The sequence below is a fragment of the Cytophagaceae bacterium ABcell3 genome, from assembly GCA_030913385.1.
Taxonomy (GTDB): Bacteria; Bacteroidota; Bacteroidia; order Cytophagales; family Cytophagaceae; genus ABcell3.
The window spans coordinates 1,329,559-1,444,901 of record CP133159.1 but is presented as its reverse complement, the minus strand read 5'-3'; the positions used below and the strand labels follow the sequence as shown (position 1 = coordinate 1,444,901).

Genomic DNA, 115,343 nt, shown 5'->3' with positions numbered 1-115,343 from the left:
CCACTAACTCGTCTGAGTAAACCAAATCTGCGTCAGGGTTTTTATTGACTGTTACCACAAACTGGTACAATGCATCAATAGTGAGCAAATCATTTTGCCTGTGAATCAATGCATATTCCCCTTTAATTTGTCCCAAAGCAATATTGCATAAACCCACAAAATCTTTTCCTGCTGATTTTATTACCCGAAACCTTTTGTCCGAAGATATTTCATTTACAAAACTCCCAGGCTCCCTATAACCAGGATATATCAATAAAACCTCGAAATTTTCGTAGCCTTGGCCTGCTATATTTGCCAAAGCATGTTCAAAGTACTTATTTTCAGCTTCTATTACAGGAATCACTATAGAAATAAGAGGCTTCTGAGGCAGCAAAGGCAAAATATTTTTCTGTTCCTCAAAGCTTACGCTGGAGTGTGCCAACAGCCCTGCTTCACGTGCTGGAGCAGTTAGGTCCGCAACTTGTTTTCTTTTTGGCTTGAAAACACCACTCACTGAAGACCATATAATATTCATAGCCTTTAAAATAACTTTGCGCCCATTTCCAGAAGATAGAAACTTTAGTCTTTGTAAAAACTTGAACCCTCTTTTAGGCGCATAACAAGGAGAAGTAAGTATAAATTTAACCTTTGCAAGAAAACCTTTTACCTTCCATAAGCTACTGCTTTCTATAGCATATATCCTCTTCTCATATTTTTCCAAGGTATTGCTGAGTAACTGTATGTAACCCAAAAGATTTTCTTTCTCTTGTATAAGCTTTTCTGTTTCAGATTTCTTTACGAGAGACTCTTTTTCTGTTTGGTTAGCATACTCAAATACCTCTTTCAAAGAGTCCAAATAGCCATTGTAATAATTAACTATCCGAATCCTGCCACTATCTTTTGCGGCATATTCCAAAATCTTCCGATTGTAACCATACCATAGTTTCATCAAACTTTCCTCAGATAAGTCCTTGAAACCTTTTTCCGAAAAGGACCTACGTATTTCTTCTGGGGTTTTAAGCGTGCTGAAAAACACAGCATCTTTAACCACAATCACCCAAAAGTCAAGGAGTAGAATCGAGAAGTCATTTAAAAGAAAAATATTGTTGGAAGCTCCGCAAAAAATCTGTCTAGCCTTTTCATAAAAATGATCAGGAATTTTAGCAGAAAGAGACTTTCCTATAACATCACCAATGTCGCATTTATGTATATCATGAAACAGAAACCGTAAAATTTCCTGATTTAGCTTTGCCACCTCTTGCCTGAAAGAACGTATTTGATCCTCCCGCGTCTGATCGGCAGCCTTTGGCTGCTTCACATATGGTAGTAATGTTGAAATATCCTCAGTAGGAAAATCCAACAATATAGCCTTATCAATTTTGCCCGTAACTTTCATAAAGGATGGAAAATATTTAATTCCCAAAAAACCCAACTGAATTTCAGTCAATTAACACCCTTGTCAATCCTTAAGTTTAAAAATTAACAAAAACTTAACAAAGTTACTGAAATTCATTCACATAATTATAAATAATATCGACAAAAAATAAAAAAGAAATCCTTAACTAAATCTATCTCTGTTAACACAGATCAAGTTAAAATACTTATAAATTACGATACCCACAACAAATAGGTTAACAAAAACTCCTTTCCCTGAGATGAACAAAGACTAAGCATTTAATTTTCAAAGCTAAAACCACTATAAAAACCAGAAAATTAAAAATTTTATACGTAAAGGCAGGTGTAAATTTGCGTCAACTATTTATCAATTTATAGACTTTTACCATGCATTAAGAGATTATGCCTTTCTTCATGGGCAATTCTTTGTAATTTTGGCTGTTCTTTTAAATTTTAATTTCAAAAAAAATGACCTTCCGTACTTACCTGTTATTACTTGGGATATTGCTATGCCCAACTTTTCTTTTTTGCCAATCTTTTGAACAACATGCCGTTTCTGGCTTTCCAACACTTCGGCATTCCGAAGCAAAGTGGGCAGATTTCAACAATGATGGGTATCTGGATATTATAATCACTGGAGCAACGGCAACAGGAGACATATTCACAGGAATTTTCAGAAACAACGGAGATGGCACTTTTACCCGCACAGGCTCAGGAATATCAGCGGTGAACCGTGCTTCCATTTCCATTGGCGACTACAACAGGGATGGGCTTCCTGACATCCTCATTTCTGGAATAAATGAGGAAAACCAGAGATTAACAAATCTTTACAAAAACACCGGGAATTTCAGCTTTGCTAGTGACGAGTTTAATTTTGAGAATGTCGCTTATGGAGGGGCAGTGTTAAAAGACTTGAATAACGACGGACTACCGGACGTGGTGCTAAATGGTTGGGACTCAAGAAACATCCCAGTATTCAAAATGTACAAAAACACAGGGCATAGTTTTGAAGAAATAAATTCCGGAATTACCCCTACATTTTTAGGTGACATAACAGTCTTTGACTACAATAATAATGGGAGAAATGATTTGCTGATTAGCGGATCAACAATGACCAACACACGGGTTACCAGGCTTTTCCGCAACAATGGATATTTCTCCTTTACAAACATCAACTTTAATTTTGAAGGTGTAGACCAAGGACATTTGGCAAGTTCAGACTTAAACAACGATGGTTATCAAGACATAATAATTGCTGGAAGAAACACTTCAAACCAAAAGGTGCTTAAAATATACTTGAACAATATGGGTGACGACACTTTTGAAGAATTAAACCATTCTATGCCAGCAGTATCTCCTGCCCATATAGCCACGGGAGACTTGAACAACAATGGTTTCAAGGATATCATAATCACTGGCTCTGACAATGAAAATGACATCACAACCGCACTATACACCAATAATGGCGATCAAACATTTAGCAGCTCCCCCAACCCTTTCCCAGACATTCAAGATGGATCCATTTCCATAGGCGATTATGATAATGACCAAAAACCAGATGTTTTAATATTCGGTATGTCCGCAGGAGCATTGGCAGGAAGGTTATACAAAAACACCTCCACGGTAGCACCAGCAAATGTCACACCACCGGACGACCTTACATCAGAGCCCGATGGAAACTCTGTTACCTTTAACTGGGAGTACAGCGACACCTCAGTTCTTCCAAACGACTATACCTACGACATCTACCTAGGGACATCCAGTGGAGGCAGAGAGCTATTTTCACCTTTAGCGGACATTAATAATGGACAACCAAGGGTCGCAAAACAAGGAAACTTCAATGCAATCAATGAGCTTACGATAAACAATTTACCTAAAGGCACCTATTATTGGGGCATTCAAGCTGTGGATGCGGCTTTTAACAGGTCTGGGTTTTCAACAGAAAATAGCTTTACTATAGGAGAAGAACAAAGTATTACCTTCTCTCCCCTAGACTCCACTTCTTATGGAGAGGTGGATTTTGAGCTAACAGCAGAGGCAAGTTCTGGCCTTCCGGTTACTTATTCCGCTGTACCGGACAATATTATAAGCATAGAAGACAACACCGTAACAGTACTAAATGCGGGCGAAGTAACCATAATAGCAGAGCAAGAAGGTGACGATATCTACTTCCCTGCTGAAGCAGTGGAAAGAACATTGGTCATAAAAAAAGCGTCCTTGCATGCAACGGCAAATGACACATCCAGGCACTATGGCACAAACAATCCTGAACTGACCGGTACGGTAGAAGGCTTGAAGTACGAAGATCCAATATCACTAGAACTTAGTACAGATGCAACCAAAGACAGTGATGTGGGCACATATGATATAATAACAAGCTTGAGCGATCCAGAAGAACGGTTGAGAAACTACGAAGTCAGCCTTAACAATGCTATACTGACCATTGACAAAGCACCTCAATCTATTGAGTATTCCCCAGTCAATGATCAACATGTAGAAAATCAACTTGAAATTGAACTTTCCTCTACCTCAGGTTTAGGTGTTTTACTAGAGGTTGAAAAAGGCCCTGCTACCATTGAGGGGAATACCGCAACATTTACAGGGCTTGGAAATGTTAAGATCATAGCTTCTCAACCGGGCAACCACAACTACCATGCAGCAGAACCAGTTATACTGGCTTTTGAGGTCTTTACCGACAAAGAAATGACAGTAAGCTTAACGGCTGACAAAAATGAAATATGCAAAAATGAAGAAGTTACTTTTACGGCAGAAGTAATGAATGGAGGCACAAACCCATCTTATCAATGGTTCGTCAATGGTGTTCTTATAACCAGTGCAGAGACAAGTACATACAGCACTTCAACCCTTCGTAATGAAGACTATGTACAAGTTATAGTAACCGCAGACAATGATGTTATTGTTGTAGAGCCCCATAAGTATTCATCGGAAAAAATAATTTCCGTCAAGCCGATTCCTGAAGCTACTATAACTGTAGAAGGCTATACCCTACATGCTACAGAAGGCGCTCATTCTTACGAGTGGTTTCTAAATGGAAGCCTGCTTGAAGAAAACACCGCATCAATCAATGCTTATGAAGAAGGCCTCTATAAGGTAATCGTTCATTCAGAAGCAGGTTGTTCTGACACCTCTGAACAGGTAAATGCAACTGTTACCGTTTCTAGTTTGCTCCCAGACTCTGAAAACTTTAGCGTGTCCATCTTCCCTAACCCAGTAACTGACATCTTGTTTATTGAAACCAAACAACAAAATACACCAGTAGATATAGAGATTTTCAACCTCCAAGGAGTAAAGGTCATGGACAAAAAGACACACAAAGGGGAATCGCAAAAAACAGATATAAGACATTTATCAGCAGGAACATATATCATAACAATAACCACAGAAGATACAAAAGCAGCTTTTAAAATAGTGAAGCAATAATATCCCCGGGCTGACGTACAGCGTCAGTCCGGTATAGTTTTTTGTTACGATGAATCCTTTAGCTTTGAAAGTGAAACCGGAGGAAGATAAATGGTTCACTTACAAAAATCAGACATTATATCCACACAGTTTTTTTATAGCACTTCTCTCTAGGAGAGGCATTATTACTTATAGATCCTCCTCCTCTTCTTCTTGATTTTCTATCCGGGCATCAGCATCGGCTCCTGGCACAGTATCAGGATCAACCTCAGCACCTTCCCTTTCATAGACCTCTCCATTTTTATGTTCAGAACCTGCGGTACCAGCAGAACCCACGTCTGGCGGATCAGCATCCCTTTCCGATCCCGTACCACATGAAAAGGTTAGCCCACAAACCAATGCTGCTATAATAACATAAACAGTTTTTCTCATAAAAGTGCTCGTTTCATTTAATAGAAAAACACACCAAGGTAGATTTTGTTTAAGCCTTTTCTGAAGACACGTAGTCTCATGACTAGGCAATGCAACCGCCAGGCCTACGGTGGGATGTTATAATATATGTATATACATCTAATGTATGTGCATTAAACAATATTTACCTTGTGAATAACACACAATTTAGAGGTTTATACCGTAAACATACCGTAAATTTAAAAAACAAAACCCCGTAAGTAATTAACCTACAGGGCTTTAAAAATTAAAGTAGTAGCCTCGACAGGAATCGAACCTGTATCTAAAGTTTAGGAAACTTCTATTCTATCCATTGAACTACGAGGCCATTGCATTCGAATTGCAAAATTATAATATTTTAAAGGAATTACAAATAGTTTGGATAAATCATCAAATGCTGTTTTTTTACCTCTTCTGCCAATACATTTTTCAACTCTGCAATATTCTCCCCTTTTTCAGCAGAAACAAAAACTGCTTTTTCACTTCTTCCCAACCATGACTGTTTTAGCTGATCCAACGGAGAAAGCTGATTTTCATCGTCTTCTAAATCCTCATTTTTAAACTTATCTATTTTATTAAAGACTAGTACCGTCGGTTTATCAGCCGCATCTATTTCTGCCAATGTCGAATTTACCACCTGTATATGCTCCTCAAAACCTTTATGAGACACATCTACCACATGGACAATTACATCAGCCTCTCGGATTTCATCCAATGTAGATTTAAATGACTCCACGAGTGTATGGGGCAGTTTTCTGATAAACCCAACTGTATCTGTAAGTAGAAAAGGTATCTGGTCTATAACAACTTTACGAACGGTAGAGTCAACTGTCGCAAAAAGCTTGTTTTCTGCAAAAACATCTGATTTTGACAACAAAGTCATCAAAGTAGACTTACCAACGTTGGTATACCCTACCAGTGCCACGCGCACTACTTGCGAACGCGACTTTCTCTGAACAGCGCTTTGTTTGTCAATTTTTTTGAGCTTTTGTTTCAGCAAAGTAATTTGATCGCGGATGATACGCTTATCTGTCTCAATTTCTTTTTCACCAGCTCCGCCCCTTGTACCTGTACCACCCCGCTGACGTTCAAGGTGCGTCCACATGCGGGTCAAACGTGGAAGCAAATACTGATACCTAGCAAGCTCTACCTGAGTTTTGGCCCTTGATGTTTTGGCGCGCTCCAGAAAGATTTGCAAAATCAACAAGCTACGGTCATAAATTTTGCATTTAAGCTCATTTTCAAGGTTACGCACCTGAGACGGACTTAAATCATCGTCGAAAATAACCGTATCAATTTCATATTCTTTCACATAGGCTTGAATCTCCTCTAACTTTCCCTTTCCGACAAAAGTCCTTTTATCAGGCCTATCAAGCCGCTGCAAAAACCGGTAAACCGTTTTAATACCTGCAGTGGATGCCAAAAACGCCAGTTCGTCTAAATATTCTTTGGCTTTTTCATCATTTTGTCTTCCGGTAACCAAACCGGCAATAACAGCACGTTCTATCTTTTCTTTATATTCTATCATTCAATATTATACTATACCTCAAATATATCACTTTGTAATCATTAGATGGAATGGGATTGGAAATCTAAATTATAATTTAGTGTTTAGATTAATTCCCTCTATTATTACCACTAATTCTACTGACTAAGTTCCCTTTGCTAGTCTCAACCCCAAAATATCCTTTTAAAAAAAGCTCATATATAATAAATATGCACCTTTTGGCCTACCTTGGTATGAACAGCAAACATAAGTAGTTAATTTTAAAAAAATTTACCCAAATTTACCATTAATTTACAAAGGTGCCATAATGACAATAGCTATTATAACCAATACATCATGGAATATATGGAATTTCAGAATGGGGTTGGCACAAGCACTACAATCAGCAGGCTATAAAGTAATAGCCATTGCCCCCAAAGACGATTTTACCCATAAAATTATAGCAAAAGGCATACCACACTACCCCATCAACATGGAAAACCGCGGAAGCAATCCTTTGAAAGACCTTAAGCTTCTCTGGGATTTTTACCGCATATACCAAAAGACCTCTCCCGATCTGCTACTACAGTTTACCATCAAACCTAATATATATGGAACCATGGCCGCTAAACTATTAAAGATTCCAGTAATCAACAATGTTTCTGGCCTTGGGACTACTTTCTTACACAAAGGTTTTGTTTCCAATACAGCAAGGCTTTTGTACAAGTTTGCATTTAGGCACACCAATAAAGTATTCTTCCAAAATAACGATGACAGACAACTATTTATACGCTATAAACTTATAGAGGAAACAAAAACTGGACTGGTCCCGGGCTCAGGCATAAACCTACACATGTTCCAATATACCCCGCCCACACCAAATGACAGTTTTACCTTTTTAGCTGCCGCCCGTCTTCTTTACGATAAAGGTATTGAAGAGTATGCAATGGCAGCTCAACTGTTAAGAAACAAGGGGATTAAGGCAACCTTTAAATTGGCAGGCGCTATTGACAAAAACCCTAAGCTAGGCATTCCTGAAAAAAAAATAGAGGAATGGCATAGTAAAGGAGTTATAGAATATATAGGCTTTAAAGAGCAACTTAATGAGGAAATGTCAAAAGCCGATTGTATAGTGTTGCCTTCTTATAGGGAAGGTACACCAAGGACTCTATTGGAGGCAGCCGCAATTGGTCGACCTATAATTACAACCGATGTCCCTGGGTGTAGGGAAACAGTGGTGGAACATAAAAATGGATTGTTATGCAAAAGAAAGGATGTTGCAGATCTGGCCGAAAAAATGGAAACAATGTTAAATCTTTCTTTTGATAAAGTAATGGAAATGGGCATCGAATCACGAGCGCTGGTGGAGCGCAAGTTTGATGAAAGAATTGTAGTTGAACGCTATTTAAGTGAAATAGAAAATATTGACATAGGAAAACCTAGAATACCTGAAGCTGGAAAATAAATTAAGCACATTACAAGGTTTTCCATAAAAAAACTAAATTTGCTAATTATACAATTTAGAAAACGTAGAAAATGGAAATAAAAGAAACTAGTATTAAAGGGCTTGTAGAAATATATCCTAAAGTTTTCAAAGACGACAGAGGGTACTTTTTTGAATCATACAACAAAAAGAAACTAGAAGAAGCAGGCATAAAAGAGGACTTTTTACAAGACAACCAATCATGGTCTGCCAAAGGTGTACTGAGAGGGCTTCACTTCCAGAAAGATCCTTGGGCGCAAGGCAAATTAGTAAGGGTTATTAAAGGTAAAGTATTGGATGTAGCAGTAGACCTACGCCAAAGTTCACCAACCTTCGGCCAACATTTAACTTTCGTTCTTGACGATGAAAGGAATAATATGCTATATGTCCCTCCAGGGTTTGCCCATGGTTTTTCTGCCCTAGAAGACGCTATATTTTCATATAAATGCACTAATTTGTACAATAAAGAGTCAGAGTGCGGAATAATTTGGAATGACGCATCGTTAAACATTGACTGGAAGGTAAGCGCTCCCAATGTATCACCTAAAGACCAAGAGTTAAAAACCTTAAAGGAAATAACTGAGGCAGGTGATATATTTAAATAAATAAAAATACAGTTTTTGTCTCTCTGTAATGCATAGGTTTTATCAATGTATTTTCATGGCCACTGCCATGATATTCCTTTATTCTTGCAAAACGTACCACCATGTTATGTTTCGTACAGAGCATGAATACATTATAGATTCCTTGAGAAAAGACATACAGACGGACAAAAACTATATAATCCAGCAAAATGATTATTTAACCATTCAGGTGTATTCCAACAAAGGCGAACACATTGTTGATCCAACATCAGAGTTGTTCAATAATCAGAACCAAAACAGAGACCGCAACAAAAATCTTCCCTCTTACCTGGTAAGAACCAATGGCTATGTAAAATGTCCAATGGTGGGCGATGTTTATCTGGAAGGATATAGTCTCAACCAAGCAGACAGTATCTTGGAAATAGAATATGGAAAATTTTACCAAGACGTTTTCGTCTCTACCAAATTGATCAACAAAAGGGTGATTGTTCTTGGACCAATGGGGGGCAAGCTTATTCCTCTGGAAAATGAGAACATCAACCTGATTGAGGTCATAGCTATGTATGGCGGTATTCAGGAAAACGGAAAAGCCTATAATATTAAAATAATTAGAGGGCCATTAAACAACCCAGATGTTCAGATCGTAGACCTTTCCTCAATAGAAGGTATGCGAAAAGCCTCCTTGGACATGCGGCCAAATGATATCGTTTATATAGAACCTGTAAGAAGGGTCTTTATTGAAACAGCAAGGGATATTTCCCCATTTGTAGGAATACTTACCAGCATCCTCACATTAATTATTATCTTTAACAATAGTCGAGGATAAATATGTCATCTGAGGAATATAACAACCATAACAAAGTGTCTCAAAACTATGAACCCTCTAATGGGGACTTCTTTGACGACTTTGACCTGGCAAAACTGCTATATGTTACTAGCAAAAGCCTTATATGGGTTATACTACTATTAGTGGTGACAGGCGTTGGGACACATCTTATCCTCCGTTATACAAAACCCGTATACCAATCTTCTGCTATAATTAAGTTAGACCTTAAAACAGAAGCAGGGGTACTTGGCTTTAACGATGTACGTGAAAGTCAAACACAGAGCAAACTTTCTAATATATCAGGAGAAATAGAATTGATAAAGTCAAACATAGTGTATGATAAGCTCATAGACATGCTTGATTTAAATGTCAGTTACTTTCAACACGGGAATATTTTATTTGAAGAAAGGTTTAAAATTTCCCCTTTTAAAGTTGAATATGAAATAAACAACCCTTCTTTCTTCGACCAGGTATTTGACCTGAAAATCATTGATGATAAAGAGTTCTTACTGAGCTTCAACAGAAATGGCATTGAAACCTCTGGCACGTACCAATTTGATCAAGTGATAAAAGACCCTGCTTTTACCTTTAAAATATCCCTTACAGAATACTATGACCCTCAAAATCCTCAGAACTTCTTTTTTACGGTCAACAGTCGCAAGAGTATGGCTCAAAAACTGGCAAAAAACCTGGATGTTTCCATTTTAAACCTTGATGCCAATACGATAGAGATAACATATAAAGATCATGACCGGCACAAAGCGAAAGAAATCATTGATGCCGTTTGCCAAATATACTTGGAGCAAACGGTAGAAAATAAGTCTAAAGCACAAGAGCAGACCATCAAGTTTCTGGACGAAACCTTAGAAGCCACAGAAGCAAAGCTCATTCAGTCTGAAGTGCAACTGGAATCGTTTATACGAAAAAACAAAACAGTAAACGTAAAAGATGATGTTACCAAGGTAGTAAAAAAGATAGAGGAGCTCGAGGGAGAAAAATTAGAGTTAAGGCATCAGCTTTCGCTTTTAAATGAACTAAAGCATCTGATTGAAGAGGGCAAAGACATGAAGTTAATCCTCCCGTCCTTAGCTTTCTTTTCCGATGAGCAACTTTCCAAATCCATTACCTCCCTTACCCAGCTACAACAAGAGCGGGACCTGGCGCTGGCATCAAGTAAAGAGAACACATTCATAATCAGAAGCAAGGATATAGCTATAGAAAATCTCAAAGAAACCTTATCCGGCCAAATCACTAGGAACAAAAAAGTAATTATGGATCAGTTTTCTGAGCTGAACAGCAAAATAATGGAGCTAGAAAGGATGTTTTTAACGCTTCCCTCCAAAGAGACCGAGTATACCCGGCTCAAACGATTCTATGACATTTATGAGAAATACTATATGCTGCTTATGGAAAAGAAAGCAGAGTTTGGTATTGCCAAAGCAGGAAACGTACCGAACTTTGTACTTCTCTCCCCTGCATCTGTGCAAGAAGCACCTATATTCCCCAATAAGCTTTTGTTTTACATAGCAGGCATTGCTTTGGGTTTGTTTTTAGGCATTAGCTTAATCATTGTCAGATATATACTGCACAACACTATTACCACACAAAAAGAGCTGGAGGCAGCGGTAAAAGCTCCTGTACTAGGCGGTGTTCCTGTCTATAAAAAAGAAAAATTAGGGGTTTCAAAATTAATTGTACATAAAAGTCCAAAATCAGCCATTAGTGAATCTCTGCGTAGCATAAGAACCAACCTTGAGTTTATCTGTCCTGGCAAAAAGAAAAAAATACTGTCAGTGACATCTACCGTCAGTAGCGAAGGCAAAACTTTTGTCACCTCAAACCTGTCAGGTATAATAGCCCTGTCCGACCAAAAAACAGTGGTCATAGACTTGGACATGAGAAAGCCAAAGTTGCATCTCGCATTTAATGGATCCAACAGCAAAGGGATGAGCACCCTCTTAATTGGCAAACATACCTTGGACGAATGCTTACAAGCAAGCGAGATATCAAACCTAGACTTGATTTCAGCGGGGCCAGTTCCACCAAACCCTGCAGAATTGATTATGAGACCTGAGTTTGACGCCCTACTACAGCAGTTACATAAGGTGTATGATACCATTGTCATAGATACCCCGCCTGTTGGTCTAGTAACAGATGGAATCCTCATAATGAAAAAAGCAGATATAGCTTTGTACGTAGTGAGGGCCAACTACACGAAAAAAGCGGTAAAGAATAACATCAATAAACTCATAAGCTCGACTGGCTTAACGAATATTTCTGTAGTGCTTAATGCAATGACAAATATCAGCAACTACGGCTATGGGGTTTATGGCAACTACGGCTCGTCCGGTTATGGATATTATGAAGAAGAGCAAGAAAAGAAACCTCTAATAAAAAGATTCCCTAAAATTTTTAGTTAAATTTGTCCCTATGGGACTTTTTGACCTTTTCAAAAAAAGCAAAAACAATCAACAAGATTTGCAACCACTTTTGGTGGATATGCACAGCCATTTATTGCCAGGGCTTGATGATGGATCAGAGAGCATAGAAGAGTCCGTGGACATGATCAAAGAGTTAGCTGGCCTTGGGTATAAAAAATTAATTTGCACCCCTCACATTATGGGTGACTTTTATAAAAACACACCTGAAAGCATTCATGAGAAGCTGCAACTTTTAAAAAACAAGCTAGTTCAGGAACAAATACCAATTGAACTAGAAGCGGCTGCAGAATATTACCTTGACGAATGGTTTTTAGATAGGCTATCAAAGCCAGAGACCTTGATGACTTTTGGGGGAAAATTCCTGCTTATTGAAACTTCTTACCTCAATGAGCCGGTAAATCTAGATGAAACAATTTTTCAAATAAAAGCATCAGGTTTTTACCCAGTTTTGGCACACCCTGAAAGATATACCTACCTTTATTCAGATTTTAGTAAGTTTAAGGATATATTTAGCAAAGAAATATATTTCCAAATAAACATAAATTCTTTGTCTGGTTATTATTCAAAACCTGCTCAAGTTTACGCAAAAAAACTTATTGAAAATAATATGGTACACTTTGCCGGAACAGATTGCCACGGAATGAGACATATCCACGCCCTCAAAAAAACCAGGCAAAGCAGTATTTATAGAAATTTAATAAAACTACCTTTACTCAATAACGGACTTCTTTCTGCATGATATTTATTACCGGATGTAATGGTCTTGCCGGAAGTTTTCTTGCAAGAGAGCTTGTGAGCAAAGGTGAGACAATAAGAGCGCTAAAAAGGCCAGATTCAGACATGTCCCTACTAGGCACATGTGCACAAAAGATAGAATGGGTCGAAGGTGACATTTGCGATGTTACTATACTCGACGAGGCACTTAAGGGTGTAAACCAGGTTATCCATACAGCCGCCATTGTCTCATACCTACCCCAAGACAGGGAGAAGATGTACAAAGTCAATGTAGAAGGAACTGCCAATGTGGTAAACGCTGCTATCAGAAACTCTGTACAAAAGTTTTGTCAGCTAAGCTCAGTGTCAGCCTTTGGGAAAAACGCCAAAGAAAACATCGTATCAGAAACAGTTAAGCTGACCAATGCGGAATTTTCTTCATTTTATGGATACACAAAATTTTTAGCTGAGCTAGAAATATTTAGAGGAATAGAAGAAGGTCTAGATGCCTTTATGGTAAACCCTTCGGTTATCATTGGGCCGGGCGACTGGAACAAGAGCAGCACTAAACTTTTTAGGTACGTAAGAGAAGAAAAACCATTTTATACCAAAGGGAAAATGAATTATATTGATGTGCGGGACGTTACCTCAATAATAATTCAGCTGATGACACAGACCAACATTACAGGCGAAAAATTCATTTTGAATGCAGGAAGTATTTCTTATAAAGATTTTTTTGAGCTTATCGCTAAAAGTCTTAACAAACGTCCTCCGAGATATCAAGCAAATGCTTTTCTCTCAGAAATTGCCTGGCGGTTTAGTGCTATTAAGAGTACCATAACAGGAAAACCTCCGTTAATTTCAAAAGAAACTGCAAGACTTTCCGGAAACTCGCACCTTTATGACAACGCAAAGATTAAAAATCGTTTAAATTATTCTTTTCGTGATATTAAGGATAGTATTAACTGGACTTGCCATCAGCTTCTTGAAAAAAAAGAGAAGTAATAAAAACAGGCTTAACCAACCTGACATTTACATTATCATTTCTTAACTTTATTTCGTATCATAGTTAAAAGATCATTTTAATATGAATAAAGGTTCAAACAAAAGCGCCGAAGAAAGAGAATCTCTCAGAAAATTTGAGCAAATGCTTAAAAATGGAGGTAGCTGCTTCTTCGACTTAAACACCTTTGAGTCTATCATAACTCACTATATAGAAAAAGGCAAGTTCAAAAAAGCCCTTAGGGCCTGCGACTGTGCACTTAATCTTTATCCATATTCAGTTGAGTTGATGATGGAAAAAGCCAACCTTCTCCTGAGAAGTCAAGCTTATGCCGATGCATTAGAAATGGTCAATCAAGCCTCTTTGTATCAGCCGTATGATCTTGAACTAACAGTACTAAAAGCCAACATCTATTCCCAGATGAACGACCTAAAAAGCGCCATCTGCATATTAGAAAATGCTTTTAACCTTTTTGAAGAAAAAGATCAGATACATTATGCCATAGGCATGGCTTACCAAGATGCTTCAGAGTATAAAAAAGCCATACAGCACTACCAAGAAGCATTGAAAATAAATAAAGATTACGAAGACGCTCTCTATGAGCTGGCCTATTGCCTAGATCTTTCTGGAGAACTAAAAGAAAGTTTAAGCTATTACCAGAAGTTTCTGGACGCTGACCCATATTCATATTATGCATGGTACAATATGGGCATTGTCTACTATAAGCTTAACGAGTATGACAAAGCCGTATCAGCTTATGAATATGCCTTGGCCATTAATGAAGAGTTTTCTTCTGCATGGTGCAACTTAGGAAACTGTTATGTCAGCCTTGAAGCCTATGACAAAGCCATAGAATGCTACATTTCTGTCTTAGAGTTTGAAGACCCTAGCACCGAAATTTATTGCAGCATAGCCTCTTGTTATAACAAGAAGAAGGATTTTGCCGCTGCAATAGACAATTACAGAAAAGCCACTAAGCTAGACCCTAGTTGTGATGACGCTTGGTACTCAATAGGCAAGGCATTGCTAGACTCAGAAAAATATTTCGAGGCAATCCATTATTTTTCAAAAGCGTTAAAACTTGATGACCAAAATTCAGATTACTGGATGGGTGCAGCAGAAGCTGAATTTCACACTGGAAACATTGTTTCATGTATTGAAGCTTATGAACAAGTCATAAACCTGGATCCACAAAATGTTGATGCTTGGCTAAATTGGTCTTTAGTGTTTAGTGAACAAGGAGATACAGACAAAGCGGTAAACCTTATAGCTGAGGGAATTAGCGAGAATCCAGACTGTGCAGAGCTTTATTATAGGGCCGTTGCTTATCTTATTATTGCAGGTAATTATAAAGAAGCCTTTATTTATTTGGAAAATGCATTAATTTTGGACTTTGAAAAGCATACTTTGTTGTATGACTTTTTCCCTGAGCTTGAAACTCAGAAGGCTTTACATAAAATAATAGAACAGTACCGCAAGTAAAATGTATAATAATTTTTCGCTAAATCAAATACCCGAAAGAACCCTTAAACCGAGAAGCTATGGCAGTACCATGGTCATGGACAAAGGATTAAGTATCAGAGAGGTTGAAGATCTTTTAGAAGTGGCCGGTGATTATATAGACATGGTCAAATTAGGATGGGCTACTTCTTATGTTACCCCAAACCTCAAGGAAAAACTGGATGTTTACCGCTCCGCAGGCATACCTACCTATTTTGGAGGAACCCTGTTCGAAGCTTTTATCATCAGAAATCAGTTTGAGGACTACCTGCGGATTTTGGATAAATATGACATTACTTTTGCTGAGGTTTCAGACGGCTCTATTGAGTTGGCACATGAGCAAAAATGTGAATACATCAGCAAACTAGCAGAGAATGTTACTGTACTGTCAGAGGTAGGCAGTAAAGATGTCGAAAAAATAATCCCTCCTTATAAATGGATCAAGCTTATGCAAGCTGAACTGGATGCAGGAGCTTGGAAGGTAATCGGCGAAGCAAGAGAAGGCGGAAATGTGGGGCTTTTCCGTTCTAGTGGAGAGGTGAGATCTGGCCTTGTGGAAGAGATTTTGACCCAAATACCATTTGAAAAAATAATTTGGGAAGCCCCTCAGAGAGATCAACAAGTTTGGTTTATCAAACTTTTAGGCACCAACGTAAACCTTGGCAACATCTCCCCTAATGAAGTAATACCTTTAGAAACCCTGAGGTTAGGACTTAGAAGCGATACCTTTGACTATTTTTTAAACAAGTAATTTTAAACCATTGAAGCAGGAGAATTACATTTCCTTATTTTTTAAAGGGGCAGCCATGGGTGCTGCAGATGTTGTACCGGGGGTTTCTGGCGGTACAATTGCCTTTATTTCTGGCATTTACGAAAAACTAATAGAATCTATTAGTTCTGTAAATATAGAAGCTCTAAAACTACTAACAAGTTTTAAGTTTAAAGAGCTATGGGAACATGTCAATGGCACCTTTCTACTGACCTTATTTGCAGGAATAGGCTTTAGTATACTGACGCTTTCCAGAGTATTCTTGTATCTATTGCAAAATCACCCGATTTTACTTTGGTCATTTTTCTTTGGACTTATAATAGGTTCTGTTTTCCTGATTTTTCCACAGATAACCAAATGGACAGTGCCTGTGGTTATTTCCGGGGTAGCAGGGATAGTCATTGCCACTTATATCACCACAGCCACACCAGGACAAACTCCTGAAGCGTATTGGTTTATTTTCCTTGCAGGCTCTATAGCCATTTGTGCAATGATTTTACCAGGCATATCGGGCAGTTTTATCTTGCTGATATTGGCCAAGTATGAATTTATACTTGATGCCATCAGTTCAGTAAATATCCCTGTTATACTGGTGTTTATGGCAGGTGCAGTTACTGGATTATTGTCTTTTTCTAAATTCCTAAAATATCTATTGAGCAACTATCATAACATTACAGTAGCCTTGCTTACCGGGTTTATGATCGGCTCTTTAAATAAGGTTTGGCCTTGGAAAAATACCTTAGCCTGGTACACAGACCGGAAAGGTGAAGAAAAACCTATGATACAGGAGAATGTATCGCCCTTTACCTATGCAGAACTAACAGGCCAAGAACATTTTTTAATTGGCGCTATAGCCTTGGCTATTATCGGTTTTGTAGCTGTTTACACACTTGGCGCATTATCAATGAAAAAAGAAGCTAACGTATGAGATTGTTCGGACTGATCGGTTATCCACTTACCCATTCATTTTCTAAGAAATATTTTTCTGAAAAATTTGAACGTGAGCAGATCTCTGATGCCCAGTATGAACTTTTTGAAATAAAAGACATTGAACAATTCCCAAGGGTTATTCTAAAAAACCCTGACTTATGCGGTTTAAATGTCACCATTCCTCATAAACAGGCTGTAATTCCTTTTTTAGATGAACTTGATGCTCCTGTAGCTAGTATTGGCGCTGTAAATGTTATTAAAAAATTGCCTAATGGAAATTTAAAAGGCTTCAATTCGGACTATTACGGCTTCAAGTTATCCTTACAAAAAATGCTCCCCTCAAACTACTCAGGCATAAAAGCACTGGTATTAGGGACGGGCGGAGCCGCCAAGGCTGTTTTTGCAGCACTAGAAGAACTCGGCATTGCTTACAAAGTGGCCTCCAGAAACCCTTCAAATGGTCTTACTTACAAAAACTTAGACCAAGGGACTATGGAAAACTATAAGCTCATTATCAACACAACCCCTGTAGGGATGTACCCGTCTGTTGATCAATGCCCTGATCTGCCTTACGAGTACATTTCCAATGAACATTACCTCTACGACTTAGTATATAATCCTGAAGAAACTCTATTTTTGAAAAAAGGCAATCAAGCGGGGGCGAAAACTAAAAACGGACTAGAGATGTTAATTTTACAGGCTGAAAAAGCCTGGGAAATTTGGAATTCCTAATACGTTTTTCTTACTCTTTTAAGTCGTCTCCTGTTTTTATATAAATTCTATGGAATTTAAGCTGTCATCTGACTACAAACCTACAGGCGATCAGCCTAAAGCTATTGCAGAGCTTGTCAATGGTATAAATAAAGGCGAACCTGCCCAAACATTGCTTGGAGTAACAGGCTCAGGAAAAACCTTTACAGCGGCCAATGTTATAGCCCAAGTAAACAAACCTACTTTGGTATTAAGCCATAACAAAACACTGGCAGCACAGCTTTATGGTGAGTTCAGGCAGTTCTTTCCTGACAATCTTGTTGAGTATTTTATATCTTACTACGATTATTATCAGCCAGAAGCATATTTGGCAGCCAATAATGTATATATAGAAAAAGACCTTTCTATTAACGAAGAGATAGAAAAATTGCGCCTCCGGGCAACATCTGCATTAATGAGCGGAAGGCGAGACGTGGTTATTGTTGCGTCTGTTTCGTGCATTTATGGTATAGGAAACCCCGATGAGTTCAAAAAAAGCATAGTAAAAGTTACGGAAGGCGACATAATTAGCAGGAACAAATTCCTTTATGACCTAGTAAGCATCCTATATAACAGGACGACAGCAGAATTTAAAAGAGGAACTTTTAGGGTCACAGGCGACACGGTCGATATTTTTCCGGCTTATGCAGATTATGCTTACAGAATATATTTCTGGGGAGACGAAATTGAAAGGCTACAGAGAATAGAGCCGGATACTGGCAAAAAAATTTCAGATGAAAAGTTCATAGTCATCTATCCTGCCAACCTTTTTGTTACAGGAAAAGAGCTTTTGAACCTAGCTATTAAAGAAATACAAGACGATATGTTGGCCCAGGTCAACTTGTTTGAAGAAGAGCAAAGATTTTTAGAAGCCAAAAGAATACAAGAAAGGACGGAGTTTGACATAGAAATGATGCGGGAACTGGGCTATTGTTCTGGTATAGAAAACTACTCAAGGTATTTTGACAGAAGACAACCAGGGACAAGGCCTTTCTGCCTCTTAGACTATTTTCCTGATGACTATTTAATGGTGGTAGATGAGAGCCATGTGACATTGCCTCAGGTTCGTGCCATGTGGGGCGGTGACCGGTCAAGAAAATCGGCACTTGTAGATTATGGCTTTAGGCTTCCGTCGGCATTGGACAATAGGCCTCTGACCTTTAACGAGTTTGAAGACATGGTACCTCAAGTCATCTATGTCAGTGCAACACCCGGAGATTATGAACTGACACGTTCTGAGGGAATAGTGGTAGAACAGATTATTAGACCAACCGGTCTCCTTGACCCCATCATCGATGTTCGTCCAAGCACCAACCAGATAGACGACTTGATTGATGAAATCCAAAAAAGGATTGAATCAGAAGAGCGGGTGCTTATCACAACCCTTACCAAAAGAATGGCTGAAGAGTTAACCAAATATTTAGAAAGGCTCAATATCAAAACACGCTATATCCATTCAGAGGTAAAGACTTTAGACAGGGTAGAAATATTAAGAGAGCTGAGGCTAGGAATATTTGATGTATTAGTAGGCGTAAACCTTCTAAGGGAAGGGTTAGACTTACCTGAAGTTTCTCTTGTTGCGATTATGGATGCCGACAAAGAAGGCTTCTTGCGGAATGTTCGCTCACTCATACAAACCATAGGAAGAGCGGCAAGAAACTCTAATGGTATGGTCATTATGTATGCCGACAAGGTGACAGATTCTATGCAAAATGCCATAGACGAAACCAGAAGAAGAAGAGCACTCCAAGAACAGTACAACCAGGAGCATGGCATAACCCCTGTTACAGTCATAAAATCCAAAGAAGCCATTATGGGGCAAACCAAAGTGGCTGACTCTTCCAAGACTCCTAAAAAATACTATACCGAACCTGAAGAAAAAACACTTGCAGCCGATCCGATCATTGCCTATATGAGCAAAGATGAATTGAAAAAACTTTCTGCAAAAACAAAAAAACAAATGGAAAAAGCTGCCAAAGAACTAGATTTTATGGAGGCAGCCCGTTTAAGAGACGAGCTTTTTGCTATTGAAAAAATGCTGGAAGAGGATAATTAGAAAACACCCCAACTTAATTCCCCAAAAAATAACAAAACAGGAAAGTCCTCAGTTAAAAAGGTTGTTTTGAACCTAAAAACAGGAGTGACTGAATATGAAAACAAACTACTTCCTGAAATTTGCTGGAATATTATCTATAGTACCTGTCATTTACGCCTTTAGTGGAACATTAAACCTTAAGGGAAAAAACGCAAGCAAAGTTGCGATAGAAAAAATCAAAGAGCCTAAGCAAAAGCAGCTACAGAACCAGGAAAATATAGAAGTTGTAATCACCTATTCTAATCCTATTTCCGAGTATACGACAAACAAAGCCCCTTTAAAGTATAATAAAGCCTTTGCATACAGCCTCACACTTGACGATGGCTTTGACGACGCCTACACCCATGCATATCCACTACTGAATGGTGGAACACTAGAAGAAACAGGCACAAACTACCCTGGCCTTTTTTATACAGACGGATGTGGAAATGATATAGCCTTCAGGCTTGGTATAGCTTGGAATTCGCAGAATCAGGACAATAAGGATGTAAGGTCAGGCACTCCAAATTATATTACCTGGGACCAAATGCAAGAACTATATGATGCCGGATGGGATATACTAGACCACAGCCTCACGCATTCAGCAGGCCCTGGCACTGACTATCCTCGTGAAGTAACAGAAAACAGACAGATTGTTTTGGACAAAATGGGCGTCAACATGACCCATTTCGTAGTACCTACAGGAGATACTGAATATATTCCCTATGCTGAAAATGCAGGATTTTATGGCATTTACAACCAGTCAGGGCTAGATGGGGATATGGGTATAGAGGTTTCATCTCCACTAGAAACTTCACTTTCTCCTTTGAAACTAAACAGGGTTTTAATTGAAGATGACCAGCACAATACGAATAACGTATCTGACAACATCGATCATATTGCACAAATCAGTTCAGAAGCCCCTCACTGGTACAATGATTTCACACATAAAGTTGGGCATGAGCAAACCGGCAGCAGTTTACTATTCACTACTTTCGAACATTATATGCAACACATAGAGCAAAACTATGGTAAGTCAGGGGCAGACAATATTTGGGCCGGATCTTTACAAGAAGTATATGAATATCTGTATATTCGGGAGAATGCCAACATGTCAGCTACCGCTTCTGAAAATCAACTGATCATACATATAGACATGAGCAGCATACCAGATGATTTTAGGTGGCAGGATCTTTCACTCCTGGTATCAGCAGATGCAGAGATCGAAGATATAACGGTTTCAGGTGCGAAAAGCTATACCTATACCACAGGCCAAGACCCCGACCTGATCAATATAAGTAGAGAAGGTGGTGTTACTTCAACTGGGCATCCAAAGAAAACAGTACAAGCTGAAATCTATCCTAACCCAGTAGACCAATACCTGAACCTATCATTTAACAACCCTAAGCAAGGGGAGGTGGAATTATCACTGGTCTCCGCTACTGGATCAATTGCACATTCAGAAAAAATAAAAGTACCTGCAGGCTCCTATAACAAACAATTGAATCTAAGCGAACTAAATACAGGAATGTATTCGCTCATTTTAAAGGAGGGAAATAAACACCAAAAAGTATTCAAAATCATAAAGGAATAGAAACGAACCGTTTCCCAGCTTTGAAACTATGACTGGGAGACGGTTTTATTTCACTTGTATGGAATTAATAATGCAGTAAATATTCGGAAGTAACAACAAATAAACACTTTGGTGTCGCAAAGCATAGCGGCGCAATGGTTAAAAAAAATACGAGGGACGAAACCGATTAGAAGCTATTTTGCTACGTAATCTTATACACACATTCCAAATTTAATGCAAAATTTCTTTAACGACAGAATCCTGTGCTATGATCAAGGTCTTATAATGGACACCGCTGGAATCAAAATATGCCCATTCGCCTTCTTTTTTTCCATTTTCCCAAACCCCGATACTAGCCAAGTTGCCATTATCATGGTAAAAGCGTGCTGTATCACTCATAACTCCATCAATTACAGTATATTCTTGTTCTGGACTTCCGTTTTCATACCAGCACTTTACTTTCCCATGCTCCTGCCCATTTCGCCACATACTTTCTTGTTTAACAAAACCATTTTTCCACCACCAAGTACAGGTACCATTTAAGGTATCATTGACAAAACTCAATTTTTCCTTAACCCCACCAGTTTCAAACCATGACACTTCTTCACCATTCTTCATCCCATCCTTAAGGGAAACAGAGTACTTCTTCTGTCCATTGGAATAATGCTCTGTAATAGTACGGTTCATTTCATCTTCACCTTCTCCCTCTGCTTCATAAATACAGCTTGAGAATACAATACATGAACCGATAGCAAATAATAACCTTTTAAACATTGTATAAAATAATTAAAAATGATTAAAACTGCTGAACACTTGACATAAAGCACATAATTCCTGAAATTAGAAACAAGCTGCTTTTAGCAGCGCTCAATAGTTTTTTATGTGATATAGAAAACACATAAACTCATTTAATTTATTGAAAACTAAATTAATACAATTTATGTAAAATTCTAAGTATTTTTTTATAACCATCTCATTGCTACGCAAAAATACAAACCAAAAAAATATACAAGATATAAAACTGGAAACATCAAGTAAGGTTTCCTTTACGTCACAGTAAATTCAAAATACGATAATTACCTATTACTTTGCACATATGCCAATATTTAAGACACTCGTCGTACAACGCCCCACAGAAGGCAATCTAAAAAAACACCTTTAAACACTATCGCTTAAAAAAAGTTATTAAATAGTCTGGTCACAGTCAAAATCATTTTTTACAACCTTATCAATACCATGAAAATTTTCATAACAGGTGCTACAGGGTATATTGGAGAAATCCTTGCTCAAAAACTAGCAAATGAAGGTCACACAGTCCATGCTTTAATACGTTCTCAGAAAAAAGCACAGAAACTGCACCATCCTAACATTTGCCTTTTCAAAGGAGATCTTTTCACCAAAGATGTGATAAAGTTAGCTATGGAAGGGTGTGATGCTGTTTTTCATTTAGCGGCATGTGCCAGTGTATGTCCAGAGCCTGGCTCCTACCAAAAAATAAACATTGTCGGAACCAAGAATATAATAGAAGCGGCCATAGACGCCCAAGTTAAAAAGTTTGTGTTTACCTCTACGGCAGGGGTTATGGGGCCATCTCCTTCTGCAAGTGAGCCGGTTAGTGAAGACAGCAAGCGAATTGCGCCATATTTTAATGAATACGAGTCCACGAAAGCAGAAGCTGAAACCCTGGTCAATTCTTATAAAGACAAAATCCATGTAGTGACCGTAAACCCTCCTAGGGTATATGGGCCTGGAGAACTTAGTGAAAGCAATGCTGTTACCAAACTTATAAATTTATATAGAAACGGCAAATGGAGAATACTTCCAGGTGATGGCAAAAAAGTAGGGAACTATGTTTATGTAGGCGACGTGGTTATGGGTCACATACTTGCCTTAAAAAAGGGGAAAAACGGAGAACGTTATTTATTAGGAGGAGAAAACGCATCATACAAACAGCTTTTTGATACCATCAGAGAGGTAACAGGCGTTAACAAGAAACTATTTAAAGTACCCGTCTCAGTAATGATGGGTATATCTGGCCTAATGGTAGTCTGGGCAAAAATAACCAAAACAAAGCCCCTCATCACACCAAAATGGGTAAAAAAATACCTGTACCATTGGAGTGTGTCGAGCAACAAAGCAGAAAGACACCTAGGGTACACCATTACCTCATTAAAAGAGGGCGTCAGAAAAACTGTTGAAGGACTGGACGATAATAAGAAAAAACCATATACATTGATTACAGGAGCAAGCTCTGGAATAGGTAAAGCTATGGCCAACGAACTTGCAGAAAGAAACCAAAATCTGTTATTGTCTGCCTTACCAGACACTGGATTACCAGAAGTAGCCGGACAACTAAGAAAAAAATACGGAGTAAAAGTTGATTACTTCGAAGCCGACCTGACCGACACAAACGCCCCAAAATGTCTTTATGAGTGGTGCCTAAAAAACAATTATAGCATAGACACCTTAGTGAACAATGCTGGTTTTGGAAACAACTGTTCATTTGAGCAATCAACTGTTGACGACATTCAAAATATGATGCAGCTAAATGTGCACTCACTGGTCACCCTAACAAGGCTATTTATCCCGGAACTAAAGAAGAATGACAAGGCCTATATTTTAAATGTAGGCAGTACTGCATCATTAATGCCTGTACCTTTTAAATGCGTTTACTCAGCTTCTAAAAGCTTTGTATACTCATTCTCAAAATCATTGAGAACAGAATTAGAGCCTTATAACATAAGTGTAAGCTGCCTTTGCCCAGGCCCAACCAATTCAAATGCCGCTATGGTTAAGAAAAACGAAGAGTTAGGGTGGAAAGCAAAGCTATTTGTTATGTCACCAGAAGCAGTTGCCCAAAGAGCCATAAAAAGGATGTATAAAGGCAAAGGCACTATTATTCCAGGCTGGAAAAACAGGGTAGCCATTTTTACAGCACTAGCCGTACCTTCTTTCGTCCTGACACTTGCATTAAAATCTACTTTCAAGAAGAAAGCTGCCGCACAGTCTAAGTCAAACGAAATTCATGTTAGCTACCCTTCAATAACAGGCAAAGCTGTTTCAAAAGCTTCATGATAAAAAATACCAAGGTTATTTACTTGCGCTAGCTTGTAAGTAACCTTGGGCGTTACTTCAGGTTATACTTACAATGCTTCATTGAAATCCAGCACAAAATACCCTAATATACTACCTTTAGCCAAATCACAAATCACTACAAGAAAGGTATCCCTGACACCATAATTATACATTACTTGTTCTAAAGAATTGTCATGGCTACGGTACACGGCACCTGCTTTTAAGGCTTCTTTGGGTTGGCTAATCCCTTCCGCCTTTAACGCATCTTCTACATACACCGCCACATCGTCTTCCTGCATGGATGGCTTATAGTCATCTGTCAGGTGTACTGGCTGAGATAGTAAATCCTTGTATTCTTGCTGGTTTAATTTTTTTATGGCTGTCAATATAATCTGAGGTTTTGTTTTACTTATTGAATAAAGAAATTCTCCCTAAAGAATTTAGCTAAAGTTAGCAATGAATTAGGGTTAAACCTGAAATATGTATTAAGACTTTCTATTTCGTGGCAAAATAAATTCAAATCAGACGCTTTATTCGGATCTATGCTTTGCAAACCAAATACGCTTATTTTTTGATCTTTTGCCCCTCATAACGAGATCTAATGCTTAATCCAGGTTAAAAAAATCAGGAACAGGAGATGAAAGCAATAAACCATTTAGTACACAAAAACAGTTTTAAGTTAAAGAGCTAATTGATTATGGAAGATATTCTAGAAAAAATAAGATCATATGCAGATAGAGCACACGGAGACCAAAAAAGGAAATATACCGGCGAAAGGTATATAGTCCATCCAGTCCGGGTTATGAACATCTGCAGAGAATACACCGATGAACTGCCAGTTTTAGCAGCAGCACTATTGCACGATGTTCTGGAGGATACCCCTGTAACAGCAGAAGAGCTAAGCAAATATCTCCACTTGGTTATGAGCAAAGAGGATGCAGAAAAAACCCTTTTTCTAACAGTAGAGCTTACGGATATTTTTGTAAAAGAAGATTACCCAAAGCTCAACCGTAAAAAAAGAAAATTCCAAGAAGCAGAAAGGTTAAGCAAAACAAGCCCAGAGGCACAGACCATTAAATATGCAGATGCTATAGATAATAGTTTGGACATTACAAAAAACGACCTAGACTTTGCCAGAACCTTTCTCAGAGAAAACAAACAACTTTTGGAGAGCATTACCAAAGGCAACCAAGAACTTTATCATAGAGCCGTCAAAACAGTTGATGAGTGTATCGAGGAGGTGGACAGGAAAACCGAAAGCAGCTAGTTGTTTTTTGCCATTGGCGATCAGTTTAGAAAACAACAATAAGCAACTTTTAAGCACTTTCGAAAAGGCTATAACACATAGTGATTTTTGAAGTGGCTCTTGCGGCCTTTAGGTAAAACCTTTATGCTCACAGCCACTTGTTAATCTGAGGCAAAACCCTAAACTTTATCCTTACCACCTTCTTTTAATATCTTATATGTATATTTGAAGAATTATGCCACTCCTGCAGGTCAGTAACGTATCTAAAAGATATCCCGGAAGAAAAGTCAACTCTGTCAATCAAGTTTCTTTGCAAGTTGACCCAAATGAGATCATCGCCATTGTAGGAGAGAATGGTTCTGGGAAAACCACGCTCTTAAAGCTTATCTACGGACTTGAAGATGCTGATTCAGGAGAAATATTTTTTCAGGATACTAAAGTAACAGGGCCGTCGGAAAATTTGGTACCGGGGCACCCACAAATGAAAATTGTAGAGCAGGACTTAAACCTTTTCCCTCGTCATACCATTCAAGAAAACATACTCTATGACTTACGCCTGCTGAGCAAAACAAAGCAATCTGAACGCCTTTCTAGTCTAGTGCAACTTTTAAAGCTCGAGGGACTGGAGCGAAAAATTCCCATGGAGCTTTCTGGAGGACAACAACAAAGAGCAGCTTTAGCTAAAGCCATAGCTGCAAAATCCCCCCTACTCTTATTGGATGAGCCTTTCAGCAGCATGGACATCATGCTGAAAGACGACATAAAAAAAGAAGTTATCAGAACAGCAAAAAAAGAAGGTATTGCTATTATTTTTGTCACGCACGACATTCAAGATGCATTGTCCCTATCAGATAAAATTGCTGTCATGAAAGAAGGTGAAGTGCAACAGTTTGACACCCCTAGCCAAATCTATGAGCGGCCGAACAATGAATACATTGCGTATTTATTTGGCAAAACCAATATTCTTCAGATGTCAGATTTCAAGAAAATATTCCCCGAAGCCGCTATTGAACCGCGGTATGCCCAAACCTCTAACATGGCGAAAGTTTGCTTTAGTAAGTCTGATTTATCTATTGACGAGGAACCTAAGAAGGATATGCCTTTAGGCACAGTGGTCGGGAGTTATTATACCGGAAGTTTTTGGGAAATAGAAATTTTGATCGACGGCCAAATAGTCAAAGTTTTATCCAAGCAGCCACACCCGGAACAATCGTCTGTAACGGTAGCGATTGATTTAACAAAAGTTCATATTATTGAACAGTAAAAATATAGGCTTACATAAGTCCTCCTAAAAAAAGTCACAAGCCTATGCGCAGCTATTATGGCTACGCATAGGCTTACATTTTATCATAAAAAATCAGTATTCTGGGCGTTTTTACAGCACGCTCTACATAGGGCCTGCTGAAAAAGTCACAAGTGTGCAAGATACGCATGGCCTTGCATGAAGACGTATTGGAATACTTCGAATGTAAGGCCATAAAGTAGATTGTGCGCTTGTGGCTAGCCCAAAAAAGTATTGGGTTAAAAGCTTGTTACTTTAATGTGCACGGAAAAATAAGAAATAACCGGAAAACCCTTGCACCTATACCTCCTAATTTTTATACAAATATCAATAGATCAGTATTTTGGGCGTTTTTCAGTGCGTCCTACATAAGCCCCAGGGCAACCTTCATCCTAAGTACTTTTTTCACTGATTCATAAACTTGATCTTTGTACTCCATATCTTTCTCCATTTCGTTCAAAATACTTTTGATCGTTTTCACCTCACTTATTGGCATAAGCAAGAGATCATTTCCGGCTTTAGAGGCCAATAAAGGTGCATTTTCAATGGTGTTCACAGCTTTCATAATATTGAGGGCATCTGTTACTACTAGCCCTTTATACCCTAGCTCATCCTTCAGGAGCCCATTGACAATTTTAGGAGAACAGCTAGCAGGAAGTCCTTCAGTATCGTATTGCTCATTGTTCCTTATAGTCAAATGTCCCACCATAACAGAAAGTACATCACCTTGAATTAGGTTACGAAAAACATCTAGCTCCTGTAGGTCACCATCAATAAAAACAGATTGCTCATGCGTATCGCCTTCAACTAAACCATGTCCAGGAAAATGTTTTACAGTAGCCAATATGCCATCAGATTGTGTCCTACCGATAAAGGTTTCAGATAGGCTACACACCAAATCGGCATCACTACAGAAACTCCTCGTTTTGATCACTTTATTATTGGCAGAAAGATCTGCAACCGGAGCAAAGTTTTGATGTACCCCAATTTCTTTTAGCTCCCTGTTAATTAAATCTACGACATTTAAGCACACAGAGTCCGTTCTAAAAGAAAAAGCCGAAGGAAGCTTTGCAATACCTGTAACACGCATACTAAGAAGCTCAGGTTCTGCATCCATTGATAGCATTAAAGGAACACCGCCAGAGGACTCGGTAATTTGGTTTAATTCCTTAGCTAGGCGTACATGTTTCAGCTTACTGTTCTTCATGAAAGTAACACCGCCCACAAGCTGTTTCTCAACCAAGTCTTTTACCACATGGTCAGGCTTTCCCAACTCACCGGCAGAAGTAATGATCATCTGCCCTACCCGTTGGGTATCGGATAGGCTTGAAAAAATTTTCTCTACCTGTTCATCAATAAATGGGTTAATTGAAAAGAATTTATCAGAAAGCGACCCTAAGTAAACCATTCGATCATTTGCCCAATTAACAACAGGAACAATCCAGCTTTCGGTGTTTTTATAAAGTTCACTAAGTTTTTGTACACTTGGAACAGAAAGGATTTCAAAAGCTTGGAGGTTTTTGTTCGTATGGGAGAAACCCAAAGAGTCTATTGCATTAGATTTAGGTGCAGCATTCACCCATAAAACATTTCCGCTCAAGCGCTTGGTGTCTTCACTAATTATGTTAGCCCAATTATCACCAAAGCTAACCAAGGTATAGTTTATAACATCTTTTCGAAGAAGGTGAGCAACATCCATGGCAACCTCAACACCTTTTCCTACACCGGTAACAGTGATATTTTCAGCAGGCACTCCCTCTTTCAATAAAACCTTAATCTGTTCACCGACATTCTTCGCATACCTATCTGACTCATACTTAAACTTTCTGTTTTCACTTATAACATGAAAACCGCTATTACAGATTTTTCTTAATATTTCATCATACAGGTCTATATCTACCATTCCGTTGGATTGGGCAGAAAAATCATGAATATAAAATAAATATTTCCCTTCGGGATCTACTTCACCAGTAATAGTAGACCGGATAGTTTGAGCAGATACCGATCTAAAAGACAAAACAAGTACTGTTAAAAACAGAACCTTTATAAAGGATTTAGGAAGAATCATATGCTTTATTTTCACTCTTTTTCTCCTGAGACTATATCAACTTTAACCTGAAATATGCGATAGGTTTTGTCATGAGGAGCAAAATAGCAATAAATCAATGTGGGCGCAGGATTGATTTGAAGTTGTTTTGCTACGTAATAGAAAACTCTATTGCATTTCTGAATTAATGAAATTTAGCCCAGAACAGTTCCCCCGAGCAATGAAAAAATGTACAACAAACGCTAACTCAAGCTAAACGAGTATGCAGTAGAAGCTGTATAAAATAACTCATAACAGGCTCCTATTTTGCTTCTTTAAGTATTAACACGCGGGCTGTTTGGTACATAACAGGGTCATGCGTATTTTTAATAACATAAAACCACTCTCTCTCAGGAACATCTACCGTAAAAACAGCTCCTCGCTCATGCGATTTAACAGCTTCAGAAAATGCATTGACCATTTGTTTCTCATCAAACCAACCCAAGTCCCCTCCCTTTTGGGCATTCCTATCCATAGAAAACAAACTAGCCAATTGCTCAAAAGGCTCTCCTTCTTTATTTCTATCTAAAATGATTTTTCTTATACTATCTATTTCAGAGGTAGAATAATCTTTCCCATCTATAAATATATAGCTCACCCTAAAGGCTGGCTGAACGTCAGTTGACAACACTTTAAACATATAGTTTACATGCACATCTGACGTATCGTCAACCCAAAAGCTTCCTTTCTTACTGTTCAATAAAAAGTTAGCTAGAGCACTTGTATCATGGCGTGCGTGCAATGTTATAACTTCTCCAAAGTAAGCAGCATTTTCTTGAATGAAACTATCAGCATCTTTAAGCGTCTTAACTTTTCTTAATTGCTTTCTAAGGGTTTTAAAATCTTTGTTTTGTGAAAAACCTAAAGAAACCGACAGTAAAAACACAACCGTAAATGTAAAGATTTTCATAATTGATCAACTTAGACATCCTGTATCTATACGTAAATTTCACAAAAAGGTATGACAGGAAGTTAAAGTGGTAATAACATGTACACAATTTTTGGCAACAATAGTACACAATAGGAGAGCAAAACAATAATAAGTCAACACTTTGGGGCCGTAAAGCATAGCAACGCTACCTAATTGCAAGTTCTAATGCATATTCAAGGTTTTACATTCTATTCAAAAAAAAGCCCTTTGGTAATTATGCTATACAATTAAACCTTGTATAGCATAATCACGAAAGGGCAGCATAAAGCTAAAAAAAGTTTAGCTTACAAAAGTTTATTAATAATATCTTCTACTGAAATACCTTCGGCTTCAGCTTTAAAGTTCCTTACAATCCTGTGCCTTAATATGGGCAATGCTACTTCTTTAACATCTTCAATATCCGGTGAATATTTCCCATTTTGCAAAGCATTGCATTTTGCTGCCAAAACAAGGTTCTGAGAAGCTCTTGGTCCAGCCCCCCAGTCAAGGTAGTTTTTGGTCACATCGGAAGCTGATGAGGAAGTCGGCCTTGTTTTATGGACAAGCTTCACCACATATTCCACTACATTGTCCGCTACAGGGACTTTCCTGATGAGTTCTTGGTACTTTATTATTTCGGAAGCAGAAATCAATGATTCAACAGTAGCTTTTACGCCTCCCGTAGTATTCTTAACAATATCAATTTCGGATTCTAAACTAGGATAGTCCAATGTTAAATTAAACATAAAGCGGTCCAATTGAGCTTCAGGCAATGGATAAGTACCTTCCTGCTCTATAGGGTTTTGTGTTGCCAACACAAAAAACGGCCTGTCTAATTTGTATATTTGCCCACCAATAGTAACCGAATATTCCTGCATGGACTCTAATAGAGCCGCCTGGGTTTTAGGAGGCGTACGGTTTATCTCGTCCGCCAGGATAATGTTGGCAAAGATTGGACCTTTAACAAATTTAAAATTCCTGTTTACATCTAACGTTTCCGATCCCACAATATCACTAGGCATCAAATCAGGGGTAAACTGGATTCGCTTAAAGTTAAGATCCAGCACAGATGCGATGGTATTGATCAGTAATGTTTTGGCCAACCCTGGCACACCGACCAAAAGACAGTGTCCTTGGCAAAAAATAGAAGTCAGGAGAAGTTTTACAACTTCATCCTGACCTACAATTACTTTTCCAATCTCTTTTCTTAACTCTTTATTAATCTCAAAAAATTTGTCCGCAGATTCTACGTCAGATTTAAAAGTTTCCATACTCACTGAAGTATTTTACATTTGTTATATTCGTCGTCAATATCGATAAAAACCTCTCCCCTGGTTCTTTCGAACCACTCATCCAGTGCTTTGCTCTTTTTCTCAGAAAGCGCAGCCCGCTGGATCCGCTGATAATCATCCCTTAAATTGGCCCTGTGCGGAGGTGTTTTTGATTTGTAGTACACAATCCGCATGGCTTCTGTGCCATCTTCCATTCTGAACCGCATAGGTTTAGAAATAGAACCTACTTGCATAGTATCAATGACAAAATACATACCAGGGTCTAAATCTTCAAGAGAAATTTTTGTACCGCCTTCATCCGGATCAGAAAACAAACCTCCTGTCGAATTGGTCATTTTATCATCAGAGTGCTTATGAGCTGCCTGTTGAAAAGAAATACTGTCTGCAAGAATTTGATTCCTCAAGCTATCTAAAAAGTTTTCGGCATAGGCCATATCTACTGTTGAGCCAGCAGGTTTAACAAGAATATGCCTAGTATTAAACTCATTACCCCTTCTTTCTATCATCTGAATAAGGTGAAATCCGAATTGGCTTTCTACAATGCCGGAAAGCTCTCCTGGTTTTAACTTAAGTGCAGCAGCTTCGTACTCTGGCACAAGTTCACCTCTCTTAAAGAACCCCAGTTCACCACACTTCTTAGCAGAACCCGGATCTTCTGAATATTGTTTTGCGTAATCACAAAAATCTGCCCCATTGGCAATTTTAGTGCGCAACCGCTCTAATGTGGCACGGGCCTGTCTTTTTTGCTCACGCCCAACAGGAGGCAGCTTAACAATATGTCCCACTTCTACCTCAGCTGAAATGTATGGTAAACTGTCCGCAGGAATTTCATTAAAAAACCTCTTCACCTCAGCAGGTGTAACCTTAAGGTTACCTGAGATTTTTTCCTGCATCCGTTGAATGATCATTTGTTCTTTAACAGACTTGCGCAGGTCACCTTTCAAGTCATCTATAGACTTTTTATAAAACTCCTCAAGCTTTTGAGGACTTCCACCGAATTGCTGAATAAAGTATTGCATTCTACGATCCAGTTGATCTTCTACTGCATCTCTTTCAACAACCACAGAGTCGATCTCTGCTTTAGCCAAAAGCAGTTTGTTAACAACCAAATTTTCCAAAATACGGCATTTTAAATCTTCCCCTTCAGGCACATAGGATTCTTCCTGTTGCAAATACTGCACATAGTTAACCTCAAGTTCAGATTTCAACACGATATGATTGTCAACTTTGGCAACAATCTTATCAATATTTTGTCCATTCACTGCAATAGGCACAATCCATAGCGCCAACAGCAAAAGTTTAATTCCAAAGGTAAATCTCATATTCTTTTTCCTCACCAGCTTCCTGGTATAAATTATCTTCAAGTTCATTAACCAGTTGTAGTCTTTTCTTATTTAAAAGGGTGTTTTTTATTTGATCCCTAACAAATTCCAAAGGCGACAGCTCACTGGATGTTTTAAAGTCAACCACCCTAAGTATATAGGTATATTTAGAGTCCGACATTTCCACATATTTCTTTTTATCCAACGTATTACCCTTATTGCTCATGGAAGCCAAAGGCGTCTGAGCTACAAGTTCATCAAAGTTGACCCAAAGAGAATCATCTAAATGATAAAAACTAGCATAACTCAAACAAAAAGAACGTAAATCCTTTACCCCTTCCTCGCTATCAGAATGAACAAGTTTTTTAATGTTACTAAGGTTAGATACATTTGATGGAACCTTAACAAAAACCCCTTTAAAAATATTCTGATTTAGCTGAAATTTTTCACTATTTTCTTCATAAAACTTTAAAATATCTTCATCACTTACTAATGAATCCCCTTTTGAACGCACAAAAGCTTTTTTATATTCATGCAAGATCAGGTCGTTCCTATACGCATTGACCAACTCCTCGATTTTCTCCATTTTGCTTTCCACCACACTTCCTGCACGGTTCAGCAAAAGCTGCTCCTTAACCCATTTGTCAACATAGGCAGCAACTTGAGCACTATCGCCCTGCTGGTCATCATTAAAAAGATCTTCAATGTCCTTTTTATAAAGAAACTTATCTTGCACACGTGCCACAGGCTGCATATCTGAATCATACCTGTTTAAGGGATCCTTTTTCTTAAACAAGTCGCAACTTTGCAGCAGTACAAGCAATACTAATAAAAATCCGTATTTTTGCAAATCTTACTCCTTTATCAATTTCTCAACTTCTTCTTCATTAACACTTACAGGATACTTTTCACGTAGCTCCGACAACCAATCTTCCTCTAACTGAGACTGATAATCAGAGATAACCAGACCACGTGCTTCCTCAAATGTTTTGTTTCTCGGTGCTTCTATCTCAGAAATTACTACGTAAAACAAACGATCATCCTCTTTCAGTTCATAAGTACCCGCTTTCCAGTCAACTTTATTAAGAATTTCATTTTCTCCTTTAGCAAAGAAACCTTTGGTAACCTGAAGGGTCAATGGAGCATCTTGATTAAATACTTTTTCCAAATCTTTTTGACTCTTAGAGTACATTGAGATGTTAACCTGTCCCTCAGTACCTTTTTCACCTTTACCCTCTACAACTTGAGTAGAGTCTACCCCCTTACTCTTAAAGTAGTCTTTTACAGCCTCCATTCTTTTCTTTTCATTGGCACCAGATGAACCAGAAAGCGTCAAGACCAGCTCCTTATTTTTAGAAAGCTCCTTATAAGCTTTTGCCAAACTGTTTTTATGGCGGTCAGAAAGCGAAGTAGCTCCAGAATTAAAAGAGATAGTTAAATAATCTTTATTTATAAGAAACTTATCATTTTTAAGGGTTTCTTTAAGCTTATCCAATGTTGCGTCATCCCGTACATTAAATATTACAGCGTTAGCCCTTTCGTCCCACTGGTATTTTTCTCTATTATTGTTAAAGTACTCCTTTAGGCCTGTAGTATCTTTGATAGCCTTTGTCCATACTTTGTCATCCATAAGCTGAAAAAGCAGAATGCCATCCCTATACTCATTTACCAACATCCTATAGTCAACATACTTATCTTCTAAGTGTGCTTCTTCATACTTAATGTTGCTTTCTTCTACATATTTGTCATACAAGCTTGACATAATGTAATCAGGAGAAGACGCTTTAATGGTTTTCTGGCTATCCTGGACATATTTAAAGAAGTCATTTACCTTATGCTTTTCATCCCCAATAGAGAAAAGAACTTTGCCACCTAACTTTCCAGCATCAGCAGCCCATTCGCCTTGAAGCAACGAAGAGTCGGCATGGCTCAAAGCCTCTTTTACTACTTTGTTCTTTTCTTGAAAGTTGTTTTCTTTCTTAAGCCGCTCGACAGTAGCCGCTTTGTGATAAGCAGATCTATCTTTGGACACTTTTTGTTTAATGCGTGTTTCCAATTCCTCATAAGAAGGCAGCTTTTGCTTATCCAAGAGCTTTATGATATGCCATCCATAAGGGGTAAGTACCGGTTCAGAGTATTCGCCAGCTTTGGTAAGTTTGAAAGCTGCATTTTCAAAAGAAGGAATCATCCTTCCTGTGGAGAAGCTTGGCAATTCGCCATTCTGAGCTTTAGAGTTAGCATCATCAGAAAACTGCGCCACTAAGCTTTCCCACTTTTCGCCATTTTCAAGCTTGCTATAAATTTCTTGAATTTTCTTGCTAGCAGCAATGGAATCTTCTTCTGACATGCCCGAAGTAGCTCTAACCATAATATGGGCAACCCTAATTTCCCCTTGAGAAGGTCTGCGGTCATGCAATTTAATGATGTGGTAACCAAAACGTGTCCTAACTGGTTCTGAGACATCCCCTACTTCCAAATTATAAGCTGCATCCTCAAAAGGGAACACCATCTGCATAGCTGAAAAATACCCGAGGTTACCTGCGTTAGACTTAGCAGAAGGGTCTTCAGAGTGCGCTTTAGCCAACTCCGCAAAATCATCACCACCTAAAGCCTTTTTCCGGACTTCTACAATCTTATTCCACGCATCCAAGGTATCCTTAGGGTCTGCATCTTCCTTTACCATAATCAGGATATGAGAAGCATTGACCTCTTCTTTCAAACGATCGTACGCTTGCTTGGCAAATTTTTCAGTTAACCCTTTTTCTGTAAAATAAGGTTGCGCAAGTTGTTTCTTATATCCGCTCAACTCACTTTTAAAAGAAGGTAAGGTATCAAGCCCTGCGTCTTCAGCCGCTCTAACTTTGAGTTTAAAATTGGTATACAACCTCAAGTATTCCCGCACGCTGTGCTCAGAATACATGTCTTCGGTATTTGCGTTATTCTTTTTATAAACATAAGCAAATTCAGAAGAATAAACAGGTTTATCGCCAATGGTCTGAAGTACTGGAGATGATGTAACGGAAGAACTTTGTTTATTACCTGAACTTTTACAAGCTCCTAACAAGGCCAGGCAAACAAAAAACAATAAGGGTGTTTTTTTCATTTTCAGGAAAAAATTATGCAAAATCAGTTAATACAAGTTTTTGACTCGCAAGTTTAACGATTTTTTGATTAGAATTATTTAATCAAAGGCAAAAAAGGCACCGGAAAAAAGAAAAGAAATGAGGAAAGACTTTTTATCAAGCTGCAGAAAAACGCTTATGAAGCCTGTAAACGGTAAATTTATCGTTATGGAAAGTTTCGATGGAGTCCACAATTTTTTTAACCAACATCAGCCCAAGGCCGCCCTTCTTTTTCTCTTTCACTAATTGACGAACATCATTGACAGGATATGCATTAACATCAAAAGGTTCGCCAGAATCGGTAATTTCAAAAGTAATGCCCTGAGCATTGTCACTTATAGTTACTTCTATAAATTTTTTATCGTCTTCTGGACATGCGTGTACAATCAGGTTAGCACAAACCTCATCTACAGCAAGCACAAGCAGGTTCACCTCGGTCTCAGACAGATTGCAAGACTCCAGTGCCCCAGACACAAAAGATCTAAGATCTTTCAGATTCTGCACAGAACAAGCTATTTTAAAGCTTCGATTCATCAATACTATTTTTGGCTGCTTCTTTATCAGAACTTATATTTATTAATTCGTCTAATCCAAGAACTTTAAATACATCTTTTACTTTGGCACTCATATTATATAACACCATAGAGATGTTATTGTCTTCAAAATCCTGCAAATATGACATAAAAACCCCCATGCCAGCAGAAGATATGTAGCTTACTCCTTCAAAGTTCACCAAAAGTTTCTTCTCTTTTAGCTTAACGGCTTCTGCTATTGCATTATCAAGCACAGTGCATGAACTTGCATCTAATTCACCTACAGGACTTAAGATATAGTAATCTTCCTCCCTGGAAATATGAACATTCATCTAAATTAAGTTTTATACGATTCTTAAATAACAAAAGTTTGCAAAATGGTTAAATAAATTTAATAACCAAAAAAGTATAATCATCTTTAAGGTCCTTAGTGCCAGTAAACTCATAGACATCCGATATAATGGCGTCTGTAATCTGGCTTGAACTCAATTGATAATTTAAAGATACAATATTTTTCAACCTTTCATAATCATATTCCTCACCTTCAGGGTTTTTGGCTTCCAGTATACCATCGGTATAAAGGAGTAGCAAATCGCCCTCCTTATAAGGTCTTTTGCACTTTTCTATATGATTACCATATTCTTTGTTTCTTACTAAGCCTAAACCGATACCACGTGTGTTCAGCATCTCCAACTCCCCCTTTTCTGAATCAAAGAACATGGGAGGACAATGTCCAGCCCTCGCAAACACGATATTCCTTTCCGCTGTGTCTATGACAAATAATGAAAGTGTGATAAATGAAGCTTTCTCCAAACACTTTGCCAACGCGTTATTGGCATGAACCATAAAGGTGTCTGGGGAAAATCCTAATTGAATTAAGCTTTGGAAAACCCCTTTCATCTGCGCCATGTTAAATGCCGCCGAAGTACCATGGCCAGAAACATCCCCTATGGCAACCGCAACTTTTTCCCGACTATATTCAAAAAAGTCGTAGTAGTCCCCACCAATAGCATCAGAGGACTGCGTAAAAGCACTAATTTCTAAGTGACTGTTAAAAAACACATTTTCTGGCAACAGACTCTTTTGAACACCCTTGGCAATTTTAAGCTCTTCTTTATACCGTTCATTGACAACCGCCTCTTTCATTAAACGAAAGTTTCTAATGGCTATACTGGCTTGACTTACAAAGGTGCTAATAATGTCCACCATATCCCTGTCAAAACCATCGGTAATACTCTTCAAAAGGACCAAGTTTCCTAAAACCTTATTATTTGAGGCAAGAGGAATGATCAACACTGACCTAAAATCCTGCGCCTTCAGCCTGTCACTATATTCAAGATTTCTTAAATCCTGAATATAATTAGGACTGTCATTGATAACAATCCTGTTTTTCCTAAGCACTTTCTTAATATCAAAAATATCTATTTCGGATATACCTCTGTTAAGAAAGGCCTTGTAAGACCGGCTATCTTCAAATATTTCAAGCCATGCAGCATCTGCCATGACTGTAGTCAAACTGTTGTCTATTAAAATAGAGTAAACTTCTTCTTCTTTATTCCCCATCTGTATAGACTGGCTAAGCTTTTGGAAAAGCATAACCTCCCCAAACTTTTGCTCAAAAACAGAGGACGTTGGTAAATTAAAAAAGAGGACCAACAGCGAAGAAAAACAGTTGATAAATATAAACCCGAATACTGCTAGAATAAAGATATTATCAGCTAGGTCCTGAATAAGGTTGCGGTAAAAATGCTGCTCGTAAATCTGCTGCAAAAAGGTACTACTGATCAACACGATCAGAAAAATCAAAAGTATGCTCTGCCACTTCTGGCTATAGTTGAGAAAGGCAACCCACTTTAGGTTAAAAGATAAAATTAAGGCAAAAACTACCAGTGGCGATATTACTATAATGAATGGCCAGCTAAAGATATCGATGTATATGAAATTAGTCAACACCAACCCAAGCATGATATACTCAAAAATATGCCATGCTTCATGAATGGTATCTGTTTTCTGGTACAAAATCATTCTCTTCCATACATAAAATGCATTGGCTAAAAAAATGATTACCAAACCGATATTTAGATGATAAATAGTATTAGTAATATATATATTGACGAATATATCAGATTCGCCAAGGAACATCATAAGGAATTTTATAAAGAGGGATAGAAATATTGTAAAACCACCTATAATGAACACCTGCCATAGTTGCTCAATAAAACTACCGCTCCTTTTACTGTCAGAAGAAAATTTAAAGGCGAGAAAAACACTTAAGAAAAAAGCCGCCAAAAGGGCATTGTTAAGAAAATCAGGAACTAATACATCCAATTCATTTTCAATACTATACAGGGTATGCAAATTAGTCCCCAAAAGGCCTAGCCATAAAATAAAGCAGGCGATTATGTAAATGTATTTTATATCTATCCTAAACGGCACTTTTTCTATATTAAAATTACCTGCTGTAGTATTAGCTTCACTCATAACATGCTCCCCTTTATAACTTCTCGCATATTGCCTGTCGTCTATTGAAGTTAAACCTGAAATATAACACTGATAGCGGAACAGTACAACCAATGCTGCCCCCTTGCAGGTGCTTAGAAACAGGTTATTCAAAAGTATTTGACTAAAGTGGCAAAAGAAGCATCAGCACATTTGCGGTTAAACAATGCCATGATTAGTTACCTCTGCAAGCCTAGGCGGCTGATATTAAGTTAGCCAAACCACATAGTAAATACTGATTCGCTTTAAACCCAGATTACTTATATCACCTACTAAAGGCTTCTTACAAGGGTAAAATTAGAAACTTTATGCTGATTATTAAAACTTAATAAATATTTAATATTCTGATATTCTATTTTGTAAAGATAAGCACGTTAAATAGTAATATTTTAAGACAAAACCTCTAAAAGCGACTCAAAAGTTCAGAATAGGATACATAAAAAAAGCTCCTGTTACTTACAGGAGCTCGACAACTTATTTAACAATATTATAATAACCTATATTGGCACATTTACATGTCGCTCTGCATGGTAAGAAGACCTTACCAGTGGGCCAGACTCAACATATTTAAGCCCCCTTTTCAAACCTTCTTCACGATAAAGTGCAAACTTGTCAGGGTGAATAAACTCCGCCACTTCTAAATGCATTTTGGTAGGCTGCAAGTATTGCCCCAGCGTTAGAATGTCAAGGCCATTCTCTACAAGATGATCCATCGCCTCAAACACCTCTTCGGTAGTTTCGCCCAAGCCAAGCATTATACCGCTTTTGTTTCTTTTTCCATACTCCTTAGTGCGTTTTAACTGCTCAAGACTCCTATCATACTTCGCCTGTGGACGAACCATCCTATACAAGCGTTTAACCGTTTCCATATTATGTGACACCACTTCTTGTCCCGCAGAGATCATCCGCTCCAATGCATCCCAATTTCCTTTTACATCAGGAATTAATGTCTCTATGGTCGTTTCAGGAGAAATCTTTTTAATTTCAGCCACTGTCTGGTGCCAAATTTCAGCACCCCGGTCTTTAAGTTCATCTCTGTTTACCGATGTAAGTACGCAGTGCTTAACACCCATAAGCTTGACGGCCTCCGCTACCCTAACGGGCTCTTCGGTATCATACTCATTAGGACGTCCTGTTGCTACCGCGCAAAAAGAACAACTTCTGGTACATATATTGCCAAGAATCATAAAAGTAGCAGTCCCTGCGCCCCAACATTCACCCATATTAGGACAGTTGCCACTTTCACAAATGGTATGGAGTTTATATTTATCAACAAGCTGCCTTACCCTGGCATATTCTTTACCTACCGGAAGTTTTACCCTCAACCAATCAGGGCGGGAAGGTCTTTTGTTCGCTTCAGAAGAAATTACAGGAAGTTCTATCATCATGTAAATATTTGATACAAAAATAAGGAATAAATTGAAATGGACAGATGGATCCTTAGGCAGAATGGTACATCAACGTCTCCTGCCATACACGATATTAATAAAAACCGAAGAAAATAGCCAACGATTATGAGCAGTTGGTATAATATTCATGCGACGTGGAAAGGCCTCGATATTAAAACCAGCTTCTACACCTGTGATATTTTCGTTAAAGTTCATAAAGGACAGCATCAATGATGTAGAGAAATGAACCCCTGGCACGACCTGTGTGTCTCCAATACCACTAAAAAAGCTACCATGCCCCAATATATTATCTGTTCTATGCCTTTGGTGATTAAATGGCACAGACCGTATCAGTACTTGATCTGCCGTACGGTCGGAATAATCGTACAATACATAGTAAGGTTTCAATAAACCTAATGAAGGCCCTCCCTTCACAATTAAGTCTATCTGGACTCCTTCGTCTCTGTCTTTAGGAAAAAGAATATAGGTACGCCCATAAAATAAGCGCAACGGCATCATATAGTTCTCCTTGCCATACACATAGGAGTTTCCAGTAGAAAAACTCGTCCTTCTTTCTTCTTGAGGATGTCGAACATTGACAATTTCAGCACCAAATGTATGGTAGTGCCGTTCTTTGATAAAAATAGAATGCCTAAAAGTCACCCCTCCTATTAGCCCCGCATTGGTATTCAGATTTAGTCCCCCAATAGTCTCTGTGTCATAAATTGCTTCATAGTCCTCTTGCGCGAATGCAATATGCAGAGGAAGAAGAAACAGACAGAGTAATATTTTTATTTTTGGCAACACCGACTGGTTGGTATAATTTAAACAAAAATTTTCTGCAAGTAAAATTACTCAATTATATAAACTAATGTTTAATTTATTTTAGTATTCGTGACACTTAAATAAAGTTGAGGTTGTTTTGTTTTGCCACTAATTGAACATTTTACCTTCTTTTAGCAACTCTTTCTTAACTCCTGCCAAAAGATCTTCCATTTCAATATACGAATTTTTCTGAGAAAGGGCTTTCAAACTGGCATATTGAATAACGTTAACAATATTGGCACCTGTCAGTTCATACTTCTTGGCCAACATGACCAATTGACTATCTTCCAAATTTAAAGCTTTTCGAGGCATGTTTTTCTGCCATAACAAAAACCGCTCATCAGCCACAGGTTTCGGAAACTCTATAATGCTTTGAAACCTACGGGCAAAAGCTGCATCAATATTATTCTTGAAGTTTGAAGCTAGTATAACCAATCCCGGGTGGCTTTCTATGCGTTGCAACAGGTATGACACCTCTTGGTTGGCGTACTTGTCATGGGCATCTCTTACGTTTGTTCTTTTGCCAAAAATAGCGTCCGCTTCATCAAAAAAAAGTATCCAATCTTTGTTTTCTGCTTTGTCAAAAAGCGAAGATAAGTTCTTTTCTGTCTCACCAATATACTTAGAGGTCACTAAAGAAAGGTCTACACGGTACACATCCCTCTGGGTATACTTCCCTAACAAAGCAGCAGTCAATGTTTTGCCTGTACCGGGCGGCCCAAAAAACATGACCCGATAACCAGGTTTAACGCGTCCCTTCATTTGCCAGTCTTCCATAAGCACCTCCCTGTACTGCAACCAATCCTCAACCTCTTTCACTTGATCCATTACCTTCTGACTTAAGACCAAGTCACTCCAGTCTAAACTAGTTTCTATGATCTGGGCGGGGAACTCCCTGCTTAACTTAGGTTTAGAAACTTTTTCATTAATAAACAGCTCTGCATATTCTTCATCTGGAAGCAAAGCACCAGCCCATTTAGGTTCATAAGAAGATGTTTCCCCAAGGTAAACTATCCCCTTGTTAAAAAGGATAGATTCTGAAAATATAAGAGAACACCTCTTCCGGGTGTTTGGGTCATTGCCGGCAAGTATATATAACAATGTTTCTCCCGTAGGAATCATACCCCGGTGATTTTTTGCCTTAACTCCTCCAAACTCAGGCAACTCTCCGCCGTCAGGAAAATAGTCAGCTATAATTTTAGAAAAAAAGGATGGGCTGATATAAGGAACTAATGAAAGAGTAATGATCAGCAGGTCCTGCCCCTGCAATTTATAATCAAAAATAAACCTTCCCAAAGCCTCATCCTTGCTGAGCAGAATATCTACTTGAGGTTTTTCCAGAACGGTAGATTTACCAGTTTCAAAGTCTAGCCGAGCCCTTAGAGTAAGTTCAAGAAATTTCAACAGTTGATCCATAAATAAAAAACTGCTAAATGGTTACTTAGATGAAATTTCCTTTGAAGAAGTTTCTTGATTGTCAGCAAATACCTTTCGAGTTAACATATTAACACCTACCCCTCTGTTCCTATGGCCAAGATCTTTACGGATTTCCAGCATTAGGTTTCCAATTAGAAACTTAAGGTTATTCTGTTGAACCTCACCTTTCTGTATTGAGGCATTTAACTTCATAAACCTTTTCAGCACTTCATCTCCACCCCACATTTTGACATCAGGAGCAAGTTCAGCCATTTCACGGGACAACGATATGCTATTCAATTCCGGAATAGTCAGAACATTCATAAGCTTTGAGTATATGGCTTTTTTCTCAGGAGCGACTTGTTTATCATGCCTATGATGGGCAGCACGTAAAAAAGAGGCTATCACCAAAACACCCCCTAAATACACTGCAGAAGCGATAATCAATACCGGCATTTCAGCAGCACCAACCTTCCCAAACTGTCCGGCCAGAAAATCAAAACCAACAAAACTGCCCCAGATGACCAGTACTATAAAGGCTGTCATTAATAAAAATGCAAATATGCTTCCGATAAGTTTCATGTTTTATATTAATAATTTGACATAAGTTTACTCCTGAATCTTTTCTGGAACGTAAGTAAGATTAGCCACATTTTCACCTCTCTCCTTAAGAGCGTCCTCATACCCTTCATCACGACCCAACTCACCTTTTTTCCTATAATTAATATAATATTTTACCTGTCCAAATTGCCCAGGAATTTTATCAATATCTTCTTTGATTTCGGCACGAAGATCTCGCCTTACCAAACCCTTTCCCACAAAGTCACCTTCACTATCGTTAAAATGTCCGTCAAAATGATTTTCAATATTAGTTTCATTTCCATCACGATGCCAAATATCAGCAGTTACTGCCATTGAAAAAAAAGTGCCATCTTCCAAATTTTCAGCTATATTGTCTTCCTTGTCTTTCATCTTTTTTCGATTATAATCTGGAGATGATGGATAAATATTTAACCCTTCATTTAAACCAGAGCCCCCAAAACGATCTCCTATCAAATGAGCATTGTCAAATCCATTACCGGCTGAATCATGGGAGCCCCGAGGCTTCCCTGATGGTTTTTTTTGCAATCGATTTCCTCGTACAGTTCGTTTTTCTCTTTTAACATTCCCGTCAACAATATCTTCAAACCTAAGTAACACCATAAAATCTTGCGTCCCATCTTCAGTTTCACTCAATGACTTAGTTTTGTAGTTAATAACATACCTACCGTTATACTTCTTAATTTCCAAACCTTCTGGTTTGAACAACTTATGAGGAGATTGGTCTATAGCAGGAACCAAATAACCGTCTTCTATCCTTAGCTTCATATACCCTTTGTCCTTCATTCCTTTCATCCTTTGGATCCGGGTTCCGTGGTCAGTTAACATATATACCTTATTCCCGTTTTCATCCTCATTATACTTACTTTGCTTATCGCCTTCAACGGCATTCCTGAACTCAGGCGTCACTGTATCTTCTTCTGAAGGCCCTTCTTTAACATTCTTATTCAAGTACTCCACCAGAAGAGGAAGTGCATCTCCTGTTTCTTTACCGGTTAATAAGAAACTTATTTCCGGAATCAACTCTTGAACTTTAGCTTCTATTTCCTGATCATTATCACCTTCACGTTCTTTTATTTCATTAATTTCTGTCAATAAACCTCGGGCTTTACTTAACGCAGCTTCTTTTCTATCTTTGTCTTCTCCTTCACCAACTTCATATTCGTTCAGAAAGGCTTCAAATCGTGTTGGATCGCTAGCCAACATCAATACCCTTTCCCCTCCAATTTCTTCAAAATAAAATGAGTGGCTCTCACCTGATTCGGTTCTGAAGCCAAATCGTTCATTCCACCACCCCCTAACAGCCTCTACGGCAGACTTCCCCATATCCAACAAAGCCCCTCCTGCCCTGAAAGCCATGTCAATGACCCAATCTATAGCACTATCCACCACCCCTCTTAGGTCTTCAATCATTTCCCCAATCTTTGCTCCCACTCTCCCTAAACCAGCTTGGTTAGCGAGAAACCCAAGGGCGATGGTCAGTCCATTTGATAGAGCGTTTTCTAGTTTGTCGGCTGCAGGTCCCAATACACCTGCCACAATATTGCCCACACCATCCAGAAAGCGGTCTATCATCTCCAGAATCTGACGGAAATAGGCTATCGCCGATTGCAATGCCCTGAACAAAGCTATTGCACTATTTATAATAGCCATAATGCCAGCTGGCACAAGCATAGTAAGGAGCTTCTGTGTCACTTTTTGGATAACTTCAACAATAACCCAGCTTCTTACTTTCTCCAGTACCATATTCCAAAGGTTACTAATCCTGCTTTGAACCCGTTCCCATATTGCTACAGGTCCACGTTCCATGACATCAGAAACGAAAGACCAAGCACCTTGTATTTGACCGGCTGCCCCTCGGATCCTTTCCATGTTTTCCGGCCCTATCTTATCTGCCACTTTCTCCAAAATCTGGTCTGCTGATATATCAAGCACTTCTAGCACCAAACCGAAGATGGAACGGAAAGAAAAATCTGAGGGAGGAGTTATACCAACATCTCCAAGCTGTCGCATCAGCCAATCTTTAACCCCAGCCAATAAATGCGACCCGATATTATCAAAAAACTGTTCAAAACCTAGTTTTAGCCCCAAAAGCAGATTCCTTAAAAAACCTATCGGGTCTCCTACTATATCCGAAAAAACGTCTCCTGCCTTATTAAAAATAGACCTAATAAGATCCGTCGGAAACTGCATAATCTCCAACACAATCTGTATCAGCTTTTTCACAACCTCGACCACAAAACTAACCAACCTCCATACAGGCGGGGCAAACTTTTCAACGATCCGCTCAAAAGCAGCCAAAGGTTGCGCCAGGTCGCTCAGCGTAAAGGAGTCCCAAGCTGATGTGAAAATACCTCTTATATAAGACCATGTAATATCTAGATCTTCTACAGCATTATCAATCCAATCAGACGCTCGCTGAATAGCACCACTCTCCTGCAGTTTTTCAAACTGTGCCTGCCCTCCTGGAACCAGTGTCATAAAACCATGGATTATATTCTCAACATTTCGTTCAACCGGCTCCCTAGTAAAAGGGTCTCTTTCAATCAAAACAGTAATTAATGGATACCCACGAGTATTCCGGGCAAAATCAGACAAACGGCTTAATAAAGCATCTTTTATGAAGCTAAGTATAGTTCTGGATACTTCACCTGCAAAACTATTAAGTTCCTGAACAGGCTGCCGGAATTCTCCATATATTTCTTCAAATACCCCTATAGGGTTTAATATTGAGCGGATATCCGTAATTCTTGCCCATGCATTAACAAAGGCATTGCGCAAATCACCACCAAGATTTTTTATTCTCAAAAGCGATTCATCTACCCAAATAGCAGCACGTTGAAAGGATCCGCTTTCTTCCATTTGGCGTAACTGTTCTTCGCCCTCAGGATGCAAACTGATAAAGCCTCTGAGGATATTCTCCCCACTACGATCAACCTCCTCTCCCAATATTGGATCATGTCCCAAAACAACAGTCAATAAAGGATAAAAATTGAAACCTTCACGGTTTAAAAGAAAGTCTTTGGCCTTAGAAACTAGGTAATCTTTTAATATCCGAAGAAACCCACGGACAATATTGCTGGCAAAAGTCTTCAACCGGTCAATGGGACCTGCAAATATGCCTGTGAATCGTTCAAAAGCACCTTCGGGATCTCTAACATCGTCTAAAGAAAGGCTTCTCCAAAACCCATTAAATTCATTTACAATTTGCTTAGGACTAATGTCCAGTTTTTCAATTTCATCATCCAGCCACTCTGCAGCTTCACCAAGCGCTCCTTCTTCTTCAAGTTTTTGTTTATAATCTCTACCATTGGGGATAACGTCAAGTCCTGCACTAATGAAGTTCCTGCCATTCCTGGGCACAGACTTGTTAGTAAGTGGATCCTCACCCATTACAACTGTCACCAATCCATACCCTGGAACATCGCTTACCATATTAGATAGCCTGCCCCTGAGCCAATTTTTACCATCTTCAATCCTATCCCCTGCCCACTCTCCGACTCTATTTAAAGCATTTCTAGCCCGCTCCCTTAACGACATCTTCTGCACAACTTCTTCTTCAGAAGAGCTGCTGTCCTGCTGCAAAACATGTGTAAGCTCATGCGCCAAAAGCCGCTTCCCTTCTGAACTTGCAGGGTTATAAGCACCCTGATTAAAATATATATCATTACCACGGGTAAAAGCCTTAGCTTCCAGCTCCTCACTCATTTTAGTCGCATGGCTATCGGTATGTATCCTGACATTGCTAAAATCTGCTCCAAAGCCTTTTTCCATTTCCTCTTGCGTCTGAGCATCGAGTGCTTTACCTCCTAAAGGTTTCTTCAATGCACTTTCTGTCTCCGGCGCCACTTCGTACTCATCTTCCAGACCTTGCTTATCGGCTACACCTTCTGAACCTAATGCATATTTCTGGACAATATCATCTTCTTTGTCTTCTTTAGGCTGTACTAGCTCATCGCTATCCTGTACTGGCGTTACAGACTCGACTGGAGCTTTAGTTGTTTCATTTCCTTCTTGAACTATCGATTTTTGGCTATCCTCAACTTTTTTTACCACCTGATCTGCAACAACATCAGCCTCCTTCTCATGCTTCCCTCCTGCTTTTCCAACTTTCAGGCGTGGTTGAAAAAAAGGACGGTTATGCCCAATTGATTTAGGTCGTGCTTTATGTTGCTTTGTAAGAAAAGTCATTCTGAAAAATCCAAAATCAATTTCTTGTTAAAAAATACTTCTAAAAATTAAACATACAGCATTAGCTGCAAAAAATAATTCAAGTAATTATTTATCTGTTAAAGTTTTAAGATAAAAAATGTTTGCTTTTTTTCATAATGTCAGTCTTATAAAATTATGACTACCACTCCACAAATACCATTTCCTTTTTCCATGGGAATTTAGCCATGCCAATACCCCAAGGTAGTTTGTCCAATAGTATATCCTGTACCTTCCGCTCTACAATGAGTTTTGGAAAATTCCCTTTAAGCATCAGCTTACCTTTCCGAGAAAGAAATTCCGCCCTCAAAGTATCTGAAGAGGTACCTTTTAATGCCTTCCAATGTACCCGAACAGCATCTAGCAGATTTTCCGCTTCCCTTTTCATTTCATCAGTCAAAAGAATATTCCTAGGCAGTGGTTCCCCCACCGGAATATTGCAGCAAAACTTTTCAAACAGCATTTCGTGCTCAAAGGCCTGTTCCGTTTTTGTAGCCACATAATGCAAGAGGTGTGCCGCCATTGCCTTATCTACCAGCTCCTTTCCTTCTAGCAAACCAGTTTTTTGAAAAAAGTTCTTAAAAAATGGATGCAACAATACCAAACCTGCATGAGACACAAAAATTTCATCAAAGGTCTCTTCTTCAATATACTCTCTTTCGGAAAATGCGCCAAAACTACGTTGCTTTGCCGAATCATTTTTTTGCCCATGCTCTGGAGTCCCCTTTTCTGTATTAGGTGTACCCCTATCAAAGCCAAGCGAACTACCCCGCTCTTTGCCTTCAGCCCCAGGCTTCCCCATAACGCTTCTACTTCCGGTCTCCGCTTTACCTTCTGGCTCTTTATTTATGGCTTTCTTTTTAAAACCTTCCTTTTTACTGTCTTCTTCTGTTCGGCCAGCCTTGATATTACCCTCTGATAATCTAGGTTCTTTTACTGGTCTTTTATTATCATTGATTTCCTTTACCTTGTTTTCTGAACTTTCTAGGTTTTGCTCACCCCCATCTTGAACTAACAAAGACAAAGGTTCCGAAAAGTTAGGCTGAGACAGGTAGTTAGACCGATGTAGCTTTCCAGCAATTTGCAAAATACTTAACACTCGTTCAGGAAGGCCTGTTTTAAAACTACCTCTTGACAATTTTGGAACTGTCTCCTGAAAAACCTGCACAAACCTTTCTCTATCAAAAGTAGCCAATATAAGTTCCCATAGGACTGAAGTATTACTACCTGAAGGTTTTATAAAATCTGCTATTTTTTCCAGTTCTGCAGAAATGTCAGCCTTAAATTTTCCTTTAGCTATTGCCTCACAAATGAATTCCAACTGCTGGGAGGACATCTGATTAATCAACCTATTCAGAAAACGCTTATTTGCAAGCCCTTTAACAAGACCATCCTGAAAACCCGGTTTCCGCAAAAAGTTCTTTACCTTTTCATTATGCCTGTCCCAATTAGAAAAAAATAATACTTCTTCACTATCTCCAAGCCACCAAGGCTTGTGGCCATGCTTGAGTATATAAAGCACCGTTTGAATTTCTCTGTCACCTTGAGGTACTTCTTTCAATAATGCCCGTCCATCTTTAGTTTCTAAATTAACACCCTCCACCAACTGTTTTCTTAGCTGCTCTATAAAATCACTTTTTATCCTTTGAAAAAAACTGTGTTGATCTAACCCTCCACTTGCTGCTAACAAGCTATCCCTTAATTGAACATTCAAACAGTCGATTTGTATGAACCTTCCACCGGTCTTATGCTCAAACTCCGCCAATAGTTTTTCAAGTTCTGGCAACAGTTCATTTTCTAGCAGTTTTTTAATATTGTCTGCATAGCTATAAGCAACAGACTGATCAGAAACTTTCAGTTCCAAAAAGACTTTATGGATGAGATACCCAGGCGAAGAAGTCATTATATATTACCTTGTGTTCAACATTTCCAGAAAGTCATATGCCCATTCTAAAGCCTGTTCATTTTGCACCTCCTCTTTTACATATATTTCCAAAAATCTAATTAATTTTTCCAGATCCTGCCCCTGATGGATACTCCAGTTAAGGAAAATTTGCATACGTCCAAAAACTTCATTAGATTCTTCAGAAGGCATTTTTCCCTGACATTTTAATAAAACAAAAAACATCTTAATGCTATCTGAAACGAAAGGCTCAAACGATTTATCCATTTCCCCCTCTTCTAGCAAACCAAGCAATATGTCAAAAAACTTCATGTAAGATTCATTGACCAATTCATTTTGCTCCCCACTTAAGAATAATTTAGGACCTTCTTTCACCTTATTCCAAAAACTTGTAAAACTAATGAATGCTTCGTGGCGATGTAAAACTTTAGGCGCATTCCTAAAGTCATATTTTTCAACCTCCGTTACCCCTTGCTCAATACATCCTCTTTCCTCAGGCTTTTCAGTTAAAGGAATTTCTATTGCCCCTTCGGCACTCCTACAAACACCACTAATTTGAGCAAATACCCTTACCTGAATAAGATCATTACCTCTAAAACGAGAGATGTCCAAATTTAAGTGCGGTTCATTAGTTTCAAAACTTTCCAGCTGCCGATCGTTACCATCCAATACAATCCACTTATAAAGAGAAGCCTCTTCCAAAAGTCCAAAAACGGATAAATATGTTCGGTTGTCTTTTATGGAATACTCTAGACCAACATTAGGCTTTTTAAATACCTTAAGCCTTAAAACCTGTTTCCTATCTGCTATTACGGCAACCTCAAGAGCAGTTTTATCACCCCACGTAACCTGAGCAGGATCAAAAACATAACCAGATTCATACCATACAACTCCATTCCCCGATAATACCATACCTTCTGGTACATTTTTAAAAGGAACACTTTTGTCATCTTCGCAGAATTCATGCTTATCTATTGAAATCTCAGGAACCTCAGGTGCTTTTACTACCAAATAAGCTTCAACGTCAAGACCATTTACCGTAAAGCGAATATGGGGACCGATCCATTTATTAGGAAAGTTGGAAGGGTCCACACTTATCTTTTTCTGTACATTGTCTACTGAAATGTTTGAGATATTCTCTTTAAGCTGAACTTGCCCATTTGAGTCAAAATTGATAGTTTGCTGTTGTGTCCCTAGAATTATTTCTTGCTGCATTTCCAAGTATACCTCTTGAAAAACAATTTGTCCCTTTTCAGTAGTAGCGCAGCCATGTTCATTAATAGTTAGCTCAACATTTAGTTCATTGTTGACAGCACCCAATTGACGATATGAGATTGTTGGCCTTTTTTCTGTAGAAGTAATCTCTCCAAGCTCCCACAGGTAATCTGCATTTTCATAAACAGGACTTGACGCAACCTCTATATCTGTTCCTGCAACTGGATTTACTGGCAACTCCAATTTAAATTGTGGCAATGGATAAACAGTCAATTTTTCGTTTACCGGCTGCCCGTTTACCTTAAAGGAAATAGGTTCCCTTAATTTATCCTCAGGAAAAGCATCCCAGTTGAATGTAAGCACCCCATCCTTTATTTTATAATCATCAACTCCTTCTGGGACAATTTCCCCGTTAGAAGGGTTCACATCTACCATTATCCCCACTTCGCTACCATAACATAAAACATTAGGTTTCAACTCCAATGACACGTCGTTAAAATAAACATCAAGTTCTTTAGTATTCAAACATCCACTTTTTTCTCCCTGGACCGTGAGTTTAACTGAAAGACTTCCCTCTTCACCTAATTTAAGTTTATCAAAGGGAACTGATACCCGCCCCCCTTCAGCCTTTACCTCATGCCCGAAATCCCAGATAAGGGTCAACTTATCAGCATCATAATCAGAAAGCCCTTCAGCCATCACCTTCAAATCTGACCCTACTATGGCTTGTTCTACTTTTATCTTAACATCGGGAAGTTTATACACTGTTAAAGTTGCATCTACACTTTTCCCGTTTACAGTAAAAGAAACAGGGGTTCCTAAACGGTCTTCAGGGAAGGTTTTGGGGTCAATTTTAAGATTGTTTTTTTCAATAACAACACCATTCAGTCCACCCTCCGGCTTCACATTTCCATCTGAAGGATATACCTCAAAGCTGATTTCCTGCTCATTATCACTTCCCAAACAGTAGATATGTCGATCAAGAATCAGGTGAGCAAAGTCAATAGTAGCCTCCTTCCGATAACTGCACCCCATCTCTTCCTGATAAACAACAAGGGCCGCTCTTAGAGAAAAATTCTCATCCAGTTTTAATCTCTCGAAAGGTACAACAACATCCACTCCTGTCTGAGTTATTTCACCAAAGTTCCAAACAAAGATTAAACCAGCAATATTATAATCTGATCCCAACTCGGCTTTTACCTTCAATGCTTTGCCCACTACCGCCTGTTCTAACTTTATCTCAAAGTCAGGAAGCTTATACACTACTAAAATAGCATCTACATTTTGCCCATTTACAGTAAAAGAAACAGGTTCTCCTAAACGGTCTTCAGGAAATACATCAGAGTCAATTTTAAGACTGTTTCCTTCAATAACCACACCATCCAGTTCACCCTGTGGCCTTACGTCTCCATCTAAAGGATATACATCAAAGGTAATTTCCCGCTCATCATCTCCACCCAGACAATACACATTGCGGTCAAAACTAAGGTGAGGCTTTGGTTCAGGCAGCTGGAAAACAAAGTTTACAGGCATGCCTTCTGAACAGCATCTCCATGGCACCATAAAATCGGCAACAACCACACCGTCCTTATTATAAACCAAGATAAAAGTTCCCCCACGAGAAACCCCAGCATGATGCTCTGCACCAGGATTGTTTTTTATAAAGGATAAAAAATTGAGTTGAGACAAAGCTTTTTGTTCACGCTTCTCTACTTCCGTGGCAAGGACGCCCAAAGTTTCCATTGAGCAGCCAACGGTAAGGTAATATGAAACTTTCGCCCTCAGGTAACTTTTCTCTGCTTCTGAAATTTCTGAGGTTTCTGCCAGCGCTAAAAAACTAGAAAGCTCATCATTTATTGACTGTAGCTTATCTCCATAAGCTTTTAAATCTATATCAGTTAAATTTTTCAGCTTTTCGGAAACATAGGTTTTAAGAGCTTCCAAAACATCTACTATAGCCAAAGCAGCATTAATTACCCTCCGTTCCTCTTTAGAAAGTCCACTAAAATATTTGTTGTAAATATCAGAGTTTAACAACTCTCTTACATTAGAACTTTCCTTTACAACCTGTCTAATAGACCCTAGTTGATTTTCCTTTAATCTAGAAACTAATACATTTTTATCCGAAAAATCCAAAACACCCTCTCCCTCTTCATGACCTTCCTGTCGTATAAGTTTTTCGGAAGCAATTTTAAAGTCCTTAGTAGTGCTTCCAACAAACTCCTGCCCACCATCTCTAACAGCTCCAATATTTTTTAGATCCTTTTCTAACACATTGACACTATCAATGCTACGTCTTGGGTATTCCTCAAAACGAGCATCCGCCATAGGAATCGTAAATATTGGTTTTTTATAGTCAATTAAACCACCCCCTCCTTCTTCGTCTTCTTCTTTATCGCCTTCCTCAATATCTTCTTTCACGTTCAATTGAATTTCATCAAAGAAGTTGATAGCGTTATCCAAGATACATTTAATATCTTTTTTCCAAAGGCTAAAGCTTAACTCAAGATCTCCAAAATAGCTTTTGAAGTCATCTGTATTAATATCAGATATACTGGAAGCTTCTAATGCCAACGGCTTTACATCGAAATCTAGGTTATAGTCTTTAACCTGCTGGCGAATCGTTACCAATACCTCATCTAAGCTTTTACCCTGATGACCTTCAATCCTGAAAAAATCATATGGATCAAGGTCATATTCAAGAGGGGCATTCCCTGGGTCTCCTTCTGGATAAGTATCTCGATAATAGGAGTAGACCTCATACTGCTCATTATGACGGGTTTTAGAAAAGTTCCAATGTTCGCGCAATAAGTCGCCATAGTCACTAACTAAAAGGTTGTAATAAAAAGGGATTGCCCTATCACCTAGTTTTCCCCGCAGTTGCGAAGGGGTTATCCTAACATCAGACCCACCTAATCCTCCCAGATCAACTTCATTTCGCTGCACAGGTCTATGAAAAGGAGGAATTTTCTGGTCTAGGTTAAAGTCAATTCGCACATTGTCAATTAAATTAATAGATGGTATCTTGTTAATTAGGATTCCCCTCTGCAAATTCTCCCGAAGAGTCGCTCTTTCAGTTCCCTTCAATGTACTGAAACTAAACAACTGCAACTGTAGCCTTAACCTTTTTACAAGGCTTTTACACTTGTTATACCGTTGAACAGAATCAGTAGTTGGAGCAGGGTAAAACCTATGACGATAATCATAAGAATCTAATTCATTGGACATTTTACCTAAAAGCAGATGTTTCGGAAATGCATCAACAGAAGGAAGAGAAACAGGAAGTAGCTCACGAGCAAGTGCCTTTATTTCATGAAATGTATCTATAATATCCTTTACATAATCATAAAAGTATTGAAAACCATAATTTGCTTCTATTTCTTCCTTAATCTTCAGCAAATTTACATCATGACCTTCTCGGAAACGTTCCAAAACTACTCTTACCTCTTGAGACAACTTACCCAAAATATCTTCATTTACAACCTCTTCATAAGCTTTCCTCAACTTTCCTTCTACATGTGCTTCTTCACCGGAACCCAAAGACGAAAAGCTCACCCTCTTCAGGCGAATTTTATTTAATTCATGAATAGTTGGATCATTACGAAAATCATCGTGATGAACAGAACTGATGATTTTATCAATTCCTTCTTTACAAACAAGAATTTTAAGGTTAGCGACCTGCTCTGTTCCTTGATTATCGCAATTTATACCTGCACATAAATCTGGATCTCTACCATAACTCTCTAAGTACAGCACAGCTATAAAATCACTCCATTGTGACTGAACTAATTGTTCGTCATTATTTTGTCTTTTATCTTCAGGAATAAGCTCAAACAGTTCAAGATCTTTAAACTTGGGATATCTAGCCTTATCATCATCGAAAGGCCTGTAATAAGAGAACTCAAGTTCTGAAACTAAACCTTTATCATCTTTCAGAACAATAAGATCGCCATCAGTAGTAATACCAACACCTTGCTTGAGCTTTATTGTATCATTTCCTGACCAGTATATTTCAAATCCATTAACAATTCCCACACCATGTAAAAATACCCGTGACTGTCTATCTTGGCTTTCAAAAAAAGCTATAGATTCATTAAGCTGTTTATCGGTTAGTACCTGGTCTTGTTTGTAGGTACGGTAAGTTCCAGATGAAAAAATCTTTTGACTCATGACAAAAATATTTCTTTATTTACAATGTGGTTCTTCCAAGGACAATCCTGCCCTTTAGTTCAACATCTTCACTAGTACAGTCTATTAACCTACCAGAAGGATAAATTGAATGTAAACCATTTAATGCGCAGATGAGCGCTTTTACATTTTCTTGATAATCCGACTTTTCTTGTTTTTTATGAACGTAAGCCTTAGCATTTAAAAATTCCTGATAGGCGGATTCAAATTTCAATAATGGATTGGTCTCCTTATTGCAACCATCAGGCACGTCATAACCTTCACTATCTGACACTTCAGGTTCTGTATTTTCACGATACCCCGGCCAGCAAATTTTTGCCAAAATATGCGAAGGCAGCTCTTCTCTAATAAGGTTCTCCATAAACCTCCTAAACTCTTGATCTGCAAACCTGTAAGCAAACCCAGGTAAAATAATACTTACTCTAAAAGAATAAGGATCGGTGCTGTTGCAGTCATCTGAACATATAGGCAGAAACATGTCTTCTGTAGCTTCTTCTTTTTCAGGCAACAGCAGAATATGCTCCAGTAAATAAATGCCTTCATCCGTAAAATCTTTCTTCATAAAAAGGATCAGATCCTTTGCTGCTTCTAAAGCCATTAGCCTATCGGAATGGTTTCGAAACTGCCGCGCAATAATGTAATCTGGGTTTCTTCCATCAGGGTCAACAATATTGAAACTAAACGTTTTCGAAGTAGCTGACTTTCTCACCTGAAAGTTTTCTACCTCAAAGACCTCTTCTGTCTTCTTTTCCAGGTAGTGCTCTACTACTCTTTCATCAGACTCCACAATCTGGCGTATCGCAAAAAAAAGCTCCTCAGTCGCAGCTTCGGCATTAGGGTATCCTTTAGTTGCAGAAAGCATGATCCGGTTTTTCTTGTCCCTAATTCGCCAACGGTATTCTCTCTTGTCTACACTGTTCTTATAGAAATAAACCTGTATAAAAGAGGTAGCAAAGCTTCTTCTGTTAATACAGTTTATACCAGCCAAACCAGCAACCCTTTTTACAAACCCAGAAACATTTTCTGAATTCCAAAGCTTGCCAGGAGGCTGTTCATAATAGTTAAAGGCACTGCCCCTATCGCGACTCATTACATCATAACCTGACAAAAAGCGCTGTTTGTTATATAAAAGTAGGTCGTCTGCACTATCACCATAGAGCTTTTTCATGGCAAAAGCATAGTTCCCAAAGTTCTCAGCAAACCGGGCTATAAGATGATCAAGAATCTGGTTCCGCCTTTCTGTGGTATTGTCAAGTTCATAAAAAAGACGCCTTCCTAGCTCATCGTCATCGTCTGGATAATCTACAATCTCCTCTACCCCCTTGATGTCCTTGATCAATTGAGTAAAATACGTATAGCCGGTTTCTTGACCTGATGAATCCTTCCCCACAGAAAGCACTGACTTTACCTTTTCCAGGTGTTTAAAATAAGAAGCCAGCACTTGGTCAAAAAACAAAAGATAGGACTTCAGTTGTTTCGCTTTTTGTAGCCGTGCTTTACCTACCCGTGCTGGCAAACCTTTATCACTAACACCGTATACTTCAGGCAGATCATGTTGAATAGAACTGTAAGCACTTAGGTCAAATTTTTCACCTTCGGGAATTTTAAAGGCTAAATCTTCTGGCAAAACTTTGTTTCGTTCTGATTTTCTTCGCAAAATCCTCCTTTTTACACGCTCCACACTTTTTTGATTAAGGTGCAGCGGCAATACTCCTTTGAAAAGGTTAAAAATGGTCTTATCGCATAAAACTGGCTTTTCTCCCGCCGGTATTGGCAACACCCAGCGATCTGGGTTTTCCCCTCCATCGCACCTACCAACAGATATCTCTTTTATAACCTTGACACCATCAACTTCCATAATTAAACTAATGATGTCCGAAAGCCTTACCTCCGTCTTCAATTCTGCCCTGCTAACTTCTTTCGTATCCAAAAAGCCATTCACTGGCGGAGGGCCATCAAAAATATCCTCTGTAGCATACCCTTTTTCTACCATTTCCGCCAATGAATAAAACCGAAAAGAAGGATTTAAATAATCCTCTAAAGCCAAATAGATGTTGGCATAGACCTCTTCCTCATGAGCTTCAGGAAGCAACTCTATATTGGCACAGACCTGAACAGGGAAAGAAGCTACCTTTTCTACTTTTAAAAGATCTTCACATAGATTTCTGTTCTGATGATAAACCTTAAAGACATTTGCTTTGACCTCCTCAAAATCTACGTTCTCATGCACATCTAAAAGAAACTTATAAAACCCCTGCACCTTGACTTCTTCAATACGGTGCTCAGAAGTCCCTTCAAATGCCTTTTTATTATAGGCTAACTTGTTGTTCTTGGTATCTGCATATAACACAACCTCTTCTTTACTTACCCAGCAGTTCCTCACCCCATCTATCCTGTCAATTATCAATTTTCGGTAATCAAGAGCGGTAACAGGCGCAGAAGGCAGCATTTCTTCGGCATTAAAAAATTGTCCCTCTATGCTAGTTTTACCACCTAAAATATCTTGCATAGGCAAACTAGCACGATTCGCAAGATCGGTAATTGCATAGCACAAGACCTCAAGCATAGTAATTCCTGGATCATGGGTGTTATAATCCGTCCATAGCTTGCTTCCGAATTTTTCTATGTACGCAATCCCTTCACGACGAAGGTACTCAAAGTCCAAATCATCGTTAGATGATACGTTTTTAGGTATTGTACTATATTGTTTAGCAAAAGGCATTTCAAAAAAAATTTATTTGCAGGTTATTCAACCAAATCAACCGAATGTCGATCAGCAGGAACTAAAATAGCTTTAGGGTTTGAGTCCTGCACAAAACCTGAAGACACTTTATCGAACTCCCCACCTGATCCCTTTACCTGTATTTCAACATCTCTTAAATAATCAACATATTCCAGGCCTTCAAGGAAATGTATCAATAAGCTTTTATGTAAAGAATTCCCAAATTCAGGGAGCGTTTCCTTTTCATAAGCCCAAGGAGCCAAAAACCGGTTAATTTCTTGGCGAATTTCCTGCCTGTAATAATTTTCCTCATAACCAGCTTTAAATTTTACTTTCAGCTTCACCTTTACCTCTCGATACAATGGGTTTAGTACTTTTACACGGACATGAAAAGAGCTGCGTGCGCTAACAAAATCTTGTATTTGGTCACGCACAGCTTGACTCACCCGTGGCTGAAACATATCATAAACCTTCTGGTTTACAGTATCAGGGATAACTACAATTTCTATATATCCCGGAGACTGATAATTGTCTCCAGAAGTATGGTTCAGGCACTTCACTTTATATATTCGAGGAAAGTTCTCTAAAACCATATGTTCATAATCCCATAAAGACACAGTCCTATTTTTATGCCTGAGCCGTTCGCTCACACGCCTATAAAAACTTAGGTCTGCTTCAGGCAAGCGACCTCCAAACGAAGGAAAAGGCTGAGCAATTCCTTTAAAAGCGCTTACACGCCGAGTTAGATTAGAAATGGTTTCTTCAGAAAGCCCATGTTCTAAATGACCAGTGTTATTACCATTATCTTCAAATTTGGCTTCAACAACTTGTGCCTTAACATCTACGAATTCACATACGGCATCGTAAGATATTTTCTTTTTTCTGGCACGTAACCAATGATACCCAGTAGGCAACACCGTATTGGCAACGTCTGCCCCCACAGGGAGAACGCATCTAAATATACCACTTTGCAAAAAGTTGTTGGTTTGATCTTTAAGAATGCTTTCCGGCGGAAGCTCTCTCCAAACATTTTTACTTAAAAAAGCCCACTCGACACGTTCGCCTGCCGACCTATCTACAGACAATGGGTTTTCGCTTCCTTCTGTCAACTGAAACAAAAGTGATATCTGCTGCCGTGGACTGGCATTTTCCAAACCTATATAAAGCTCCCCTCCATAATCATAATCCGGCAATAAATTAAAGCTACTCTCTTCTTGACTTGTTCTAGGAAACTTCTGCACATAGCCAAAAGGCAATTCATGAAAAAAAAGCGCCTTGCCATCATTGCCTTCGTTAAGATCGACAGTTAAAGTAGCTTTATACGACAAACTGATATTTTCAGCAAGCGGCGTATATGGCTCATTAGGCAGTTTGTCCCCGCACCCTAGGTTAATCGCTTTTTGGGTGTATATTCTGGGGTATATTTCATGCAAAAAAGTTTCAGTAAGTTTTACCTTTAAATCTTTATCAAGTCCTGTAGTAAATTCATAGTTAAAATGTGAGCCCTGAAAAAGCAGGTGTTTATCATTGCTTGCCCCTGCCTCAGTAAACGTAAAATAAGAACTCCCTTCCACACCTGCATCATACGCCTCATAAAGTTTTTTAAAATCATCAGGCAGGTTTACCCAATCCATTTCCACCGTGATACTTTCAGGGTTCTTTTGCAGTGCTTCGGCATAAGAAACCTGAAAATATCCTCCTTTTACAGGCCTTGGCGTAAAAGGGAAAAATGGCCTCTGAGGATCTAATGGGCCAAAACTATTTTCTAACTGGACATTCCTTACATCATCCACCTTCACTTCAATCTCAAAAGAGGAAAAAATAGCTTTACTCATTTTTGAATAAAAAGCATAGCCAGTATCGCCACTTACATCAACATTAACCCTTATTACAGGTTCATGCACTCTATAGGATCCTTCATGCAAGTCATTGTTAAAGGGAACTATTGCAGGCTCATCTTCATTAAGGCGAATAGTTAAAGTCAAGGTTCTTTCAGCAATGCTTGAAACTATTCCTCCTGTAGGTTTATACCACCCGTCCTCCCCAGTCAATGTTACTGAAAACAATTCCCCAATTGCACCATCTATTTCAACATCCTTATCAAAAGAAAAAGACACTTCGATCTTCCGCTCTCCCTCTGCCAACCTCAACATGTGCGATGATAGAGAAAAGCCCAGTTTGGCAGAAAGTGAAGCTTGTTTTCTGAAAGGCCTCCAACTTTTTGAACCATCCAAAAATTCTTCTCCCAAACCGTCTTTACTATTAACCACAGGTGCTGCGCCTAAATATCCCGGTTGGTTGTTTGTTGCCTCTTGATGGTAAATGCTTTTTAAGTGAGATATTTTGGCAGTATTAACAACAACCTCTTCTGTGGTTTTATAAATGAGTTTTTTCCCATCGAGGTCTTTACCTGCGTCCAAAGATGTTCCCTGAGGAACTCTGCCTTCAGAGAAATTTTTAGCCAATTCAAACAGCACATAAACATGGTCAGACCTTAAAGGCTTTTTCTCTATATGCAGAATATTTTGATAATAAAAATCTAGGTGTCGCTTAGTAAGTCCATTGAACCTTTTCTGACTTTTTTGAATAAGCTTTAAAAAAACAACATAGAGGGTAAGGTGGGGCGTCAGATTATGTTCTTGTTCTGCATTTCTTAAAAAAGCAGCAATTGAATCTTTAATATCTTCAAGGTCGGTTTCTTTATAACCTTCCTCAGGAAATAAGTTAAAGAAGTCACGCCAGTTATTTCTTCCTATACCGGAAGGATCTTTTTCCGGAAATTTAACATAATCAGCAAACTTGAATGCAAACAAAACCCAGTCGCTCAAGTCAAAATCAATCAAGTTTAATTGATCAGACATAAGTTTACCACGCACACGCATTTGCTGGTCAGTGCCTTCTCTTTTTAAAACATTTAATATTTTATTACAGTCTATACTCATTGACTTGTTTAAACATTTGTCCCTTCTTCTTTATAGAAAGGGAATACCATATTACTTCGAGAGTTTGTAGACCTAATACGATAATTAACCTGGATCAAAATTTCGCCACGCTGTTCATCTCCCCAATAAATGTCAATTTTTTCTACATCAATTCTCGGTTCATGATATAAAATAGCCGTTTTAATAAGTTCTGACACTTGGGTTCTGACACTTAAGGTAAGGCTTTCATACATTAGGGCCTCTAAATTGCATCCATAATCGGGCTGCATCACCCTTTCACCCAAACGAGTGGACAAAAGTATATGCAAACTCTCCCTAATATCATCCTCCGCTGTGGAGATTTTCACTTCTCCTTTCACCCTGTTAAATTCTGGGGGAAACCCCCACCCTTTTCCTAAAAAACCTTTTTTATCCATTATCCAATTAAAACAGTAGGTTCGCCAATAGTAATTGTACCACCATGAGCAGTTGTATCGCCCATTCTAGCAGCAGGCATGCCACCAATGAAAACTGTTGCTGAACCAGCCACTATAGAATCAGGCGGGCCAGTGCATACAGCCATATCGCCTACTCGTGCTGCCGGCATACCGCCAATTAATACAGTAACTTCACCAGGAGGCATAATTGGCCCTCCTACATGGGCCGATGCATCTACCATAGGGCAAACATGCATGTCATTTATTCTAGCAGCAGGCATTCCCATATTTTTAATTTATTTGTACCAAAGATCCTTTTACAACAGCAATAGCACTGCTTGTCAATTCAGCGCCACCACCCCCATCTGCGACAAACTTAGCATTGGCGTAAGCCGAAACATTCATCCCTTCAATATTGACATCTCCTCCAGCTTTTATATTAATGTCTCCATTGGACTCTAGACTGATCCCAGCATTATCCAGCACTAATTTATTTCCATTACTATCTTCTAAAAAAATAGCACCTTCCTCGTCAGAGATTTCAATTTTATTACCATCAGGTGTTTTTAATACCATACATTTCTTCTCATCGTCTAGATAAAACTGAAGACCTTCCCTTGTAACAATACCTTTCAAGTGGTTCTCATCAGAAGCCTCAATAGGCGAAGGCCGTCCATTACTGTGCAACATCCCCAGGATTATTGCATCATCAGGATCTCCATTGATAAAACCTATGACCACCTCATCTTCAAGTTCAGGCCTGAAACACAGCCCTCTCCCATTTCCAGCATCTGCCATTGCTTGCCTACACCATATCCCCTGTTCCTGGTTATCTATAATTGGCAGTTTCACCAAAACCCTTTCTTCGCCATCAGGATCCCCTTCTAATTGAGACACTACACCAATTTGCAAACCATGTACACCAGTATTTAACCCAGAAGCGGGAAGGTCATTAACAGAAGAGGCATTGGTTTCAGCAAACCATTCCGGGCTTAACCCAAATTGAGCATCTGCTGTCCAGTTCCCTTCTACTATTTGATGCGTAACGCCAGAAATAAAAGCCTTGCCATTAAATCGATCCCCTACGCCTTCAAGCAAAAGCTGTACACCTGGTTTTACTGAAGGGATTCCCTGCAAGCGTACACGCCCCCTGCTTTTGGCCATTTGATGCATGGCCATCTTAGCTTCTGCCCAATTTTGCAACTCGGCATCTCCCTTGGCACCACCATGGGCTACCTCTAAGGAATCGTCACCAAAAATAGCAGCAAGCTCAGAAGATGATAAGTTTCCATTAGTCTCAAATGCCAACGTATCCACATCAGCTTCTAACAAATTTTGTTCAACGTGACTCCATGAACGCGCTACTACGTTAGAAACTTGGTTTCGAGCATCAATTTCACCATCGAATTCAAGCATTGTAGCACCAAAAGAAACAGTTTCTACCGGTTCTTCATCAAAATCGGGCTTAGACAAAGTTATTTTTCCATCGTCCACCAAGCATATAAAACCATTTGCCTGCGCCCTTAACATCAAATAATCCCAATCAGAAACACGGTACTGTACCCTTTCAAGGTGGTTCACCTCTGTAGCCTCTACCGACATATCTAAATCGTAAGCAGAAATGAGTTCTTCCATTATTTCCGCATCAGACATCTCATAAAAAAACCGGCTTTTTCTCCTTAAAGTCATCTTCACAGCTTCATCTTTTGCTTCTAACAAGAGATAGGAGTTATTTGACCTGATCTTAACATGATGACGAACCAAAATGCCCTTAAAAATAGTTTCTTCATCAGAGTGATAGCCAGCCTTGATTTCAATTTTATTTCCAGGCACAAATAAGCCACCACTGCTATGTTCAAAGTCCTGACTAGCCGGATCACCATCTATAATGGCCAGTTTAGCAAAAGGTATCCTGTTTACTTCTTTAGAAATCATAATACTTTTGACCGGTATTGTGCCAGGAACTTCATTTCCGTCAATCAATATCCTATAGGTGACAAAACCTGTGCCGCTGTTATTCATTTACTTCTGCTTTTGCAAAGGTGGAAAAATCAATTCTGTACCAGTTTCTAAGCGCCTGAAGTTTACAAGACCATTAAACTTGGCTACTTCCAGATAATATTTTGAGTCTCCATAAATTTCTTTCGTGAGCAATGGCAAGGTGTCCCCTTCCCTGACGATCCTATGGTGGGTAAGATCAGGAGATTGTCTATTTTCCATTGCAGCTCTTAGATCCTGTTCTACAAAGCCCACCATCTTTGTTCTGGCCAGTGCCCGAATCGGTGTTCCATCAGGTTTAAAAAGCTTGAATTCAATGCTCATCTCCTTCATCTGACACTTAAACAGCAAAACACCCCAAGAGATGAGCAAGTAGTATGGCTTATGGGTTTCCCCATCATACTTATTTAGAACTTCTTTAAACTTTTCAATATCGCCAATTACACCATCCTCCCTACTTTCATATCCTTTAATTGTCCCCGTACGATCAAATAGGAAGTCCAAGTCCAAGGTCTGAGGTAAAATTTTATTAAACTTAGTAGCAACAGCACTAGTCCCTGGCGCTTGATCTTCGTTTTGCTCCGTTTTGAAGCTATAAACATACTTTTCCGGGTTAAGCAAAGTAGTAAATGTACCATCTTCCACAGGGTCATTATACTTTTCGTCCCGGTAAGCTTTAATTGTCAACTTTTCTAACTTTCCTCCACTCATCTTACCGTTCTTTATTTTGCTGTAGCACTTCCATTACCTGCTCAATGCATTCTCTAATAATTTCCTGTTTTTCTTTCGCTGATACTTTATCAGCAACCTTTGCTTTCTTTTCTTCCCCGTCAGCAATTATTTTGATATGAAGTTCCCTAATTTCTATCGGCATTATTTAATCACGTTAAAATAGTTATAGGAAAGCTCAATGGATTCAATAACAATCTTACTTTCTTGGGCATTGAGGTCATCAACACTCCATTTAACCGGATACGCATGAAGCACATTCCATGACATCAGAGGTTCACCCTCCTCGTTAAGCAGTTCTACCAGAAGATCAGTAGGCTCAAAATCAAAATCTTCTACAGCCTTACGGCACCATTCAGTCAATTTTGAATTGGTCGTTAGCCCCCGTTTTAAAACCAAGTTTGGATACTGTTTTCGCACAGGAAGCGCATGCTGAAACCTGTTTTCACCACCTTCGGCAATATCCTCAGTCTGAACATCCACTGAAAGTCCAGATACTGATTGAAAACTAGCATCTTGAATTTTTCCGTCACCATCCTTATCAGCGTTATCAAAAACTACCCGGAAGTAAAAGCCCAAAGGATAGCCATCTGCCATAATCAGTCATTTTGAATGGTTAGTCCTTCATGGGCCAATTCAATAGATTCAATAGCCACTTCATTGTCATCACTTTTTAGGTCAGTACCCTCTATTTTCACGGGCCAGGCATTCTTTACTTTCCATACAACCACAGGCTCATGTTCTTCATTAAGCAGGTTAATGGTTAAGTCTCGTCGCTCTATTTTATTAAGACTGACGGTATTGAACCATTCAAAAAATCTATTATCTCCCTTAAATGTACCTTTTTTAAGAGTGATATTTGAATACTTCTGCATGCCAGGCATCTTAATGGTACTAAACTCAGGACTGTTCCCACTTCTATATTCTATTAGCTCAGTTTCAATCTCTAAACCGGAAACCTCGGTAAAGCCAACTTCTGTATCTCCTAGCTGTACCGAAAAATGAAATTTTGATAAAGGATAACTCATTATTAGTTAAGATTTTAAAGTGAAAAAATTAAGATTCCTGCATCATATGAGAAAAACGGAGGACAATAAACTCTGCCGGTCTGACTACAGCCATACCAATCTCCACAATCATTCTTCCTTCTAATATATCATGTGCAGTCATAGTCTGCCCTAATCCTACACGGACATAAAAAGCTTGGTCTGGTTTAGCTCCCGCCAAAGCACCTGCACGCCACTGTAAGGTGAGGAAGTTCTCTATCATGGCACGCACCCTAACCCAAGTATTAGCATCATTGGGTTCAAAAACAAATTGCTCTGTAGCTTTTTTTATGGACTCTTCTGCCATAATAAAAAACCTTCTGACAGGTATATAACGCCATTCATTGTCATTTCCTGCGAGTGTCCTTGCACCCCATACCATAGTTCCTTTACCAGTAAATGCACGGATAGCATTGACCGATTTTCCATCAGGGTCAATATTTAAGCTACCCTGTTCTTCATGGGTAATATTAATTGATGGCCCCTTTACTGCCGTCACGCTGACATTGGCTGGTGCTTTCCACACACCCCGATTATTATCCACTGCTGCATAAATGCCAGCCATGGCAGCACCAGGAGGAAGCACTATTCCTTTTTGTTTAATGGCATTGACTATATTTCTGTAAACAGGGTCAACTTCTAAAAGATTTTCTACTTTAATTTTGCGGAATTCCTGAAGCTCTGACAAAATATCTTGAACTAAAGATTCAAACTTCAATAGAACATCTTTGGGTACATCCGCATCATCTAAAGATGTAAAATTATAGGCATAAGGGTCAGCTTCAATATCAATTACTTCATCAAACACTTCAGAACTCTGTAGTAAAAGAGAATACCCTCCTCCGTCTTTAAAAATCGGATTTAATAATTTATTTAAAGAGTCAGGTTTTTCAGACGTGTCAGTACCGATGTTATATAAACCCTCAAAGCCATCCTTGTATTTACCTTCCTGAATTTTATCTATAACATCTGAGTTAATTTTATCAATTACTTTCCCTGAACCCTCAATTTCCTCAACAATTTCTTGGTTAAAAAAGGAATCAATTACTATATTCTGATTACCTGCTACTTTGTATTCACCCCCTACCACAGCATCATAACTAATATCAAAAGACAAAGTAGTTCTCAGCCATGGATAATAAGCAGCACCATATTTTAAATAGCTCGTCCCTATTCCTTCCCGAAAGTCTTTAACAGGGTCTACCGAAGGACTGGTTTCTTTATCACCGTTCTTAACATCGAGAATAGCGAAACGGTCTTGTAATTTATTACACTGTTTAAGCATGGCAGCATGCACTTCCCCTGACTCTGCTTTACTTAAATGTACAGTTTCTGGAATAACCAGCAAGGTTGGCCGGTCTTCTTTTTCCAAACTGGTCAAACCTGCTAAAAGGTCTTTTTTTTCAACATCACTTTTCTTATCATTAAAAGAACCTACAGAAACTATATAGCAGTCCCCACCTCCATTGGCATAAAACATCCTTACACAATCATACAGTAGGTTAATGCTGTTTACTTTAGCAGATTTTACCGTATAGTCGTTGTTCAGTTCAACCACAACCTCTGAAGGGTCAGGGCCACTACCAAAGAAAAAATCATATTCAAGAAGGGAGGAAATCTTTATAGGTTTGATAACCTCATCTTTGTGAAAATCATCACCGTCTACAAAAGCTTTCTGGGTATATCCGACAAATGCCGGAATAGCTGTTTCCACCTGTGCCACCGACGGGGGAAATTTGCTTACTTCTTCAATGTAGACACCAGGTGTTCTAAAAGTTGTTGCCATAATAAAAATGTTTATATGAAAATTTCAGAGTAATATTTGTTGTTGCTATATTTTATTCTTTTTGGCTCTGGGTTAGGCAGAAAAGCATTGCTTCCAGAAAGTTGTCCTTCAGTTAAATCAATGTACCCCCTAAGTGTTAGAGGTAAAGCTTCTTCTGAGGTATAGACCACTACTCCTTCTTGGTCAATGTATTTCCAGTAAGTCTTCCTGTTTTCAAAGTATACAGAAAAGTAAGGAACATCCTCCACAAAATAGCCTTCTTCATCAATTATATTCCCACCGTCAGAACTTGACCTTACGAATACTTCAATAATTCCATTAGCACTTAAATCAAATATATGATCTCCTTCTTCCTCCTCCTCAAGTATAGATTTTTCAAAAAGAAATGTGTCGCTGACTGCCTCTGAGTTTCCTAAAAATGCAGGGATAACTAGTTCAGTATTTATATGTAAAGATTTATTTGATATATATAGAATTCGACTATTGTCAATACCTAAATGTGTGTAATTGCCAAAATATGGGTCTTTAAAACGCACATTAAAAGTAAAAACCGAACTAGTATCTAAAGGGACAAAAGGTTTAAGATTATGCTCTTGGTCAACTTTTGCGGCAATAAAAAAACCCGTCCGTGTTTTACGAAAAACCATTTGGTGTCCAGCTAAAAACCTTTGAGTCCGGCTGTCTGGTTCTATATCCATAAAAGAAGACCACTGGTAGTATTTAAGCATCCGTTCCTTCTCCTGTTCATCCATATCAGCAAAAGGCTCATGGCCATTGTTCAGGTAAAAACCATGCAAAACTGAAAAGTCTAATATTTTACGGAAGGACGATGATGAAACCATATTAAAACTGCTTATAGGCTCGGTTTATATTAGAAATAAGATCACCCTCAGCACTGATACGTGGGCTTTCAATTTCAATCAAGCTTAGTTTGTAAAAGACAGCAGGAATTTGCTTTCCTCCGAACATGCCCCATATATAATTCAACTCTTCGAAACTTGGCGTAAACAACTCAACAGAAAACCGGAAATCCAAAATTTGCTCCATCAAGTTACCATCTCTTTCATACACAGAGTTTGCTTGGGTAAAGACCTTTTTGGACTGGAAAAACTCAACTACCTTAGAAATATTTCGGAGAGCTGTTTTATATGTACTCCTGTTGGCACAAACCATAAAAAACAGGTTTAGATTTACTTTCGGATGCCTATAGGTAGACTTGTCACCATCACTATCATTATTTGTGAAATTCTTAAGCGTTTTCTCTTCTTGAAGGTTTAATAAAGAAAGCACTACCTTGTCCTTAATTTCACTGGCACCCTCGCTATCTAGGCCAGCTATATTTTCAAGGATCACCGCTCCCTCTGCCTCGTCTTGAAAAAGGTAGTGGTCTAACTCTGTTTTGACTATTTCTAAAACCTCAAAAATCATAGTTTAAAAATTTAAACTAAAAAATCAGCATTCTATGAACAAGTGACACAAACCGCCACAGATAAACTAAGCCAACAAGTAAAATAAAAATCTTATTTCTAAGCTAAGAAAACTAAAAATGCCTATCTCTGTGATGCAAGCACCGTTACTCAAATATTATTTTTTCAGATTACAATACCAAATAATTGAGTGAATTTATAAATCAGAGACTTAGCAGATGTTCTTCTAACGGCATATAAGAAAACTCGGACACTTTCTAGAAGATAAAGAAAGGTGCGTGTACAGGTGCTATAAAGTGGGATCAGGCAAACCGTATTAAAAAACTGGACGCATTCACTCCCAAGGGAATGTCCTAAAAATTAAGCAACAGAAAAAAGCGATGGAAGGGAATAATCGAAAAATAGAAGGGGCAAAGATCGCTTGCGGTAGATCTTTGCCCTCAGTTCTTAATTTTTTGGCACGTTGGACAAAATTTCATTTAGGTTTATGCCCATGTGTGAAGCATAGTATACACATGCCCCGTTCACTATTAAAAGTGCTTGAGGAGATTCATGCTTCACATCGTATACTTCGGCAATTTTATTGGAAATATCTCTAAACGATATCAAATCTAAATAGTAAGGCACAACACCTTTCGCTTCATCCTTTTTCCAGTTTCTTTCCAGTCTATTCAAAGCTGTGTCACTTATCGAACACCTTGTACTATGCTTAAAGATAAGTACCGGTTGCTCTTTAGATACCTCATTAATTTTATCAAGGGTACCCGCATCTTTTAGTTCTTCCCATTCCATATTAATACCAGATTTCGCTTTCTCTTTTATCGTACTTTGGCTTTTTCTGTTTCTTCTTCATGTAATTAGGCTGATCCGAATGCTTATTGTTCTTTCCATGTTTCTTAAGCATTCTCCTTCTATAACGTTCTTTTGCCGTATAAGAGTTTTTAACCTTTCCTCCTCTATAAACAGAGCTCGGATGCATACCCTTTTTCCGCTTGGTAACTATGATGTCACCTTTGTAATTTGCAATTTTCTTGCTCTTCTTCCTTATCTTTTTAGCTCTTGCTTGTAGTCCCCTCACAAGAAGGTCTCCACTGGAGCTAGAAATCTGTCTGTTCTTTTTCTTTCTATGCTTAGCCCTTTTTGCTAAAAAATTACCACCTATATCTCCCCGGTTATTTGCAATGCGCTTATGCTCTTTGCGATCAACCCCTCTGACCAGCACCAAGCCGTCAGAGTTACGAGGTCCTTCCATACGAGACTCTGAAGGTCTAATATCTCCACTATAAGACCGCATCTGCTTTGACTTGCGCACCTTCTTGTTTCTATCTACCACTACACGCGTATCATGTCGAGGCCCTTTCATTTCTCGTTCTTGCACCCGTACCCGCGAACCGTCATTCTTCGGACCTTTCGAACGACTTTCCCGCACACGTACTCTTGAACCATCATTTTTCGGAGCCTTGGAGCGTTTTTCGCGTACACGAACCTTTGACCCATCATTTTTAGGGGCACTAGAACGGCTTTCTCGCTTACGCACTTTTGACCCTTTGTTTTTAGGGCCTTCCGAACGTGATTTTTTAACAGGTACAGATTTATCTACCTTCTGAGCATAGGCATCATTTAGATCTACTAAAAATAAACTAAATATAAAGATTACTACTATAGATAAATATCTCATTCACACTTTTGGTTAGATAGGCAAAATGTCCTCACTTAAAGACGTCTTTTGCGCTTCTTTCTGATTTTCTTAGGGTTTTTCTTATTAATCAAGCCAGTGCTTCTATCAACCCTTCCTCCTTTTTTTGCTTTACCTTTTCTCTTCCCTTTCAAATCGCCCTCTTCATCAAACATGTCCAGATCGGCAGCATTTGAATCATAGGCCGGGCAAGGGTAATTATTTTTACCACAAGAAGTTGAGGCAACCATAAAAAACATGGCAAGGACAAAAGTCAAACAAAAACTTTTACCTGAAAATATAGATTTTAACATACTCAAATTTACAAAATTTAACGCTATCGGCAAATTAATATTTTACCATTAAAAAACGGAATCTTAATATAACGGACTTATCAACCAAACTGTTATCACTTTTGGTCAAAATTCCAGCAAAGCCTTTATCTTATTTTGTATACGTTCTTTTGGCAAAAAGTTTTCCTCTAAAGGAGCAGCAAAAGGAACCGGGGTATCCAAGCTACCTTCGCGCATGACCGGCGCATCTAAATACTCAAAGCAGAACTCTGCAATATAAGCAGCAATTTCAGCACTTATGCTTCCAGTAAGGCAATCTTCATTAGCAACCAAAACTTTTCCCGTCTTCTTAACAGAGTCAATCACCGCTTCTTTATCCCAAGGAAGCAATGTCCTTAAGTCAATAATGTCAGCAGAAAGGCCTTCGATAGATTTTACCGCATCTACCACCCAATGCACACAAGCGCCATACGTTACAATGGTCAAATCACCACCTTCCTCCACCAGTCGAGCTTTGCCTATAGGCAAGGTATAATAATCGTCAGGAATGTCTCCGCTAATAGAACGATATAATTGCTTATGCTCAAAATATAAATAAGGGTTAGGATCTTCTATAGCAGCATTTAAAAGCCCTTTAGCGTCATATGGGTTGGACGGGAAAACAATTTTCAAACCTGGTGTATGGAAAAACCACGCCTCAGTTGATTGAGAGTGATATGGTCCTGCACCGACTCCAGCACCTGTAGGCATACGGACAACCACATCGGCATTTTGCCCCCATCGGTAATGAGATTTGGCAAGGTTGTTTACAATTTGATTGAAGCCAGAAGTAACAAAATCTGCAAATTGCATTTCCACTATGCTCTTATACCCACAAATAGAAAGGCCAAATCCGGTTCCGAGTATAGCTGATTCACAGAGTGGAGTATTGCGGATTCGGGACTTGCCAAATTTTTCTACAAAACCTTCGGTAACTTTGAAAACCCCTCCATACTCAGCCACATCTTGCCCCATCAGCACCAGATTATCATATTTCTCCATACTCTGCTTTATCGCATCAGATACGGCATCGACATACCTTTTTTTACTAACAGTGCTACTTTGAGGCTTCACCACTTTTTGGAAGTAAGGAGCATAAATATCACTCAGCTCTTCATGGTTATCTGCTCTAAGTACAGGCTCCTGAGCAGTTTCCCGCCAAGCTTTGTCAATTTCTTCTTTAATTTCATATCTTATATCAGAAACCTGCTTATAGTCCAGCACATTCTCTTCTGTCAAATACATCTCGTAGTTCTCAACCGGATCTTTCTTTGCCCACTGTTCAAATAGCTCTTCAGGCACATACTTTACGCCAGACGCCTCTTCATGTCCCCGCATCCTGAAAGTAACGGCTTCTATGAGCATTGGCCTCGGGTTATTGCGTATACTTGCTGCTATATTTTTAATCGTGTCATAGACTTCAAGAATATTATTTCCATCAATCTGTTTTGTATCGATTCCGTAAGCAGGCCCTTTTTCACAAAAAGTATGGCACCGATACTGCTCATTAATGGGGGTAGACAAGCCATAACCGTTATTCTCAACTAGAAAGATCACTGGCAAATCCCAAACCGCAGCCACATTGAGCGCCTCATGAAAATCACCTTCACTCGCACCTCCGTCTCCTGTAAATACCAAAGACACCTTTTGACCATTGCGCAGCTTATTGGCCAAAGCAATACCATCTGCTACCGCCAATTGTGGCCCTAAATGAGAAATCATACCTACAATATGGTGTTCTTTACTACCAAAGTGAAAAGACCTGTCTCTACCTTTGGTAAATCCTGATTTCTTTCCTTGAAATTGAGCAAACAAACGACTTAGGGGAATATCCCTACCGGTAAAAATGCCCAAATTCCTATGAAGCGGCAGTATATATTCATCAGGATCGAGGGCTGACACAACACCCGCTGAAATAGCCTCTTGCCCTATACCCGAAAACCACTTACTGACTTCTCCCTGACGTAGAAGCAGTAACATTTTCTCCTCAATCAACCTTGGTTTTAACAAGTTACGGTACAGTTTGACTAACACGTCATCAGAATATATCTTTCTGTTAAATTTCATAGCACATTTGATAAGCCTGCAAAAATAAACACTATGCCTTACATGACAAGACTATTAGGTTTTTTCCGTTGTACGCTTAATATACTTTAATTTTTTTTGTAATCTTACAATTTAATTAACTCTTACAACTAAGATATGATAAACTATAAGGAATTTACGCTGGACAATGGCTTACGAGTTTTAGTACATGAAGATCCTTCCACCCCCATTGCAGTGGTAAATATCCTTTACAATGTAGGGTCAAGAGATGAAGATGAGCAAAAAACTGGTTTTGCTCACCTTTTTGAACACCTAATGTTTGGTGGATCTGCCAATATCCCCTCTTATGATGAACCTTTACAAAAAGTTGGAGGGGAAAACAATGCATTTACTTCCCCCGATATTACCAACTATTACCTGACCCTACCTGCTGTTAACCTAGAAACAGCCTTTTGGTTAGAGTCAGACAGGATGATGAGCCTTTCCTTTGACCCTCATGTACTGGAGGTCCAAAGAAGCGTGGTCATTGAAGAGTTTAAACAAAGATATTTGAACCAACCATATGGAGATGCTTGGCTAAGGCTACGTCCACTTGCTTACAAAGTCCACCCTTACCAATGGGCTACTATCGGCAAAGAGATTTCGCATATAGAAAATGCTACTATGGAAGATGTAAAGTCATTTTTCCATAAATACTATATTCCTAATAATGCCATCATGGTAGTGGCAGGAGGGGTAAAGTTTGAAGAAGTACAAAGACTTTCTAAAAAATGGTTTGGTCCAATAGAAGCAGGCGAGCCGTACAACAGGTCTATACCACAAGAACCTACACAAAAAGAACTTAGACATGAAGAAGTTCATACCGATGTTCCTTTAAACGCACTTTTCCTAGCTTATCATGCCCCAGGAAAAATGTCTGACCTATACCAGACATCAGACCTACTGAGCGATGTTTTGGGCAGGGGAAAGTCTTCACGGCTATACAAGCAATTAGTTGACAAAAAAAATGTATTCAACTCAATCAACGCTTATACTACCGGCTCTTTGGATCCATCTTTATTAGTAATTAGTGGTAAGCTTAACAAAGGCGTATCATGTGAGGATGGTGCAGGTGAAATAAATGCTGTCATAGACAATTTACTAAAAGAAGGCGTAGAGGAAAATGAATTACAGAAGGTTAAAAATCAAGCAGAAGCCTCTTTGGTTTTTGAAGAGGTAGAGGTTTTGCACCGGGCCATGAATCTTGCTGTTGCCACATTAATGGGAGATCCAGACCTAGTAAATCAAGAAAGAGGCAAAATTGAAAAAGTTAGCACAGATGGCATTTTAAGTCTAGCAAAGAAAACATTGATAGATAATAATTGCTCAAGGTTATTTTATAAAAGCAAATAGTCCATTTTTTTAAATCAAAATATGAAAATTAGAGTCGGATTTGGATACGATGTACACCAATTAAGAGAAGGAATCGACTTTTGGTTAGGAGGCATTAAAATTCCCCATACACATGGTGCTTATGGGCATTCGGACGCAGATGTCCTGATACATGTAATATGTGATGCACTATTAGGTGCTGCTAACAAGCGGGACATAGGGTATCACTTCTCAGATAAAGACCCAAAATATAAAGGGATTGATAGCAAAATACTTCTTAAAGAAGTTGTAGCGCTGTTAAAAAATGATGGGTACTCAATCGGGAACATTGATTGCACTGTATGCCTTCAGCAGCCTAAGGTAAATCCTCATATACCAGAAATGAAGAAAGTATTGGCAGAGGTTATCAATCTTGAAGAAGAAGATATTTCTATCAAAGCCACCACCACCGAAAATCTGGGCTTTGTAGGAAGAGCGGAAGGTGTATCTGCCTATGCGGTGGCACTTATATCAAAAGATTAACTTAAAACCGCATTGTAGCACATTTTCATAATTTCAACCTGAACTATGCAATAGAACTTTCTATTACGTAGTTCAGGTTCATAACTTAGTATATCGCCTCATTAACCCTGTTTTCTAAATGCTATAGGGTCAGGAATATTATCTGGGTCTTTATTCACATAGCCAGAGGTACTAAAATTATCTCCATGCAATAAAAGCAAGCCTGCCACGTGCGGTGCTGCCATAGATGTACCGGAACTGTAAGAGTAAGTTCCGCCTGGCGATGTAGAAATAACCCTAACTCCCGGGGCACAATAATCTACAGGGCCTGTTCCGTAATTAGAAAAAGAAGCAAAATTATCGTTAACATCCATAGCGGAAACGGTATAAAGGAAAGGTCCATTCATGCGCTGAGGAGAATTAAGGCAAGCATAAGTACTACTGTTACCTGCGGCCATAGCCAGATAAATGCCTTTCTTGGTAGCATTATCAACGGAACGCTCTAAAGCTGGGGAAATACCTGCCCCTCCTAAACTAAAATTAATTACATCTCCACGATTAGCATTCTCCGTCACATACTCAACTCCCCTAATAATAGAAGATATACGCCCTTTCCCTTCAGCATTCATCACTTTGACTGCGACCACCGTCGCCCCTGCTGCTACACCCACTACCCCGATTTCATTATCTATAGCTGCAATCGTACCTGCAACGTGTGTCCCATGTCCATTATCATCATCAGGTGACGCACTACCGTTTATGAAAGAAATACTACGCTCCTTGTCAACATTCAAGTCGGGATGCGTAAGGTCAATACCTGTATCTAGTACCCAAGCCACTTTCCCTTTGCCCGATGCAAAGCCACCTACCCTTCTTATTCCCCATGGGGTAATTTGATTACTGGAAAGAGATGCTATTTCAACATCTTCTTGCTCAATAGAGATAATACGGTCAGGCTCCACTGATTCCACTTCAGGGTCTTTGCTTAACTCTTCGGCTTCCTCAGGTGTCATTTGTCCAACAAAGCCAGAGAAGTTATGCTGATATGTCAGAGAAGGCTTGGAACTCAATGGTCTTCTGCTCAAAAAACGGTTTACCCTGTCTTCTCGTCCAGTTCTTGCACCATTAGTATTTTCCTCTTTCAGCACTACGATATATTCGCCAGTACTATTGGCCATGTAAGACCTTCTCAACGATTCATCATCATCCACGTCAGGACAAAAATTCAGTTCTGTTCCGTAAGGATATGATTGAGAAGGCGATTCGACAGAAGGCTCTTCTGTCACTGGAGGAGAAGATGACGGTTTAGGAGGTTCGTCTCTTTTCTTACTACAAGACATCATATATAGCGATGCCACAGCTATTATTAGAAGCTTAAGTATAAACGGTTTCATGTGCTGGTTGGGTTAAACCTGAAACATGGAATAGATCTCTCTATTAGGCAGCAAAATACTTCAAATCAGTCGCATCGCACACCTTACATATTAACCATAGCGCTGTTATGCTTGGCGACCCAAAAGTGCTGATTTATTGATATTTTGCCCCATCATGAGGGAATCTATTGCATAATCCAGTTAAATTATAGCAACACAACAGCAGTTTTTTAAACGAAAGTTCATAAAAAAAGGCAGAAATTAAAATTCCTGCCTTCAATGCACAAATAAAGTGTTTTTTTATAAAATCATACCAGCACCCACTGTTTCATTGGTAAATTCATCTATCAAGATAATGCTACCGGTTAGGCGGTTTTTGTTATAGCTATCATACAACAAAGGAGCGGTAGTACGAATGACGATACGGCCAATATCATTAAGGCCAATCGTACAATCATCCTCGATCCTGTGTAAGGTATTAATATTAACTTTATATCTAACTTCCTTCACCACACACCTTGCTTCTTTAGTGGTGTGCTTGATGGCATATTTACCATTCACCTGAAGCTTTTTCTCGTTAAGCCAGCATATCATCAATTCAATATCCTGCCCTACCTTAGGCTGATTGGTTGGTTTAACGATCATGTCCCCCCTACCTACATCAATATCATCTTCAAGTGTCATCGTCACAGACATTGGAGGGTATGCTTCTTTTACAGGACCTTCATAAGTTTCAATACTCTTGATCTTACTGGTAAACCCACTTGGCAAGGCCATAACCTCATCACCAGGCTTGTAAACCCCGCCATCAATACGTCCTGCATAGCCACGGAAATCATGATACTCATCATTTTGAGGCCTTATAACCCACTGAACAGGGAACCTAGAATCAACATAGTTCAAATCACTACCTATGTTCACGTTCTCAAGAGTATAAAGTAAAGTACCACCTTGATACCAAGGCATGTTGATAGATTTCTCCACCACATTATCGCCATGGAGCGCACTAATAGGAATATATTGAATATCCGGCACAGACAATTTGGAAGAAAATTTAGAAAAGGTGTCCCTGATTTCGTTAAAAACCTCTTCCTTAAAATCAACCAAATCCATTTTATTGATACAAATCACCAAATGCTTGATCTGAAGCAAAGAAGCAATAAATGCATGTCTACATGTTTGCTCTACTACACCGTGCCTAGCATCTACAAGAATAATGGAAAGGTTTGCAGTAGAAGCCCCTGTAACCATGTTTCTAGTATACTGGATATGTCCAGGCGTATCAGCTATAATGAACTTCCTCTTAGGGGTCGCAAAGTACCTATAAGCAACATCAATGGTAATACCTTGCTCACGCTCAGACCTCAGTCCATCGGTAAGCAATGCGAGGTTAACATATCCGTCACCTCTTTGTTCGGAACTTTTTTCGATAGCCTCAAGCTGATCTTCAAAAATAGATTTGGAATCGTACAGCAACCTTCCGATCAAGGTACTTTTTCCATCATCAACACTTCCTGCGGTCGAAAACCTCAGGAGATCCATGTTAAGGTAAGTATTTTCTGTGGTATTAGTTGTCATCAGTAAATAATGTTATTTAACAGCTGGTTCTTAATTAGAAGTATCCCTGTTTTTTTCTATCTTCCATAGCCGCTTCTGAACGTTTGTCATCAGCCCTTGTTCCCCTTTCAGTCTGTCTGGCAGAAGCAACTTCGTTGATAATTTCCTCAATAGTAGAAGCCGAAGATTCAACAGCCCCAGTACAAGTCATATCACCTACAGTTCTGAACCGTACAGTGCGGGTCTCATAAAACTCATTTTTCATCAAGGTGATGTGCTCGCACTTAGCCAATAGAGATCCGTTACGATTAACCACTTCACGCTGATGGGTAAAGTAAATAGAAGGGATAGGAATATTTTCAAGGGCAATATACTGCCATACATCCATTTCTGTCCAGTTGCTCAAAGGGAAGACTCTGAAGTGCTCTCCAACATGCTTTCTCCCATTAAATAAATTCCATAGTTCTGGACGTTGGTTCTTAGGATCCCACTGGCCAAACTCATCACGGTGCGAGAAAAACCTCTCTTTAGCACGTGCTTTCTCTTCATCACGTCTTGCACCACCGAAAGCTGCATCAAATTTAAATTCCTCGAGCGCATCTAGCAAAGTGATTGTCTGAAGGGAGTTACGGCTAGGGTTAGGCCCCTTTTCTTCTACAGCACGTCCTTGGTCTATGGAGTCTTGCACATATCGTACAATAAGTTTTGCCCCGACTTCCTTTACAAGGTTATCTCTATAGTCCAACGTTTCAGGAAAGTTATGTCCTGTATCGATGTGAAGAAGCGGGAAAGGAATTTTCCCAGGCCAGAAAGCTTTTTGGGCTAGTTTTACCATTACGATGGAGTCTTTACCTCCTGAGAACAACAGCACAGGTTTTTCAAACTGTGCAGCAACTTCCCTCATGATAAATATTGCCTCTGATTCCAGCTGCTTTAAATGGGTAAGATTATAATTCACGGCAGTGTAAATTTATACTTTATATTCTGTTCGTTCTAAAACTTTTTCAAGAAGCGTATTTCTGCAGTCCTCCATTGAACACAGGTCAGTCCTGATTTCAACAGCAGGTTTTTGCGGTGCTTCAAATGGAGAATCTATACCAGTAAAGTCTTTAATTTCTCCTTTTCTAGCTTTTTCATAAAGCCCTTTTACGTCTCTTTGCTCACATACTTCCAAAGGAGCATTGATATATACTTCAAAAAAGTCTTGCTCACCAATAATGTTCTTTGCCATTATTCGGATTTCTTCCGTTGGGCTAATAAGTGAGCAAATAGTTATGACACCACAATTTAAGAATAATTTAGATGTTTCCGCAGCCCTCCTAATGTTTTCCATACGGTCAGCTTCACTAAAGCCCAAGTTGTTGTTTATGCCTGTACGAAGGTTATCCCCGTCGAGTAGCATAGTTAAAAAACCTTTGGCATGAAGGTCTTTTTCTAAAGCCCTGGCCAATGTGCTTTTTCCAGAACCAGAAAGGCCAACCATCCAAACAACTGCAGACTTTTGCTTTAACAGTGCCTCTTTCTTTTCCCGGCTAAGAACCGTATCAAATATCGGGTGAATATTGTCCAATTTTCAAATAGTAGTTTCAGAAGATGCAAAATTAGTATATTTTGCCGCAAATAATAAAAATTTACTAAAATTATCTATTTTTGACTTAAGCAAATAATTTGTTTATCAATAAATTAATATAAAATAATACAAAAACATGAATATTGAAATAATTAAGGACATTGCTATAAAAGCCGGCAACGAGATACTTAAGGTATATAATAATGAGAACCTTTTCAATGTAGTAGATATAAAATCGGATGATTCACCTTTGACCTTGGCCGACAAAGAATCGAATGCCGTCATAGAGTCAGAGCTAAAAAAACATTTTCCAGATATTCCAATACTATCAGAAGAAGGTAGAGATATTCCTTATGAAGAAAGGAAAAACTGGACAAAATTTTGGCTGGTAGATCCTTTGGACGGTACAAAGGAATTTATCAAAAGAAATGGCGAGTTTACAGTAAACATAGCATTAATATCTAAAAACAAGCCTCTTTTAGGAGTCATTTACAAACCTGTAAGCGAAGAGCTGTATTACGGATCCTTAGATGAAGGTGCTTTTAAAGAAGAGAAAGGGGAAAATACAAAACTAAAAACCAATACAAGGGTTAACAATTTAGTTGCTGTTGGCAGCCGGTCTCATGCATCTGAAGAAGAGAATGATGTATTGTCAAAATATGATGTAAAAGAAAAAGTATCCATAGGAAGCTCGTTAAAGTTTTGCCTGCTGGCAGAAGGCAAAGCCGATATATATTACCGTCATGGGCCAACTATGGAATGGGATACGGCTGCAGGACAGGCCATTTTGGAAAGCAGCGGGGGAACTATGTTAGATGCAAACAAAAAACCTTTTAGCTATAACAAGGAAGTTCTCCGTAATTCGTCTTTCCTATGCTTAAGCAATAAGGAACTGAACCAACTATGAGATTAAAAACGGAACTAGCAAGCATACTTATTCTTACAAGCTTATTTTTTATAAGTATTTTCAGTATTATATTTTACTATTATGCCCGTGCTGGATTTGTAGAGCAAGTTGAAAACCAACTTTCCTCTGTAGCTGAGCATAAAAAAACAGTAGTGGAGAGTTACCTACTAAACCGTCAAGGCGAATTTAGAACTCTCCACTCCCTCCCGGTTATATTAGAAAACCTCTATCAGTTTCATTTAACTGAAGAAGAAGAATATTTAGCTCAGGTAGAAGCTACCTTGGTTGAGTACGCAGCTTCAATGCCTCATGTAAAGGATGTCCACGCCCAAGATACCAATAGGGTAATTGTAGCTTCCAGCACACCGCATTATATAGGGAGTGCTTATACAAGCCCAAGGGTTAAAATATCAAGCCACGACTCAGAAAATTCTTACTTTATAGAAAAAAACGACACACTGATATTCCAGATCTCCACTCCGGTACACCATAAAAACAGACACATAGGTCGTTTGCTAATAGAGTTTTTTGCCCACGAAATTAAAGATATTGGTAAGGATTACTTTGGACTGGGGCAAACTGGAGAAACAGTCATTGCCGTAAGGAATGAAGAAGGAGAAATTATATATCTTTTTCCACCGAGGTTTGTTCCTGATGGGCAGTTTATTCCAGTAGACACCACTACCGACCAAGCAACACTAAGAGCTATGAAAGGGGAAGAGGCGTTTTTTGAGGAAATTTCTGATTACAGAAATGAAAGTGTGCTAGCCATAACCCATTATATGGACTACCCCGGCTGGGGACTCATTACCAAACTAGATACAGAAGAAGGACTTCGAACCGTCCATTTCATCAGGGATCTTACTATTTGGATTGCCATTATTTTTGCAATAATTTTCATTACCACTTCATATTTCCTATCTGATTATTTAGTTAAACCTATTGAAAAGATAACTTCTGCTGCGGTACGGATTTCTAAAGGAGACCTGAGCAAAAAAGTAAGCCTGCAAAGAAAGAACGAACTAGGCACGCTATCGAAGTCATTTAACATTATGACTGACAAGCTCATAGAAGCCCGTGAAGGACTGGAGGAAAAAATTGAAGAGCTAAACCGGTCAAACGATTCATTAAACCGGTTTGCATATATTGTCTCCCATGACTTAAAATCACCTTTGGCTTCTATAACAGCCTTATCGGATCTGCTCAAGGATGAGTATAAAGAGCAAATGGACGAACAGGGGCAAATAATGTTTGGCATGTTGCAGACCAAAGTTGAACACATGCAACAACTTATTGATGGCATACTTCAGTATTCTCGAATGGGAAACTGCATGGGACAAGATGTAGACACAGATACAGGCGCTGTAATTGATGAAGTTTTTGAAGACGCATCAGGAAAGAAAAAGGTAAACTTCGTTAAGGAGGGGGACTTTCCTAAAATCTTTATAAATAGGACTTGCTTAAAGCAAGTATTCCAAAACCTTGTCAGCAATTCTGTAAAGTATATGGACAAAGAAGAAGGATATATTAAGGCAAGTTATTCTAAAGAGGGCAAGCACCACATTTTTACAATTTCAGACAATGGCCCGGGCATAGACCCAAAATACCACGAGAAAATATTTGAAATATTCAATACAGGCGCACTCACAGGCAGCAAAGAAAGCACAGGGGTCGGTTTAGCTATTGTGCAACGTATAGTAGAAAACTATAAAGGTTCAGTAAAAATACAATCTGCTCCAGGAGAAGGCACCGCATTTACTATATGTCTTCCGATATAAACCCGAAGAAATATTTTGTAATAGCGGGTTGTCAGCGCTGTGGCACAACAGCACTAGCCCGCTTGCTTCACATGCACCCTGAGGTTTACATGGCCCAGCCACTATTCCCTGAACCAAAATACTTTCTCAATGAGACGGTTTCCAAAGAAATATACCTAAACCAATACTTCTCCAATGCAAAGCAAGCGATAGCAATTGGAGAAAAAAGCACCTCTTACATAGAAAGCAGTACCGTCCCCAAACGTATTAAGGCCATATTTCCAGAGGCTAAAGTTATAATCCTGCTAAGAGATCCGGTATACCGGGCATTGTCAAACTATCAGTTTACTAAAAACAACAACCTAGAGCCACGGACGCCAAGGGAGGTATTCTTGGAAGAAAAACCCCCTCCTGCTTATTCTAAAAGTCATATTTCTGTATCGCCTTACCAATATAAAGCTAGAGGGGAGTATATCCGGTACATAAAACCATGGCTAAACATTTTCCAACCGAGCAATATCCTGATCTTGTTCTATGAAAATCTAATTAATAATTGCAACAGATCTGCTGTAGAATTAGGTGACTTTTTAGGTTTAAGCCAACCTATAGACTTTTCGATACTCAATGCACCGCTAGAAACAAGCATTGATTATAAAGAAAATATAATCGCTAAATTGCAGCACCATTATAAGCCATACAACCATCAATTAGCAGAGCTTCTAAACATCGATTTAAAAAAAATCTGGAAATATTAAATGGAAAGCGCATCACCAACATACTCTGTAGTTATTCCAGTGTACAATTCACAGGAATCTGTAGTAGAGATCAAGGACCGCTTAAAAACAATATTTGAAGAAGTTGTCATGGAGCCTTGGGAGCTTATACTAATAGATGACGGCTCCATATTTTCTGAAACCTGGCCGACCTTGGAGCAATTAGCCTTACACCATCCGAACATAACCAGCATCCAATTGACGAGAAACTTTGGCAAAGCTGGTGCCTTAATTGCTGGATTCCGATACGCCAGAGGCAAATTTATCATTACGATGGATGATGACTTACAGCACCTTCCTGAAGACATCCCTTTATTACTACAGCAACAACATCATGATATTGTATTAGGCCACTTTCCCCAGAAAGAGCATAATATAATCAAGAGAACATTAAGCAGTATCTATAGCTGGGCAGAAGCAAAGTTGATAAACAAACCCACTGGTGTAAAAAATAGCCCTTTTCGGCTCATCAACAAACACGTCATTGACTCTATGCTAAAAATCAATACACCGTACCCCTCTATCCAAGCTTTGTTGTACTTTGTGAGTCAAGACGCTATAATGGTAAATGTCACCCATGCCAAACGGGCACACAACCGTTCAGGCTTTACATTGAAAAAAATGTGGCAAACATTCTCCAATTTGTTATTTAACAATTCTGCGGCATTGCTCAAGTTAATAGCTGTTACTGGCAGCCTTATTTCAATCTTGAGCATTATTTTAGGCACATATTTTATTTTTAAAAGACTATTCATAGGTGTTCACGTACAAGGGTGGACTTCGCTTATTACAGTAAATTTATTTTTGGGAGGAATTATCCTTTTTGCCATAGGGATATTAGGCGAATATCAGATAAGGATAATAAATGGCACAGAAAAAAGGCCGTCACATATCATTCGTAGAATTATAAAATAATTTTCACAAAGCATTCTTGGGCATTTACAATAGGGTAAAAAATACCGCAGAACTATTAAAAAAATAATTCTGCGGACAAGATGCTGGTTGAAAGTTTTAACTCATCAGTTCGACATTAACGGCATTTAAGCCTTTTCTGCCGTTTTCTACATCAAACTGAACTTTGTCATTTTCACGGATCTCGTCAATAAGACCTGTGTAGTGGACAAAAATGTCTTCGCCGTTTTCGGCAGGTTTAATAAACCCAAATCCCTTTGAGCTATTAAAGAATTTTACTGTTCCTTGTGGCATTCTCTTTTAATTTTTACTTGAAATATAACTCATAAACAGGATTTGCCTTTTGTTGTTAAAAATTACACAGCCAAACTTATCCACACAATTGTCCACAATCAAGCAAATACAATAAAAAACACCACACAAACACGAAAAACAACTACTGATAAAGAAAAACTTATATAAAATAAGTTAATAATATAACATATATTACATTAAAACATTAACAAAAAGAGTCCACTAAGTATAAAATACTCCTAGATTTCAATGAGAAGATCTTTACAAAAAAAAGGTAACTTTGCCTTTCAGGTTAAACCAAGATAGTAGGATGCTCAATGCAGCTTAAAACAAAATAAATGAGCAAAATAGAAATAATCAGTTCTAAAGATGGTTCTCACACCCTGTTCCTTCCAGAAATGAATGAAACCTATCATTCTCATCATGGTGCTATACAGGAATCAGAATATGTTTTTATTGAAAAAGGCATTGCCCCTATTGCCCAAAAACAAAAAACACTCACTATACTGGAAATTGGTTTCGGTACCGGGCTAAATGCCCTCCTATCTTTCAGGACAGCCATTCAAGAAGGTTTAACTCTACACTATCATACCTTAGAACCATACCCGTTAATAAAAGAGGTTTACAGCAATCTTAATTACCCGGTCATTATAGAAGAAGGTAAGTATAAAGAAACATTCTTAAAGCTTCATGAAGCACCCATGAACGAAGAAATAAAGCTTTCAAACAACTTCTTTCTTAATAAATACAATGAAACACTGGAAAATGTAACCCTTCGGATAGAAGCAGATGTGGTGTTTTACGACGCTTTTGCCCCTGCCAAACAACCAGAGGTTTGGAGCCTGTCTAATTTGGAAAAAGTAAAGCAGGCAATGAACCCTAAAGGCGTATTGGTCACCTACTGCGCAAGTGGACAATTCAGAAGAGATTTAAAAAGCCTGGGTTTTGTGGTAGAAAACCTTCCTGGCCCTCCAGGAAAAAAAGAAATGACAAGGGCATTTTTGATGTAAAAAAGGTAAGCGGGGGGGGGAATAACAATTTGCCCTTCTAGCAATGGACAAAAAAACAGCAAACAATTTAAACCTTTCTATTGTCCCCAAAGTGAACGATTGCTTAAATTTGCATGAATAATTAACAAAAAATGGTCTCAATAGAAAATACGCTAGAGAATATTATTTTAGTTGGAGATAGGGTACTTGTAAAACCTAAAAGCTTTAAAGAGAGAACAAAAACAGGCTTATACCTTCCTCCAGGCGTCCAAGAACGCGAAAAGATTCAAAGTGGCTATATAATTAAGTCTGGCCCTGGTTATCCTATTCCTATCCCTACCGACATGGATGATGAACCATGGAAAGAAAAGGATGAAAGTGTTAAATACATACCATTGCAAGCTAAATCAGGAGATTTAGCCATTTTCCTTCAGAACAGTGCCCATGAAATCACCTACAACAACGAGAAGTACTTCATAGTACCTCATACGGCAATTTTGATGCTGGTTAGAGAGGACTTGCTTTAAGCTAACAGCAACAGCGCAGGAACTTTCATAAAAAAGCCCCTGATAATACCAGAGGCTTTTTTTTAAATATACTCTTTTCAATTACAAAAACTTTAACCTGGATTATGCATTAGATTCGTTATGCATATTTCAGGTTTACCCTTTAACAGATAGCGCAAACTCTTTGGCAAAGTAAGTAAGAATTATTTTAGCACCAGCCCTTTTCATGCTCAACAAGCACTCTTTCATCGCTTTGTCACCATCTACCCATCCTTTCTGAGCAGCCGCTTTAATCATGGCATATTCTCCACTTACGTTATAAGCAGCAATAGGCAATTCAAATTCGTCATACAAAGATTTAATCACGTCTAGGTAGGCCAAAGCAGGCTTTACCATTAAGAAATCAGCACCTTCTATCACATCCAGTTCCCCTTCTATAAGGGCTTCTTTCTGATTTGCGGGATCCATCTGATAAGTTTTTTTGTCCCCTGCTTTAGGGGCAGAGTTTAAAGCATCCCTAAAAGGCCCATAAAAAGCACTTGCATATTTAGCCGTATACGACATAATTGAAGTGTTAGCAAAGCCTTCATCGTCCAGAAGTTCTCTTATATAAGCTACACGACCATCCATCATATCAGAAGGGCCAACAATATCAGCACCAGCACGCGCCTGCGCCAAAGCCATTCTACCAAGCACATCTAATGTTTCATCATTTAAAATCTGTCCATCCTCCACTATACCGTCATGCCCATCGCTACTGTAGGGATCCATGGCCACATCTGTCATAATGCAACACTCAGGAAACTCTTTTTTGATTTCCTTGATGGCTTTTAAATAGAAGTTGGTATCATTATAGCTTTCTGTCGCAAACTTGTCTTTAAGAGACTCCTCAACTTGGGGGAAAAGCGCAAAAGCCTTTACCCCCAAGTTCATACAAGCTTCAACTTCTTTAACTGCTAGATCGATCGTATACCTGCTAATGCCTGGCATGGAAGCAATATCTGTGCTTTTATTGACCCCATCAGTTAAGAACAAAGGGTAAATAAGATCAGAAACCTGTACTTCATGCTCCCTTACTAAGGACCTTACAACTTCAGACTTTCTATTTCTTCTAGGCCTTCTAAGCATAGCTATTTTTATTTAGTATTCTAAAAGCACTTTTTCGATAATATCACAGCACTCGGTCATTTGCTCTTGGTTAATAACCAATGGTGGAGCAAAACGGATAATGTCGCCATGCGTCGGCTTGGCCAATAGTCCATTATCTTTAAGTGCTACACAAACATCCCAAGCAGTTTTACCATCTTTTTCTTTAATAACGATAGCATTTAACAAACCCCTACCACGAACAGCAGTCACATAGTCCAACTTATCTTTGAGTTCGTTCATCCTTTTGCGGAAATACTCACCCATTTTAAGTGCATTTGCAATCAAGTTTTCCTTTTTAATGACTTCTATAGCAGCTACCGCTACCGCACATGCTACAGGGTTCCCACCAAAAGTAGAACCGTGCTCGCCAGGTTTGATAGTCAACATAACAGGGTCATCTGCAAGTACAGCAGAAACAGGGTATGTACCACCAGAAATTGCTTTACCAAGAATCAATACATCAGGTTTGATGCCTTCATATTCTGAAGCGAGCATTTTACCAGTCCTACCTATACCAGTTTGGATTTCATCAATAATGAACAGAACATTATATTTAGAGCAAAGCTCTCTCGCTTTTTTAAGGTATCCGTCAGAAGGTACGAAAACACCAGCTTCACCTTGAATAGGCTCAACCAAGAATGCACATACCTCTGGATCCTTAAGCGCTTCTTCCAAAGCCTCAGTATTATTATAAGGTATAATATTAAAACCTTCGAGAAAAGGTCCAAACTCGTTACGTGCCACTTCATCAGTTGAAGCTGAAATGATAGCAGTTGTACGACCGTGGAAGTTTTTCTCTACAGCAATCACTTTCGCCTTATTTTCAGATATGCCTTTTACCTGATAACCCCATTTTCTGGAAAGCTTCAAAGCAGTTTCCACACCTTCGGCCCCAGAGTTCATCATTAAAACTTTGTCAAACCCAAAAGTTTCAGACAAATATTTTTCACAAGCGCCTAATTTGTCACTATGAAAAGCCCTAGAGGTTAAAGTAAGGATAGAAGATTGTTCTGTAAGAGCTTTTATAATCTCAGGATGACAATGGCCTTGATTAACGGCGCTATAAGCAGAAAGGAAATCATAGTAGTGCTTACCTTCAACATCCCACAGGTGCACCCCTTCTCCTTTTGCCAATACAGCAGGTAATGGATGGTAGTTATGCGCACCATACTTATCTTCTAGCTCAATAGCTTGCTTTGATGAGGTAATTTTTTCAGTCATAATGTTTATAAATTTGCAAGGATTAAAATGAAACCATTTTTTTTCTAAATGCGTTGCAAGTTAGCAAATAAAAATGACAACCGTGGCGCTAGGCATAGGTAAACTATGAAGAAGATGCAAAAGACAAACAAGAAAGAACCACTAAAAGAAGGCCACGATTTTTACTATAATAAAGAGGGACTTTTGGTTTTTACAGAAAAATACCTGAAAAACAGAGGATACTGCTGTAAAAACGGCTGTAAACATTGTCCTTATGGCTTCAGAAAATAATTTTTCTATAAATATTTTGCGGTACCACAAATTATTCCGATATTTGCATCCCAATTATCTAAAAAATAAACTGATAAAATCATGGCAAGGGTTTGTGATATAACAGGCAAAAGAACTCAGGTTGGAAATAAAGTGTCTCATGCAAATAATAAGACCTTAAGAAAGTTTTATCCCAACCTTCATAAAAAGAAATTTTATATCCCTGAGGAGGATAAGTGGATAACACTAAAGGTTTCTACAACTGCGCTTAAGACAATCAACAAAAAAGGCATTAGCGCTGTACTTAAGGAGGCCAGAAAAAAAGGCAAGAACATCTGATTATAAAAAGATAAAAAATATTTTAAGTCATGGCTAAAAAAGGAAACAGAGTTCAGGTTATTCTTGAATGTACCGAACATAAAAACAGCGGCCAGCCTGGCACTAGCAGGTACATCACAACCAAGAACAGAAAAAATACTACTGAAAGGATTGAACTAAAAAAATACAATCCGATTTTAAAGAAACATACCGTACACAAAGAAATTAAATAACAATGGCTAAGAAAGTAGTTGCTACCCTCAAAAAAGCCGATGCTAGCAAAGGTTACGCAAAGGTGATCAGAGCAGTAAAAAATGAGAAAACCGGCGCTTATTCCTTCAAAGAAGAAATTGTGCTTCTTGACCTTGTACAGGAAACATTAAAAAAATAACAATTCCCTTACATTATCATTTATATTAAAGTCCCTTTATGGGACTTTTTTATTATATTAGCCCAATACAATAATCTAAGGACGTTTAACTAAACTTTTCCCCAATGGCGTTTTTTGACTTTTTCTCGAAAGAAAACAAGGATTCTCTGGACAAAGGACTTGAAAAGACCAAGGACAGCTTTTTCTCCAGGATGAATAAAGCTTTGATGGGCAAATCTACAGTAGATGAAGAGGTTCTTGATGAACTCGAAGAGATACTTGTCTCATCTGACGTTGGTGTGCAAACCACCATCAAGATTATCAGAAGGATTGAGGAAAGGGTAGAAAGAGATCACTATGTCAGCACGTCAGAACTAAACGCCATTTTAAGAGAAGAGATAGCCAAGTTGCTTTCTGAAAACAACAGCGGTGACCTACGGGATTTTTATATCCCAGAAGTTGACGGTCCTTATGTAATTATGGTGGTTGGGGTAAACGGTGTAGGTAAAACAACAACCATTGGAAAGCTTGCTTCACAATTCCACAATAGAGGTAAAAAGGTAGTGCTCGGCGCAGCAGATACTTTCCGTGCGGCAGCGGTAGACCAGCTAAAACTGTGGGGAGAAAGAGTGGGCGTGCCTGTTATTGACCACGGCATGAACACTGACCCTGCCTCTGTAGCATTTGATGCAGTAAAAAAAGCCGTGGACATGAAAGCTGACCTGGTAATTATAGATACCGCCGGAAGATTACACAACAAGGTTAACTTAATGAATGAACTTGCAAAAATGAAACGGGTCATCCAGAAGTTTATTCCTGATGCCCCTCATGAAGTGCTTCTGGTATTAGACGGAAGTACAGGACAAAATGCAGTCAATCAAGCAAGAGAGTTTACAAAAGCCACAGAAGTATCCGCCCTTGCCATTACCAAACTAGATGGCACGGCAAAAGGTGGCGTTGTGATAGGCATTTCCGACGAATTCCAAATCCCTGTAAAATATATAGGCGTGGGTGAAAGAATTGACGATTTACAAATTTTTAACAAAAACGAATTTGTAGATTCTCTATTCAAAAAATAACTACTAGCCCCCACCGTTAACTCCTTGTTTCGACAGCTTTTTTTCTTTAAAATTTGCCGAAATAGATCAAAACTCAACACTAAACCTTATAACCTATGGCAAAAACTACATATTTTTGCCTAAAGAAATTTAATTCACTTTGAAAACTAAGGGAAACAAACAGACGAAAGTCAATATAGTCACCCTCGGGTGTTCTAAAAACCTAGTTGACTCTGAAAATATCCTCACCCAATTAAGAGGAAACAGCATTGAAGCAGAGCACGAATCTGATAAAGATGACGCAAATGTGGTGATCATCAATACTTGTGGCTTCATTGACAATGCTAAACAAGAGTCTATTGACACCATTCTTCAATATGCAGAAGCAAAAAATGAAGGGCTGGTAGAAAAAGTGTATGTAACAGGATGCCTCTCTGCCCGCTATAGGGATGACCTGGAAAAAGAAATACCTGCCGTAGACGCTTTTCTCGGCACCAATGAACTCCCAAGGCTTCTAAAACTCTTCAAAGCAAATTATAAACATGAGCTCATTGGCGAAAGGCTAACGTCTACGCCCAAACATTTTGCTTATTTTAAAATTGCGGAAGGCTGCAACAGGCCTTGTTCATTTTGCGCAATCCCGCTTATGCGTGGGAAACTTGACTCCCGCCCTATGGAGGAGTTGGTCAAGGAAGCCAAAAACCTAGCAAGAACAGGTACCAAAGAACTGATACTTATCGCGCAGGACCTGACCGATTATGGGATGGATATTTACGGCAAAAGAAACTTGGCGGACTTACTCAAAAACCTCTCTGATGTAGAAGGCATAGACTGGATAAGGCTACAATATGCCTATCCTTCCCAGTTTCCAATGGATATTCTGGATGTAATGAATGAACGTCCTAATATCTGCAATTACTTGGATATGCCACTACAGCATATTACTGACTCCATGTTAAAGACTATGCGCCGTGGCATTACAGAAAGGCGCACAAGGGAGCTTATTCAATCCATTAGGGAAAAGGTGCCTGGTATAGCATTAAGAACTACACTTATTGCAGGACACCCTGGCGAAACAGAAGAGGACTTTGAACAGTTGCTCCAGTTTGTGGAAGAAACTAGGTTTGAAAGGCTTGGGGTATTTACCTATTCACTCGAAGAAAACACCCATTCCCATACGTTAAAGGACGATGTCAGTCCGAATGAGAAACAGGAAAGGGAACAAAGAATCATGGAAGTTCAGGAAGGGATATCACTTGAACTCAATCAAGAAAAAATAGGGAAAACCTATAAAGTCCTGTTTGACCGTAAAGAAAGTGGTTATTTTATTGGCCGAACAGAATTTGATTCACCAGAAGTAGACAACGAGGTGCTCGTAAGCGCCGAGAATCAATATGTCCGTCTTGGCGATTTTGCGAATGTAAAAATCCACGACGCCACAGAATTTGACCTTTATGGGGATGTGGTATAAATAGCCACCCCTCATCAAAAATCAAAACTGTACCACTAGAACTGGTACAGTTTTTTTGTGCCTTTGGGTGAGGCTTAATTGCCTCGACACAAGGTCTAAGTCAAATAATTTTCTCACATAGCAAGCCTCTAGGAATTTTCCACCCCGAAATATTGTTCTTCAAAAAAAGAAGGGGGGAAATATGAAAGAGTCGTTTGTGCCAGTACCGCAAGCCTTTTTACTGATGATAGAAGAGGCGATAAGGTTAAAAAAAACAGGGTTGATAGAACATTACCAAGGAGAGGACAAAGAAACTTCTTCTGGCTATATCGTTGATGTAAAGGAAAATGAGGAAGGAACTTTTTTAGTTTTAAACACGATGGAGCAAATAAGGGTGGACAAAATAGTCAACTTATTTGGACAACCTGGCCCAGCGCATGAACAGGTGTGTTTTATTCCAGTAAATGAATAACAAGATAAAAGATGAGGCTATTCCCTCATCTTTTTTTCCTACATATTTTTCACATAGTATCACTCCTCCCCTTTAGCCAAGCACCCATATACAACTGGTAATGTTTTATGGCATAATAGTTGAATATAACTCATAAGATTTTTTCATAAGAATGATTCGTTATTTCTACAAATGCGACGCATCTTTTTTTTATGTCTTTCAGAAGCCGAAAGGAAAAAAACACTTTTATGAAGCATCTGCTAGCTCTATTCATTGTCTTTATACTCCCAATATCAGCATTTTCTCAAAACGGCCTGTATATAGGACTAGAAGGAAACATCCACTACGGGTTTTATCATGCAGATGACCCCGGCGGACTTATTGACATAAACTATGACAGGTATAACCGCATGCAATCTGCTGGAGGCATCCGTCTGGGTGGATACTTGTCAGAAAACCTGATCATTGAAACGGGCTATATCAGGTTCAGAACCTTGCGCTATTCATGGCTACTTTCAGACAATAATAGAATCACTTCCATAACCACAGGAAACACTTCCCATGACATACCGCTTAGGTTAATATACTCCCACAAGCTGAACAGTTATTTAAGTTTACAACCTTATGCAGGCATACGACTGCTAATCTCCCAAAACTATAATAATGAAGCAGCCCCATCGCCAATTCCCATTAGCAATGAAGATACCCTTACTATGGCCACCAGCCAGCACGGACCTAATAACGAAAGCTTTTCTTTAGAAGCAGGGCTAAGATTAGCCTATTCAGGGCCAAAGAAAAGAGTAGAATATTCGGCAGGGCTATTTTATTTACAAGGACTCTCAACCTTTGCTCAAACAAACGTGAGATATTTTAAAAATGAAGCACCTGAAGCCATATCAAACTCAAGAATTTGGCCCAATGCCTCAGGACTAAACTTATCTTTTGGCATTGTATATCATATTATAAGACAGAAATCTCTAGACGATTACAGAAAATAACAAATTAGGGTTACCCACTTAAATATCTTATGTGTTATTAGTATACTTAGGGTCGCTAAATTACTTTTTGCCTCGCCGGCAGGGCCTTACTTTTTTTCTTAGACAAAAAAAGTAAGCAAAAAAGTCAAGGCCTGTGATGAAATTTGCTAAACTTTATAACCATTACGCTATCCCGATAGCTATCGGGATGAAACTCACCTCCTTGCGTCGGGCTTAAACAGCAAATTTTTTGGCCGCTTCATGCTTATAAAGTTCTTAACGCAATTTCATCAATGGCCGCCTTATTTTCTAACGATGACACATATCGCCATTTAAGAAAGACAGTTTAAAGCATTTTAAACTTAAATGGGTAATCCTATAATAAAATAAAATAACTACTTTATCTCTTCTACAAATTTGTCTATGGCCTGATAGTCAATAGCGGAGACACTTTTTTTTGTTTTGGCAACAAACCGCACGATCAGCCTTTCAAAAAAACTCATATTTTCTAGAATCATTTCCCCACCGGCAATCACAGAAGCAGAACTATGCTTTCGGAGTTCTTCAGGAAAGGAATTTTCCATATATGACTGCTGCTCTGCCTTGTTCATGCAACAGAGATATAAGCCAACCTTTTTTTGAAGAAGATCTGAAAGATTTTTTTCACAAAACTTCTTCATAGCATCCAATGGATTCCCAGCATAAATTGGCCCTCCAATAATGACCAAGTCATAGCACCCAATATCAGGATTACCGTTTTTTGCTAAGCTATAAACAGTCACATCATGCGCCGACAGCTTGCCTGAAATAATATCGGCCACTTTGCCTGAAGTGCCATGTTTAGAAGCATATATAATTGCTGTTCTCATACTATATTTAAAAACTTAAAGCTAAAAAATGTTTATGCTTAAGAAATTGACATAAAGCAGTAAAAAAGCTAAGATTAATCAATTAATGACAAGAGGGTGATAAGAATAATTTGCAATTGCAGACGTTTCTTTATTACTTCATTGTCTGAACAATTAACTTTCACATAAATAAAAAAATGAAAAAAGGTAATTTTTTACTGACCGCAGTTTTAGCTGCTGCATTAAGCTTTGGAGCACTTGCCCAAGACTTACCTAAACCAAGTCCCAAAGCGACTATAACCCAAACAGTAGGGTTGACAGATATTTCTGTTGAATATAGCAGCCCGGCAGTGGCTGGTAGACAAATATGGGGCGATCTAGTTGCATACGATGAGCTATGGCGTACAGGAGCCAATGCAGCAACCACTATTGCTTTTAGCAAAGACGTTACAATAGAAGGGACAACTGTACCCGCCGGCAAGTACGCTTTGTTTACAATCCCTTCTAAAAATGAATGGACAATCATTCTCAACAAAGATACCAATCAAGGTGGCACTAGAGGATATAAAGAGGAAGACGACCTACTGCGCATAAAAGCTAAACCAGTAGAAGCCCCGTTACGCGAACGCTTTGCCGTTCTTATAACAGACTTCAACAATGAAGAAGCAACGGTCTCTATTGAGTGGGAAAAACTAAGGATTCCCTTTAAGGTAAAATTGAATACCCATGAACAGGCAATGGCCAACATCAGCCAATCTATGGAAGACAACTGGAGGTCGTTTGCCAACTCCGCACGTTACCTTCTGGAGAATAAAAAAGACATGGATAAAGCCCTAGAGCTTGCAAATACTTCCGTTTCACTTCAAAGCCACTGGTACAACAACTGGATAAAAGCTCAAATCCTTGCTGAGAAAAAGCAAATGAAAGAAGCTATCAAAGCTGCGAAAATAGCCAAAGACCTTGGCGACAAAGACAGCTACTTTTTCTGGAAAGCCAATGTTGAAAAAGCGCTGGCTGAGTGGAAATAATTATGATTTCACTTTAACTAAAAGCAGGTTTCCCAAAAGGAGCCTGCTTTTTTATTTTCTACCTTCTTTTTGAAATATATTTTGGAATAATTTATAACCTGTGCATTTACAAGTAGACAACTATTTCCCCCAAAGTAAAAATTCCATCAAGCTAATGGCAGGTATACCTTTGTATGTATTTCCTTCAAACCCGTCCCTAGTAACAACATATTTAGGATAGTTGTCCTGAATTTTGAGTAAGTTCCCGAATTCCATCTCTATCGTTTTTTCCTCATCAAGCCTTAAAGCCACCTGTATATACAGGATTTCTCCTGCCTTTTCAGCTACAAAATCAACCTCTTCTTTATTCAACACCCCTACTTTGACCTGATAGGATAAAAAAATCAGATGATTATACACTGCATTCTCCAAAATTTTACCCTGATCCTCCAAGCGAAACCCCCACAAAGCATTTCTTATACCTAAGTTTTCAAAATAGTACTTATCGCCAATTTCAAATACCCTTTTCCCCAAAACATCATACCGAGGCACTTCATAAACAATAAAGGCATTTTTTAGATACTGGACGTAAGTTAGTACCTGATTAGTGGAAATTTTGACTTGTTGTGATTTAAGAAAATCGCTAATTTTCTTTGCGGAAAATAGACTCCCTATATTTCCTGCCAAAAACAACGTAAGTTTCTCTAAAAACCTCACATTTCTTAATGCATACCTCTCAACAATATCTCGATAGATAATAGTGGTATAAATGTTTTTCAGATAATCAAAAACCACTTCATCTTGCAAGGGCAGGTGAATCAAATAAGGCAAGCCCCCATATTTAAGATACTTTTTTAAAGCCCCTTCATCATTCTTCAAATGATGAAATTGCAAAAATTCCTGATAACTTAAACTATGCACATTTATTTCTATGTACCTGCCACTTAAAAAATTTGCAAACTCACCGGATAATAAATTAGCATTAGATCCTGTACAATATAAATCTAGGCTTTCATCCAAAACAAAAGAGCGCAAAGCTTTTTCAAACCCAGAAATATCCTGAATTTCATCTATAAATACATAATTCTGCGCAGATTCTACTTTTTGACTTATCACATATTCATACAAGTCCATATGATCTTTAACAAAATCAAACTCAAGCTCTTCCTTATTAATATATATAATATTAGCTTTTTCAGACGCTTTTTTAATAACTTCTATGATTTGAAAAATCAAATAACTCTTACCTACTCGTCTCTGTCCGGTAAAAACCTTTATTAACTGTTTACCGATATAAGGTTTAACAGCTTTTAAATACTTCTCTCTATGAAAAACTGTCTTCGGACTCATACAAAATTATTTATACAACTAAAATTAAGCATACTTAAAACTCCACCAACAACTAACAAAATATTTAATCATACTTAAAACTTTATCTAAAAATAATAAAAGTTTTAAGTATACTTAAAATCTTATACAAAAAAGTTAAAAATTTTAAATATAAAACCATATTAACCGATAATAGAGACAGGAAAAATTACGAACAAGGAAGCTTTTATCAACAACAATCAGTAGCTGACAGACAATTTAAGCTAGAACTTATAAAATTATTTGAGGAACGAGAAAATATATAAGCCCAGCCACAACACTCGCTCCCAAGACCTTAAAAATACTCACTTTAAATTTAAAGATGGCAATAAAGGCAGCAACGGCAATAAAAAAGGCAACAGGGTCTATAGTATCCCACACAGGCACATCCACAGACATGCCGAAGCCTTCCCAAACACGTACATCTTCAAAAAGTGTGTGGATACTGAACCAAACCGCCAGATTTAAAATAACCCCTACAATGGCAGCCGTAATAGCAGACAAAGCGGTACTCAAGATTTTATTGCCCCGCAAATATTCAATATAGGGAGCCCCTAAAAATATGAACATGAAGCAAGGAATAAAAGTGACCCAAGTCACCAGAAAAGAAGCAAACACTCCTGCGACTACAGGATCGAGCGTTCCGGCATGCCGCCATGCACCCATATAACCAACAAACTGTACAACTTGAATCAGGGGGCCTGGCGTGGTTTCTGCCATACCCAAACCATCTAACATTTCGCCAGGCTGCAACCATTCGTAAACCTCTACCGCACGCTGGGCTATGAATGCCAATACAGAATAAGCGCCACCAAAGGTTACGACGGCAGCTTTACTGAAAAAAATGGCTTCGGCAGCGAAAATATTGTCGCGACCTAACACTAAAGCTATAACACCGATAGGAAGCAACCATAGTGCGAGCCAAAAAATAGTTGTTTTTAGAGATGATATAAACGAAGGCCGAACAGACCTCTCTGTAAAAACTGAATCAATAAAATATTGCTGTACATCAACTTGCTTTGTAGCTTCATGACCTTTGATGACCAAGAACTTATGCTCCCATACTTGACCGCCAATGTATCCCGCAAGCCCAGCGAAAATGACAATAAACGGAAAAGGAATATCAAAGAAAAAAATGGCAATAAAAGCTAAAGCAGCAAGGACAACCATAACCTCATTCTTCAGGGCTTTGTTTCCTATTTTAAAAACAGCTTGTAGTACAATGGCCATTACCGCCGGTTTTATACCATAAAAAATGGCCTGTACATAGTCTGTATCTCTATACCCTGTATAAAGTAAACTAAGTATCAATATGGATATAAATCCAGGAAGCACAAAAAGAACCCCAGCAGTAACGCCCCCTTTTACCTTGTGCAAGAGCCAGCCTATGTATATAGTCAACTGCTGCGCCTCAGGTCCAGGAAGAAGCATACAATAGTTAAGGGCATGAAGAAAACGGCTTTCACTGATCCACTTCTTTTCCTCAACCAAAATCTTAAACATAACTGCAATCTGACCCGCCGGACCTCCAAAGCTATAAAGGGCTATGCGAAACCAGGTTTTAAAACCCTCTTTATAAGGAATTGATTTTTTATCAAAATTATCTTTTGGAGGATCAGATGACATAAAAACGTTTATTAGTTCTTATTTAAAGAAACAAAAAATACCGAAACTAAGCTAAAACAAGCTATTTACCAGACCGTGTACAAAATTAGACTAGTATTCTATATTACCTTTCATTTTGTTTCAAAACAAAAGAAATTAGCGTGCTAAGTAGCATTACACTAAGGCAACCAAATGCATTAAACCACAAAAAACCAATATCTGAAGCCCAATATAAGACAATGACAAAAATCTGGGAAATAATTGCCGCAATGAAAACCGGCAAGCCTTTAACCCATTTGAAGAAAAATGCCACTACAAATATCCCTAAAATGGTACCATAAAATATCGACCCTAGGATATTCACCGCTTGTATCAGGTTGTCTACCAAGGAGGCAAAAAAAGCAAACCCAATAGCAAGAAAACCCCAACATGCAGTAAAAAGCTTAGACATCATCAAATAATGTTGGTCGCTACCGTCTGGCTTTACCACCCTTTTGTAAAAATCTACTATTGTTGTAGACCCAAGGGCATTCAACTCACCTGCTGTTGATGACATGGCGGCTGAAAAAATAACGGCAAGCAACAAACCAATAACACCTGTGGGAAGGTAGTTAATAATAAAGGTCACGAAAATATAATCGGCATCCTTGGTTTCAGCGTCTGGATTTACAGACGAGATCAACCCTTTTACCTGTTCCCTTATTTCATTATTACGGGATTCATACTTATTGATAACCTTCTTTTTCTCTTCTGCTGCATTTTTTGCATCTATGGCAGAAAGCTCAAGCATTTCTTCGATATCAGCTTTTTTTCGCTCAAAGTTTGCTTGGTATTCTTGCTCTAACCCCTTCAGGCTATCGGCATAAGCACTTTCCCTCACCATTTGAAGTCCAACATCATTAAAGTGGACAGGAGGCTGGACAAATTGATAAAACACAAATACCATGACCCCTGTCAGAAGAATAAAAAACTGCATAGGTATTTTTAACATACCATTAAACAGGAGTCCCAACCTTCCTTCCGTAACTGATCGCCCGGATAGGTATCTTTGCACCTGAGACTGGTCTGTTCCGAAATATGCCAAAGCCAAAAAAAGGCCACCAGTTATTCCGGACCAAAAGGTATACCGCTCTTCCAAGTCAATGGAAAAATCAATGGTTTCAAGCTTCCCCATGGTTCCTGCCACTTCCATAGCACCGCCAAAAGACACATTGTCCGGGAGCAGCGATACAATGATAGAAAAGGCCACCACCATACCAGCAAAAATAACAGCCATTTGCTGTTTTTGCGTCTGACTTACCGCCTTTGTCCCCCCTGATACTGTATAAATAATAACCAGTATACCAATAAGGAGATTTGTGAGGTTCAGTGGCCAATTTAAGATCGAAGAAAGAATGATTGCTGGAGCATAAATGGTAATACCTGCCGCCAACCCACGCTGCAAAAGAAACAAAAACGCTGCTAAAAGCCTCGTATTTAAATCAAACCGGTTTTCTAAAAACTCATAAGCGGTATAAACTTTCAAACGATAATAAATGGGCAGTACAAAAATTGACAAGAAAACCATAGCCAAAGGAAGCCCGAAATAAAATTGCACGAAACCCATTCCGTCAATATAGGCCTGGCCAGGAGTAGACAGAAAAGTAATGGCACTTGCCTGGGTGGCCATAACGGAAAGACCAATAGTATACCACTTCATATCATGGTCTCCCATCAGGTAACCTTCCATATTCTTACTAGCCTTATGCTTAAATGCCCCATAAAAGACAATGAAAAGCAAAGTCCCCAGTAAAACTACCCAGTCTATTGTGCTTAATATATTGTTCAAAACTACCTAAACGATTCTGTTATCCAATAAAATATGAGCATTTGAAAAACAAGAAAGCCTATTACAAACCAGTATAAGTTTTTCCAGCTTCCCATTAAAGGGGGTTTATCCTCTGTTTCTTTCATATCAATATGAAATAAGATTAACAAACAGTTTATATGCACCAGGCACCCCAGCAGGCAACTGCCGGAAAAATGACAATCCTGTATAAATAAATTTACCACGACCATGTTCTGCGAGAAGCAACCCGCCGTCTAAAAAGTCCTCCCCCGGGTCTTGAAAGGCAAGTACAGACTCATAACGAACATCACGCTCTCCTACAAAATACAAACCACGTTCCTGAACCCATCCTTCAAACTCCTGCATGGTAATTTTATTGGGGGTATTTAGCACAGGGTGCTCTGGCTGGAGAAAACGAACAGGAGAATCTTCCACAGTTACCCGGTCTCGAGTTATTTCAAAAGGATATGGCCCTATTTCCTCCGTTACCAAACCACGGCTAACATTGTACTGAACAATAAATGTACCTCCGTCCCGGACATAATCAACAAGCACACTATTTAGGTAACTCAGCTCGCTTTTAGTATTAAAGGCACGTACACCAGCTATCACAACATCATACTTCGAGAGGTCACCACTTTTTAACTGGGCGTCAGAAATAAGCTCCACCTCATAACCTATGTTCTTCAACATTTCAGGTACCTTATCGCCCGCCCCCATAATGTAGCCGATTCGTTCATTTCCTTTTTCTACTTTCACCCTAACTATAGGGGTTTCGGCTTTGGGAAAAATAGTTTGGGTATTAATATGGGGGTATGAAATACTCACCAATGATTTATCAAGTATTTCGCCTTGGCTGGTTCGAAAAATGGCCTCAAGGTATCCATGAGCCTCGTCCTCAGGCGCAGTTATCGAGAACGAAATCTTCCATTCCTCCCCAGCTTTACCAATATTGACAGGAATACTTTTAGGACTTATGTCCCAGCCATCAGGTACCTGGACAGACACCTCTCCAACCTGCATAGGCATAAGTGCTTTCACACGTACCTCTATCTGTTCTTCACCGTCGCTACCAAAGATATAAGATGGTTCAGTGAAATTGACAGCAACTTGCGGTGTTACCTCTACCGGACGAAAACTTTCGCCATCTACAGGGTCATTCCACCGATACAGCACAGGCACAGAAAACTCAAAAGGTTCCCCCTCAATGCTACAAGTAAAAACAGCCGAAAAAGCAGGTTCTCCTTCCGCTAAACCCAATTTATCATATGAGCTAACATCAAAAAGTCCCCCTGTACGGTCATGTTCTAGCCAATAAGGTTGAGAATACATTTTATCTAAAGGAACATTAAAAACAAACTCCTGATTATGCATCACATTACCGACTTCTAAACCTATAGACTCAGAAAAACCGACTTCGGGCAAGGCTATCTTTTCCAATATAACAGAAACTCCAGAGCGGTTTAAAAAACCTGTATTTATATTTAATTCACCACCTGGGCTGATATAATAGTTATTGGCAAAAGCCTCCATCCAAAATCCACCACAGCCTGCAATCAAGTCTTCTAACTGAGTTATCTTATAAGCCACTATAGGGTTACTTTGTGAAAGCTTGCCAAGCTCTTTATGTGCTTGAACAAGCAACGGAAGTGATTCATGAGGTTTATCGGTATCAAATTTCCGCAATGCCCTTTTCAAAAGATTACTCACTTTTTTTCCACCTTCTACCCTATCCCAAGAAAGATCGACACCATCCATAATCCCTTCTTCCATTGGCTCTCCCTCTGTCAGTTCGAGATATTCTGTATAAGCTCCCCTGGTAGGTGTAGTGCCAAACCCTTGACTTTTATGCTTAGTACGACTATTGGCTGCAATCTCAGTATATGAGCAACCCAGCGGGGCATTAAACACACCTATATCTACTTTAATGTGTTTTTTTCCTGTTTTTTCATAATATGCCTCCAAATCAGGATTCCACCAGCGGCTAGCATTATATAACAAACGTTTGGCTTGCCAAGCATTTACATGCTCCAGTTGTTCAGGGAACTGCTCTGGATCGGCTGCTGCAAAAAAAGCCTCTTGTGCCAGCAAGGCAGAGGCCGTGTGGTGCCCATGACCGTAAGCTTCGAAACCCGGGAAACGCGTTATAATAACATCAGGTTGGAGATTTCTGATAATCCATACTACATCTGCCAATACACTGTCTTTTCCCCAAATATCCATAGACTCCTCAGCCGACTTTGAATATCCAAAATCATAGGCCCGGGTAAAATATTGTTCTCCCCCATCAGTCTTCCTAGCTTCTAATAACTCTTGAGTACGAATAACACCTAGCTCTTCGCCCTGTTCTGAGCCGATCAAGTTTTGCCCTCCATCTCCACGAGTCAAGGACAAATAAGCAGTCCTAACTTTAAGTTCATTGGCCATATAAGCAATAAGGCCGGTATTCTCATCATCAGGATGAGCAGCTAGATACAAAGCGGTACCCGTTACCGTCAATTTTTTAAGCTCCTCTTTTAATTGTACCCCATCCTTTTGATGTAAAGGTTGGGCTAATAGCGAAAAAGCAAACAAATATAATATTGTTGCCAAACGAAAACTCAACGACATGAATAAGAGGGATGATTTATTAAAAAATACAACATTAACTATAACTCCTTTAGATAACGCAAATATAAGAGGTACATTGGATATACAAGCAAGGATTTCTGAAGGTGTTGAATGACTGCTTTAACCTGGACTATGCATTAGATTTCGTTATGAGGGGCAAAAGAAAGTTCTAATGCATATTCAGGTTTAACCATAATGAGTAAAAATTATTGGCAAAACTACGAACATCAGGTGTTAACTTTCAATGCATAGTAGCAAACTTTACCTATACAATTTAAGCATATAGTATTGAACTTCAACAATAAAAAAAGAATTCTGAAGTTTAAAGATCAGACTATAGCTATCGTTAACAAACTAACTGTTGGCTTTTATTCTAAGGCAAGGCACATTTTTTCTAACCAATTGATTTCGTTTCCATAACAACTAAAGTACAAACATGATTTTTAGATCAACACTGGCAATTTTTAAAAACATACTATGTAAAAATTACACTAACAAATTTTATTAAAAAATACATTTTCAAAAGGCAAATCCTAGTAAAACAAATAGAAAAGCAAAAAAGTAATGTTTATTTACCTTTTTTTTAGTAAAATAAATATAAAATTATTACTTTCACATTTTAAATAAAAGATATAATTTTTAATGGAAAAGCAGTTACAAAATACCCTGCTTAATCTTATAGAAAAAAATTCTTCCCTACCTGTGCTAGCCACTGACTTATTACTAAACGTAAAAGAAGTCAATCAATTTACGCACCAGCTATCGCAAGAATTAAAACCTGGAGATAACCTTTTAGAGCGTTTACCCGCATTAAAAGGCGTTATCTCGCATACAACCCTCCTGAACCTAAAACCAGGTGCGAGCACTCAAACGGCTGTCTCAATTCCCTACTGGGGCAACGGCACCCTTTTGGTCAGTTCTGAGGCGAATACAAAAAACAAATTTTACTTTGTCTTTATAAGCAATGACATTGAGTCGAGCATTGAAGGGAAAAAATGTTTCTTAAATAATTTCACAGCCACGCACGATTTAACTGGGAAAGTACTAGAACTATCAGGTATTCCTGACAAGGTCGGACTACAGTTTTCAGAATACATCTTAAACGACCTATTCAAGCATCTGCACCCAGACGACAGGGAGTACTTTTTCACACATGCTTTGCAACCAGTTTTGGTCAACAAGCAGCCAGTTACCACCCGAGTCAGATTAAAAAAGCCTTTCGGAGATTACCTATGGATGGAAGTATCCATCAATTCATCTCAAGAAAACAAAAACCAAATCCGTAGCTATTGGAAGCCAATAGACAGCTATACAGAATCCGACGAAAAGTCTCAGCCAGAAAACCTGCCTTGCAATGTGCCTGCCATGGTATTTCGCAGTTTGTTCGACAAATGTCGCACCATGATCTACCTCAGCGAAGGTTGCCATGCGTTGACCGGATATCCACCTTCGGCAGTTGCTTACAACAATAAAGTATGCTTCACAGATTTGATTCACGTTTCCGATAAAAAAGAGACAGTAGAGGCTGTCACCAAAGCCATTAATTGCAAAAGCTCCTATGAAGTTGAATATAAGGCAACCACTGCCGATGGCATACTAAAATGGTTTTGGGAGCAAGGGAAGCCCGTTTTCAACAAAGGCGGCGAACTCATTTTCATAGAAGGCCTGATCACAGACATAACCGAAAGAAAAATATACGAGGAAAAGTTAAGGGAAAACGAAAAAATACTGAAGCAAACCAATTCAGAACTAAACACTTTTATCTATAAGGCATCCCATGACTTAAAAGGCCCGCTAGCATCTATTGAAGGGCTAACCATGATTGGCAAAGATGAAGTGCAAGACCAGACATCACTTAAGTACCTTGACATGATCAATCAAAGGTGTATGAAATTGAGTGACACGGTGCATCTTTTAATTAATGTGGCTAAAATCAGGCAATCGCTGCCAATAAAAGAATCCATTAAACTAAATGCTTTTATCCACGAGGCATGGCTAGAAGCCTTAAGATCAGTACCTGAAGCTGAAGACATTCAATTTTCATGTTCGGTTCAGAACATAAACACCTTCAATACAGACAAAACTTTCCTACATATTATTTTCAGCAACCTGTTGGAAAACGCAGTCAGGTATCGTAGAAAATTAGCAAGGCCTTCAAAAGTATCTGTCGTTGTAAAAAAGTATGGAAATGGCATAAAAGTCCATGTCGAAGACAACGGGACAGGCATAAAAGAAAAACAAAAAAAACGTATTTTCAATATGTTTTTCCGAGGCACAGAGTTATCTCAAGGCTCAGGACTTGGGCTTTACCTTGTAAAATACACCATAAATAAACTAGGCGGACGAATACACTGCACCAGCAAACATGGTTATGGCACACGTTTTACCTTCGTCCTGAACGATAAGGGCCAAGAGTAATACAGTCAAAGCCTATTTCTATACCCAGCCTCCTACGCACAGAAAAAAATCACCAGCACAAACGATCAGGCATAATTTCAAGCTTTTGCACAAATGATCCCTGTAAACCTGCACTAATGAAGCGCCAACTAAACAGAGAGCTCTTAGGTTTTGTTGTTTATATAGGAGGGAAAAGAAATAGAGATATGGAGAAGCACGAAAAATTAAAAGGCCTAGTAAAAGACATCAAAATAGCCATGTTGACCACTATAGACAATGATGGCATGCTAAGAAGCCGCCCTATGTCATTGTCAAAAATGGAAGACGAAGGTGTAATGTGGTTCTTTACCCAGGCCAATGCACCCAAAACTGAAGAAATAGAACATGATGGCCATGTCAATATCAACTTCATGGACAGAGACAGCGAAACATATATTTCAGTAAGCGGTCACGCTGCTACCATCAAAGACCAGAACAAGATAGAAGAACTATGGAGCCCAGTCTTGAAAGCATGGTTCCCTAAGGGAAAAGAGGACGAAAACATTGCCCTCATAAGGGTAGAAGTAGACAAAGCCGAATATTGGGATGCGCCTTCTGGCAAACTAAAGCAAGCGATTGGCATGGCAAAAGCTGCCGTTACAGGACAACAATATGAAGCTGGCGAAAATAAAAAAATAGACTATTAATAAATAGTAGCTAGCATATAACTAAACCCGAATTATGCAACAGGCATGAAACACTTGATCAGAGCCAATGCATAATTTGGGTTAACTTGTTGTTACAGGCCACGTGTTCAGACTAATTTTCCTTCATCCTTTTATTGGGAATTTCCAGTTTTATTTACACTGTTCGAGAAAGACGGCTTAAAAGGAATTTTAAAACCTTCTAGTTCCTTTTCTATGTTTTCACCAAACCATTGCGTCATCACACCTTTAGCTTTCTCCATAGTCCTTATGTCCACAAACATTCCTAAAGCACCCAAAGCTGCCAAAAGTGTTGCCAAGTCATCAGTATATCCTATAGGAGCTGCAAAATCAGGGATTAAGTCAAGCGGTGAAATAAAGTAGCCCAAAGCACCCAATACCACCCCTTTCGCCCACTTAGGAACATCTTCTTTTTGTAATACATAATATAGCAGCAGCGCAGCATAAATAACCCTGGCTCCAGCTTTCTTTGCAAAAAGCTTTACTTTACTCCAAAATGCACTTTCAGAATATTTTTTAGCGAACTTCTTCTGATCCATAACTATTCTTTTTAACCCATAAACGTAAAACCAGCTAAATAATATAAGCATTTTGACCCAAAATATAAAATAGGAATTCCTATAACACCCAAAACAACCTGACAAAAAACAAGTTACACGAAATTTATATCATGCTTAAAATAGGCAATTTTGATATATACATTAACCTATAATGATCATCACTTATAGCGAACTCCCAATACTTTTTTACGGTTGAAAAATAAACCGACACTGTGAGCAAACAACCTGCAATTAAACAAAAACAGCTAGCACTCAACAAAATACACAAAGGGAACTTACGCTTACTTGGCTCGGTTATAAAGTAGCAACCGGATATCTCAACCTCTTTACAAAAACAGACATGAAAAAACTTAGACTCAAAGGATTAGGAAAAAAATTATTCATTTTCGGATTAGTAGCCATTATGATCGTACCAGCATTGATCAGCACGGCGCAAGATCCTGCACAAGTACCGCAAGAGCAACAATTACCGGAGCAACCACAGGTTAGAAGTAACTTTAGCGATGAGGAACTACAAGCATTTGCAGACTTGTATTTAAAAACGGCAGATATTCAAGAGAAAAACCAGCCGGAAATGATTCAGGCGATTGAGAATGAAAACATAAACTTAGAACGTTTCAATGAAATTCTTTCGAATCAATTAGATCCTGAAAATATTGCTGCCGACGAAAAAGAGATGGAGTCATTTAACAAAGCTTTCGCTAAAGTAAATGAGGTTCAAAAAAATGTGGAGGCAGAAATCTCACAACTTATTGAAGGTGATATAGGCATCGAGCAATATAAGGAGATTGTCCTTAGCTATCAACAACACCCGGAAGTTCAGGAAAAGATCAACTCTTTGCTAGAGCTAAAAAACTAACAAATACGCTTCCAAGCATTACTTAGGCAAGGAACCCCAACCTAGAAAACAATAGAAAAAAAGCTGTGCCCTTTGGGTACGGCTTTTCTATTTCTTCCCTTTAACTCAAAAAAGTATTTTTTCCGCCAAGAAGCGCATATCTTAATGCACTTTTGGTTAAACATCTAACTTTTTTGATTTTTTTATAAAAAAACCAACCCTTCCTACAATAATAACTTAATAAGTCGTTACATTTATAGAGAAATTATATTTTTAATTAAAAAGACAATTGCTTATGATTCTTTCCCTTTTGAAATTCAAAGGAAGAAAAAACATTTTAACACTTTGCGCTGCTTTGCTTTTTAGCTCTGCGGCAATGGCGCAACTACCAGATCAGCCGCCTGCTCAGGAACAAGAAGTAAAAGATGACTTTAGCGATGCTGAACTGGAAAAGTTTATCAATGTGTATCAACAAACTACTGAAATACAGCAAAAAAACCAAGAGGTAATGATCGCTGCCATTGAGAAACAAGATTTAGACGTTAACCGCTTCAATGAAATACTTACTGCACAGCAACAACAGCAAGAAGTTGAGCTTTCAGATGAAGAGAAAAACAGCTTTGATGTAGCTGTTAAAGAAGTTATGCAAGTGCAGCAAGAAACACAAAAAGAAGTAAACGACGTTATAGAAAAAGAAATCGGGATGGATACTTACCAGCAGATTGCTATGGCATATCAGCAAAGCCCTGCTGTAAAAGAGAAGTTGGACACCCTAATGGAAGGACTTAACTAATTGGTATTTTCTTGTTAATATCCTATTGTATATAAAAGGAGGCTTCGGCCTCCTTTTTTTGTTTATATATCTTGATATATCAAATTTTGCACTTTACTTTTTTTTACTATCTTTATATGATGTGGTATTAAACTTGATCCATTTTTCGTTAAAAACTCATTAAGCACATAATTTCATTGAATCAGATGAACAAGATAAAAATCACCTTCATGCTATTTTGCGCCATGCTGTTATGCACTGCTGCATTTGCTCAATCAGAAGAAGAAACTGAAGAAGAACTAAGAACGGAGTTTACTGGTGAAGAGTTAAAAAACTTTATTTTGGCTTACAAAAAGGCTGCTGAAATCCAAAAAGAAGAGCAAGAAGTGATGGTAGCAACTATTGAAAAACACGACCTGAAAGTGGACCGGTTCAATGAAATATTGGTAGCGCAACAAGAAGGACAGCTTTCTGAAGCCAAGTTATCTGGTGAAGAAAGGGAGGACTTTAAAGCAGCAGTAATAGAAGTAATAAAACTTCAAAAAAACGCCAGAGAAAAAGCAGGCGATGCCATAGAAGAGTTTATTGACCTGGAAACTTACCAACAAATTTCCATTGCATATAAAGAAGACGCAGATTTTAAGAAAAAATTAGATAATCTTCTTAAAAATGCCCCAAAATAGCAAAACAACCAACAACTGAGAAGAGAGGCCAATAAAGGCCTCTTTTTTTTTGCCTCCGACAAAGAAAAACAAACTCTATAGCAAAAATTAAGTTAAACATACAAGATGAAATAGAACTTTAGCGCCGCTATGTTGTGCGATCCAAAAGTACTGATTTATGATATTTTGCTCTTAGGAGAAAATCTATCGCATATTTCAGGTAAAAAAAATATAGCAAACCGCAGGAACTAGTTTCAAACGTCGACTAACCTTATATGGAAAAAGAAAAAGAACAATGGGTCAATCAGGTAATGGGAAGCCTTGATACAGCAGAAAAAGCTGATCCTCAACCATTTCTTTTCAGGAAAATAGTAAACAAAATAGAAGAAAAGCGTGCGTTGGAAAGACCTGTATCCAGACGCTCGATCTGGCAGCTAACTACAGCCATGTCTTTGCTCATCTTCCTAAACATTTTAGGAACAACAGCTTTTCAAGGCGAACAAACAGATCAAATTGATCAGGTAGTAGAAGAGTACGAATTAATGGACAACGAAGATTTTTACATTTCTTATTTTGATTAATCATGCAAACAGTAAAGTTCTTAAAAATTGCTGTTGTACTGTTGTTAATAATCAACATAGCAACACTAACCTACATGTTTTATTTATCAGACAGACCAACGCATGAGAGAATAAGGCGACCACATACTATGCTAATAGAAAGGTTAAATATGACCGAAGACCAACAAGAAAAATATGAGCAACTAAGGTCAGAGTACCGTCAGGAGCTACGTACATTGAGAATAGAAAAGATGAAGGCCCGTAAACAAACTTTTCTTCTTCTACAAGACACCCAACCAGACACCATGAAGGCCCAAAACCTAACTCGGGAAGCCGCAGATATACAACAGCAAATGGAATTAATAACTTTTAATCATTTTAAAAACATAAAAAACTTTTTGACTGAAGAGCAAAAAGAACAGTTCAACGAGTTCGTAGGCGAAATGTCAGAGCGGTTTACCAGAAGCCACCGCAGAGGAAGAGGCCACAGACACCATTCAGAAGAATAGTTTTATAAAAATCATCAAGCAGTGGCACTTTCCGAAGAAATTCTGAAGGAAATTTATGAATTGCACAAAGCACAAGTGTACAATACCGCTTTGGGCATGGTACAAAATGTATCTGACGCTGAAGAAATCACGCAAGATGTATTTGTCGATGTATTTTTTAATATTCAGAAATTTGAAGGAAAGTCTGCATTGAGAACTTGGATCTATAGAATTACAGTAAACAAATCGCTGGACCACCTTAAAAGCAACAAACGAAAAAAACGCTTTGCCTGGCTTACTTCCTTATTTGATCCAGAATCAGGCAAAGTGCTTCACGAGCAGGCCGACTTTTCGCACCCAGGAGTTAAGCTCGAGAATCAAGAAAATTCAGCAATCTTATTTACCGAAATTAATAAACTGCCAGAAAATCAAAAGACAGCATTCATTCTTTCTCAAATGGAAGGGCTTAGTGGTAAAGAAATAAGTAAAATCATGGAAGTGTCAGAGTCTGCGGTAGAATCCCTTCTAGTCCGTGCGAAGAAAAATTTAAGAAAATGGTTGGGCGACTTTTACAACAGCTATAAATCATAACACACATCCGACCTTAACACAAACAAGCGAAAACTAATCGACTGACACCTAAAAATTGCTAGTCATTACCCGCTGATATTCACGTGTTCTTTTACAAGCCCCTTCTTTATTAAAATCAAATAAGAAAAACCAGTGAGGCGAACTTAATTGTATTTGCACAAACGATAGCTGTTTCCACACAAAATAAACATCAAATTATTTACTAGAAAAAAATGTTGCAAAAAAAGGCAATCATACCGCAGGAAAAAACTTCAGAAAGCGTCTAACCATATAGATTGATTAATAAACCTAAAAACTAAACCAGAAAGTTATGAAAAAGATATTTTTGAGTATAGCAATTCTAGGAAGTACTGTCGCATTTGCTCAGTCTCCACAAAAATACCACAAGCAGAAAAGAGCTAATTGTGCCGAAAAAAAGGAGGCATTTAGACAAGAGCTAAACCTAAGCGATGAGCAGGAACTAGCAATGAATACCATCCAGAAAAAGTATAAGGAAAGATTCTCTGAAGTGAAGAACAACGAAGAGCTGTCTCCACAAGAAAGAAGAGAAGCTTTTATGAGCCTAAGCAAAGAACAGAAAAGTGAAGTCAATGAAATATTAACAGCAGAGCAAGTCCAAAAGGTTAATGAGAAAAGAGAGTCTTTTGCGAAAGAGCACAAAGGCAAAAAGAAAAAGTACCGTAAAGCAGACTTCAAACAGCTTCAAAAAGACTTAGACCTTACTGACGAGCAGGTTAACGATTGGAAGGATTTAAAAGAAAAAAGCAGAAGAAACATAAAAGAAGTTAAAGGAAATGAGGCGCTTTCAGAGGAGGAAAAAAGAGCAGAAATAAAAAACATCCGCTCAGAGAAGAAAGCTGAACTTAAGAACATACTTTCAGAAGAGCAGTACGAAAAATATAAAGAAAACCGCTCAAAAAAACACCATGGGCACAAACGCTCTCGCCGATAATAAAAACGCCTGGGACAAGAAGTTCCCGGGCATTTTTAATTTACATTAGTAAAAATACCAATCAATATTTTTCCGTTCTTTGTTTCAGGACGCCTTATGCTTTTCAGAAATTCGCTTTTTATCATTCTTACTTTTATAAGTCTACACGTAACAGCGCAAACCCACCTAGAAGGAGTTGTAGTAGACGAATCATTTGATTTTCCGCTTACGGGAGCATGGGTGAAATTAATTAGCCTGCCTGACTCGACAAAAAAAGCTACTTACACTGATGACGAAGGCAGTTTTTCTTTCAAATCAGTAAAACCAGGTGTATACGCTTTACAAATAACATCATTAGGTTACTATGAACTCAATAAGAAAGTTGAGGTAAGCAAGGAGCCGTTGCTTCTAGACACCCTAAAAATGCAAGGAGAAGACTTATTGCTTGATGAAATTAATATAGAAGGCGAAATCCCCCCTGTGACCCAAAATGGCGACACAAGCCAGTTTAACGCAGAATCCTTCAAAGTAAATCCAGATGCCAACGTAGAAGATCTGATAAAAAAAATGCCGGGAGTGGTAATGGAAAATGGAAAGCTTAAAGTACAAGGCGAAGATGTCAAAATGATTTTTGTTGACGGAAAACCGTTCTTTGGAGACGATCCGAGTGTAGTCTTAAAGAACCTTCCAGCAGATGCCGTATCTAAAATTCAGGTATATGACCGCCAAAGTGAACAAGCACAGTTCACAGGATTCGACGATGGGGAAACTTCCAAAACAATTAATATTATCACCAAGCCAGACATGCGAAACGGGAAATTTGGTCGTGTATACGGAGGGTATGGCACCGATTCCAGGTATAAGGCAGGAGGAAACATAAATGCCTTTAATGGTGACCAAAGAATCTCTGTTATTGGACAAACCAACAACATAAACATTCAGAACTTTTCTTCCGAGGATTTAGAAGGTATTGGAGGTGAAGGCGGCAACCGAAGAAGGGGAAGACGCAGGCAAGGTGCAGGGTCTGATATCAGCGATTTTCAGATTGGCACTCAAGATGGCATAGCTCAAACCAGTGCTTTAGGGATTAATTATTCAGACAAGTGGGGCAAAAAAACTGAAGTTACCGGAAGCTACTTTTTCAACAGAAGCAATATCGTCACCGACCACCGACTAAACAGATCGTATGTCCTTTCGGACTCTATTCAACGCTACAGGGAAAACAGCCTCTCTTTAACAAGAAATATAGACCACAGGTTAAATTTTCGGATTGAACATAAAATAGACTCCATGAACTCTTTTTTAATTCTTCCGAGGGTAACCTTGCATCAGAATGACGGAAACTCAGAGCTTAATGGTGAGAACCGGCTCAATGGCATAATGCTCAACGAAACAGGCAATATTTTCAATACCGATTTAATGGGCTATAACCTTGCCAATGATATTCTTTACAAACGACGGTTCTCTAAAGAAGGTAGAACCCTCTCTATGAACTTGCACACAGGCTATAACAGAAACCATGGAGAAAATTTCCTGAATGCAGGGAACATCTTTTACCATAATGGGCTTATCGCCGACACTATAGACCAATATGCAGAACTAATTACCAATGGCGCCAATATCTCAGCTACAACGGCTTATACTGAACCTTTAGGAAAAAACGGACAACTCAAGCTTGACCACAGGTTTACCTGGCAAGACAATATTTCCGACAGGCGTACCTTTCAGTATTCACTTCCTGAAATGGGATACACTGTCATAGATACAGCATTATCCAATATTTTCAACAGCAATTATGTTTCCCAAAGAGTAGGGGGCGGATACCGGTACCAGAAAGACAAGCTCCGTTTCAACATAAAGCTTCGCTACGAATGGGCACAGTTAAACGGAGAAAGGGAGTTTCCCAATCCTGGCACATTCACGAGAAACTTCTCAAACCTATTACCATCGGCCATGCTCCGTTATGACTTTAGTAAAACAAAAAACCTTAGAGTGTTTTACCGGACATACACCCGTGTGCCTAATGTGGAACAGCTACAAAATGTAATTCATAACAATAACCCATTAAAGTTATACAGTGGAAACGCAGACCTTGTCCAAGAATACAGAAACAGGATATTTGTCAGATATTCTGCGTCACAACCAGAGAAGGGAGCTAACTTCTTCACTTATGTTAGTGGCACGTTTATCAACAATTTTATTTCAAACAGCACCTATATTGCAGGCCAAGACACCATGCTGGCTGAAGGTATACTTTTGCAAAGAGGTGCACAGTTAACAAGACCTGTAAACTTGGACGGGTACTATAGTTTACATTCATTTTCTAGTTACAGCTTCCCTGTAAAAGTAATTAAGTCAAACTTAGGCTTAAACTTCAGGGCAGGCCATACTCGAAGACCAGGGCTAATCAACAACCTCTTAAACTATTCATACAACAATAACTTTGGCTTAGGATTTACATTAGGCAGTAACATCAGCCAGAATTTAGACTTTACGATCGCATCTAACACAAATTTCAATTTTGTAGAAAATACGCTAAGATCCGATCTAAACACAAGTTTTATTAGCCAAAGCACCCAGTTTTCCTTTAACTGGATTTTCTGGAAAGGTTTGGTATGCAGAACGACCATAAACCATCAGCTCTACTCAGGATTAGCAGAAGGTTTCAATCAAAGTTTTTTCCTTTGGAATATGAGTATCGGAAAAAAAATCTTCAACAATCAACGTGGAGAAGTAACTTTATCCGTTTATGATTTATTAGGGCAAAACAATAATATTCAAAGGGTAGTTACAGAAGCTTATGTAGAAGATGTAATGACCAATGTACTTCAGCGTTATATCATGTTGAATTTTACATATAATTTAAGATCTTTTAAAAGCATGGCACAACAATTGCCTGAGGAAAACTAAAATAAAACAAGCCCATTATTGCTTTAACAGATTAAACCATATAAATTTAACATAATACAAACCCCAAGACATATTTATTAATAATGAAATATATCTTATCAATTATAACCTGCACGTTACTTTTTTCCCATACATTACTAGGGCAAGACACCACTTGGTTCGACTCTAACTGGGAGCCGACTGCTCCTGAAGACGCTTATGTATTTAGAGTCGACAATAATAGAGGTCAGCATTGGGACAGACAAGAGTTTTACGTAGCAACCGGCAAAGTAATACTCAGTGGGCGCTTATCCTCCATAGATCCCGAGACCCGTAATGGTATGTTTGAATACCATCATAAAAATGGGCAGTTAAAGTTTAAAGGTCGCTACCTCCAAGATGAACCAGAAGGAAAGCACGTCTGGTATTATGAAAACGGGGAGCTTCAAGCAGAAGAATATTATCAACATGGGGAGCTACATGGCGACTTCAAAGAATATTATGACAATGGCCAAATCTCTTTGGAAGCGGTCTATAGAAATGGCAAAAAACATGGTCCTGCGACCTACTACAATGAAGATGGCACCGTGCACTCTTACGGCCCCTACCACGACGATATAAAAGAAGGTATTTGGTCATTTTATGACGAAGAGTCAGATTCTAATGAAGATTACCTCTTCCGTACCAGGTACTTTATTTATGAAGGCAACCTTCATTTCAGGGTTCCTAACCACCAGTGGGACTTGATAGACTATGAGTATGGACGGAACATAAACTTTATGTTCAAAAGAATGCCAGAAAAAGACACCTTGGCACGGCCAGTAGTCCCACTTATCATGGCACACGCAGAGGATGCCAGAAAACACCGCAGAAACCCAAAAGCTTGGTCAGAAGAAAAAAGGAAATTCTTTATATCGGAAGGCACGGAAATTCTTGAAGTTCTCACACCTGATGATGATGATTTTCCTTTAGCATTAAAAAAGAATGCTTTCTTTATCAAATCCAGGTATACTGAAAACGACAGAGAACACCATCTTTACATGATCCACTACATGACCCCTAAAGGATTGGGCATAGAGCTTTATTTCGATGTAACAACCGAAACGGAAGAAGCACACGAAGAAGAGTTCTTAATGTTTCTTGACAACATAAGGATTACTAAAAACATGGATTATGATAAAGTAGAGGCCGTGTACTATAAGTAGGGCCTGCTGAAAAAGTCACAAGTGTGCAAGATACGCATGGCCTTACATGAAGACGTATTGGAATACTTCGAATGTAAGGCCATAAAGTAGATTGTGCGCTTGTGGCTAGCCCAAAAAAAGTATTGGGTTAAAAGCTTCTCACTTTAATGTGCACGGAAAAATAAGAAATAACCGAAAAAACCTAGCACCTATACCTCCTAATTTTTATACAAATATCAACAAATCAATGTTTTGGGCGTTTTTCAGTGCGCCCTAAGTAACGAGAAGCACTACTTTCATTCATCAAAAAGCGCTTTTTACAAAGCGCTTTTTTTACCCGCCCCAAAAATCGGGGTTACAGCAAGTTCGATTTCCTATCGGACAAACACATTCTTAACTAGGCGCCTTTAATAAGAATGAGTGAAAGGAACAGCAAATACCCGATAAAAAATCAGCGATACGAAAACTCCGACTTCCTATCGCACTAAACACCTCACAGTCAGTCGCACCCTAAATAAACAGATAAAAGAAACAGCAAATTCGCCGATAAAAAATAGGCGCTACAGTAAATCCGATTTCCTATCGGACTAAACACATTCTTAACTAGGCGCCTTTAACAAGAATGAGTGAAAGGAACAGCAAATACCCGATAAAAAATCAGCGATACGAAAACTCCGACTTCCTATCGCACTAAACACCTCACAGTCAGTCGCACCCTAAATAAACAGATAAAAGAAACAGCAAATTCGCCGATAAAAAATCGGCGCTACAGTAAATCCGATTTCCTATCGGACAAAAAAAAAGTATAGGAGAAAAGAATAACTTGTAACACTGATGAAAACCAGCGTTACAAGTAGAAAACATTAACACTATTTAATTTATAACCAATTTCTTAACAACTTCCTTTTCATTATAATGACCGTGAATAAAGTAAAGGCCGCTTGGCAATTCTAAGCTTAGGTATTGAACAGCTTCTGAGTATTTCAACAATTTCCCCTTACTGTTAAACACCTTGATAGACAACTGCTCATCTGATCGGATATGCACCTGTCCACTAGAAGGGTTAGGATAAACAATAAAATCTACAACTTCAGCCTTTTCCACACTCGTGCAAATTTCCACTTTTATTTCCTGTTCAGCGCTTGCACTACAGTTGTTTTCATCGGTATAAGTATAAGAAATCACATGCGTGCCCTCGTCAGCAGCTGAAGGGTTAAAAACTCCTCCCGAAATGCCATTGCCCCAAAAAACACCGCCTGATGGGCTTCCTCCCGACATATAGATAGGAGAACCATCACTACACTGTGTTGTTATTTCCACTGGAATAAAAAGTGCAACGTTAGGCGCAGGGTTTACTTCAACCACCACTTCATCTGTTCCTGAACAGCCATTCTCATCAACACCTACCACAGTATAAATTCGGGTTTCCTGAGGCAAGAATGCCCTATTATTAACAACATTATGACTCCAAGAATAAATATTTGCTCCCGTACCGCTCAGCACCACTCCTTGCCCCGCACATACAACAACATCGTCCCCTGCAGAGACTTCAGGGTTATCATTAACTTTAACTTGTAAACTGTCAGAACCTTTGCACCCGTTCTCATCTGTACCCGATACTATATAAACACGACTTTCGGCAGGTACAAAAGCAACACCATCCTCAATGGCAGGCTCCCAATCATAAGTTACAGCACCAGAACCCGCTAGTGTGAGTTCCTCCCCAGCACATACCTCAACATCTGCGCCCGCAAAGACATTTGGCAATTCATATACAGCCACAACCACACTATCAGCACCAGAACACCCATTCACACCGGTTCCAGTTACCACAAATATACTTGTTGATTCAGGTATAAATGGTTCACCATCCACTATACCACCACTCCAGGAAAAATCGTCCAAACCAGAAGCAGTTAATACTACCTCACTGCCTGAGCAAACTGCTTTATCTTCACCTGCATAAATTTCAGGACGCTCATGGACGGTTACAAGAACACTAGACGAATCCGTGCAGCCGTGTTCATCTGTTCCAAGCACCACATATGTAGTAGTAGATACTGGAACAAAGGGCCTTCCATTAGATATGCCTCCGCTCCATTCATAAGATTCGCCTCCTCTAGCTGTCAATGTCACTTCCT

Annotated in this window: 95 protein-coding genes and 1 tRNA gene (2 of these 96 only partly in view); 44 read left to right on the top strand and 52 right to left on the bottom strand. The window is 38.7% G+C overall.

The window, feature by feature from the left end; translation table 11 throughout:
- Window positions 1-1,375: the 5' portion of a glycosyltransferase family 2 protein gene (locus RCC89_06025; GenBank protein ID WMJ72721.1), read on the bottom strand. The gene continues 1,154 nt to the left of window position 1, outside the view; the window shows 1,375 of its 2,529 coding nt (coding positions 1-1,375); the start codon lies at window positions 1,373-1,375; the stop codon falls past the left edge of the window.
- 467 nt (window positions 1,376-1,842) lie between these two features.
- Between RCC89_06025 and RCC89_06020 the strand changes: the two genes are divergently transcribed.
- Entirely contained in the window at window positions 1,843-4,815 is a 2,973-nt protein-coding gene (locus RCC89_06020) for an FG-GAP-like repeat-containing protein (GenBank protein WMJ72720.1), read from the top strand.
- Between the two features lie 168 nt (window positions 4,816-4,983).
- Here the strand turns inward: RCC89_06020 and RCC89_06015 are convergent, their stop codons facing one another.
- From RCC89_06015 to hflX, 3 genes are all read right to left on the bottom strand, one after another.
- Complete coding sequence (locus RCC89_06015; GenBank protein WMJ72719.1) at window positions 4,984-5,226, bottom strand: hypothetical protein; 243 nt, start codon at window positions 5,224-5,226, stop codon at window positions 4,984-4,986.
- Window positions 5,227-5,500: 274 nt separating this feature from the next.
- Window positions 5,501-5,572: transfer RNA gene (locus tag RCC89_06010), tRNA-Arg, on the bottom strand.
- A gap of 39 nt (window positions 5,573-5,611) precedes the next feature.
- A complete protein-coding gene (gene hflX / locus RCC89_06005; protein WMJ72718.1) occupies window positions 5,612-6,772 on the bottom strand; it encodes a GTPase HflX in 1,161 nt (386 codons plus the stop codon).
- A gap of 286 nt (window positions 6,773-7,058) precedes the next feature.
- Here hflX and RCC89_06000 point away from each other — a divergent pair, with 286 nt between their 5' ends.
- The 12 genes from RCC89_06000 (at window position 7,059) to RCC89_05945 (ending at window position 21,398) form a co-directional block, all read left to right on the top strand.
- The gene (locus RCC89_06000) at window positions 7,059-8,195 is read left to right on the top strand and encodes a glycosyltransferase family 4 protein (GenBank protein WMJ72717.1); all 1,137 of its coding nucleotides are present in this window, start codon (window positions 7,059-7,061) and stop codon (window positions 8,193-8,195) included.
- 71 nt (window positions 8,196-8,266) lie between these two features.
- Window positions 8,267-8,818, top strand: coding sequence for a dTDP-4-dehydrorhamnose 3,5-epimerase (gene rfbC / locus RCC89_05995; protein WMJ72716.1), 552 nt, complete (start codon window positions 8,267-8,269; stop codon window positions 8,816-8,818).
- Between the two features lie 106 nt (window positions 8,819-8,924).
- Window positions 8,925-9,623 carry a polysaccharide biosynthesis/export family protein gene (locus RCC89_05990; GenBank protein ID WMJ72715.1) on the top strand — a complete coding sequence of 233 codons (699 nt, stop codon included), beginning with the start codon at window positions 8,925-8,927 and terminating at the stop codon, window positions 9,621-9,623.
- A gap of 2 nt (window positions 9,624-9,625) precedes the next feature.
- Window positions 9,626-12,043 carry a polysaccharide biosynthesis tyrosine autokinase gene (locus RCC89_05985; protein ID WMJ72714.1) on the top strand — a complete coding sequence of 806 codons (2,418 nt, stop codon included), beginning with the start codon at window positions 9,626-9,628 and terminating at the stop codon, window positions 12,041-12,043.
- Between the two features lie 10 nt (window positions 12,044-12,053).
- On the top strand, window positions 12,054-12,803 hold the full coding sequence (locus RCC89_05980; protein WMJ72713.1) for a CpsB/CapC family capsule biosynthesis tyrosine phosphatase: 750 nt from the start codon (window positions 12,054-12,056) through the stop codon (window positions 12,801-12,803).
- Window positions 12,800-13,783 carry an NAD-dependent epimerase/dehydratase family protein gene (locus RCC89_05975; GenBank protein WMJ72712.1) on the top strand — a complete coding sequence of 328 codons (984 nt, stop codon included), beginning with the start codon at window positions 12,800-12,802 and terminating at the stop codon, window positions 13,781-13,783. The genes RCC89_05980 and RCC89_05975 overlap by 4 nt, the downstream gene beginning before the upstream one ends.
- Before the next feature lie 82 nt (window positions 13,784-13,865).
- Window positions 13,866-15,263 (top strand): tetratricopeptide repeat protein, encoded by a 1,398-nt coding sequence (locus tag RCC89_05970; protein ID WMJ72711.1) that lies wholly within the window; start codon window positions 13,866-13,868, stop codon window positions 15,261-15,263.
- A 1-nt stretch (window position 15,264) separates the two neighbouring features.
- On the top strand, window positions 15,265-16,032 hold the full coding sequence (locus RCC89_05965) for a phosphosulfolactate synthase (GenBank protein WMJ72710.1): 768 nt from the start codon (window positions 15,265-15,267) through the stop codon (window positions 16,030-16,032).
- Between the two features lie 10 nt (window positions 16,033-16,042).
- A complete protein-coding gene (locus RCC89_05960) occupies window positions 16,043-16,978 on the top strand; it encodes a DUF368 domain-containing protein (protein ID WMJ72709.1) in 936 nt (311 codons plus the stop codon).
- Window positions 16,975-17,712: a shikimate dehydrogenase gene (locus tag RCC89_05955; protein ID WMJ72708.1), complete on the top strand. Its 738-nt coding sequence runs from the start codon at window positions 16,975-16,977 to the stop codon at window positions 17,710-17,712. The genes RCC89_05960 and RCC89_05955 overlap by 4 nt, the downstream gene beginning before the upstream one ends.
- A 49-nt stretch (window positions 17,713-17,761) precedes the next feature.
- Entirely contained in the window at window positions 17,762-19,786 is a 2,025-nt protein-coding gene (uvrB, locus tag RCC89_05950) for an excinuclease ABC subunit UvrB (GenBank protein ID WMJ72707.1), read from the top strand.
- A 94-nt stretch (window positions 19,787-19,880) separates the two neighbouring features.
- Window positions 19,881-21,398 carry a T9SS type A sorting domain-containing protein gene (locus tag RCC89_05945; protein ID WMJ72706.1) on the top strand — a complete coding sequence of 506 codons (1,518 nt, stop codon included), beginning with the start codon at window positions 19,881-19,883 and terminating at the stop codon, window positions 21,396-21,398.
- A gap of 210 nt (window positions 21,399-21,608) precedes the next feature.
- On the opposite strand, the gene RCC89_05940 is transcribed toward RCC89_05945, so the two are convergent.
- The gene (locus RCC89_05940; protein ID WMJ72705.1) at window positions 21,609-22,151 is read right to left on the bottom strand and encodes a hypothetical protein; all 543 of its coding nucleotides are present in this window, start codon (window positions 22,149-22,151) and stop codon (window positions 21,609-21,611) included.
- Window positions 22,152-22,613: 462 nt separating this feature from the next.
- On the opposite strand from RCC89_05940, the gene RCC89_05935 reads away from it, so the two are divergent.
- On the top strand, window positions 22,614-24,452 hold the full coding sequence (locus tag RCC89_05935; GenBank protein ID WMJ72704.1) for an SDR family NAD(P)-dependent oxidoreductase: 1,839 nt from the start codon (window positions 22,614-22,616) through the stop codon (window positions 24,450-24,452).
- 68 nt (window positions 24,453-24,520) lie between these two features.
- Here RCC89_05935 and RCC89_05930 read toward each other — a convergent pair whose 3' ends face one another.
- Window positions 24,521-24,838, bottom strand: a complete 318-nt coding sequence (locus tag RCC89_05930; GenBank protein ID WMJ72703.1) for a hypothetical protein — start codon at window positions 24,836-24,838, stop codon at window positions 24,521-24,523.
- A gap of 311 nt (window positions 24,839-25,149) precedes the next feature.
- Between RCC89_05930 and RCC89_05925 the strand changes: the two genes are divergently transcribed.
- Together RCC89_05925 and RCC89_05920 are read left to right on the top strand one after the other, a co-directional pair.
- A complete protein-coding gene (locus RCC89_05925) occupies window positions 25,150-25,719 on the top strand; it encodes an HD domain-containing protein (GenBank protein WMJ72702.1) in 570 nt (189 codons plus the stop codon).
- A gap of 214 nt (window positions 25,720-25,933) precedes the next feature.
- A complete protein-coding gene (locus RCC89_05920; protein WMJ72701.1) occupies window positions 25,934-26,962 on the top strand; it encodes an ABC transporter ATP-binding protein in 1,029 nt (342 codons plus the stop codon).
- A gap of 382 nt (window positions 26,963-27,344) precedes the next feature.
- Here RCC89_05920 and RCC89_05915 read toward each other — a convergent pair whose 3' ends face one another.
- The 32 genes from RCC89_05915 to RCC89_05760 form a co-directional block, all read right to left on the bottom strand.
- Window positions 27,345-29,063 (bottom strand): glycoside hydrolase family 3 N-terminal domain-containing protein, encoded by a 1,719-nt coding sequence (locus RCC89_05915; protein ID WMJ72700.1) that lies wholly within the window; start codon window positions 29,061-29,063, stop codon window positions 27,345-27,347.
- Window positions 29,064-29,328: 265 nt separating this feature from the next.
- Window positions 29,329-29,976 (bottom strand): peptidylprolyl isomerase, encoded by a 648-nt coding sequence (locus tag RCC89_05910; protein WMJ72699.1) that lies wholly within the window; start codon window positions 29,974-29,976, stop codon window positions 29,329-29,331.
- A gap of 305 nt (window positions 29,977-30,281) precedes the next feature.
- On the bottom strand, window positions 30,282-31,247 hold the full coding sequence (locus tag RCC89_05905) for a MoxR family ATPase (GenBank protein WMJ72698.1): 966 nt from the start codon (window positions 31,245-31,247) through the stop codon (window positions 30,282-30,284).
- Between the two features lie 2 nt (window positions 31,248-31,249).
- Complete coding sequence (locus RCC89_05900) at window positions 31,250-32,590, bottom strand: peptidylprolyl isomerase (protein WMJ72697.1); 1,341 nt, start codon at window positions 32,588-32,590, stop codon at window positions 31,250-31,252.
- Complete coding sequence (locus RCC89_05895) at window positions 32,568-33,440, bottom strand: hypothetical protein (GenBank protein ID WMJ72696.1); 873 nt, start codon at window positions 33,438-33,440, stop codon at window positions 32,568-32,570. Before RCC89_05895 ends, RCC89_05900 begins: the two co-directional genes overlap by 23 nt.
- Window positions 33,441-33,443: 3 nt before the next feature.
- Window positions 33,444-35,693 carry a peptidylprolyl isomerase gene (locus tag RCC89_05890; protein WMJ72695.1) on the bottom strand — a complete coding sequence of 750 codons (2,250 nt, stop codon included), beginning with the start codon at window positions 35,691-35,693 and terminating at the stop codon, window positions 33,444-33,446.
- 136 nt (window positions 35,694-35,829) lie between these two features.
- Window positions 35,830-36,216 (bottom strand): ATP-binding protein, encoded by a 387-nt coding sequence (locus tag RCC89_05885; GenBank protein ID WMJ72694.1) that lies wholly within the window; start codon window positions 36,214-36,216, stop codon window positions 35,830-35,832.
- A gap of 13 nt (window positions 36,217-36,229) precedes the next feature.
- Window positions 36,230-36,577, bottom strand: coding sequence for an STAS domain-containing protein (locus tag RCC89_05880; protein WMJ72693.1), 348 nt, complete (start codon window positions 36,575-36,577; stop codon window positions 36,230-36,232).
- 49 nt (window positions 36,578-36,626) lie between these two features.
- Window positions 36,627-38,858, bottom strand: coding sequence for a SpoIIE family protein phosphatase (locus RCC89_05875; GenBank protein ID WMJ72692.1), 2,232 nt, complete (start codon window positions 38,856-38,858; stop codon window positions 36,627-36,629).
- 383 nt (window positions 38,859-39,241) lie between these two features.
- Window positions 39,242-40,129 carry a lipoyl synthase gene (gene lipA, locus RCC89_05870; protein WMJ75644.1) on the bottom strand — a complete coding sequence of 296 codons (888 nt, stop codon included), beginning with the start codon at window positions 40,127-40,129 and terminating at the stop codon, window positions 39,242-39,244.
- 72 nt (window positions 40,130-40,201) lie between these two features.
- Window positions 40,202-40,936, bottom strand: a complete 735-nt coding sequence (locus tag RCC89_05865; protein WMJ72691.1) for a hypothetical protein — start codon at window positions 40,934-40,936, stop codon at window positions 40,202-40,204.
- A 129-nt stretch (window positions 40,937-41,065) separates the two neighbouring features.
- Window positions 41,066-42,373 (bottom strand): ATP-binding protein, encoded by a 1,308-nt coding sequence (locus RCC89_05860; GenBank protein ID WMJ72690.1) that lies wholly within the window; start codon window positions 42,371-42,373, stop codon window positions 41,066-41,068.
- Between the two features lie 21 nt (window positions 42,374-42,394).
- Window positions 42,395-42,955 carry a hypothetical protein gene (locus tag RCC89_05855; protein WMJ72689.1) on the bottom strand — a complete coding sequence of 187 codons (561 nt, stop codon included), beginning with the start codon at window positions 42,953-42,955 and terminating at the stop codon, window positions 42,395-42,397.
- Between the two features lie 27 nt (window positions 42,956-42,982).
- Entirely contained in the window at window positions 42,983-47,164 is a 4,182-nt protein-coding gene (locus RCC89_05850) for a DUF4157 domain-containing protein (protein ID WMJ72688.1), read from the bottom strand.
- A gap of 160 nt (window positions 47,165-47,324) precedes the next feature.
- Window positions 47,325-49,085 carry a contractile injection system tape measure protein gene (locus RCC89_05845; protein ID WMJ72687.1) on the bottom strand — a complete coding sequence of 587 codons (1,761 nt, stop codon included), beginning with the start codon at window positions 49,083-49,085 and terminating at the stop codon, window positions 47,325-47,327.
- A 6-nt stretch (window positions 49,086-49,091) separates the two neighbouring features.
- Window positions 49,092-54,470 carry a hypothetical protein gene (locus RCC89_05840; protein WMJ72686.1) on the bottom strand — a complete coding sequence of 1,793 codons (5,379 nt, stop codon included), beginning with the start codon at window positions 54,468-54,470 and terminating at the stop codon, window positions 49,092-49,094.
- A 19-nt stretch (window positions 54,471-54,489) separates the two neighbouring features.
- Window positions 54,490-57,210 (bottom strand): hypothetical protein, encoded by a 2,721-nt coding sequence (locus RCC89_05835; GenBank protein ID WMJ72685.1) that lies wholly within the window; start codon window positions 57,208-57,210, stop codon window positions 54,490-54,492.
- 23 nt (window positions 57,211-57,233) lie between these two features.
- Entirely contained in the window at window positions 57,234-60,152 is a 2,919-nt protein-coding gene (locus RCC89_05830; GenBank protein WMJ72684.1) for a baseplate J/gp47 family protein, read from the bottom strand.
- A gap of 8 nt (window positions 60,153-60,160) precedes the next feature.
- Window positions 60,161-60,568, bottom strand: a complete 408-nt coding sequence (locus RCC89_05825; GenBank protein ID WMJ72683.1) for a GPW/gp25 family protein — start codon at window positions 60,566-60,568, stop codon at window positions 60,161-60,163.
- Window positions 60,568-60,855: a PAAR domain-containing protein gene (locus RCC89_05820; protein ID WMJ72682.1), complete on the bottom strand. Its 288-nt coding sequence runs from the start codon at window positions 60,853-60,855 to the stop codon at window positions 60,568-60,570. Before RCC89_05820 ends, RCC89_05825 begins: the two co-directional genes overlap by 1 nt.
- A gap of 4 nt (window positions 60,856-60,859) precedes the next feature.
- Window positions 60,860-62,590, bottom strand: coding sequence for a type VI secretion system tip protein VgrG (gene vgrG, locus RCC89_05815; GenBank protein ID WMJ72681.1), 1,731 nt, complete (start codon window positions 62,588-62,590; stop codon window positions 60,860-60,862).
- Entirely contained in the window at window positions 62,591-63,277 is a 687-nt protein-coding gene (locus tag RCC89_05810) for a LysM peptidoglycan-binding domain-containing protein (protein WMJ72680.1), read from the bottom strand.
- A 1-nt stretch (window position 63,278) separates the two neighbouring features.
- Window positions 63,279-63,440, bottom strand: coding sequence for a DUF5908 family protein (locus RCC89_05805; GenBank protein WMJ72679.1), 162 nt, complete (start codon window positions 63,438-63,440; stop codon window positions 63,279-63,281).
- The gene (locus tag RCC89_05800) at window positions 63,440-63,892 is read right to left on the bottom strand and encodes a phage tail protein (GenBank protein ID WMJ72678.1); all 453 of its coding nucleotides are present in this window, start codon (window positions 63,890-63,892) and stop codon (window positions 63,440-63,442) included. Before RCC89_05800 ends, RCC89_05805 begins: the two co-directional genes overlap by 1 nt.
- Before the next feature lie 2 nt (window positions 63,893-63,894).
- The gene (locus tag RCC89_05795) at window positions 63,895-64,323 is read right to left on the bottom strand and encodes a phage tail protein (protein WMJ72677.1); all 429 of its coding nucleotides are present in this window, start codon (window positions 64,321-64,323) and stop codon (window positions 63,895-63,897) included.
- A gap of 28 nt (window positions 64,324-64,351) precedes the next feature.
- A complete protein-coding gene (locus RCC89_05790; protein ID WMJ72676.1) occupies window positions 64,352-66,127 on the bottom strand; it encodes a phage tail sheath subtilisin-like domain-containing protein in 1,776 nt (591 codons plus the stop codon).
- Between the two features lie 11 nt (window positions 66,128-66,138).
- A complete protein-coding gene (locus RCC89_05785) occupies window positions 66,139-66,969 on the bottom strand; it encodes a hypothetical protein (GenBank protein WMJ72675.1) in 831 nt (276 codons plus the stop codon).
- A 1-nt stretch (window position 66,970) separates the two neighbouring features.
- Window positions 66,971-67,555 carry a DUF4255 domain-containing protein gene (locus RCC89_05780; protein WMJ72674.1) on the bottom strand — a complete coding sequence of 195 codons (585 nt, stop codon included), beginning with the start codon at window positions 67,553-67,555 and terminating at the stop codon, window positions 66,971-66,973.
- A 446-nt stretch (window positions 67,556-68,001) separates the two neighbouring features.
- Window positions 68,002-68,346, bottom strand: coding sequence for a bacillithiol system redox-active protein YtxJ (gene ytxJ / locus RCC89_05775; protein WMJ72673.1), 345 nt, complete (start codon window positions 68,344-68,346; stop codon window positions 68,002-68,004).
- 1 nt (window position 68,347) lies between these two features.
- Window positions 68,348-69,232: a hypothetical protein gene (locus RCC89_05770; GenBank protein WMJ72672.1), complete on the bottom strand. Its 885-nt coding sequence runs from the start codon at window positions 69,230-69,232 to the stop codon at window positions 68,348-68,350.
- Between the two features lie 35 nt (window positions 69,233-69,267).
- Entirely contained in the window at window positions 69,268-69,543 is a 276-nt protein-coding gene (locus RCC89_05765; protein ID WMJ72671.1) for a hypothetical protein, read from the bottom strand.
- Between the two features lie 105 nt (window positions 69,544-69,648).
- Entirely contained in the window at window positions 69,649-71,628 is a 1,980-nt protein-coding gene (locus tag RCC89_05760; GenBank protein WMJ72670.1) for a dehydrogenase E1 component subunit alpha/beta, read from the bottom strand.
- A 135-nt stretch (window positions 71,629-71,763) separates the two neighbouring features.
- On the opposite strand from RCC89_05760, the gene RCC89_05755 reads away from it, so the two are divergent.
- Together RCC89_05755 and ispF are read left to right on the top strand one after the other, a co-directional pair.
- Window positions 71,764-72,999 (top strand): pitrilysin family protein, encoded by a 1,236-nt coding sequence (locus RCC89_05755; GenBank protein ID WMJ72669.1) that lies wholly within the window; start codon window positions 71,764-71,766, stop codon window positions 72,997-72,999.
- 21 nt (window positions 73,000-73,020) lie between these two features.
- On the top strand, window positions 73,021-73,500 hold the full coding sequence (ispF, locus tag RCC89_05750; protein WMJ72668.1) for a 2-C-methyl-D-erythritol 2,4-cyclodiphosphate synthase: 480 nt from the start codon (window positions 73,021-73,023) through the stop codon (window positions 73,498-73,500).
- A 101-nt stretch (window positions 73,501-73,601) separates the two neighbouring features.
- Here ispF and RCC89_05745 read toward each other — a convergent pair whose 3' ends face one another.
- The 4 genes from RCC89_05745 to cysC form a co-directional block, all read right to left on the bottom strand.
- Entirely contained in the window at window positions 73,602-74,873 is a 1,272-nt protein-coding gene (locus RCC89_05745; GenBank protein WMJ72667.1) for a S8 family serine peptidase, read from the bottom strand.
- Between the two features lie 279 nt (window positions 74,874-75,152).
- Window positions 75,153-76,430 carry a sulfate adenylyltransferase subunit CysN gene (cysN, locus tag RCC89_05740; protein WMJ72666.1) on the bottom strand — a complete coding sequence of 426 codons (1,278 nt, stop codon included), beginning with the start codon at window positions 76,428-76,430 and terminating at the stop codon, window positions 75,153-75,155.
- A gap of 34 nt (window positions 76,431-76,464) precedes the next feature.
- Window positions 76,465-77,367 (bottom strand): sulfate adenylyltransferase subunit CysD, encoded by a 903-nt coding sequence (cysD, locus tag RCC89_05735; GenBank protein ID WMJ72665.1) that lies wholly within the window; start codon window positions 77,365-77,367, stop codon window positions 76,465-76,467.
- A 12-nt stretch (window positions 77,368-77,379) separates the two neighbouring features.
- Complete coding sequence (gene cysC, locus RCC89_05730) at window positions 77,380-77,979, bottom strand: adenylyl-sulfate kinase (protein WMJ72664.1); 600 nt, start codon at window positions 77,977-77,979, stop codon at window positions 77,380-77,382.
- A gap of 136 nt (window positions 77,980-78,115) precedes the next feature.
- Between cysC and cysQ the strand changes: the two genes are divergently transcribed.
- From cysQ to RCC89_05710, 4 genes are read left to right on the top strand one after another with little or no spacing between them, the layout of a single operon-like run.
- Complete coding sequence (gene cysQ, locus RCC89_05725; GenBank protein WMJ72663.1) at window positions 78,116-78,886, top strand: 3'(2'),5'-bisphosphate nucleotidase CysQ; 771 nt, start codon at window positions 78,116-78,118, stop codon at window positions 78,884-78,886.
- The gene (locus tag RCC89_05720; protein ID WMJ72662.1) at window positions 78,883-80,664 is read left to right on the top strand and encodes a sensor histidine kinase; all 1,782 of its coding nucleotides are present in this window, start codon (window positions 78,883-78,885) and stop codon (window positions 80,662-80,664) included. The genes cysQ and RCC89_05720 overlap by 4 nt, the downstream gene beginning before the upstream one ends.
- Window positions 80,649-81,398, top strand: a complete 750-nt coding sequence (locus RCC89_05715) for a sulfotransferase (protein ID WMJ72661.1) — start codon at window positions 80,649-80,651, stop codon at window positions 81,396-81,398. The genes RCC89_05720 and RCC89_05715 overlap by 16 nt, the downstream gene beginning before the upstream one ends.
- Entirely contained in the window at window positions 81,399-82,331 is a 933-nt protein-coding gene (locus tag RCC89_05710) for a glycosyltransferase family 2 protein (protein ID WMJ72660.1), read from the top strand.
- A gap of 96 nt (window positions 82,332-82,427) precedes the next feature.
- Here the strand turns inward: RCC89_05710 and RCC89_05705 are convergent, their stop codons facing one another.
- On the bottom strand, window positions 82,428-82,622 hold the full coding sequence (locus RCC89_05705) for a cold shock domain-containing protein (GenBank protein WMJ72659.1): 195 nt from the start codon (window positions 82,620-82,622) through the stop codon (window positions 82,428-82,430).
- 338 nt (window positions 82,623-82,960) lie between these two features.
- Here RCC89_05705 and mnmD point away from each other — a divergent pair, with 338 nt between their 5' ends.
- Together mnmD and RCC89_05695 are read left to right on the top strand one after the other, a co-directional pair.
- On the top strand, window positions 82,961-83,632 hold the full coding sequence (gene mnmD, locus RCC89_05700) for a tRNA (5-methylaminomethyl-2-thiouridine)(34)-methyltransferase MnmD (protein ID WMJ72658.1): 672 nt from the start codon (window positions 82,961-82,963) through the stop codon (window positions 83,630-83,632).
- 131 nt (window positions 83,633-83,763) lie between these two features.
- Window positions 83,764-84,138 (top strand): co-chaperone GroES family protein, encoded by a 375-nt coding sequence (locus tag RCC89_05695; GenBank protein ID WMJ72657.1) that lies wholly within the window; start codon window positions 83,764-83,766, stop codon window positions 84,136-84,138.
- 135 nt (window positions 84,139-84,273) lie between these two features.
- On the opposite strand, the gene hemB is transcribed toward RCC89_05695, so the two are convergent.
- On the bottom strand, window positions 84,274-85,245 hold the full coding sequence (hemB, locus tag RCC89_05690) for a porphobilinogen synthase (GenBank protein WMJ72656.1): 972 nt from the start codon (window positions 85,243-85,245) through the stop codon (window positions 84,274-84,276).
- A gap of 12 nt (window positions 85,246-85,257) precedes the next feature.
- Entirely contained in the window at window positions 85,258-86,487 is a 1,230-nt protein-coding gene (gene rocD / locus RCC89_05685) for an ornithine--oxo-acid transaminase (protein ID WMJ72655.1), read from the bottom strand.
- 105 nt (window positions 86,488-86,592) lie between these two features.
- On the opposite strand from rocD, the gene RCC89_05680 reads away from it, so the two are divergent.
- From RCC89_05680 to RCC89_05645, 8 genes are all read left to right on the top strand, one after another.
- Complete coding sequence (locus RCC89_05680) at window positions 86,593-86,757, top strand: DUF5522 domain-containing protein (protein WMJ72654.1); 165 nt, start codon at window positions 86,593-86,595, stop codon at window positions 86,755-86,757.
- A gap of 81 nt (window positions 86,758-86,838) precedes the next feature.
- Window positions 86,839-87,075, top strand: coding sequence for a 50S ribosomal protein L28 (gene rpmB, locus RCC89_05675; GenBank protein ID WMJ72653.1), 237 nt, complete (start codon window positions 86,839-86,841; stop codon window positions 87,073-87,075).
- A gap of 29 nt (window positions 87,076-87,104) precedes the next feature.
- Window positions 87,105-87,287 carry a 50S ribosomal protein L33 gene (gene rpmG / locus RCC89_05670; protein WMJ72652.1) on the top strand — a complete coding sequence of 61 codons (183 nt, stop codon included), beginning with the start codon at window positions 87,105-87,107 and terminating at the stop codon, window positions 87,285-87,287.
- A gap of 2 nt (window positions 87,288-87,289) precedes the next feature.
- The gene (locus tag RCC89_05665; GenBank protein ID WMJ72651.1) at window positions 87,290-87,445 is read left to right on the top strand and encodes a DUF4295 domain-containing protein; all 156 of its coding nucleotides are present in this window, start codon (window positions 87,290-87,292) and stop codon (window positions 87,443-87,445) included.
- Between the two features lie 104 nt (window positions 87,446-87,549).
- Window positions 87,550-88,503: a signal recognition particle-docking protein FtsY gene (ftsY, locus tag RCC89_05660; protein WMJ72650.1), complete on the top strand. Its 954-nt coding sequence runs from the start codon at window positions 87,550-87,552 to the stop codon at window positions 88,501-88,503.
- Window positions 88,504-88,642: 139 nt separating this feature from the next.
- Window positions 88,643-89,953 carry a 30S ribosomal protein S12 methylthiotransferase RimO gene (rimO, locus tag RCC89_05655; GenBank protein WMJ72649.1) on the top strand — a complete coding sequence of 437 codons (1,311 nt, stop codon included), beginning with the start codon at window positions 88,643-88,645 and terminating at the stop codon, window positions 89,951-89,953.
- Window positions 89,954-90,134: 181 nt separating this feature from the next.
- Window positions 90,135-90,404: a hypothetical protein gene (locus RCC89_05650; protein ID WMJ72648.1), complete on the top strand. Its 270-nt coding sequence runs from the start codon at window positions 90,135-90,137 to the stop codon at window positions 90,402-90,404.
- Between the two features lie 227 nt (window positions 90,405-90,631).
- Window positions 90,632-91,381, top strand: a complete 750-nt coding sequence (locus tag RCC89_05645) for a hypothetical protein (GenBank protein WMJ72647.1) — start codon at window positions 90,632-90,634, stop codon at window positions 91,379-91,381.
- 374 nt (window positions 91,382-91,755) lie between these two features.
- Here the strand turns inward: RCC89_05645 and RCC89_05640 are convergent, their stop codons facing one another.
- Complete coding sequence (locus RCC89_05640; protein ID WMJ72646.1) at window positions 91,756-92,229, bottom strand: flavodoxin domain-containing protein; 474 nt, start codon at window positions 92,227-92,229, stop codon at window positions 91,756-91,758.
- 176 nt (window positions 92,230-92,405) lie between these two features.
- Between RCC89_05640 and RCC89_05635 the strand changes: the two genes are divergently transcribed.
- On the top strand, window positions 92,406-93,236 hold the full coding sequence (locus tag RCC89_05635) for a DUF2911 domain-containing protein (GenBank protein ID WMJ72645.1): 831 nt from the start codon (window positions 92,406-92,408) through the stop codon (window positions 93,234-93,236).
- A gap of 120 nt (window positions 93,237-93,356) precedes the next feature.
- On the opposite strand, the gene RCC89_05630 is transcribed toward RCC89_05635, so the two are convergent.
- The 4 genes from RCC89_05630 to RCC89_05615 all read right to left on the bottom strand — a co-directional run bounded on the left by RCC89_05630 (window position 93,357) and on the right by RCC89_05615 (window position 100,626).
- On the bottom strand, window positions 93,357-94,565 hold the full coding sequence (locus RCC89_05630) for an ATP-binding protein (protein WMJ72644.1): 1,209 nt from the start codon (window positions 94,563-94,565) through the stop codon (window positions 93,357-93,359).
- A gap of 249 nt (window positions 94,566-94,814) precedes the next feature.
- Window positions 94,815-96,209, bottom strand: a complete 1,395-nt coding sequence (gene chrA / locus RCC89_05625; protein WMJ72643.1) for a chromate efflux transporter — start codon at window positions 96,207-96,209, stop codon at window positions 94,815-94,817.
- Between the two features lie 103 nt (window positions 96,210-96,312).
- Entirely contained in the window at window positions 96,313-98,016 is a 1,704-nt protein-coding gene (locus tag RCC89_05620; GenBank protein WMJ72642.1) for a sodium:solute symporter, read from the bottom strand.
- Window positions 98,017-98,142: 126 nt separating this feature from the next.
- On the bottom strand, window positions 98,143-100,626 hold the full coding sequence (locus RCC89_05615; protein ID WMJ72641.1) for a PIG-L family deacetylase: 2,484 nt from the start codon (window positions 100,624-100,626) through the stop codon (window positions 98,143-98,145).
- 642 nt (window positions 100,627-101,268) lie between these two features.
- Here RCC89_05615 and RCC89_05610 point away from each other — a divergent pair.
- A complete protein-coding gene (locus tag RCC89_05610) occupies window positions 101,269-103,044 on the top strand; it encodes an ATP-binding protein (GenBank protein WMJ72640.1) in 1,776 nt (591 codons plus the stop codon).
- A 116-nt stretch (window positions 103,045-103,160) separates the two neighbouring features.
- Window positions 103,161-103,709, top strand: coding sequence for a pyridoxamine 5'-phosphate oxidase family protein (locus RCC89_05605; GenBank protein WMJ72639.1), 549 nt, complete (start codon window positions 103,161-103,163; stop codon window positions 103,707-103,709).
- Window positions 103,710-103,840: 131 nt separating this feature from the next.
- Here the strand turns inward: RCC89_05605 and RCC89_05600 are convergent, their stop codons facing one another.
- The gene (locus tag RCC89_05600) at window positions 103,841-104,266 is read right to left on the bottom strand and encodes a DUF1232 domain-containing protein (protein ID WMJ72638.1); all 426 of its coding nucleotides are present in this window, start codon (window positions 104,264-104,266) and stop codon (window positions 103,841-103,843) included.
- 361 nt (window positions 104,267-104,627) lie between these two features.
- Here RCC89_05600 and RCC89_05595 point away from each other — a divergent pair, with 361 nt between their 5' ends.
- The 9 genes from RCC89_05595 to RCC89_05555 all read left to right on the top strand — a co-directional run bounded on the left by RCC89_05595 (window position 104,628) and on the right by RCC89_05555 (window position 113,223).
- Complete coding sequence (locus RCC89_05595) at window positions 104,628-105,146, top strand: hypothetical protein (protein WMJ72637.1); 519 nt, start codon at window positions 104,628-104,630, stop codon at window positions 105,144-105,146.
- A 274-nt stretch (window positions 105,147-105,420) separates the two neighbouring features.
- On the top strand, window positions 105,421-105,918 hold the full coding sequence (locus tag RCC89_05590; protein WMJ72636.1) for a DUF4168 domain-containing protein: 498 nt from the start codon (window positions 105,421-105,423) through the stop codon (window positions 105,916-105,918).
- 185 nt (window positions 105,919-106,103) lie between these two features.
- Window positions 106,104-106,580 carry a DUF4168 domain-containing protein gene (locus RCC89_05585; GenBank protein ID WMJ72635.1) on the top strand — a complete coding sequence of 159 codons (477 nt, stop codon included), beginning with the start codon at window positions 106,104-106,106 and terminating at the stop codon, window positions 106,578-106,580.
- Window positions 106,581-106,834: 254 nt separating this feature from the next.
- Window positions 106,835-107,140, top strand: coding sequence for a hypothetical protein (locus tag RCC89_05580; GenBank protein ID WMJ72634.1), 306 nt, complete (start codon window positions 106,835-106,837; stop codon window positions 107,138-107,140).
- A gap of 2 nt (window positions 107,141-107,142) precedes the next feature.
- Window positions 107,143-107,628, top strand: coding sequence for a Spy/CpxP family protein refolding chaperone (locus RCC89_05575; GenBank protein WMJ72633.1), 486 nt, complete (start codon window positions 107,143-107,145; stop codon window positions 107,626-107,628).
- A gap of 21 nt (window positions 107,629-107,649) precedes the next feature.
- Entirely contained in the window at window positions 107,650-108,198 is a 549-nt protein-coding gene (locus RCC89_05570) for an RNA polymerase sigma factor (protein WMJ72632.1), read from the top strand.
- Window positions 108,199-108,508: 310 nt separating this feature from the next.
- Window positions 108,509-109,150 (top strand): hypothetical protein, encoded by a 642-nt coding sequence (locus tag RCC89_05565; protein WMJ72631.1) that lies wholly within the window; start codon window positions 108,509-108,511, stop codon window positions 109,148-109,150.
- Window positions 109,151-109,246: 96 nt separating this feature from the next.
- A complete protein-coding gene (locus RCC89_05560) occupies window positions 109,247-112,039 on the top strand; it encodes an outer membrane beta-barrel protein (GenBank protein ID WMJ72630.1) in 2,793 nt (930 codons plus the stop codon).
- Between the two features lie 83 nt (window positions 112,040-112,122).
- On the top strand, window positions 112,123-113,223 hold the full coding sequence (locus RCC89_05555) for a toxin-antitoxin system YwqK family antitoxin (protein WMJ72629.1): 1,101 nt from the start codon (window positions 112,123-112,125) through the stop codon (window positions 113,221-113,223).
- An 852-nt stretch (window positions 113,224-114,075) separates the two neighbouring features.
- Here RCC89_05555 and RCC89_05550 read toward each other — a convergent pair.
- Window positions 114,076-115,343 carry the 3' end of a T9SS type A sorting domain-containing protein gene (locus tag RCC89_05550; protein WMJ72628.1) on the bottom strand. Its footprint extends 2,749 nt past the window's final position, so 1,268 of the gene's 4,017 nt are visible here — the last part of the coding sequence; its start codon lies off the right edge, out of view; it ends in the stop codon at window positions 114,076-114,078.

Coding starts and splice junctions, on each gene's coding strand:
- ispF (WMJ72668.1), top strand. CDS start 73,021: ATGAAAATTAGAGTCGGATTTGGATACGATGTACACCAATTAAGAGAA.
- ftsY (WMJ72650.1), top strand. CDS start 87,550: ATGGCGTTTTTTGACTTTTTCTCGAAAGAAAACAAGGATTCTCTGGAC.
- RCC89_05645 (WMJ72647.1), top strand. CDS start 90,632: ATGAAGCATCTGCTAGCTCTATTCATTGTCTTTATACTCCCAATATCA.
- RCC89_05755 (WMJ72669.1), top strand. CDS start 71,764: ATGATAAACTATAAGGAATTTACGCTGGACAATGGCTTACGAGTTTTA.
- RCC89_05910 (WMJ72699.1), bottom strand. CDS start 29,976: ATGAAAATCTTTACATTTACGGTTGTGTTTTTACTGTCGGTTTCTTTA.
- uvrB (WMJ72707.1), top strand. CDS start 17,762: ATGGAATTTAAGCTGTCATCTGACTACAAACCTACAGGCGATCAGCCT.
- RCC89_05975 (WMJ72712.1), top strand. CDS start 12,800: ATGATATTTATTACCGGATGTAATGGTCTTGCCGGAAGTTTTCTTGCA.
- RCC89_05835 (WMJ72685.1), bottom strand. CDS start 57,210: ATGCCTTTTGCTAAACAATATAGTACAATACCTAAAAACGTATCATCT.
- RCC89_05890 (WMJ72695.1), bottom strand. CDS start 35,693: ATGAAAAAAACACCCTTATTGTTTTTTGTTTGCCTGGCCTTGTTAGGA.
- RCC89_05705 (WMJ72659.1), bottom strand. CDS start 82,622: ATGCCACAAGGAACAGTAAAATTCTTTAATAGCTCAAAGGGATTTGGG.
- RCC89_05635 (WMJ72645.1), top strand. CDS start 92,406: ATGAAAAAAGGTAATTTTTTACTGACCGCAGTTTTAGCTGCTGCATTA.
- cysQ (WMJ72663.1), top strand. CDS start 78,116: ATGAATATTGAAATAATTAAGGACATTGCTATAAAAGCCGGCAACGAG.
- RCC89_05640 (WMJ72646.1), bottom strand. CDS start 92,229: ATGAGAACAGCAATTATATATGCTTCTAAACATGGCACTTCAGGCAAA.
- RCC89_05790 (WMJ72676.1), bottom strand. CDS start 66,127: ATGGCAACAACTTTTAGAACACCTGGTGTCTACATTGAAGAAGTAAGC.
- RCC89_05830 (WMJ72684.1), bottom strand. CDS start 60,152: ATGAGTATAGACTGTAATAAAATATTAAATGTTTTAAAAAGAGAAGGC.
- RCC89_05920 (WMJ72701.1), top strand. CDS start 25,934: ATGCCACTCCTGCAGGTCAGTAACGTATCTAAAAGATATCCCGGAAGA.
- RCC89_05900 (WMJ72697.1), bottom strand. CDS start 32,590: ATGAGATTTACCTTTGGAATTAAACTTTTGCTGTTGGCGCTATGGATT.
- RCC89_05935 (WMJ72704.1), top strand. CDS start 22,614: ATGAAAATTTTCATAACAGGTGCTACAGGGTATATTGGAGAAATCCTT.
- RCC89_05770 (WMJ72672.1), bottom strand. CDS start 69,232: ATGAGATATTTATCTATAGTAGTAATCTTTATATTTAGTTTATTTTTA.
- rocD (WMJ72655.1), bottom strand. CDS start 86,487: ATGACTGAAAAAATTACCTCATCAAAGCAAGCTATTGAGCTAGAAGAT.
- RCC89_05800 (WMJ72678.1), bottom strand. CDS start 63,892: ATGGCAGATGGCTATCCTTTGGGCTTTTACTTCCGGGTAGTTTTTGAT.
- RCC89_05665 (WMJ72651.1), top strand. CDS start 87,290: ATGGCTAAGAAAGTAGTTGCTACCCTCAAAAAAGCCGATGCTAGCAAA.
- RCC89_05765 (WMJ72671.1), bottom strand. CDS start 69,543: ATGTTAAAATCTATATTTTCAGGTAAAAGTTTTTGTTTGACTTTTGTC.
- RCC89_06000 (WMJ72717.1), top strand. CDS start 7,059: ATGACAATAGCTATTATAACCAATACATCATGGAATATATGGAATTTC.
- RCC89_05680 (WMJ72654.1), top strand. CDS start 86,593: ATGAAGAAGATGCAAAAGACAAACAAGAAAGAACCACTAAAAGAAGGC.
- RCC89_05825 (WMJ72683.1), bottom strand. CDS start 60,568: ATGGATAAAAAAGGTTTTTTAGGAAAAGGGTGGGGGTTTCCCCCAGAA.
- RCC89_05945 (WMJ72706.1), top strand. CDS start 19,881: ATGAAAACAAACTACTTCCTGAAATTTGCTGGAATATTATCTATAGTA.
- RCC89_05565 (WMJ72631.1), top strand. CDS start 108,509: ATGAAAAAGATATTTTTGAGTATAGCAATTCTAGGAAGTACTGTCGCA.
- RCC89_05585 (WMJ72635.1), top strand. CDS start 106,104: ATGAACAAGATAAAAATCACCTTCATGCTATTTTGCGCCATGCTGTTA.
- RCC89_05850 (WMJ72688.1), bottom strand. CDS start 47,164: ATGACTTTTCTTACAAAGCAACATAAAGCACGACCTAAATCAATTGGG.
- RCC89_05860 (WMJ72690.1), bottom strand. CDS start 42,373: ATGGATCAACTGTTGAAATTTCTTGAACTTACTCTAAGGGCTCGGCTA.
- RCC89_05760 (WMJ72670.1), bottom strand. CDS start 71,628: ATGAAATTTAACAGAAAGATATATTCTGATGACGTGTTAGTCAAACTG.
- RCC89_06015 (WMJ72719.1), bottom strand. CDS start 5,226: ATGAGAAAAACTGTTTATGTTATTATAGCAGCATTGGTTTGTGGGCTA.
- RCC89_05940 (WMJ72705.1), bottom strand. CDS start 22,151: ATGTTTAAAAGGTTATTATTTGCTATCGGTTCATGTATTGTATTCTCA.
- RCC89_05970 (WMJ72711.1), top strand. CDS start 13,866: ATGAATAAAGGTTCAAACAAAAGCGCCGAAGAAAGAGAATCTCTCAGA.
- RCC89_05650 (WMJ72648.1), top strand. CDS start 90,135: ATGAAAGAGTCGTTTGTGCCAGTACCGCAAGCCTTTTTACTGATGATA.
- RCC89_05805 (WMJ72679.1), bottom strand. CDS start 63,440: ATGCCGATAGAAATTAGGGAACTTCATATCAAAATAATTGCTGACGGG.
- RCC89_05560 (WMJ72630.1), top strand. CDS start 109,247: ATGCTTTTCAGAAATTCGCTTTTTATCATTCTTACTTTTATAAGTCTA.
- RCC89_05630 (WMJ72644.1), bottom strand. CDS start 94,565: ATGAGTCCGAAGACAGTTTTTCATAGAGAGAAGTATTTAAAAGCTGTT.
- RCC89_05615 (WMJ72641.1), bottom strand. CDS start 100,626: ATGTCGTTGAGTTTTCGTTTGGCAACAATATTATATTTGTTTGCTTTT.
- ytxJ (WMJ72673.1), bottom strand. CDS start 68,346: ATGGAATGGGAAGAACTAAAAGATGCGGGTACCCTTGATAAAATTAAT.
- rpmG (WMJ72652.1), top strand. CDS start 87,105: ATGGCTAAAAAAGGAAACAGAGTTCAGGTTATTCTTGAATGTACCGAA.
- RCC89_05990 (WMJ72715.1), top strand. CDS start 8,925: ATGTTTCGTACAGAGCATGAATACATTATAGATTCCTTGAGAAAAGAC.
- rpmB (WMJ72653.1), top strand. CDS start 86,839: ATGGCAAGGGTTTGTGATATAACAGGCAAAAGAACTCAGGTTGGAAAT.
- hflX (WMJ72718.1), bottom strand. CDS start 6,772: ATGATAGAATATAAAGAAAAGATAGAACGTGCTGTTATTGCCGGTTTG.
- RCC89_05980 (WMJ72713.1), top strand. CDS start 12,054: ATGGGACTTTTTGACCTTTTCAAAAAAAGCAAAAACAATCAACAAGAT.
- RCC89_05840 (WMJ72686.1), bottom strand. CDS start 54,470: ATGAGTCAAAAGATTTTTTCATCTGGAACTTACCGTACCTACAAACAA.
- RCC89_05985 (WMJ72714.1), top strand. CDS start 9,626: ATGTCATCTGAGGAATATAACAACCATAACAAAGTGTCTCAAAACTAT.
- RCC89_05780 (WMJ72674.1), bottom strand. CDS start 67,555: ATGATTTTTGAGGTTTTAGAAATAGTCAAAACAGAGTTAGACCACTAC.
- RCC89_05785 (WMJ72675.1), bottom strand. CDS start 66,969: ATGGTTTCATCATCGTCCTTCCGTAAAATATTAGACTTTTCAGTTTTG.
- RCC89_05590 (WMJ72636.1), top strand. CDS start 105,421: ATGATTCTTTCCCTTTTGAAATTCAAAGGAAGAAAAAACATTTTAACA.
- RCC89_05905 (WMJ72698.1), bottom strand. CDS start 31,247: ATGGAAACTTTTAAATCTGACGTAGAATCTGCGGACAAATTTTTTGAG.
- vgrG (WMJ72681.1), bottom strand. CDS start 62,590: ATGAATAACAGCGGCACAGGTTTTGTCACCTATAGGATATTGATTGAC.
- RCC89_05745 (WMJ72667.1), bottom strand. CDS start 74,873: ATGAAACCGTTTATACTTAAGCTTCTAATAATAGCTGTGGCATCGCTA.
- RCC89_05810 (WMJ72680.1), bottom strand. CDS start 63,277: ATGAGTGGAGGAAAGTTAGAAAAGTTGACAATTAAAGCTTACCGGGAC.
- cysN (WMJ72666.1), bottom strand. CDS start 76,430: ATGACAACTAATACCACAGAAAATACTTACCTTAACATGGATCTCCTG.
- lipA (WMJ75644.1), bottom strand. CDS start 40,129: ATGATAGAACTTCCTGTAATTTCTTCTGAAGCGAACAAAAGACCTTCC.
- RCC89_05845 (WMJ72687.1), bottom strand. CDS start 49,085: ATGACTTCTTCGCCTGGGTATCTCATCCATAAAGTCTTTTTGGAACTG.
- RCC89_05715 (WMJ72661.1), top strand. CDS start 80,649: ATGTCTTCCGATATAAACCCGAAGAAATATTTTGTAATAGCGGGTTGT.
- RCC89_05880 (WMJ72693.1), bottom strand. CDS start 36,577: ATGAATGTTCATATTTCCAGGGAGGAAGATTACTATATCTTAAGTCCT.
- RCC89_05575 (WMJ72633.1), top strand. CDS start 107,143: ATGCAAACAGTAAAGTTCTTAAAAATTGCTGTTGTACTGTTGTTAATA.
- RCC89_06020 (WMJ72720.1), top strand. CDS start 1,843: ATGACCTTCCGTACTTACCTGTTATTACTTGGGATATTGCTATGCCCA.
- RCC89_05595 (WMJ72637.1), top strand. CDS start 104,628: ATGAAAAAACTTAGACTCAAAGGATTAGGAAAAAAATTATTCATTTTC.
- chrA (WMJ72643.1), bottom strand. CDS start 96,209: ATGTCATCTGATCCTCCAAAAGATAATTTTGATAAAAAATCAATTCCT.
- RCC89_05710 (WMJ72660.1), top strand. CDS start 81,399: ATGGAAAGCGCATCACCAACATACTCTGTAGTTATTCCAGTGTACAAT.
- hemB (WMJ72656.1), bottom strand. CDS start 85,245: ATGCTTAGAAGGCCTAGAAGAAATAGAAAGTCTGAAGTTGTAAGGTCC.
- RCC89_05695 (WMJ72657.1), top strand. CDS start 83,764: ATGGTCTCAATAGAAAATACGCTAGAGAATATTATTTTAGTTGGAGAT.
- RCC89_05605 (WMJ72639.1), top strand. CDS start 103,161: ATGAAGCGCCAACTAAACAGAGAGCTCTTAGGTTTTGTTGTTTATATA.
- RCC89_05925 (WMJ72702.1), top strand. CDS start 25,150: ATGGAAGATATTCTAGAAAAAATAAGATCATATGCAGATAGAGCACAC.
- mnmD (WMJ72658.1), top strand. CDS start 82,961: ATGAGCAAAATAGAAATAATCAGTTCTAAAGATGGTTCTCACACCCTG.
- RCC89_05965 (WMJ72710.1), top strand. CDS start 15,265: ATGTATAATAATTTTTCGCTAAATCAAATACCCGAAAGAACCCTTAAA.
- RCC89_05720 (WMJ72662.1), top strand. CDS start 78,883: ATGAGATTAAAAACGGAACTAGCAAGCATACTTATTCTTACAAGCTTA.
- RCC89_05600 (WMJ72638.1), bottom strand. CDS start 104,266: ATGGATCAGAAGAAGTTCGCTAAAAAATATTCTGAAAGTGCATTTTGG.
- RCC89_05955 (WMJ72708.1), top strand. CDS start 16,975: ATGAGATTGTTCGGACTGATCGGTTATCCACTTACCCATTCATTTTCT.
- RCC89_05555 (WMJ72629.1), top strand. CDS start 112,123: ATGAAATATATCTTATCAATTATAACCTGCACGTTACTTTTTTCCCAT.
- RCC89_05795 (WMJ72677.1), bottom strand. CDS start 64,323: ATGAGTTATCCTTTATCAAAATTTCATTTTTCGGTACAGCTAGGAGAT.
- rfbC (WMJ72716.1), top strand. CDS start 8,267: ATGGAAATAAAAGAAACTAGTATTAAAGGGCTTGTAGAAATATATCCT.
- RCC89_05855 (WMJ72689.1), bottom strand. CDS start 42,955: ATGAAACTTATCGGAAGCATATTTGCATTTTTATTAATGACAGCCTTT.
- RCC89_05820 (WMJ72682.1), bottom strand. CDS start 60,855: ATGGGAATGCCTGCTGCTAGAATAAATGACATGCATGTTTGCCCTATG.
- RCC89_05580 (WMJ72634.1), top strand. CDS start 106,835: ATGGAAAAAGAAAAAGAACAATGGGTCAATCAGGTAATGGGAAGCCTT.
- RCC89_05610 (WMJ72640.1), top strand. CDS start 101,269: ATGGAAAAGCAGTTACAAAATACCCTGCTTAATCTTATAGAAAAAAAT.